Annotated in this window: 87 protein-coding genes, 2 tRNA genes and 8 pseudogenes (1 of these 97 only partly in view); 41 read left to right on the top strand and 56 right to left on the bottom strand. The window is 37.8% G+C overall.

Annotation, left to right across the window (positions count from 1 at the left end):
- Positions 1-494: 494 nt before the first annotated feature.
- Positions 495-839, top strand: coding sequence for a hypothetical protein (locus tag BARBAKC583_RS05240; RefSeq protein WP_225866723.1), 345 nt, complete (start codon positions 495-497; stop codon positions 837-839).
- Between the two features lie 371 nt (positions 840-1,210).
- On the opposite strand, the gene BARBAKC583_RS05235 is transcribed toward BARBAKC583_RS05240, so the two are convergent.
- The 10 genes and pseudogenes from BARBAKC583_RS05235 to BARBAKC583_RS05170 form a co-directional block, all read right to left on the bottom strand.
- Positions 1,211-3,145 carry a DUF1561 family protein gene (locus BARBAKC583_RS05235; RefSeq protein ID WP_005767656.1) on the bottom strand — a complete coding sequence of 645 codons (1,935 nt, stop codon included), beginning with the start codon at positions 3,143-3,145 and terminating at the stop codon, positions 1,211-1,213.
- 460 nt (positions 3,146-3,605) lie between these two features.
- Positions 3,606-5,528, bottom strand: coding sequence for a DUF1561 family protein (locus tag BARBAKC583_RS05230; RefSeq protein WP_005767654.1), 1,923 nt, complete (start codon positions 5,526-5,528; stop codon positions 3,606-3,608).
- A 284-nt stretch (positions 5,529-5,812) separates the two neighbouring features.
- Positions 5,813-6,861 (bottom strand): annotated as a pseudogene (locus BARBAKC583_RS05215) (tyrosine-type recombinase/integrase).
- A 10-nt stretch (positions 6,862-6,871) separates the two neighbouring features.
- Positions 6,872-7,081: a hypothetical protein gene (locus tag BARBAKC583_RS05210; RefSeq protein WP_005767646.1), complete on the bottom strand. Its 210-nt coding sequence runs from the start codon at positions 7,079-7,081 to the stop codon at positions 6,872-6,874.
- 118 nt (positions 7,082-7,199) lie between these two features.
- Positions 7,200-7,779, bottom strand: a pseudogene (locus tag BARBAKC583_RS05190) (lambda exonuclease family protein).
- A 56-nt stretch (positions 7,780-7,835) separates the two neighbouring features.
- Positions 7,836-8,252: an ERF family protein gene (locus BARBAKC583_RS07125; RefSeq protein ID WP_236822979.1), complete on the bottom strand. Its 417-nt coding sequence runs from the start codon at positions 8,250-8,252 to the stop codon at positions 7,836-7,838.
- Between the two features lie 77 nt (positions 8,253-8,329).
- Positions 8,330-8,581 (bottom strand): hypothetical protein, encoded by a 252-nt coding sequence (locus tag BARBAKC583_RS07120; RefSeq protein WP_225866722.1) that lies wholly within the window; start codon positions 8,579-8,581, stop codon positions 8,330-8,332.
- 111 nt (positions 8,582-8,692) lie between these two features.
- Positions 8,693-9,436 carry a phage antirepressor Ant gene (locus BARBAKC583_RS05180; RefSeq protein WP_005767639.1) on the bottom strand — a complete coding sequence of 248 codons (744 nt, stop codon included), beginning with the start codon at positions 9,434-9,436 and terminating at the stop codon, positions 8,693-8,695.
- Positions 9,437-9,501: 65 nt separating this feature from the next.
- Positions 9,502-9,825: a hypothetical protein gene (locus tag BARBAKC583_RS05175; protein WP_005767638.1), complete on the bottom strand. Its 324-nt coding sequence runs from the start codon at positions 9,823-9,825 to the stop codon at positions 9,502-9,504.
- A 242-nt stretch (positions 9,826-10,067) separates the two neighbouring features.
- Positions 10,068-10,379 carry a helix-turn-helix domain-containing protein gene (locus BARBAKC583_RS05170; protein WP_005767636.1) on the bottom strand — a complete coding sequence of 104 codons (312 nt, stop codon included), beginning with the start codon at positions 10,377-10,379 and terminating at the stop codon, positions 10,068-10,070.
- A gap of 617 nt (positions 10,380-10,996) precedes the next feature.
- On the opposite strand from BARBAKC583_RS05170, the gene BARBAKC583_RS05160 reads away from it, so the two are divergent.
- From BARBAKC583_RS05160 to BARBAKC583_RS05135, 4 genes are all read left to right on the top strand, one after another.
- Positions 10,997-11,272 carry a hypothetical protein gene (locus BARBAKC583_RS05160; protein WP_005767633.1) on the top strand — a complete coding sequence of 92 codons (276 nt, stop codon included), beginning with the start codon at positions 10,997-10,999 and terminating at the stop codon, positions 11,270-11,272.
- A 577-nt stretch (positions 11,273-11,849) separates the two neighbouring features.
- Positions 11,850-12,392 carry a hypothetical protein gene (locus BARBAKC583_RS05145; RefSeq protein WP_172952862.1) on the top strand — a complete coding sequence of 181 codons (543 nt, stop codon included), beginning with the start codon at positions 11,850-11,852 and terminating at the stop codon, positions 12,390-12,392.
- Positions 12,393-12,584: 192 nt separating this feature from the next.
- Complete coding sequence (locus tag BARBAKC583_RS05140; RefSeq protein ID WP_005767625.1) at positions 12,585-12,917, top strand: hypothetical protein; 333 nt, start codon at positions 12,585-12,587, stop codon at positions 12,915-12,917.
- A gap of 331 nt (positions 12,918-13,248) precedes the next feature.
- Positions 13,249-13,524, top strand: a complete 276-nt coding sequence (locus tag BARBAKC583_RS05135) for a hypothetical protein (RefSeq protein WP_005767624.1) — start codon at positions 13,249-13,251, stop codon at positions 13,522-13,524.
- Positions 13,525-13,592: 68 nt separating this feature from the next.
- On the opposite strand, the pseudogene BARBAKC583_RS05130 reads toward BARBAKC583_RS05135, so the two are convergent.
- Positions 13,593-14,022, bottom strand: a pseudogene (locus tag BARBAKC583_RS05130) (type II toxin-antitoxin system HicB family antitoxin).
- A gap of 576 nt (positions 14,023-14,598) precedes the next feature.
- Here BARBAKC583_RS05130 and BARBAKC583_RS07115 point away from each other — a divergent pair.
- From BARBAKC583_RS07115 to BARBAKC583_RS06975, 3 genes and pseudogenes are all read left to right on the top strand, one after another.
- Positions 14,599-14,715: pseudogene (locus BARBAKC583_RS07115) on the top strand (hypothetical protein); the annotation flags it as partial.
- Between the two features lie 96 nt (positions 14,716-14,811).
- Positions 14,812-15,474, top strand: coding sequence for a lysozyme (locus BARBAKC583_RS05125; RefSeq protein WP_005767620.1), 663 nt, complete (start codon positions 14,812-14,814; stop codon positions 15,472-15,474).
- A pseudogene (locus BARBAKC583_RS06975) lies at positions 15,471-15,693 on the top strand (hypothetical protein). Before BARBAKC583_RS05125 ends, BARBAKC583_RS06975 begins: the two are co-directional and overlap by 4 nt.
- Before the next feature lie 369 nt (positions 15,694-16,062).
- Here BARBAKC583_RS06975 and BARBAKC583_RS05120 read toward each other — a convergent pair.
- The 9 genes from BARBAKC583_RS05120 to rpmH all read right to left on the bottom strand — a co-directional run bounded on the left by BARBAKC583_RS05120 (position 16,063) and on the right by rpmH (position 24,575).
- Complete coding sequence (locus tag BARBAKC583_RS05120) at positions 16,063-17,916, bottom strand: DUF1561 family protein (RefSeq protein WP_011807401.1); 1,854 nt, start codon at positions 17,914-17,916, stop codon at positions 16,063-16,065.
- 610 nt (positions 17,917-18,526) lie between these two features.
- Positions 18,527-18,611, bottom strand: a tRNA-Leu gene (locus BARBAKC583_RS05115).
- A 107-nt stretch (positions 18,612-18,718) separates the two neighbouring features.
- Positions 18,719-19,339, bottom strand: coding sequence for a 2,3-bisphosphoglycerate-dependent phosphoglycerate mutase (locus BARBAKC583_RS05110; protein WP_005767615.1), 621 nt, complete (start codon positions 19,337-19,339; stop codon positions 18,719-18,721).
- Positions 19,340-19,364: 25 nt separating this feature from the next.
- A complete protein-coding gene (dapB, locus tag BARBAKC583_RS05105) occupies positions 19,365-20,171 on the bottom strand; it encodes a 4-hydroxy-tetrahydrodipicolinate reductase (RefSeq protein ID WP_005767613.1) in 807 nt (268 codons plus the stop codon).
- A gap of 446 nt (positions 20,172-20,617) precedes the next feature.
- Positions 20,618-21,310 (bottom strand): glutathione S-transferase family protein, encoded by a 693-nt coding sequence (locus BARBAKC583_RS05100; RefSeq protein WP_005767611.1) that lies wholly within the window; start codon positions 21,308-21,310, stop codon positions 20,618-20,620.
- A gap of 136 nt (positions 21,311-21,446) precedes the next feature.
- Positions 21,447-22,094 (bottom strand): ribosome biogenesis GTP-binding protein YihA/YsxC, encoded by a 648-nt coding sequence (gene yihA, locus BARBAKC583_RS05095; protein ID WP_005767609.1) that lies wholly within the window; start codon positions 22,092-22,094, stop codon positions 21,447-21,449.
- Positions 22,091-23,929 carry a membrane protein insertase YidC gene (gene yidC, locus BARBAKC583_RS05090; protein WP_005767608.1) on the bottom strand — a complete coding sequence of 613 codons (1,839 nt, stop codon included), beginning with the start codon at positions 23,927-23,929 and terminating at the stop codon, positions 22,091-22,093. Before yidC ends, yihA begins: the two co-directional genes overlap by 4 nt.
- A gap of 16 nt (positions 23,930-23,945) precedes the next feature.
- Positions 23,946-24,311: a ribonuclease P protein component gene (rnpA, locus tag BARBAKC583_RS05085; RefSeq protein ID WP_005767606.1), complete on the bottom strand. Its 366-nt coding sequence runs from the start codon at positions 24,309-24,311 to the stop codon at positions 23,946-23,948.
- Between the two features lie 129 nt (positions 24,312-24,440).
- Positions 24,441-24,575, bottom strand: coding sequence for a 50S ribosomal protein L34 (gene rpmH / locus BARBAKC583_RS05080; protein WP_005767604.1), 135 nt, complete (start codon positions 24,573-24,575; stop codon positions 24,441-24,443).
- A gap of 543 nt (positions 24,576-25,118) precedes the next feature.
- On the opposite strand from rpmH, the gene BARBAKC583_RS05075 reads away from it, so the two are divergent.
- The 6 genes from BARBAKC583_RS05075 (at position 25,119) to BARBAKC583_RS05045 (ending at position 30,544) form a co-directional block, all read left to right on the top strand.
- Entirely contained in the window at positions 25,119-26,213 is a 1,095-nt protein-coding gene (locus BARBAKC583_RS05075) for an Mrp/NBP35 family ATP-binding protein (protein ID WP_005767603.1), read from the top strand.
- A gap of 60 nt (positions 26,214-26,273) precedes the next feature.
- Positions 26,274-26,972, top strand: coding sequence for an orotidine-5'-phosphate decarboxylase (gene pyrF, locus BARBAKC583_RS05070; protein ID WP_005767601.1), 699 nt, complete (start codon positions 26,274-26,276; stop codon positions 26,970-26,972).
- Between the two features lie 57 nt (positions 26,973-27,029).
- Positions 27,030-27,917 (top strand): 16S rRNA (cytidine(1402)-2'-O)-methyltransferase, encoded by an 888-nt coding sequence (gene rsmI, locus BARBAKC583_RS05065; protein ID WP_005767599.1) that lies wholly within the window; start codon positions 27,030-27,032, stop codon positions 27,915-27,917.
- A gap of 6 nt (positions 27,918-27,923) precedes the next feature.
- On the top strand, positions 27,924-28,292 hold the full coding sequence (locus BARBAKC583_RS05060; RefSeq protein ID WP_005767598.1) for a YraN family protein: 369 nt from the start codon (positions 27,924-27,926) through the stop codon (positions 28,290-28,292).
- A 188-nt stretch (positions 28,293-28,480) separates the two neighbouring features.
- On the top strand, positions 28,481-29,260 hold the full coding sequence (locus BARBAKC583_RS05055) for a pyrroline-5-carboxylate reductase (RefSeq protein WP_005767595.1): 780 nt from the start codon (positions 28,481-28,483) through the stop codon (positions 29,258-29,260).
- 141 nt (positions 29,261-29,401) lie between these two features.
- Positions 29,402-30,544, top strand: coding sequence for a flagellin N-terminal helical domain-containing protein (locus tag BARBAKC583_RS05045; RefSeq protein WP_011807398.1), 1,143 nt, complete (start codon positions 29,402-29,404; stop codon positions 30,542-30,544).
- 386 nt (positions 30,545-30,930) lie between these two features.
- Here the strand turns inward: BARBAKC583_RS05045 and BARBAKC583_RS05040 are convergent, their stop codons facing one another.
- From BARBAKC583_RS05040 to BARBAKC583_RS05030, 3 genes are read right to left on the bottom strand one after another with little or no spacing between them, the layout of a single operon-like run.
- Positions 30,931-32,592 carry an electron transfer flavoprotein-ubiquinone oxidoreductase gene (locus BARBAKC583_RS05040; RefSeq protein WP_005767593.1) on the bottom strand — a complete coding sequence of 554 codons (1,662 nt, stop codon included), beginning with the start codon at positions 32,590-32,592 and terminating at the stop codon, positions 30,931-30,933.
- 3 nt (positions 32,593-32,595) lie between these two features.
- Entirely contained in the window at positions 32,596-33,525 is a 930-nt protein-coding gene (locus tag BARBAKC583_RS05035; protein WP_005767590.1) for an electron transfer flavoprotein subunit alpha/FixB family protein, read from the bottom strand.
- A 46-nt stretch (positions 33,526-33,571) separates the two neighbouring features.
- On the bottom strand, positions 33,572-34,324 hold the full coding sequence (locus BARBAKC583_RS05030) for an electron transfer flavoprotein subunit beta/FixA family protein (RefSeq protein WP_005767588.1): 753 nt from the start codon (positions 34,322-34,324) through the stop codon (positions 33,572-33,574).
- 276 nt (positions 34,325-34,600) lie between these two features.
- Here BARBAKC583_RS05030 and BARBAKC583_RS05025 point away from each other — a divergent pair, with 276 nt between their 5' ends.
- Positions 34,601-35,200: a hypothetical protein gene (locus BARBAKC583_RS05025; protein ID WP_005767586.1), complete on the top strand. Its 600-nt coding sequence runs from the start codon at positions 34,601-34,603 to the stop codon at positions 35,198-35,200.
- Between the two features lie 216 nt (positions 35,201-35,416).
- Here the strand turns inward: BARBAKC583_RS05025 and BARBAKC583_RS05020 are convergent, their stop codons facing one another.
- Positions 35,417-35,692, bottom strand: coding sequence for a DUF6460 domain-containing protein (locus tag BARBAKC583_RS05020; protein WP_005767584.1), 276 nt, complete (start codon positions 35,690-35,692; stop codon positions 35,417-35,419).
- A gap of 365 nt (positions 35,693-36,057) precedes the next feature.
- Between BARBAKC583_RS05020 and xseA the strand changes: the two genes are divergently transcribed.
- From xseA to BARBAKC583_RS04980, 8 genes and pseudogenes are all read left to right on the top strand, one after another.
- Positions 36,058-37,488 (top strand): exodeoxyribonuclease VII large subunit, encoded by a 1,431-nt coding sequence (xseA, locus tag BARBAKC583_RS05015; protein WP_005767582.1) that lies wholly within the window; start codon positions 36,058-36,060, stop codon positions 37,486-37,488.
- Entirely contained in the window at positions 37,466-38,092 is a 627-nt protein-coding gene (locus tag BARBAKC583_RS05010; protein ID WP_035453010.1) for a DNA-3-methyladenine glycosylase I, read from the top strand. Before xseA ends, BARBAKC583_RS05010 begins: the two co-directional genes overlap by 23 nt.
- Before the next feature lie 244 nt (positions 38,093-38,336).
- Positions 38,337-39,961 (top strand): annotated as a pseudogene (locus tag BARBAKC583_RS05005) (ABC transporter substrate-binding protein).
- A gap of 413 nt (positions 39,962-40,374) precedes the next feature.
- Positions 40,375-41,979 carry an ABC transporter substrate-binding protein gene (locus BARBAKC583_RS05000; RefSeq protein ID WP_005767578.1) on the top strand — a complete coding sequence of 535 codons (1,605 nt, stop codon included), beginning with the start codon at positions 40,375-40,377 and terminating at the stop codon, positions 41,977-41,979.
- 119 nt (positions 41,980-42,098) lie between these two features.
- Positions 42,099-43,172, top strand: coding sequence for an ABC transporter permease (locus BARBAKC583_RS04995; protein WP_005767576.1), 1,074 nt, complete (start codon positions 42,099-42,101; stop codon positions 43,170-43,172).
- Positions 43,173-43,174: 2 nt separating this feature from the next.
- Positions 43,175-44,104, top strand: a complete 930-nt coding sequence (locus BARBAKC583_RS04990) for an ABC transporter permease (protein WP_005767573.1) — start codon at positions 43,175-43,177, stop codon at positions 44,102-44,104.
- Positions 44,097-44,972 carry an ABC transporter ATP-binding protein gene (locus BARBAKC583_RS04985; RefSeq protein WP_005767571.1) on the top strand — a complete coding sequence of 292 codons (876 nt, stop codon included), beginning with the start codon at positions 44,097-44,099 and terminating at the stop codon, positions 44,970-44,972. The genes BARBAKC583_RS04990 and BARBAKC583_RS04985 overlap by 8 nt, the downstream gene beginning before the upstream one ends.
- Entirely contained in the window at positions 44,969-45,751 is a 783-nt protein-coding gene (locus tag BARBAKC583_RS04980) for an ABC transporter ATP-binding protein (protein ID WP_005767569.1), read from the top strand. The genes BARBAKC583_RS04985 and BARBAKC583_RS04980 overlap by 4 nt, the downstream gene beginning before the upstream one ends.
- Positions 45,752-46,351: 600 nt before the next feature.
- Here BARBAKC583_RS04980 and BARBAKC583_RS04970 read toward each other — a convergent pair.
- Positions 46,352-46,428, bottom strand: a tRNA-Met gene (locus BARBAKC583_RS04970).
- Between the two features lie 171 nt (positions 46,429-46,599).
- Here BARBAKC583_RS04970 and BARBAKC583_RS04965 point away from each other — a divergent pair.
- Together BARBAKC583_RS04965 and BARBAKC583_RS04960 are read left to right on the top strand one after the other, a co-directional pair.
- A complete protein-coding gene (locus tag BARBAKC583_RS04965) occupies positions 46,600-47,553 on the top strand; it encodes a Gfo/Idh/MocA family protein (RefSeq protein ID WP_005767566.1) in 954 nt (317 codons plus the stop codon).
- A gap of 50 nt (positions 47,554-47,603) precedes the next feature.
- Positions 47,604-48,722, top strand: a complete 1,119-nt coding sequence (locus BARBAKC583_RS04960) for a DegT/DnrJ/EryC1/StrS family aminotransferase (RefSeq protein ID WP_005767565.1) — start codon at positions 47,604-47,606, stop codon at positions 48,720-48,722.
- 193 nt (positions 48,723-48,915) lie between these two features.
- Here the strand turns inward: BARBAKC583_RS04960 and BARBAKC583_RS04955 are convergent.
- Positions 48,916-49,200, bottom strand: a pseudogene (locus BARBAKC583_RS04955) (hypothetical protein); the annotation flags it as partial.
- 80 nt (positions 49,201-49,280) lie between these two features.
- Complete coding sequence (locus tag BARBAKC583_RS04950) at positions 49,281-49,874, bottom strand: DUF1134 domain-containing protein (RefSeq protein ID WP_011807396.1); 594 nt, start codon at positions 49,872-49,874, stop codon at positions 49,281-49,283.
- Between the two features lie 194 nt (positions 49,875-50,068).
- Between BARBAKC583_RS04950 and chpT the strand changes: the two genes are divergently transcribed.
- Positions 50,069-50,707 carry a histidine phosphotransferase ChpT gene (gene chpT / locus BARBAKC583_RS04940; protein WP_005767559.1) on the top strand — a complete coding sequence of 213 codons (639 nt, stop codon included), beginning with the start codon at positions 50,069-50,071 and terminating at the stop codon, positions 50,705-50,707.
- A gap of 194 nt (positions 50,708-50,901) precedes the next feature.
- Here the strand turns inward: chpT and ctrA are convergent, their stop codons facing one another.
- Positions 50,902-51,603, bottom strand: coding sequence for a response regulator transcription factor CtrA (ctrA, locus tag BARBAKC583_RS04935; RefSeq protein WP_005767557.1), 702 nt, complete (start codon positions 51,601-51,603; stop codon positions 50,902-50,904).
- Positions 51,604-52,161: 558 nt separating this feature from the next.
- Here ctrA and BARBAKC583_RS04920 point away from each other — a divergent pair.
- Complete coding sequence (locus BARBAKC583_RS04920; RefSeq protein ID WP_005767556.1) at positions 52,162-52,548, top strand: hypothetical protein; 387 nt, start codon at positions 52,162-52,164, stop codon at positions 52,546-52,548.
- Between the two features lie 130 nt (positions 52,549-52,678).
- On the opposite strand, the gene sciP is transcribed toward BARBAKC583_RS04920, so the two are convergent.
- A complete protein-coding gene (gene sciP / locus BARBAKC583_RS04910) occupies positions 52,679-52,954 on the bottom strand; it encodes a CtrA inhibitor SciP (RefSeq protein ID WP_005767554.1) in 276 nt (91 codons plus the stop codon).
- Between the two features lie 252 nt (positions 52,955-53,206).
- On the opposite strand from sciP, the gene mnmA reads away from it, so the two are divergent.
- On the top strand, positions 53,207-54,382 hold the full coding sequence (mnmA, locus tag BARBAKC583_RS04900) for a tRNA 2-thiouridine(34) synthase MnmA (RefSeq protein ID WP_005767552.1): 1,176 nt from the start codon (positions 53,207-53,209) through the stop codon (positions 54,380-54,382).
- Between the two features lie 97 nt (positions 54,383-54,479).
- Here mnmA and BARBAKC583_RS04895 read toward each other — a convergent pair whose 3' ends face one another.
- The gene (locus BARBAKC583_RS04895; RefSeq protein ID WP_011807395.1) at positions 54,480-55,295 is read right to left on the bottom strand and encodes a TrmH family RNA methyltransferase; all 816 of its coding nucleotides are present in this window, start codon (positions 55,293-55,295) and stop codon (positions 54,480-54,482) included.
- Positions 55,296-56,149: 854 nt separating this feature from the next.
- On the opposite strand from BARBAKC583_RS04895, the gene BARBAKC583_RS04890 reads away from it, so the two are divergent.
- Positions 56,150-57,058 (top strand): cation diffusion facilitator family transporter, encoded by a 909-nt coding sequence (locus tag BARBAKC583_RS04890; protein WP_005767548.1) that lies wholly within the window; start codon positions 56,150-56,152, stop codon positions 57,056-57,058.
- Positions 57,059-57,245: 187 nt separating this feature from the next.
- On the opposite strand, the gene BARBAKC583_RS04885 is transcribed toward BARBAKC583_RS04890, so the two are convergent.
- Positions 57,246-58,142: a metallophosphoesterase family protein gene (locus BARBAKC583_RS04885; RefSeq protein WP_172952861.1), complete on the bottom strand. Its 897-nt coding sequence runs from the start codon at positions 58,140-58,142 to the stop codon at positions 57,246-57,248.
- 259 nt (positions 58,143-58,401) lie between these two features.
- Between BARBAKC583_RS04885 and BARBAKC583_RS04880 the strand changes: the two genes are divergently transcribed.
- Positions 58,402-58,959 carry a GNAT family N-acetyltransferase gene (locus tag BARBAKC583_RS04880; RefSeq protein WP_011807393.1) on the top strand — a complete coding sequence of 186 codons (558 nt, stop codon included), beginning with the start codon at positions 58,402-58,404 and terminating at the stop codon, positions 58,957-58,959.
- Between the two features lie 56 nt (positions 58,960-59,015).
- Here the strand turns inward: BARBAKC583_RS04880 and BARBAKC583_RS04875 are convergent.
- From BARBAKC583_RS04875 to BARBAKC583_RS04860, 4 genes and pseudogenes are all read right to left on the bottom strand, one after another.
- Positions 59,016-61,113: pseudogene (locus tag BARBAKC583_RS04875) on the bottom strand (glutamine amidotransferase).
- Complete coding sequence (locus BARBAKC583_RS04870) at positions 61,113-63,911, bottom strand: DUF4159 domain-containing protein (RefSeq protein WP_005767541.1); 2,799 nt, start codon at positions 63,909-63,911, stop codon at positions 61,113-61,115. Before BARBAKC583_RS04870 ends, BARBAKC583_RS04875 begins: the two are co-directional and overlap by 1 nt.
- Positions 63,908-64,819: a DUF58 domain-containing protein gene (locus tag BARBAKC583_RS04865; RefSeq protein WP_005767539.1), complete on the bottom strand. Its 912-nt coding sequence runs from the start codon at positions 64,817-64,819 to the stop codon at positions 63,908-63,910. Before BARBAKC583_RS04865 ends, BARBAKC583_RS04870 begins: the two co-directional genes overlap by 4 nt.
- On the bottom strand, positions 64,819-65,850 hold the full coding sequence (locus BARBAKC583_RS04860; protein WP_005767538.1) for an AAA family ATPase: 1,032 nt from the start codon (positions 65,848-65,850) through the stop codon (positions 64,819-64,821). Before BARBAKC583_RS04860 ends, BARBAKC583_RS04865 begins: the two co-directional genes overlap by 1 nt.
- Before the next feature lie 249 nt (positions 65,851-66,099).
- Here BARBAKC583_RS04860 and BARBAKC583_RS04855 point away from each other — a divergent pair, with 249 nt between their 5' ends.
- Positions 66,100-67,353, top strand: a complete 1,254-nt coding sequence (locus tag BARBAKC583_RS04855; RefSeq protein ID WP_005767536.1) for a CCA tRNA nucleotidyltransferase — start codon at positions 66,100-66,102, stop codon at positions 67,351-67,353.
- 17 nt (positions 67,354-67,370) lie between these two features.
- On the opposite strand, the gene BARBAKC583_RS04850 is transcribed toward BARBAKC583_RS04855, so the two are convergent.
- A complete protein-coding gene (locus BARBAKC583_RS04850; protein ID WP_005767534.1) occupies positions 67,371-67,838 on the bottom strand; it encodes a tRNA (cytidine(34)-2'-O)-methyltransferase in 468 nt (155 codons plus the stop codon).
- Between the two features lie 453 nt (positions 67,839-68,291).
- On the opposite strand from BARBAKC583_RS04850, the gene BARBAKC583_RS04845 reads away from it, so the two are divergent.
- Complete coding sequence (locus BARBAKC583_RS04845) at positions 68,292-68,735, top strand: PRC-barrel domain-containing protein (protein ID WP_005767530.1); 444 nt, start codon at positions 68,292-68,294, stop codon at positions 68,733-68,735.
- A gap of 154 nt (positions 68,736-68,889) precedes the next feature.
- On the opposite strand, the gene ychF is transcribed toward BARBAKC583_RS04845, so the two are convergent.
- Positions 68,890-69,993, bottom strand: coding sequence for a redox-regulated ATPase YchF (ychF, locus tag BARBAKC583_RS04840; RefSeq protein WP_005767527.1), 1,104 nt, complete (start codon positions 69,991-69,993; stop codon positions 68,890-68,892).
- Positions 69,994-70,245: 252 nt separating this feature from the next.
- Here ychF and BARBAKC583_RS04835 point away from each other — a divergent pair, with 252 nt between their 5' ends.
- On the top strand, positions 70,246-70,944 hold the full coding sequence (locus BARBAKC583_RS04835; RefSeq protein ID WP_005767525.1) for a L,D-transpeptidase: 699 nt from the start codon (positions 70,246-70,248) through the stop codon (positions 70,942-70,944).
- Between the two features lie 167 nt (positions 70,945-71,111).
- On the opposite strand, the gene pth is transcribed toward BARBAKC583_RS04835, so the two are convergent.
- The 6 genes from pth to lgt all read right to left on the bottom strand — a co-directional run bounded on the left by pth (position 71,112) and on the right by lgt (position 76,929).
- Complete coding sequence (gene pth, locus BARBAKC583_RS04830) at positions 71,112-71,693, bottom strand: aminoacyl-tRNA hydrolase (protein ID WP_005767523.1); 582 nt, start codon at positions 71,691-71,693, stop codon at positions 71,112-71,114.
- Positions 71,694-71,772: 79 nt separating this feature from the next.
- On the bottom strand, positions 71,773-72,390 hold the full coding sequence (locus tag BARBAKC583_RS04825; RefSeq protein ID WP_005767521.1) for a 50S ribosomal protein L25/general stress protein Ctc: 618 nt from the start codon (positions 72,388-72,390) through the stop codon (positions 71,773-71,775).
- 435 nt (positions 72,391-72,825) lie between these two features.
- Positions 72,826-73,758: a ribose-phosphate pyrophosphokinase gene (locus BARBAKC583_RS04820; protein ID WP_005767518.1), complete on the bottom strand. Its 933-nt coding sequence runs from the start codon at positions 73,756-73,758 to the stop codon at positions 72,826-72,828.
- 363 nt (positions 73,759-74,121) lie between these two features.
- Positions 74,122-74,913: a peptidoglycan editing factor PgeF gene (gene pgeF / locus BARBAKC583_RS04815; protein WP_005767516.1), complete on the bottom strand. Its 792-nt coding sequence runs from the start codon at positions 74,911-74,913 to the stop codon at positions 74,122-74,124.
- Between the two features lie 58 nt (positions 74,914-74,971).
- A complete protein-coding gene (locus BARBAKC583_RS04810; protein ID WP_005767513.1) occupies positions 74,972-76,072 on the bottom strand; it encodes a class I SAM-dependent methyltransferase in 1,101 nt (366 codons plus the stop codon).
- Positions 76,072-76,929, bottom strand: a complete 858-nt coding sequence (lgt, locus tag BARBAKC583_RS04805) for a prolipoprotein diacylglyceryl transferase (RefSeq protein ID WP_005767511.1) — start codon at positions 76,927-76,929, stop codon at positions 76,072-76,074. Before lgt ends, BARBAKC583_RS04810 begins: the two co-directional genes overlap by 1 nt.
- A 264-nt stretch (positions 76,930-77,193) precedes the next feature.
- On the opposite strand from lgt, the gene BARBAKC583_RS04800 reads away from it, so the two are divergent.
- Both BARBAKC583_RS04800 and BARBAKC583_RS04795 read left to right on the top strand, forming a co-directional pair.
- Positions 77,194-77,460, top strand: a complete 267-nt coding sequence (locus tag BARBAKC583_RS04800; RefSeq protein WP_005767509.1) for an accessory factor UbiK family protein — start codon at positions 77,194-77,196, stop codon at positions 77,458-77,460.
- Between the two features lie 380 nt (positions 77,461-77,840).
- Positions 77,841-78,341 (top strand): type III secretion system chaperone family protein, encoded by a 501-nt coding sequence (locus BARBAKC583_RS04795; protein WP_005767503.1) that lies wholly within the window; start codon positions 77,841-77,843, stop codon positions 78,339-78,341.
- A gap of 52 nt (positions 78,342-78,393) precedes the next feature.
- Here BARBAKC583_RS04795 and BARBAKC583_RS04790 read toward each other — a convergent pair whose 3' ends face one another.
- Both BARBAKC583_RS04790 and BARBAKC583_RS04785 read right to left on the bottom strand, forming a co-directional pair.
- The gene (locus tag BARBAKC583_RS04790) at positions 78,394-79,734 is read right to left on the bottom strand and encodes an ATP-binding protein (protein ID WP_005767501.1); all 1,341 of its coding nucleotides are present in this window, start codon (positions 79,732-79,734) and stop codon (positions 78,394-78,396) included.
- Between the two features lie 7 nt (positions 79,735-79,741).
- Positions 79,742-80,446, bottom strand: coding sequence for a response regulator (locus BARBAKC583_RS04785; protein WP_005767499.1), 705 nt, complete (start codon positions 80,444-80,446; stop codon positions 79,742-79,744).
- 149 nt (positions 80,447-80,595) lie between these two features.
- Between BARBAKC583_RS04785 and BARBAKC583_RS04780 the strand changes: the two genes are divergently transcribed.
- Positions 80,596-81,240, top strand: a complete 645-nt coding sequence (locus tag BARBAKC583_RS04780; protein WP_005767496.1) for an MBL fold metallo-hydrolase — start codon at positions 80,596-80,598, stop codon at positions 81,238-81,240.
- A gap of 48 nt (positions 81,241-81,288) precedes the next feature.
- Here the strand turns inward: BARBAKC583_RS04780 and BARBAKC583_RS04775 are convergent, their stop codons facing one another.
- The 3 genes from BARBAKC583_RS04775 to BARBAKC583_RS04760 all read right to left on the bottom strand — a co-directional run bounded on the left by BARBAKC583_RS04775 (position 81,289) and on the right by BARBAKC583_RS04760 (position 85,146).
- Positions 81,289-81,807, bottom strand: coding sequence for a BA14K family protein (locus tag BARBAKC583_RS04775; protein ID WP_005767493.1), 519 nt, complete (start codon positions 81,805-81,807; stop codon positions 81,289-81,291).
- A gap of 466 nt (positions 81,808-82,273) precedes the next feature.
- Entirely contained in the window at positions 82,274-84,616 is a 2,343-nt protein-coding gene (gene uvrB / locus BARBAKC583_RS04765) for an excinuclease ABC subunit UvrB (protein ID WP_005767491.1), read from the bottom strand.
- Between the two features lie 290 nt (positions 84,617-84,906).
- On the bottom strand, positions 84,907-85,146 hold the full coding sequence (locus tag BARBAKC583_RS04760; RefSeq protein ID WP_080512680.1) for an SH3 domain-containing protein: 240 nt from the start codon (positions 85,144-85,146) through the stop codon (positions 84,907-84,909).
- A gap of 344 nt (positions 85,147-85,490) precedes the next feature.
- Here BARBAKC583_RS04760 and greA point away from each other — a divergent pair, with 344 nt between their 5' ends.
- On the top strand, positions 85,491-85,964 hold the full coding sequence (greA, locus tag BARBAKC583_RS04755; protein ID WP_005767489.1) for a transcription elongation factor GreA: 474 nt from the start codon (positions 85,491-85,493) through the stop codon (positions 85,962-85,964).
- A 6-nt stretch (positions 85,965-85,970) separates the two neighbouring features.
- Positions 85,971-87,029, top strand: coding sequence for a glycosyltransferase family 4 protein (locus tag BARBAKC583_RS04745; protein WP_005767487.1), 1,059 nt, complete (start codon positions 85,971-85,973; stop codon positions 87,027-87,029).
- Between the two features lie 199 nt (positions 87,030-87,228).
- Here BARBAKC583_RS04745 and BARBAKC583_RS04740 read toward each other — a convergent pair whose 3' ends face one another.
- The gene (locus BARBAKC583_RS04740) at positions 87,229-88,617 is read right to left on the bottom strand and encodes a TrkH family potassium uptake protein (RefSeq protein WP_005767485.1); all 1,389 of its coding nucleotides are present in this window, start codon (positions 88,615-88,617) and stop codon (positions 87,229-87,231) included.
- 304 nt (positions 88,618-88,921) lie between these two features.
- Between BARBAKC583_RS04740 and trxB the strand changes: the two genes are divergently transcribed.
- Complete coding sequence (gene trxB / locus BARBAKC583_RS04735) at positions 88,922-89,875, top strand: thioredoxin-disulfide reductase (RefSeq protein WP_005767483.1); 954 nt, start codon at positions 88,922-88,924, stop codon at positions 89,873-89,875.
- A 51-nt stretch (positions 89,876-89,926) separates the two neighbouring features.
- A complete protein-coding gene (locus BARBAKC583_RS04730; protein WP_005767481.1) occupies positions 89,927-90,832 on the top strand; it encodes a LysR family transcriptional regulator in 906 nt (301 codons plus the stop codon).
- 737 nt (positions 90,833-91,569) lie between these two features.
- On the opposite strand, the gene BARBAKC583_RS04725 is transcribed toward BARBAKC583_RS04730, so the two are convergent.
- The 3 genes from BARBAKC583_RS04725 to carB form a co-directional block, all read right to left on the bottom strand.
- A complete protein-coding gene (locus BARBAKC583_RS04725; protein ID WP_005767479.1) occupies positions 91,570-92,772 on the bottom strand; it encodes a pyridoxal phosphate-dependent aminotransferase in 1,203 nt (400 codons plus the stop codon).
- Between the two features lie 432 nt (positions 92,773-93,204).
- A complete protein-coding gene (locus tag BARBAKC583_RS04720) occupies positions 93,205-93,414 on the bottom strand; it encodes a cold-shock protein (protein WP_005767476.1) in 210 nt (69 codons plus the stop codon).
- Positions 93,415-93,665: 251 nt separating this feature from the next.
- Positions 93,666-97,151: a carbamoyl-phosphate synthase large subunit gene (gene carB, locus BARBAKC583_RS04715; protein WP_005767473.1), complete on the bottom strand. Its 3,486-nt coding sequence runs from the start codon at positions 97,149-97,151 to the stop codon at positions 93,666-93,668.
- A gap of 1,000 nt (positions 97,152-98,151) precedes the next feature.
- Between carB and BARBAKC583_RS04705 the strand changes: the two genes are divergently transcribed.
- Positions 98,152-99,372 carry a tetracycline resistance MFS efflux pump gene (locus BARBAKC583_RS04705; protein WP_005767469.1) on the top strand — a complete coding sequence of 407 codons (1,221 nt, stop codon included), beginning with the start codon at positions 98,152-98,154 and terminating at the stop codon, positions 99,370-99,372.
- A 165-nt stretch (positions 99,373-99,537) separates the two neighbouring features.
- On the opposite strand, the gene carA is transcribed toward BARBAKC583_RS04705, so the two are convergent.
- The 4 genes from carA to BARBAKC583_RS04685 all read right to left on the bottom strand — a co-directional run.
- Positions 99,538-100,737: a glutamine-hydrolyzing carbamoyl-phosphate synthase small subunit gene (gene carA, locus BARBAKC583_RS04700; protein ID WP_005767468.1), complete on the bottom strand. Its 1,200-nt coding sequence runs from the start codon at positions 100,735-100,737 to the stop codon at positions 99,538-99,540.
- A 771-nt stretch (positions 100,738-101,508) separates the two neighbouring features.
- Positions 101,509-102,027 carry a chorismate lyase gene (gene ubiC, locus BARBAKC583_RS04695; protein WP_035453032.1) on the bottom strand — a complete coding sequence of 173 codons (519 nt, stop codon included), beginning with the start codon at positions 102,025-102,027 and terminating at the stop codon, positions 101,509-101,511.
- A gap of 349 nt (positions 102,028-102,376) precedes the next feature.
- Positions 102,377-102,628 (bottom strand): GlsB/YeaQ/YmgE family stress response membrane protein, encoded by a 252-nt coding sequence (locus BARBAKC583_RS04690; protein ID WP_005767466.1) that lies wholly within the window; start codon positions 102,626-102,628, stop codon positions 102,377-102,379.
- Between the two features lie 140 nt (positions 102,629-102,768).
- Positions 102,769-102,772, bottom strand: partial view of a Na/Pi cotransporter family protein gene (locus BARBAKC583_RS04685; RefSeq protein WP_005767465.1) — the 3' portion only. 1,685 nt of this gene lie beyond the right edge of the window; 4 of the gene's 1,689 nt are visible here — the last part of the coding sequence; the start codon falls outside the window, past its right edge — the gene reads right to left on this strand; its stop codon occupies positions 102,769-102,771.

Here is a 102,772-nt window from a genome sequence, read left to right as displayed (position 1 = left end):
TGGGAAGTCTTTATTTATGGAACACATCTCCTTATGCTGTTTCCATTAATCTAAATGCTTATGATACTATCTTATAATATTATTATAATACTAATTGTATCATTAGAATCTTTCAATTTTTGACTATTCTCTCCCTCTACTTCTGTAACAGGAACTTCAAGATTCGCTAGGAGAAAGATTTTTATGCAGAAGAATACTAGAGAGTTTAAGCATTGACATGAAGAATAAGGCAAAAGGCAAGAAGTTGCAGTTTTTTATTTTTCTAAAAAACACGCGGAAGAGGCGTAATAAGGGGGTAAGAGACTGAAAGATATAGAATACAAAACCGATAATAAAGACAAAAAAAGAACACAAAAGAGACATTATCTGATTGACAATTATGGCCGAAATGTGTACTGATTAATCCGTAATCAGGATCCTTCAATGGGATCCTTCAATGGGATCCTTCAATGGGATCCTTTGTAAATTTAATTATTTATGGAGAAATTTATCTCATGAAACGTATCGTTCTCGTTGCAGCTTTATGTTCTGCTTTGTCTTCAGTAATAGTACCAGTAACCGCTAATGCACTGCCGGTGGGGGGTGGTTGGGGTACTGTGAGGGATAAAGTAGTGGGTGCACTTGTAACAGAAGGTAATTTGGGAGAAGGAGGGAGAGCCATTCTTGAAAAAATTGTTGTTCCTAGTAGAAAAAACCTGTTTGAATACAAAGATAAAGCGTTTGAAATTCAAGAACGCTATCGTAGTATTATTTCCGCTCTTGGGTTGAGGGTTAGTTGTGGGTTGTTAAACCCGGACAGATATAGTGGCCAAAGATGGATGTCATGCGAGTTTAAGTAATTGTGAAGCGTCGTTATAATAAAAGAGGCTCTTGGAAAAGCAAGAGTCCTGCTGCGCGAGATTCGCAGTCTCATGAAGAAACACCATTGTGTTAGCAGCTGAGGTTTAGGGAAAACAGAGTGAGTTAGATTTATCTTCTGTTTTTCCTTATTAATTTTTTGTAAGCATCTTATAATGATGGTTACTTATAGGTACAGATAAGCATAGATTGTAAATCTAATGTTGATACTGATATAAAAGTTTAATCTTTATCATGGGGATCCTCTCCTGTATAAAACTCAGGATAATTATCAAGAGTAAAAGACTCGTGAAGCTTGTTGCTCTGCCTTATCGATTGCGCTCTAAAACTTAAAACACAGGCTTTAAGCACCTTATTGGATCGCACATCTGCCACTGAGACACTGATTAAAAAGCGCTGCTCTTGGAAAAAGGCCACTGCCTCTTCTCCCATCTCCTTCTCCCGTGCAATCTCTTTGCGACAAATAAAAATCTAAAGGAATCTCATATCTCAAAGCCATTTGAGTTGTTGCAAGTGAATTAAGTATTAGAGCGCCTCCACGTGTAAGATCATTTAACACTCCTTCTACTGTTGTTATTGGAGTAAGACGTTGTAGGTATTGCTCAAAAGTTGTTCCAACTGTATTTGTAGGGATTAATACGAGCCCATCCCTTGTTCGCAAAATAGGTTGAGCATGGCCAGATGTTCCTGTAGAGCTTGTTCTCACCATTGCAAGATACCAAAGTGTGCCACTAGGAGCAGTAAGCATATTTTGAATTATGCTTCTCATCTCTTCACGTGTTCTAGCAACAGCTGAAGGTCTCCAGTCATAATTGGGCAATAATATGAGTGCTGCTGAACGACCTATTCTCGTTGTTCGTGTATAGTCACTCTCTCCTGTGTGCAAAGGGACATTAATATAATTTTCTGTGCTACGTAGCCTTTCTGCAAGCAGAGGGAATCTTGCGTGAAAGGAAATAAATAGATTTCTATTAGGAGCTGTATTAAAGAAATAGCCTGCTCCATCTGGAAGAGGTCCTCTTGGATAACGTGTTTGTAATTCAGCAAGCATTTGTAAAGTCTGCAGCATGCAGGGGCCGCAATAGGCAATTCTTGGTGTTGTGCCATGAACATTACTTCTAGCAATCTGCCATAGTCTTTCTTTCCATTCCTCAGTGAGTTCAAAACTAGGAGGTAACGATCGTTTTTCTCGTATGTGAGCCGTCTGGGTAACATTCTTCTTTGTTCCAGGAGCCGGGCAATAAGTAAGCGTATCCCCTAAATTCCCATTGACAAAGCGGTTCCACCGTTCAATGTCGTACTCAAAAATAAAATCAGAGGTAGGGTGATTATATTGCGATTCTTGTTTAGTAATATAATCACTTGTAGCGGTGTAAGGGAAACCCCAATTGGAGCCGTATTGGGTAAGTCTTAACAGATTGCCTAGATAATCCAAAATAGGACCTTCGTTTCCGTTTAACTGAGAAATATCCCAAAAACCAATATCTTTGTCTTCTGTGTTGTGGGAAATAGTTTCCTTACATGATAACCACCTTACCCAATCCCAACTTTCTGATTGAGCTTGTTGGGAAACCATGCAAGACATTGCTCCAGAGGAAGGAAAATACCGAGCAAGGTGACCATTTTCTGGATTATAATAAAGATCAAATAGTTCTGCTCGAGATCCATCGTCTGTAACATAATATCTAGTCTGGGTAGGACTACTGATAAAGTTCCAACCTAAGAAAGTTTTTGTATTAAGGTTCACAGGAGGAGCTACAGTGTTTGCCCACTTATCCATCCCGATAAGGGTATGATCATAGTAATCGCCTGAGTTTTTTGAAATATAAGCGTACCATTTGTAATCTTTAACCCGGAATTTTTTATCAGCTGTATACAAAGCATTTTCTTTAATGATCCAGCGTTGATTAGCATCATTGATGACACAAGGTCTTAATAAGAGATAATCCCAATCTTCTGTAGACTTTCCATCAATGCCTGTTACAGAGCTAGGAGCCGTCATACATAGCCAAACATTATTCACATTCCAAGCTATTCGTTGAAAGACATCATATCGAGCAGATGGAGCCCTGGAAGAAGAACAACGGTTAAGGTAAACATAGCTTTCACCATTTACAAATGTTGGCGTATAACAATATTCATATCCTGTATGAACCCGGACACGAATAGCTTCATCATGAGCGGTATCAGTAGGGGGTTGAATGGGAGAAGAAGGAATGGGAGCCGCAACAGAAATATGAAGCGTCTGTAATAAAATAAAAAAAAATAACAACAGCTTCAATTCCATTTTTGTTATTTTTTACCATAGATCATTGTAATATTAACAAACTAAGCGAGAAATTCTGTTTGAATATCTTCTTTCTGAAAGTTTTTTCTCTGAATAGAAAGCCTTTCAGCATTTGAGATATAAGTAAGACTAATTTATGTCTTTGCGTTTATATTAAATTTTTGTGATAAACAGCTTGAATATTTACATAACTTAAAATCAGTATATGTTTCGGAGAAACATGAGGGATCATGATTAGCTATCAAGGTATAAAATGATATCTCGCTTAATGCGACGGATAGGAAGTACTGATTATATTTTTGTTTATTCTTGATCTTGAATGTCTAAATATACTTAACGCGATCTGCACTCATTCAAAGAATTAAAAGGCTGTACTATTTCGTAATATAGACAATATTGTTTCAATGAGTTATCATTGAAAGAGTTTAGGAACATTCATTTTTTTAACAATTGTTAATTTTCATTGAATAGAACATCTTCCACTTAAACACTGATTAATGAAAGAGCTTCTTGGAAGTTTTTTATTGCCTCTTCTACCATCACCTTCTCCAGTACAATTGCTTTGAGATACGTACAGACTCAAAGGAATTTCATCTAATTGAGTCATTTGAAAAAATGCAATTGACCGAGTTTGAATTCTAGTGCTACTGCCTCGCAAAAGTTCAAAAAGCACTATCTGTGGATCTGTTATAGGGGTAAAATACCCTCTGAATTGCTCCAAAGTTGTACCAGATGTGTTGGTAGGTAATATTATGATTCCGTTTCCTGTTCTTATAATAGGTTGGACATGACCAAGGAAGAGGCCTCGTTCATCTTGTCTGATAGCTACAGAAAACCAAGTTGTTCCAGCAGGAGCACGCAATATATCTCTAATCCTGCTTATCATCTCTTCGTGAGTTCTTGCAAGAGTCAAAGGCCTCCATTCATATTGAGGTAACATCGTTAATGCCATTGCACGAGCTAATCTACTCATTCGTGTTACAAAATCTTCTCCTACATGGTAAGGCCTATCATGATTAAGACGTATAGTTTCAAGTCTTCGTGTAAGATCAGGAAATCTAGTACGAAGTGAGATAAATGGATCCACACCTTCTTGTGTATTAAAGAAATAACCTTCTCCGTTTTGAAAGGGTTCTCTTTGATGACGTTCTTGTAATTCAGCAAGTATTTGCATAGTTTGCACCATACAGGGGCCACAAAGGCCAATTGTTTCTAAGCCCATAGGGGTACTGCTTACGGCAATTTCCCATAGTCTTCTTTTCCATTGATCGGTAAAATGAAAATCAGGAGGTAAAGATCGTTTTACTCGTGTTTTAGCAATATTCTCCTTTGTTCCAGGAGCAGGGCAATAAGCAAGTGTGTCCCCTAAATTCCCATTGACATAGCGATACCATCTCTCCATGTCATAAGAAAAAATAAAGTTAGATTTTGGAGAGTTTGTTGTGTCTTTTTCAAGGTAATCAGGCTTAGCTGTGTAGGGGGAACCCCAACTGGAGCCATATTGGGTCACTCTTAAAAAATTACCTTTATAATCCGTAAGTGTTCCTTCACGTCTAGCAAACAAAGAAATGTCCCAGGATGCAATGTCTTGTTTAGCAGTGACAGTATCTTTATCGTTGCACAACAGCCATTTGACCCAATTCCAATCATCGGAAGGAGCTTGTTGAGAAACCATACAAGACATCGCTCCCGTGGAAGGAAAATATCTGGCAATGCGGCCATTTTCAGGATTGTAGTAAAGATCAAAAACGTCTGATTTAGATCCATCATCTGTTATGTAGTACCTAGAGAAGCTAGGGCCACTTGCAAAATTCCAGCCTATGAATGTTTTGAGATTAATATTCACAGGAGTAGCCACAATTTTTTCCCACTGATTCATTGTAGGAATTAAGGTATGATCGTAGTAATCATTCGGGTTTTTGGAAATATAAGTATACCATTTATAATCTTTCACACGGAAATTTTTATTGGCTGTATAGAAGGCATCTTGTTTAATGATCCATTGTTGGTTGGGATCATTGATTACACAAGGTCTTAATAAAATATAATCCCACTTAGCTGTAGATTTTTCACCAATACCTGTAACTGAACTAGGGGCTGTCATACATAGCCAAACACCATTGATCTTCCAGGCTATTCTTCGAAAGAGATCATATCTGGCCACTTTACCATAATTGCAATCCCCGATGTAAACGTAACTTTCCCCATTCACAAATGTTGGGGTGTAGCAATATTCTTTCCCTGTATGGACTTTAACACGAATAGCTCTGTCACCAGGTTCCTGAGGAGGTTTTTGTATGATTTGAGGAGGAATAGGAGCAGCAAAAGAAGTATGAAGAGTTAATAATAAGCTCAAGAAGAATAATAGCAGCTTCAATTGCATTTTTTTCCTTTTGACTTTCTCCCCTCTGTGATTGTTTATAAATTAGTCGAATAACTCTGCTTTTAAAGGTCAATTTGATGAAGTTTGCAGAGGTGAGTCGGAAAATCTTATTCCCTTACGTTGATTATATGATCCTTTATTTAAAAAAACGATCAGTAAAATCAATGTTTTTAATATTTAAAAAAACAAAATGGTGCCCAGAAGAGGTGTACGTCTTATATAAGAAAATCAAATGGTTATATCCAAATGAGGGATTATACGGCTATTGATTTTATTGAATTTTTTTAGCCTCTATCCCTCATTTTTTGAAGCTTTTTTATGGTTTCTAGAGCCAGTCTTTTACGATCTGCGCTCTTGGTGTAAAGAGATGCCATGTTGTCTTCAGTCCATCCAAAAATTGCTTTCAGTTGTGCTACTGTTGCTCCTGCATTGGCTGCCCTTGTTGCTGCTAATTTTCTTAATCCATGAGCTGATTTTTTAACGTTGGCTACGTTACAAGCTTCTCTGAATACATTACCAAAACCCTCTTTGGTTAGTTTCTTACCGTTTTTGCCACAGATAAATGTTTCTTCACCAATTGGGCCAATTTCAAGGGTTTCAGCTAATTCAGGTAAAATAGGAAGAAAGACGTCCATTTGAAATTTGCTTTTTTCCGTTTTTATATGAATAATATTATCTGTTACATCTTTCCAGCCAATTCGTATTGCATCACCACGTCGTAAGCCTGTGTACAGAAGAATATCAATCCAAACACGTTCATGAGTTCCCAATGGCCAATGATAATAATATTTGTCTATGTCCGCTTCAGACCAAACGATAAATCCATCTTTATTTTTTAACGGTGGAGCTTTGACACCAAGAGTAGAATTTTTTTCTAACAGACCTTGTTCCATTGCCCATTTGAAAAGGCTATTCAAAGCCTTTAGGAAATTTTGGGCAGTAGCAGGTGTTTCTTTTCGTCGTTCAACACCTGCTATGATATGTTTTTTCTGTATCACTTTATAGGAGAGATGACCTATAGAATCTAAAACTTTCATCAAAATGAGTTCTTTTTGTCTCTTGGTTGATTTGGCAAGGCTATACCAATTGACACTGTTAAAATACTGTGTCAGTAGCCACGCAAAAGAGCCTTCAACAGGAGCCCCTGGTTTCGATAAAGGGAGTGTACGTCCTTCTAGTTCAGAGAGCGCAGTTTTATAGTTGTTGATGAATTCTTGCGTTCCATACGCTCCACGTACTCTCCGTCTTGGGCCATGGCCAATACGGACATACCATACAGTTTACCATATTGTGTGATTTGTTTTACAAGATGAGGTGGTCGTGTTTTTGGCATGTATATAGCCCTATAAGATGATTTCAGAGGTATCATCATTTAAGAGATCCCAGAAATTATCAGGATGCATAGCTGTATTGGATACTCCGATCCCAGGTTTTAAATAGATTAATAATTCGCCAGTTGGCTTAATTTCCATCAATTCACAGCCTTGTTTTTTAGCTTCTCGTAAGGCACGAGCAATAGCAGGCTGTGTTATGGTCGGTAGTCTATGAGCCATGTTGAATATCCTTTTAATTTTTGGGCGCAATTCGCTCGTGGCGTGAAGCACGCATAGTTAGAAATAGTTGTGAGAAGGGTGAGAACGCTTTAGGGGGAAGAAAAGTGCTCCCTATTTCTTAAGCAGCTTTGATGCCGATCTGCTCTATGTCTTGTTCGATTTCTGTCAAGAATCTCTCGACAGCTTTATTAATGTGTTCAATCTGCTCATCATCGCGGTTCATACGTTGAACTTTCATCCGTAATATGGCTGACTGGTCTGTAAACCGTGGATCGTAGCTTACAAAATCGCACCATTTTCTTCCTGTACAGGCCATTTGGAACTGCATTTGTAAGAGATAATTCAGGTTTGATATCGCCATTCAGGAAAAAGCGTAGATGCGTTGTTGATTGAGGACATTTAATCTCAATTAATCCATCTTTCCCGATCAGACCATCAGGGCTGGCTCCAGCCATTTTAAATGTTGGATGGGATATGAAACCGCATCGGGTTACATGGGGATCATAGATGAAACTGTATTCCTCAATGGCTTCATCTTCATGCTCAACGCCCCATTGCATCGCTTGTGTTTCATAAGATGGGTTGATTTGACCTATTAAGCGTTCTGTGATGAGTTTAATTTTATAGTTTTCATATTTGCTGGTTGGTAAACCTTTCACTGTTCTGTTGACGACATAGTCAATGTTTGAAGCTGTCACTTTTCCTAACCGTGCTTGAAACCATTCAGCTGTTCTTTATTCATGTTACGTTCCGTTTATTGTGGTGTTGGGAAGCTTTGAATGCGTTGTCTGTCTTTCAAACTATTCAAAGCCATTTGTGCTTGATAATCGGACATTTCTGCAATGCTATTTGCTTTGACGAAAGCTAACATTCTTATTTCATTGGCATGAGTTGTTTTGATTAACTGTTTGATTTCAGTAACTTGTTGAGGAGATGCAGGCATAACAGTCTCTAAGCTGTTGCCATCTAAATCATCGTCTCTGCTCGCGACATTGAGCAACATGCCTAACAAATAACGGCGAGCATAGGTGATTGTCGAGCCAATAGACTGGATGCTTATTTTGGAACCGGCTCCATTAATAGGAAATTCTCCATCTGTTGAAACTTTGTGACCAGAGGGATGTGCCAGTGTTATTTCTATCACAATATTTGTTGTGGTTTGGCTTTTAATTTTAGAAAAGAGAGCAAATCGGTGTTTTGCCAGAGCCTCTTTAACCCCGTCGATATAATAATCAAGAGTGGCAATATTTACCTATTGGTAAAGTTATTTGTAGCGTTTTTGATGATTTCTTTGCATTCAGATTGCATCGCTGAAAGATCAGACACGAATTTTTCATAGCATTGTCGATCGATCTCTTTTTCTCTCAAAGCAATGAGATGTTCTATACGGTTCATATCCACATCGTTCTCTAAGGCTTTATCGAGAATTTTATCTAAAGCTGTGGTTTTGATTTCTAAGTTTTCTGATTGTTGAGTTATTGTTGAGCTTTGTTCATTCATGTCTCACATCCTTAATTTGGAGCGCACTTCCTCTGTGGCGTGCAGAACGTATTGTGTTAAATAGCTATAAGATTGCTGTAAAATTGCTCTTTAGAGCGATGATGATGTCAATTAATGCATACTGTTTTTGCGTAATTCTTGTGAAAGAACGCTTAAACCTTTAGATGTGATTTTTGCTTGAGCTATAGTTAACTCAGAACCATCTGGCTTAGTTATTATTGTCATGTGATAATCTATCACTCCGATATTCATTTTGTCTTGATGAGGAATGAAAGAACTTTTAACAGTTCTTTTGTAGATCCATTTTTTTTCTTGCAATCGATTGAACAAATCCTTTGGACGCATTTCAAGAATTTTTGCTGCATCTGTAATACACAACAAGCCATCTGAGCGAGATAATTGCTCAAGGGCTTGTGCTTTTGGTTCTAATTTGGCAATGACATTGTCTTTGCGTTCATTTTCGCTTTTTAAATATGTCACAAAGCCAAGCATCACCTCAGGATTGGAGTAATCGATACGAGGTGCAGCTATCTGTTTTGCAAGCTTTTCGTACTCGATGAAATAGTGTCGTGCCTGTCTGCCTTTCTCGTTGCGTTCAACCATGGAAAGTTCTTTTGCCATGTCTAAGGTGAGAGCATAATCCTTAGAAGGGCGGCCGCCTTGGAGGTTTTCACCAATTTGGGGGAAAACTATAAAATCCTGATTTTCTTGAAAATTATACTCCTTAACACGATTTTTAATCCATGTTGGAAAGTCACGGCCCACTTCTAAAAAGACACGCAGCTCACGCGCATTAACAGTTTGGATTGTGTCTTGTTTAATTGTATTGTGCTGAATAGTGATAAGCTCTTCCATTGCGAACCTCATAGAGATAGGATTAGTTAGTCAAGAGTGATTGATTTCAAGCGCTTTAGAAGTCGTCACGCTAAATCATAAGCACGCAAGCGGTGTTGCTGCTCATATCTGCCGTAGATGATATCATTGGACTTTTGTGCTTTTTGCTCTTTTAGAAATTCAGCATATGCATTGCTATTTTCAATAAATGGATGCTCAACAGCTCCATCAAGACAGATGCTGTTATCACGGATATAGGTTTCTGCAATCTCTTCGGAAAAATCTTCATAATGTTTAGTTTCAAGGTCTACACGAAAGATCTGTTCAGCGCTCTCTGTACCTTTTAGTGCTTCCAAAATTTCAAATTCATCATAAAAGGGTCCAGATTGAGCAATGTGCTTGCTCTCCATCGCTGTACGTAATTAATAAGATTTCATCTGGATTCACAAAAATTGGTTTTTTCATCTTTTCCCCCTCGCGCTCTATTGGAAATTGAATATGTATTGTTTATAAGCTCATATTTCATTTTTTACAAAATATGTCAATAATAAAATTCAGAAAATATGAATTTTATACAGGTGGAGAATAAGGAATGGACAAAAAAATGCTAAAAAACTTTGGAATGGCAGGGATAAAAAGGTGATAGCTGCTATTATTTTTTGTCTGAGTGCTCAGAATTCTGAAGAATCGTTAAAACGGCTTGCTGAACTTCAGGCTTTGCTTGATAAAAAAGACTAACAAATTGCCCAGATTCTTGAATTAAAAAAGGTGGAATTTCACCGAAAAAATTAATAATCTTTATTAACTCATCTGCTTTTATTATACGATTTTTTTCTGAGTTTTCTAACATGCTGGTTATGGAAGATGGCAATACACCTAGGTATTCCGCCAGCATTTTTTTACTACCGTGTCCTTTTTTAGCTAACTGCTCTTTAAGCCATAATTTTAATTGTTCACGTTCCATAGAATAAAACTCCTTCAGATTAAACGAAAAATCAACGTATAAAATTATGAAACTTATCATTGGCAAAATTCATAATTTACGAAATTATATGAGTGTGAAAAAATTCAGAGTTTATGGATTAGTATTAATGATGAAACAAGAACCTGCATATACTATCATAAAATTTTTAAGGGGGGCTAATAAGGTCTCATGCATTTTACATAAAAGTAAGGGGTCTATTTATCGTACTACCTATTCTAAGGAAAAAGGAGGCTCCAATGGGTTATTTCCTGCACCTTATCAAGCAAATGACTCAATTATGCTCAACGACACAGCATTGATTTACGACTAGAAGATTTCTTTTATCCTGAACGCTTGCAGGCCATTAATACGAAAAAAGAAAATATTCAAAACACCTTTCTGTGTAGATAATTCCAGCTTGCACACAAAGCCGCACCAACACACACAATTATAATATACGTATAATATACGGAATGGTTCACTTTTCAACGTATCAGTTAAAGGGGTGAATGCGTTTTTGCGATTTAGCCTGTGTGTTTCAAAGGACATGTACCACAAGATGATAATGCAGCAGACACTTTAGCAATTTAAATTTAATTACAGAAGGGGGGTATGAAGTGAAACTTTCAATCATTATTGATATCATGAGCGCTGCAGAAGTTTCCGCTGAGAAAATTCTTTTATGCGTTAAATTATATGATCAGGAAGAAGCAGCAAAGAGATCAAAAAAAGCCTCTCTTGCTGTGCAGGCTCGTTGGGAAAAACAAAAGGCTGAAGAGGCGACATCTGTTACGTCTAGTTATGTATTTGATGACATCAATCATACTGAAGATACAGTAGTGTGTAATGATACGAGTGTATACAATAATACTAAAATACTAACGTATCTTTAGTATACTCTAGTATAGTTTCCAGTAATCATGACTGTGACACAAAAGATAAAAAATCTTATGAAAATCAATATGTTGATGATGGATTGAAGGAGAATTCAAAGTGTTTTGAACCCTCCGTTTGTGATGAAGATCCAACTAACACAAAAAAAGAAAGAAAGAAAAGGTCCCCCCATACCCCCTAAAAGAAATAAATAAAAAATACCCAAAGGGTGCGCGCGTGCGCGTACACGTGAGGAACAGGATTTTGATTTTTCTGCTAACTTGGAAAAGATCACAACAGGCTTGATCAAATCTCCCCCCTTGTGTTTTGCAAAAAACCATTTGGAACCTGCTCAAGAAATTACGCTATCTCGAAAACGCACAAAACGCGGCTGTCGCTTACCAGAGAACTATGAACCTGATCGAGAAGCTGCTGTTACGCTTGGCTTACCGCCAGAACGCGTTGCGTTAGAAATCGCAAAATTCAGAGATTATTGGCTTGCGAAAGCTGGAGCACATGCCACGAAAGTGGATTGGTATCGGACGTGGCGCAATTGGGTGAGAACTGCAATAGAGCAATTGGACAAGAGGAAACACTATGGAAACTCAAATAATTCTCAAAGCGGGGGACAGCGTGGCTGGAGTCATAGCGTTGCACGATACATGTCCACTATCAAAGATTCGTCAGATCTCTACAGCATTTTACGCGATGAGGATGACAAAACCGCCGTTTCTTTGGGCTCGAGGCAAGAAGCCTTCCCTTTCAGAGGCGAAGAAAATTATCTCTTTGGGACATAAAGCTTTGACAATCCTTGATGAAAAGGCTGCGAAAGAAGATTTGAGTGCAATGTTTCGGTTACTTTCTGGTGTTCTTAAGCATCAATCTACTGCAGACGCGAAAGCAACAGCAACGGCTTATCTTCTCTCGCTCAATGGTGTGAGTCATTGGGCACTCAAGACGGCAACCAGGGATATCATGAAAAGGAAGGCAGAGGGGTTATCAAAAACATTCATGCCTTCTGCTCCAGAGCTTTATGCTTATTGTGACAAACTTGAGAGAGATATCCGAGGCTGTGTTGAGTATGTTTTCAAAGTCCTGGAGAAATCTGAAACGGTTTCTTGGGATAATTTTGCAATTTAGCAAAATATTGGGAAGTGCTGATAGGTTTTGGGTTGGATGATGCTTTAAATCGCCATACAAGCTAACCGAAAGAGATTTGAAAGTTTTTTGATGAATGCACCAGAAATTTTAAAACGCACTGTGTGAGTCAATTTAAGCCAAATAAAGGCATATACTAAAAATAACCTAAAAGCTGCCATTAAGAGAGAGATTATGGAAATTGTGAAACGTTGGTTCTCCAAAGACAATAAACCACAAGAGCGGTTTGTTGCAACAGCCATTGGCCATGTCCCTTGGGGTCTTGGCTCTGCTGAGTATTTTTATAATCTGTATGAATATGAAGACGGGAGGCGAGAGTTTGAGGCATTTGAAGGTTTTCAGTTTTATGATGTACCAGAAAAGGCAGACTTTAGCACTAAAGCACAAGTGAAAGCATGGATATACGGTGGTAATTTGCCAAAAACCGCTCTCAATCTTGAACCCCTCATAGAGGAAATCAATAAAGGCATTAAAAAGCATTCAGCTAATTGCACAGAGGTACTGTAAAATCGTCTTTCAGGGGTGAGGAGGATGTCAATATTTTTTCACTCTAACTTTTGCACTGGGAACTTCAAGATCCACTGGCAGCAAGGTTTTTGCTTAGACAAATTTCAGAAAGGTTGAGAGTTCACCTTACGAAAGAGAGCAACGAATTGCAGTTTTTCTTCTTAAGAAGAATACGAGAAATAGCTCTATAAGAGGCTGAGAGAAAATAGAACACAAAACGGACATTGTTATGTTTACAATTGTAGCCAAAATGTGTACCGCCTTATTTCATAGATATGGAATCCTTCAAGTAGGATTCTTTATGGATTTATTATTATAAAGGATTGATCTCATGAAACGTATTGTTTTAGCTGCAGCTTTATGTTCTGCTTTGTCTTCTGTAGTAGCACCAGTCGCGGCTGGAGTTATGGATGAACAGACATATTGGGCGTGGGTAAAGGAGCAAGCTAAATGTAATGCTGACAAAGCATGGCAAATTTACAGTAACAACGGGAATACAGACGGTTGTAAAGAAGATCACCTTAAAGCAATTAATGATATCAAAAAAGCATATAATGATGGTGGCCGTTATCAGTTATCTTATGAGGAATTTAAAATGCTTTGGTAATGCACATAATCTTATGTAGAGCTTTTAATTTGCATCTTTCTCATTCCGCAAAGTGAGGAGGATGCAAGTTATGCCGCATCCTTAATTGAAATAATCACTTGTTTGCCAAGAACAGCTAATGCTTGTTCTAGCTTTTGAAGTTTAGTTGGATAATTTGGATCGAGAATACGTCGCACTTCTGTTTCTTTTTTTCCAAGACGTTTAGCCAATTCTGTTTTTGTAATATCAACTTCATTAAAAGCTTCTATTACTGCTAATTTAAGGGCGTTCCATGCATCTACCGTTATCGCTACGAGACCTTTATACTTTTGTGGTGTAGGCAAAGGTAAATTACGTATAAGATAGCTCTGCAGTGCTAAACCTAAGGTTTCAGAAGCATGCTCTAATGCTTCCGCTTGACTTGCACCAGCCGTGATTGCTTCTGGTATATCTGGGAAGGTTATCACAAAGCCGCCATCAGGATCCGCTTCTAGTTTTGCGTAAATAAATATATTCCATGGCTTGAATTCCAGTATTGTTTCAAGATGCATTTAAAGTGAAGGAACTCATATTCCTAACTGCTTTTTGATTATTTTCGTAGATTGGGGTTCATTCACTAGATTTAACGACAGTTGTTTATCTCCAAAATTTACTAAGTAATGCGAGCCTTTTCCTGCATCTGGAACCTCACTATAATGAATACCTCTTTTCTAGCTTCTTTGCGCAGTTCTCTAAGCAGTGCTTCTCTTTTCATTCACCCCCCTCAGTCTTTAGATAGTTAGTATCGCACAAAAAAGTTCGACATTTAACAACTCAATGAACAAAGAATTGGATAAAAATTTACAACAGAAACAAGCAAAAATATTTTATAATGATGTATAAATAATTATTATGTTCAGTAAGTTATTCATGCTTTTTGTTTTTATAGATGAGATAATTATGTTATAATTAGCGTTGTAAAAATAGTTGTTGAGTTTCTGTATTAAATTTCAATATTCAGCTTTAAAGATAACGCGTTTTTTCCTCTAAAAAAGAGTAACATAAAGGGTGGGGCTATCAGTATGTTTAATAAAGTCATTTTAATTGGTTACTTCGGTGCAGATCCAGAAAGTAGAAGAATGGCTTCTTGGAGCCGAGGTGGTCAATTTTCGTATCGCTACCTCACAGAGTTATACCGATAAAACGACTAATCAGCGAGTAGACAAAACTGAATGGCATTCCGTTGTGATTTTCAATCCGCACCTTGCAAAAATTGCCCTTCAATATCTTATCCATAAGGGATGGGCTTTTTTTATGGGGAGAAGACATATGCGAAAAATATCCAAAGAAGGACTTGCACTCATTAAGCGATGGGAGGGGGTACGTTTGTGCGCCTATCAAGATGCCATTGGAGTGTGGACAATAGGCTATGGCCATACAGCACAAGCAGGACAACCCATTGTACAGGAAGGCATGAAGATCACTGAAAGTGAAGCAGAGATCGTTTTACGACAAGACTTAAAACAATTTGAAAAAACTGTTGAACAGGCTGTCATTATTTCTTTAAGCGATGAGCAATTCGCTGCTCTTGTATCATTTTGTTATAATGTGGGAGGAGAAGCTTTTTGCAACTCGACGCTTTTGAAAAAGCTGAACAAAGGTGATTATGAAGCCGTACCCTCTGAATTGCAAAAATGGATCCGGGCAGGGGGAAAGCGTTTGCAGGGGCTTGCCAATCGTCGGGCAGCAGAAGCTGGCCTATGGGTCAAAGGGGCTTATGTGTGTTCCAATTATCAAAAAGTAGAAACCAAAGGGCCCAGTCATTCTTTTAAAGCAGAAGTTCTTGCTCCCATCATTGGTTCTTTATCAGGTTTAACAGGGATTTTTACAGGGCAGGGTCCTGTTCAATGGGCTTTAGCTTCCATTATGGTTTTTTCTGCCTGTATAGGACTTGTCTTGGTTGCCAAACGTTTTCAGGAAAAACGCTTATGACCTGGTTGAAAGAATATTTCCTGATTACTCTAGCAGCTTTGGCTGTTTTTTATGGCTTTAGCAAAAGTCTTTGATCTTGGGAAGAAAGCTGAGCAGCACCAGCAAACAGAGCGTGCATTAAAGATAGCAAAAATACGGCTTGAGGTAGAAAATGAAATTAACCGAAAAAGTGATTTTGATGTGCGTTCTGCTCTGTTTCAGTGGATGCGCTACAAATGAGCGTGCTTCTTGTGTGGGGTGGTTACCCATTTATTTGGAACGCTAGGATTTAGAGGTGATCAGTTCTAATCCAAATTTAGCGAGAGATCTCTTAAAGCATAACAAGCAGGAGGAAGATATGTGTGGTTGGCAAGATGGCAAAAAGAGAAAGTAATAAGAGCAAGAGTTTAGAGCTCACGGAATCAGAGAAAGAGCTTTTGCAAGAAATGATGAGTATTTACCAGGGTATGAAACTGATGTTTCGTTTAACGCGATGGATAGTGTTGATCGTATTTTTGTTGATTCTTGATCTTGAACGGCTTATGAATGCACTGAACACGATCTTCACACATTTGAAGCAATGGCTTTGCAAAGACTTAAAAGGCTATGCTATTGAATTGCACATCTGCCAACGGAACTTCCACTTCCACACTGATTAATGAGAGAAACAAGAGGATTGCGTCCAGTGCCTCTTCTATGCTCTCCTTCTCCCGTACAATTGTTTTCAGATATGTAAATGCTCAAAGGAAGTTCATATAGCTGAGCCATTTGATAAACCCTAAGTGCATGAAGTGTTCGAGTTCCACCGAATGAGAGACGATTGAGAATTGTTCCTACATCATTTGTGGCGTTAACAGCAGTTGTGAATTGTGTCTGAGTCATATTAGATACGTTTGTGGGGACTACTATTAGTCCTTCCTCTACTCTGAGAATAGGTTGGGCATGAGCAGTGATGCCTGTCTGGCTTGACATAATAATGCTAGCAAACCAAGCTGTTCCAACAGGAGTATTCAACATTGTTTGAATGACTCTTTCCATATCGCTTCTGTCTCTCGCTAATGATGAAAAAGGTCTCCAATCATATTGAGGTAACAACATTAATGCTCCTGAACGTGCTATTCTCGTGGTCCGCGTAATAAAATCTTCTCCTGGATGATAAGGCAAATTATAATAAGCCGTTGTACTTTCAAGCCTTGCTGTCAGCACAGGAAATCTTTCACGAAATGAGAAAAATGGATTCATTAAATACTGCGTATTAAAGAAATAGCCTTGTCCATCTGGAAGAGGTTCATTGGGATAACGTGTTTGTAATTCAGCAAGCATTTGCAGAGTTTGTAATAGGCAGGTTCCACAAAAAGCAATATGATCCCTACCGTGGTAACTCGTACTTACGGCGATCTGCCATAGTCTTGTTATCCATGCCTCGGTGAGTTTAAAATCAGTCGGTAAAGATCGTTTCGTTCGTATATGAGAGGTATGTGCAGTATCCTTTTTTCCAGGAGCAGGGCAATAATCAAGTGTCTCCCCTAAATTGCCATTAACATAGCGATTCCATCGCGCAGTGAAGTAATCAAGAGTAAAATTAGATGTTGGGGATTCTTTTGTTTCTGTCATAATGTAACGAGGTGTAGCTGTATAAGGCACACCCCAATGGGTACCGTATCGAGTGACTCTAAGCGGATTTTTATTCTGATCCAGAATGAGACCTTCATCTCCGTTTAACTGATAAATATCCCAGTAGGAAGAGGTCTTACCGAAAGTAACTTTATCCGTGCAAGGTGTCCATTCTACCCAATTCCACTCTTGAGAGGAAGATTGTGTGGAATTCATACAATAGAAGGATCCATATTTAGGGTAATATTGCGCGAAATGACCATTTTCTGGATTATAATAAAGAGGCAGCGGAACTTTAGATGCTGAAGATGAGTCATTTTGAAGATAATAGCTCCAAAAAGTAAGAGGGCTTGGAGTTACATATATCCACTTTATAAAGGTCCTGAAACTCATATTACCGGGCATAGCAACCCTGTCTATCCAAGAAGTCATTGCAGAGATTAAAGTATGATCATAAGAAGCTGTTTTGTCTTTTGTAATATAAGCATACCAGCCATAGTCTTTAACACGAAATTTTTTATCGGCTGTATAAATGACATTTTTGTCAATAATCCATTGTTGATTGAGATCATTGATCACACAAGGTCTTAATAAAATATAATCCCACTCAGCTGTAGATTGTTCACCAATACCTGTAACTGAACTAGGGGCTGTCATGCACAACCAGATATCATTTATTTTCCAAGAGATTCTCTTAAACACGTCATAGCGAGCCGCTTTAACGGTAGAAGAATTACAGTTATTGAGATAGATATAGCCATCTCCTTTTGTAAAGACTGGGGCATAACAATACTCGCCTGTTGTACGGGTTGTAGTAACACGAATAAATCTGTCTACTCCCAGTCTCAACTTTGTGCTGTTCTGGAGGAATAGGCGCAGAAAAAGAAGTATGAAGAGTCAAGAGCCAGCTCAAGAAGAATAACAACAGCTTCAATTGCATTTTTTTCCTTTTGACTTTCTCCCCTCTGTGATTGTTTATGGATGAGTCAGAAAATCGCGCTTTGTTTCATACTGTGTTGTCTCGAAAAACAAAACTTATGATGCTATAATAAAACAAATTATTAATGCTTAATTCGCGTCATTTTCCATTTATGATGGATGTGCCTGAACCTTAAAATTTTTAAAAACTCCGTAGAACTTAAAGAAACAATGCCTTTCTGTAAAAGTAGGCCATTGTCTTTCTTTTACAAGGGCCATTATGTTCGGGATATATCTGCAAGAGTGGCTTTTGATTTAAAAATTAGTGGCAATGAAATAGGGATTGAGTGTGCAGAGTGTCACCCAGATTTATTTGGTGAAAGAGTTAATTATCTCTTTTCGTTCTACTCTTGAAGGTCAATTTTTATGAGGTTTACAGAGGCAAGTTGGAAAATCCTATTCCCTCACTTTTATTATATTATCCCTCATTTTAAAAAAAAGATAAATTAAATCAATGTGTTAAACGCTGAAAAAAGCAAAATGGTGCCCAGAAGAGGACTCGAACCTCCACGCTTCGCAGCACAGATACCTGAAACCTGCGCGTCTACCAATTCCGCCATCTGGGCAATAAGGTCTATCTAAGCTGGTGATACAAACCTGTCAATCGAATTATAAAAGTTCATGACGCGATAAATTGGATGAAGTTTTGTATACTGATTGTGATTTTAGTCATTTAAGATTGGATAATTTTTTTTGATAAAATTGTTGAGTCAGCATTAAATTCGTAAATAATAGGAACACCAGTTGCTAATTCTTGCAATACAATTTCCTCGCTACTCAAGCCTTCAAGCACCATAATGAGAGCACGAAGAGAATTACCGTGTGCAACAATCAAAACAGTTTGAGAACGCAAAATATGAGGTTGAATATGGTGGAAATAATAAGGCCAAACGCGTGCACCAGTATCACGCAAGCTTTCCCCATTAGGGGGAGCGATCGTATAAGAACGACGCCATATATGCACTTGTTCTTGTCCCCATCGCTGACGCGCGTCATCTTTATTGAGACCAGATAGGTCACCATAATCACGCTCATTTAAGGCTGAGTTTTTTATCAATTGCAGGTCGGGCTGTGCCATCTGTTCTAGAATATGTTGAGCAGTTTTTTGTGCACGCTGTAATGCAGATGTATAAGCAATATCAAATTTTAAACCAGCTTTTTTTAGATTCTTTCCTGCTGTTATTGCTTCTGTGCGCCCTTTTTCTGTTAAATCTGGGTCTTTCCAGCCAGTGAAAAGATTTTTGATATTCCATTCGCTTTGTCCATGACGGACTAATACAAGTGTGCGTCTCATTATGAATTTCCTGCAATATTTAAAATTAATTGTTCAATTCTAAGACATCAAGCATTGAATAAAGACCATTTTTATAATTTTTTGCCCATAAAGCTGCCTTTAATGCACCATGAGCAAAAATAGAACGTTCTTGTGCTGAGTGTGAAAAAGTAATGCGTTCGTTTAAGCCTGCAAAAATAACGCTGTGGTCACCAATGACTGTTCCACCTCTTAGGCAGGCGAAGCCAATCGTGCCTTTTTTGCGTTCACCTGTATAGCCGTTGCGACCGCTAGCACTGACTTCTTTAAGTGCAACATGACGACCTTCGGCTGCTGCATTTCCAAGAAGAAGAGCTGTTCCAGAAGGAGCATCAACTTTTTTAGAGTGATGCATTTCACAAATTTCAATATCAAAATCATGAGCTCCTAATGCTTTGGCTGCTTTTTTTACAAAATTGGCTAAAAGATTTACTCCAAGGCTCATATTTTCTGACTTAACAATGGTTGTCCGCGTTGCAGAAATTGCAATTTGTGCATCTTCTTCCTTGCTAAATCCAGTTGTTCCAATAATATGAACGAGGCCTTTTTGAGCGGCATAATCAGCGTGGATAACACTAGCTTGTGGTTGAGAAAAATCTACAATACCATCTGCATTAGAAAAAGCGTTTTCTGGGTCATCAGTGATACGAATTCCAAGTGGGGCTGAACCAATCAATATGCTGACGTCTTGTCCTACAAATGGTGATTTTTCGCGTACAAGAACACCACTCAATTCTATATCTTCTCTATTTTGGCAAGCTGTAATAAGCTCGCGCCCCATTCTTCCATTAGCACCAACAACAACAAGGCGCATACTCTTCTCCTCATGATATTTGTTCTTTGTATGTAAGCGAGTTTTCTTCTTCTTTCCAATTATTTTTTACATAAAGGTTAAATCTTTTGCGCGTTTATTTAAGTTGATAGCAGGTTTATACGCATTGTTTTCAAAATGATAAGGTGTTCGTAGAAGGAAAAAAGAATTTTTCAAATATAATGTTTTAAGATGATGTAGTGCCTAGTATAATTTGCCCTATGAAGAATATAATTATTACTGTGATAGGAGTATCATATCTGTGGGGGTCCATATATTTTAGATTGGCTATACGCAGATTTCTCAAAAGATATTCAGAAACAGAGAGTCATGTAATGCAGTTGAAATCTTATAATATGATCGATTCTGTTTTTGGTAATTAGCAAAAAAATTGGTTAAGACTGTGAATTGTTAATAAGGCATGTGGTACGATTGGCAGAATTTTTCGCTTAAAAATCAAGATCAGTATAATGAGAACTTGGTGTAATTCCTCGGATTCTGTCAGTTAAAAGAGGGCGAAAAGATGGACGCGATTTAATCCGCGTATACCATTCTTGGGCAGCAGGGAATTGTTCCCAGTCAATTTCTCCTAGAAAATCAAGTACAGAGATAGAAGCTGCTGCCGCTAAATCTGCGTAGGATAATTCAGAGCCAGCTAACCAATCACGAGATGCACAGAGCCAATTTAGATAGTTTATATGCGGTGGAATATTGGCGCGTGCAGTCCGTAAAATTTGCGAATTAGGAGCTCCGCCACCAATGGCTATAGGCATTTCACATTTATAGATTCGTTCTCGTACAATATGGCGCGTTGCTTCATTTTCTAATTTACTTAAAAACCAGTGATTGAGACGACGTACCTCAGCACGGTTTAGAGGATTTTCAGGAAAAAATTTTTTTTCTTTTCGTAAACTGCCACGTGTTTCATCTAAATATTCATAAATAACAATGGCACCTGATAATACCGTCTCTTGTTCATCAAGAAGAACCGGTAAATGTCCTGCTGGATTAAGTGCAAGAAATTCTGGTCTTCTTGCCCATTCATGTTCCTCAATAAGGTGGGTGGCTATACCATATTCTCCAAGAACAAGGCGTATAAAGCGAGAGGCAGAGGATAGGGGATAGTGAAAAAGTGTTAACATAATCTGGCACGATCAAATAAAGTTAATGAATTCTTTCAGACAATAAAAAATTTTATAAAGATGCTTTGTTGAAAGAACAAGATGATGAAAAACTGTTAATAATTGTACTTAATAATATATTAAATAGGAGGCTATTTTATTGCACAACTGCTTGCAAAATAGCCGTACGCAATTCTTCCAAACCTAAGGCTTTTTCCGCAGAGGTGGTAAGCAATTCAGGATAAGCAGCAGGACGTTTAAGAAGGCTCATTTGTGTAGTTGTCATTAAGTTTTCCAGCATATTCGATTTTATTTTATCACTCTTTGTTAGAATAATTTGGTAAGAAACAGCTGCTTTATCAAGTAGATCGAGAACCTCTTCATCATTTTTTTTAATTCCGTGACGTGAATCAATTAAAATATAAACACGTTTCAGTGTTGTACGACCTCGTAAATAGTTAAAAACCAGATGTGTCCATGCATCAACGAGATTTTTTGGGGCTTGTGCAAAACCATAACCCGGCATATCTACTAATGCCATAGGAGGAAAGTCTTCTTTTGAGCCACTGAAACCGTCAGGAACAAAATAGTTGAGTTCTTGTGTTCGTCCTGGTGTATTTGAAGTGCGTGCTAGCCCTTTTTGCTGTACAAGCGCATTGATTAAAGAAGATTTTCCAACATTGGAACGTCCTGCAAATGCGATTTCTGGTGGCCCTTCAGGTGGAAGAAATTGTATTGTGGGAACACCACGAATGAAAATCCAATTACGAAAAAAAATTCCAGAAAATGCAGAACATTGTGTCATTTATGCACTTCTTTTTTAGGTGCTTTTTGCCAAATAGTTTTAATATTATTAAAAAGTTCAATTTTCACACCTTGACGTTTCATGATAATACTTTGTTGAATAATCGACAATGTATTGTTCCATGCCCAATAGATGACAAGACCTGCAGGAAAAGATGCTAGCATAAACGTAAAGATAATTGGCAGCCATGCAAAAAGTGTAGCTTGTATAGGATCTACAGGAGGTGGGTTCATCTGCATTTGTAGAAACATTGTTATTCCCATAACTAAAGGCCACGCACCAATTACAAAAAATGCTGGTACTGCATAAGGTAGGAAGCCAAATAGGTTAAAAATAGATGTTGGATCAGGAGCGGCTAAATCCTGAATCCAGCCAAAGAAAGGTGCATGCCGCATTTCAAGGGTAATATAAAGAACCTTATAAAGGGCAAAAAATATTGGGAACTGAATAAGCATTGGCAAGCAACCTGCCAGGGGATTGATTTTTTGCGTTTTATATAATTGTATTATTGCGTGTTGTTGTTTGACTCGATCTTCTGCATATTTCTCCTTAATTTCTTGCATCATTGGCTGTATGATTTTCATGCGTGCCATAGATATGTAGGATTTATTAGCAAGCGGGAATAGAAGTGTTTTCAAAAGAACCGTGGTGAGAAGAATAGCGATACCAAAATTGCCTGTTTGTTCGTAGAGAATATGAATGAGGGAAAACATTGGTTTGGTAATAAAATCAAACCAACCCCAATCGATTAAGAGGCCAAATTTCTTAATTTGTAGCTGATTTTGATATTGATTAATGATTTCAACGCGTTTTGCACCGGCAAAAAGATAATTGATTATGGTTTTTGTTTCACGAGGAGCAATGCTTAAAAGTGCACTCTGCAAATCAGATTGATAATGGGTGTTCAATCGATCAAAATAAACAAAGCGACTTGTATATTCCTGATTTTGTGAGGGAATGACCGCTACAGCCCAATATTTATCAGTTATACCAATCCAGCCTCCTGTAACTTTCTGGAAAGTTAAGCTTTTCTGACCATCTTCAGGATTAAGGGTAAGTTCCGATAAGGCTTCATATGTTTCAGTTTTAAGTGAATTACCAGCAATGCCAATCATACCTTCATGGAGCAAATAGGTTGCTTGTGCGTGTTCTGGTGGAGCAGCACGTGCAACTCGAGCGTAAGATGAAAGATGTACTGGATTGTCACTCTCGTTATTGATAGAATCCTCAATGGTGAACATGTAATGATCGTCAATAGAAATGGTTCGACGGAAAATTTGTCCTTGCCCATTATTGTAGACCAAAGTAACAGGCGTTGAAGGAGTAAGGATCGTATTTTCACTTTCTATCTGCCATTGTGTATTTGATTGTGGCAAGGCTTTTTCTGGTAAGGATGAGCTCGTAAAACCAAATTCAGCAAGGTAGGATGTTTTGAAACCGTTGGGATTCAATAAAGAAATTTGAGGCGATGTTTTGTCAACCGTTAGGTGATATTTTTTGAGAAAAAGATCATCAAATTGAGCTCCAACAAGATTAATGGAACCTTCAAGTTCATCAGTTTTAATTGTAATACGATCTGTTTTTGCCAATTCTGCACGACGTATTTCAGGTGTCATTGAACGATCGGCTGTCAGCCTCGATTGATTTGTTTGTGCATTATTAGAAAAATCCGCATCATAAGTTGGCGATGCTGGATTTTGTTTTAACGCTTGTTGTTCAATAGTCTGCGCGTTTTTCAGATTTTCATGTTGAGGAACAATATACAAAAAATGCCACGCAACAAAAATGATAAGAGATAATCCAATGGCGATAAAGAAATTACGATTATATTCCATTTATATTATCCTGCTATTATTTTTGATTTTTTTCTTTTGACTTCATTCGTCGGCTTAGTTCACTGATCAAAGATGTAAAAGGTGCATAAAGTACGTCGGGATATGCGACAATGACATAGTCAACGCCTGCTTTCGTGTCGTTTGTTAATCCAACACGCACTGCTTCACGCAAACGTCTTTTAATGCGATTGCGTTTAACAGCATTGCCATTTTTACGTGTTACAGTAAACCCTATACGTGCAGCAAGAGGGGAAGAGGTTCCTGCTGTTTTTTGACGAGACCTCATTTCAAGCAAAAACAAAGGACCACGCCGCTTTTCTCCTTTACGAACAGCTAAAAAATCAGCTCTTTTACGAATACGGCAGGGTGGTTTTTGCTTCATGAAAGACGTGTCACAGTTTTACTAAATGGCCATTAATAAAATAAAGCAAGCATTGAACGTTCATAACAAAAATTTCTCCAATGAGAAAAATAATGAATGGCGTTCAGTCTGTTGTATCAGCTTTAAGGATTAAGCAGATAATCTTTTTCGTCCGCGAAGACGCCGAGCTGCAATCACTTTACGACCACCGGCTGTTGCCATACGAGCACGAAATCCGTGGCGACGTTTACGAACAAGTTTCGAAGGTTGGTAAGTACGTTTCATTTGCTTAATTACCGTAGTACACGGCCCTTCTTGGTTCTATGGTAAATTATACACTAGACAAAAAATCTTATTCGGTCAGATCATTTCTGAAAAAAGTATCGTATAAAGAAAAGCGCAAAAAAGTCAATCTTAGATTACTTTTCTATTTTTTGGAAAAATACGGAAGAGTTTTTGATTGATGTTTATTTTTATTAAAAATCTCTAAGGTAACCAATGACTTTTGACTGCAAGAATGCAATTTATATTTTTCTGTGTTGTGCATGGACGATCTTAAGAATTCATTCTATAAAGATAAAGTGAATTATTATACAATAGTTGAAAATGTTATTTTATATCAACTATCACATGTGCACTATGCAGAGCTCTGAGAGATCTATCAAGGAATTTTATGATCTCGAGATTTTTGTTTAGAGTTTATTTTGCGTTTTAAAAGATAAAGAATCGTCAATTGATATTTAAGTGAAAAAGGGAAATATTAAGGTTGTTAATCTGATTTTTTCTCTCATTGCTGTGTTTTCTTGGTTTTTGTAGAGAGGAAAGAGAGTGAGCTCTATTACAGCTGAAGCTATCCGCGAAGAATTACGTAAAATTAAAGGACCAAATTTTGATAGCGACATTGTATCCCTAGGGTTGCTTTCAGATATATTCATCGCTGATGGCAAAGTTTTCTTCTCTATTACGGTTCCTGGTGAACGTGCGCAGGAATTGGAATCATTACGTCGTTCTGCTGAAGAAGCAGTCTATGCTTTAGGTGGAGTGAAGACAGTTGTTGTAACGTTGACAGCAGAAAAGAAATTGGAGACACCTTTTCAAGCGCACAAGAATGAATCTTTGTCTAAGCAGAAACGTAAAATGGGTGCATTGCCTGTGAAAATGCCTATAGAAGGTGTGCGCCATGTTATTGCGGTTGCTTCTGGAAAGGGAGGCGTTGGTAAATCGACAACAGCCATTAATATTGCTTTAGCTTTACAGGCTTCTGGTTTTAAGACAGGTTTGATGGATGCAGATATTTATGGTCCTTCTCTGCCAAGGTTGACAGGGCTTGTTGATCAAAAAATACAGCTAAGTAATGATAAAAAGTTTCAACCTTTGCAGAAATTTGGTCTTAAATTAATGTCGATGGGCTTTTTGGTTGATGAGACAAAACCGGTAGTATGGCGTGGCCCCATGGTGATGGCAGCGATTACTCAATTTTTGAGAGATGTTTCATGGGGGCCTCTTGATATTTTAGTTGTTGATATGCCACCAGGAACAGGAGATGTACAACTAACGCTAGCGCAACAGGTACAATTGGCGGGTGCTTTAATTGTGTCTACTCCGCAGGATCTTTCTTTAGTTGATGCCCGTAAAGCGATAGAAATGTTTGTAAAAATTGGCGTTCCTGTTTTAGGGCTTATTGAAAATATGAGTTATTTTACTGCACCTGATACAGGAAAGCGTTATGATATTTTTGGCCATGGTGGTGCGCGTGCAGAAGCAGAAAGTCGAAGAATTCCTTTTTTAGCAGAAATCCCACTTGATGCTGTTTTACGATCTTCTTCAGATGAGGGAGTACCAATCTTTGTTGCAGATCCTGAAGGAGAGCATGCTGAAATTTATCGTGTGATTATTAATCAGATGAAAGACAGATTTTTTTAAAGTTTTCCTTTTTTCGTGGGAGACACGAAGATAAAACGATCTTAAATTAGGGAGTTGTTGATGATAACAGCAATGCGTGAACGCCTTATTGTTGGATTAGATGTTCCGAATATTAAACAAGCAGAAAAATTGGTTACGCAATTGGGTGATGAGGTTAGTTTTTATAAAATTGGCTATCAGTTAGCTTTTTCTGGGGGAATGGACTTCGTTCAAGATCTTATTCAAGCACGAAAAAAAGTGTTTTTTGATATGAAATTGCTCGATATTGATCATACCGTTGCAAGAGCTGTAGAAAATATTGCCAAATTAGGTGTTTCGATGCTGACTTTGCATGCTTATCCAACAGTTATGAAAGCTGCTGTTGCTGCTGCAAAAGGGAGTGATTTATGTTTGCTTGGGGTGACGGTGTTAACATCAATGGATGAAGCTGATTTGCACAATGCGGGTTATAAAGATAGCCCAAAAAAATTGGCTTTTAAAAGAGCTGAGCAAGCACGGGAAGCCGGCATGGGTGGAATTGTTTCTTCAGCGCTTGAAGCCGCAGCTTTACGAAAAGTGATCGGAAGTGATATGGCTTTGGTCACACCGGGGATTCGCCCAATGGGGAGTGATAAGGGGGATCAAAAACGGGTGATGGCACCAAGACAAGCGCTAGATTCTGGTGCTAGCCATCTTGTTGTCGCGCGGCCAATTATTCAAGCCGATGATCCTTTAGTGGCAACAAAGAAAATTTTGGCAGAAATGGCTGATGGGTGTTAATACTGGTAGAGTGCTGATGAGATTTTAATAGAAAGAGTATTGGATGGGAAAAAGAGCGTGAGTGAAAAAGCATATTGTGTGGGTGCTCATGTTTATTCCGCACCCAGGATAGAACCAGCACTGTATTTGGTTGCAACACCTATCGGAAATCTTTCAGATATCACTCTTCGTGCTTTGCAAGTATTAGCCGGAGCTGATATTGTGGCTTGTGAAGATACACGGGTAACACGTGTTTTGCTAGAACATTATGGTATCCAGAAAAAAACATTTCTTTATCATGAGTATAATGCGCAAAAAGCAGGGCCGAAGCTATTAAAAGCTCTAGCTGATAATCAATCTGTAGCTCTGGTCTCAGATGCAGGAACACCGCTTATTTCTGATCCTGGCTTTAAATTGGTAGGAGAAGCACGCAAAGCGGGTTACAAAATCATTCCTATTCCTGGTGCTTCAGCTCTTTTAGCGTCTCTTGTTGTAACAGGATTGCCAACCGATAGTTTTTTCTTTGCAGGTTTTTTGAGTGCGAAGAAAACACAGCGTCAGAAACGGTTAGAGAAATTAAAATTTATTCCTGCAACTTTAGTTTTTTATGAATCCCCCCATCGTCTTGTAGAGAGTTTGCAGGATATGGTTACTATTTTTACAGCTGATAGGCCAGCTGCAATATGTCGTGAATTAACAAAAAAATTTGAAAAGGTGAATGTTGATAATTTAGGACATTTACTTGAGATTTATAGTAAAAAAGACTGTATTCGTGGGGAAATTGTTGTTCTGGTAGGAGAAGAAGAGATTTCTACAGAGATCATGAGCTCGCAAGAGATTGATGAAATATTGCGAGAATTGATCAGTGAATATCCTGCTGCAAAGGCAGCTGCTTTTGCAGCCAAAAAGACAGGTTTGAGAAAGCAAGAACTTTTTCGGCGCTTGACCCTTTTAAAGGGAATATGAAGATTTATGCAAAAAAAAGACAGGCGAAAATCCTTTTATCGTGGCATTCGTTCAGAAAAGTGGGCAGCTTGGTGGTTACGTTTGAAAGGGTTTCGCATTGTTGCAAGGCGTTTCAAGACAAAATCTGGTGAAATTGATTTAATTGCACGGCGTGGCAATCTTGTTTTAATTGTTGAGGTCAAAGCACGTGCAACGTTAGCTGATGCAATGGTTGCAGTTTGCCGAATGAATGAAAGACGTATTGAGGCAGCAGCTGATATTTGGTTGGCACAGCAAAAAGACTATTCTGCTTTATGTGTGCGTTTTGATTTCATTGCGATTTTGCCTTGGCGTTTGCCGCATCATATTCAACGTTTTTTTGAGTCTCACCAATAAAGTTTCTTATGCTATCTGAATTAAAGGAGAGCAGTTTAGAAATACTTCATTTGTATATGAAAGAAAATAGTTATTTTATCGCTATAAGCGATGAAATATAGCAGCTATAAAATTTGCAACAAGTTTGTTACTTACTTGGGGAGCGCTGGTTGAGCTTTAATGTGAAAGGATAAAAGTGAGGAGTGAAAATGAGAATTGGTTTTTTGGGAACAGGAACAATCAGCGCTGCGATGATCGATGGTTTGATGGCCAGTGCTTTTGATGTGCGTTCAATTATCGTTTCACCACGCAGTGCACAGATAGCAGAGCGTCTTTCACACGATTATGATAAAGTGACTATTGCGGAGAGCAATCAAGCATTATTAGATGAGAGTGATTGTGTTTTTCTGTGTTTGCGCAATCAAAGTGCAGAAGAGATTGTGCGTTCTCTTCATTTTCGTCCAGAACAGCTTGTGATTTCTGTGTTAGCGATGGCAACAGCAGCAGAAGTTGAGGGGTGGATAAATCATAAAGTATATCGTGCTATGCCGCTTCCTTTTGTGGCAGAATGCAAAAATTTAACACCAATTTATCCTGATCACCCATTTTTGCACACTATGTTTGATGCGTTGGGAGGCACAGTGTTACTAGATAAGGAAGATCAGTTTAATCTTTTCATGGCAGCTGGTTCGTTGATGGGAGTGTATTTTAATTTTATAGCAACAGCGCATCAGTGGTTAACAATGCAGGGGTTGGAGAAACAGCAGTCAGCGAATTTTCTTGCTATGATGTTTGGTAATCTTTCTGATGCAATGCGCAAGACAATAGCAAATAAGAATTCAACAGGTGTTGATTTTGCACAGCTTGAGAGAGAATTTTCAACCAAAGGGGGCACAAACGAACTTTTGTCAGATTGTTTTTCTCGTCATGATGGGACGAGCGCTTTAACAAAAGCTTTAGAGATTGTTTTGCAAAAAATAAAAACTTAAAAAAATGCTTGCTTGATTTGTGTCTTTTTGATACAAATGAAGCGATAATAGGTTAAGTTATTTAATAGACATGATGTCGCTCTATTATTGGCTGTAAATGCAGCATGTCCCTTTTTATTCTTTCGTTATAGGGACGAGATTATGGGTTCTAGTATATTAACTAATAGATCTGCAATGACTGCATTGCAGACACTCCGTAACATTGATAACAACTTAGATAAATCAAAAGACCGTATTTCAACAGGTTTGCGTATTGGAAGTGCTTCTGACAATACTGCTTATTGGTCTATTTCATCAATGATGAAGCATGACAGTAACACAATGAGCGCTGTTGTTGATGCTATTAATTTGGGTAGAGAACAGGTAAACGTTGCTGCAACAGCTGTTAATTTAACCAAAGAATCTCTTGATGATATCCAAAAATCAATGGTTTCCGCGCGTGAAAAATCTGATGATGATATCATGAAGATTCAGGACTCCATCAAGGGAAATATGCAAAATATTTCTAACGCAATCCAATCTGCTGCTTTTGGTGGAAAAAATATCCTTTCCAATGGTGGTGAAAAAGTTGGTATTGCTGCTGGTTACCGTCGTGAAGGCTCCGCTGTTTATGTGGATATGATTGAAGTTGGTGGTGCAGAATTAAACTTTGGTGTTATGGGGCCTGATGGTACCATTGATATGACTCAAGGTATTTTAAAGGGTGTCTTTGGCAAGAGTGATAAGGATATTGATGCAGGTATCAAAACCTTCACTGAAGCTGCTGATAAACAAAAAGGTTTAGAAGATGCTCTTGCTAAGGCAGAGGCTGCTGTTGCCGCTAATCCTAATGATGAAGCAGCAAAAACAGCATTAGAGGAAGCTAAAAAAGCTGTAGAAGACAATAAAGAAGATTGGACCAAGGCACAAAGTGATTTTAAAGTTGTTGCTGATAGCATGACTTTGAATGACTTTGTTCAGATGCAAGGTGTTGGTGGTCTGCCTTCAGTTGCGCAAAGTATAATTCTGAACAGTGTTCAAAAGACAGTGCGTCATGCTGTTGATGTAACACTTACTGCAGGGTCTAAAATTGGATCTGCTGTCAATCAGGTGGACAGCCAATTGAACTTTGTTAAAAGATTGTTAGACAATATTGAAGCAGGTATTGGTGCACTTGTTGATGCTGATATGAATGCAGAATCTGCAAAATTGTCAGCTTTGCAAGTTCAACAGCAGCTCGGTATTCAGGCTCTTTCTATTGCAAATCAGGGCAGCCAGAATATTTTAGGTTTGTTCCGTAATTAATAATTACGACGTTACAAATACAAGAAAAGACCGCGCATTGCGTGGTCTTTTTTTATATTTTTCAAACAGATGAATGAATTCTGTAAAGCTGACCATATTTTGGAAATTCTACATTTATGTCAGCACCAACTAACACCAATATTGGCCTTCCTTCATTACTATTGTGTATTTTTTACTCATAAATAATTTTCATGCAGTGATGAGAGCATTTTACGAAAATTTAGATACAAAATATATTTTATAGTTTGCACAAGAGTGTGTGGCTTCGTCCAAGAAGCGAGATTAAGCAGAGTTTACCTGAAGGGATCTTTATCCGTGATAGAGTTTTATAAATGATACATTTTTAGAAAGAACGGATCTTGTAGCAAGAGGTGATGAGGTGCTGATTACATATTTGGATAAACAGGTCCTTCATTACCTTGAGGACAAGTCCAGTTAATATTTTGGTTTGGGTCTTTAATGTCACATGTTTTACAATGTATGCAGTTTGAAGCATTGATGATATACGTTTTATGATCATTAGGGGTCAGCCATTCATAGACACCAGCAGGGCAATAACGTGTAGAAGGTCCTCCGTAGATTGCATATTCAGAATTTTTTTGTTTTTCCAGTGAAGTTATTTTCAAATGACAAGGTTGGTTGTCTTCATGGTGGGTATTGGAAAGCGCAACACTTGAAAGGCGATCGAAAGTCACAATACCATCTGGTTTTGGATAAGGAATAGGTTGAAATTTTTCTGCGGGTTCAAGATATTCATGATCTGGTTTTCCATGAGAAAGAGTTCTAAATAAGGAAAAGCCGAAGAGCTGTTGCCACCATAGATCAAATCCAGCAAGCTTTATTCCATATTTTGTGCCGTATTTTGCCCAAAGGGGTTTGGTATTACGCACTTTGTAAAGGTCTTTTCCAATAGGGCCCTTGCGCCATTGATCTTCAATTTCTTTAACTTCATCATGAGAGCGATTTTTTGCAAGAGCGTCAGCAATTTTATCGGCTGCCAATATGCCAGATAATATGGCATTATGTGAGCCTTTAATCCGAGGAACATTGATAAAGCCAGCAGCACAGCCAATCAGTGCACCACCAGGAAAAGTGAGTTTTGGCACAGATTGCCATCCCCCTTCACTGATGACACGTGCGCCATAAGCAAGGCGTTTGGCATCTTTAAAGATTTCATACAAGTTAGGGTGTGTTTTAAAGCGCTGAAATTCTTCAAAAGGAGAAAGATAAGGATTTTTATAATCCAAGTGAACAACAAAGCCGACAGAAACTAAGTTGTTTTCTTGGTGATAGAGAAATCCACCACCACTTGTATGATCATCCAATGGCCAGCCAGCAAAATGTTGTACTAAACCTCGTTTGTGTTTTTGAGGATCAATTTCCCAGAGTTCTTTAAGACCAAGACCAAATTTTTGTGGTTCACGGCCTTTGCTGAGATCGAATTTTTGTATCAATTGTTTAGCAATCGAACCGCGTGCTCCTTCTGCAATCAGGGTATATTTGGCGTGTAGAGCCATACCAGGCATATAATTTTTTCCAGGCATTCCATCTTTTTGCACGCCCATATCACCTGTCAAAACACCAATAATAGCTCCGTTATCATTATAAAGAACGTCAGATACAGAAAAACCGGGATAGATTTCAACACCCAGCATTTCAGCTTTTTTGCTTAACCAGCGGCAGACATTTCCAAGAGAAATGATATAGCAACCATCATTTGATAAAATTTTAGGACGAAAAATATTAGGCAGTACTTGTGAACGCTTTGGTTTTAGCAGAAAAAATTGATCATCGGTAACAGGTGTGGTGAAGGGATGATTTTGTTCATTTCGCCATTCTGGTAGGAGTGTATCAATACCAATGGGATCAATCACTGCACCTGATAAAATATGGGAACCAACTTCAGAGCCTTTTTCAAGAATGATGATGGAAAGTTCAGGATTAATTTGTTTCAGACGAATTGCAGCAGAAAGCCCAGCAGGGCCTGCTCCTACAATAACTATATCACATTCTATGCTTTCACGTTGGTGATATATATCAGGACTCATAATTTATAAAGCTTTCTCCAGTTCAGGAACGATGTGATGCAGATCGCCTACAAGGACATAATCTGCAATGCTCATAATAGGGGCTTCTTCGTCTTGATTAATGGCAACAATAATTTGCGCATCCATGATACCAGCTAAATGTTGAATAGCTCCAGAGATACCGACAGCAATATAGAGCTCCGGGGCAACAATTTTCCCTGTTTGTCCGATTTGCCAATCATTTGGGGCATAATCCGCGTCGACTGCTGCTCGACTAGCGCCTAAAGCAGCGCCGAGCTTATTGGCAAGTGGCAACAAAAGTTTCATGAATTTTTCTTGTGAACCAAGCCCACGTCCACCTGATACAATGATCCGTGCTGAGGTCAAATCAGGACGATCACTTTTATCGGTTTCCTCTTTCACAAAAGATGAAAGATTTGGGTTAGGCGCTGGTGTTATTACTTTGATAGGAGCACAATTTCCTTGAGGTGCTGGAGGAAAAGAGGCTGTGCGCACCGTTATAACTTTTTTGTGATCATTTGTGCGTACCGTTTCAATTGCATTGCCTGCATAAATTGGCCGTTTAAAGGTATCAGGGGCGACAACATCAATGATATCTGAAATTTGCATCACATCGAGAAGAGCCGCTACACGTGGCATGACACTTTTTCCGGTGCTGGTAGAAGCAGCCATAATCACTTCATAATCATCAGCGAGCTCAACAATTGTTGCGGCTATAGGTTCAGCTAATTGATGCGCAAGATAATCAGCCTCAGCAACAAGAATTTGCCGTATACCTGCTAATTGAGAACTTTTTTCAGCAATTGTTTGAACTTTTGTGCCGCAGACTAAGATATCGATATCATCGCCAATGGACTGAGCCGCAGTCAGCGCTTTTGCAGTTGCTTCTGATAAGGAATGGTTATTATGTTCGGCTAATAAAAGAATGGCCATAGGTTTGTGCCCTTTTATGCATTATTGTTTTTGGTAATGTCTTCTATCAAATGTTTAAGGATATTTTATCCTTTAAGATACTGACAAGTTCTGCAACATTGTTGATTTTCATCCCAGCTGGACGAGGCTTAGGTTCTTCAACACGAAGCGTCGTTAAACGTGCCTGTGTATCTATGCCGAGATGAGAGATTTCTTTTTGTTCAATGATTTTCTTTTTCGCTTTCATGATATTAGGCAGGGAGGTATAGCGTGGCTCATTCAACCGCAGGTCAACAGTCATAACCATGGGAAGAGGCACGCAAATAGTTTGTGTTCCTCCATCAATTTCACGGGTAACGGTCGCTTTTCCATTTTCTATATGCAGATGTGAAGCAAAAGTTGCTTGTCCCCAACCAAGCAGAGCTGCTAACATTTGACCCGTTTGATTGCTATCATCATCAATAGCTTGTTTTCCTAAAAAGACCATGTCTGGTTTTTCTTCAAGGATGATGCTTTTGAGTGTTTTAGCAATTGCTAAAGGCTCTAGTGTCTTTTCAGTTTTGATGAGGATAGCGCGATCAGCTCCCATTGCAAGTCCTGTCCGCAAAGTTTCTTGTGCTACGTCTTGTCCGATTGAAACAAGAATAACCTCTGAAATTTTTCCTGCTTCTTTTTGGCGTACTGCCTCTTCCACAGCAATTTCATCAAAAGGGTTCATAGACATTTTCACATGGGAAAGATCAACACCCATGCTATCAGCTTTAACACGTATTTTGATGTTATGATCAACAACACGTTTAACAGCAACAATTACTTTCATAATGATCCTCTTCGTTTATATGATCATAGATTTATAGTAGCAACCACAAGAAACAAAACCATTTAAAATTGAACTTTTATCATAATTTGTTTTTTAGTTATATAATTGCTTATTTATACTCTTTTATTTTCTTCGGTTTGTTGTTGATTAATTGCTTTTTCATTATGCTATCAATTGCTCATTCTTCTTGTAGTTTTTAAAACTCTATTTACCAAAATAGGTCATATTCTTTACAATTAATAAGATTCCTAAAGAAATATAATAGGAGTAGTGTTTGTGAATATAAGGCATTGCGTTACAAATTCGGTTACAGATAACAAGCGTTCTGCTCTTGATGTGGAACACAGGCAGGATACAGAGAAATCTGTTGAGGTAACAATGTCAGATATTGCTAGCAAATTACGTTATGTGTATGCACAAATGCAGACAAAAAAACCATCCTGTCGCTTAATGATGCGTCATTCTGCAAATGACAGCATAACATCTTATTTGGATGACATTAGCCGTGCCATTGTGGCTGAGCATTATGCGCGTAGTCAGGCACAAAAGAAGATTTTTGAATGCTTAGACATTACTAAAACGCTTATCCAGTATCTACTTCATGAAAGAAAAAGCTTCAAAAAACCTATTGTGACACAGAGTGCTTTTTCTGCACAATCACCTGATTCTGCTATGCGTCATCTTGCGAATATGGTGTGTGAAGAGAACCAAAGAGATTCTTCGGTATCAAGAGAAAGTAAATTTTTCGAAAAAAGAAAAATTAAATCCTATACAAATAGAGCCTGTAAATTCGCTGCAACAGGGGAATTTAAGTTCTGTTACAACAGGTTCTATGGAGTGTTTAGAAGACTCTTTAACAGAAAAAAGTCTTATTGATGAACAATCATCAAATGGTTTAATTGAAGTTGCACGGCGTACGCTTTCTTTCAAAAAACGTCACTAAAACTTCAAAATTTATCACGTAAAATTGTTTATCCGTTTTTGCTTTATTATATCTATAACAATGATGACATCATGTTTTTTCGTTTTTTCAAGAGTTTGTTTTTTTGATTTTTAGCTATAAGGGTAAAATGAAGAAGGTTTTAAGGTCTTTTATTTCTTACTTAAAATCCGAGAAATAAGAAAAACAGGTACGACAATAACTGCTCCTGTTGCAGCCAAATGGACGAGGTTTATAAAAGTTATAAATCCTGCATTCCATAGAGCTTGTAAGTATTTTATGATTCCTTCAATGAACCTTATAGGCGTCCACCCAAAGAGGCTCATGACAATGCCAACAAGCACAGAAAAAATAAGGAGTTTGAAGGTAACACGCCCTGGTGTATCACCAAGAAATGAGTGAAGAGAGTTAAACAAATTTTTATGCATTTCATCGCCCCTAAAATAAAGTGTACTATGGGCTATAGGGCATAACAAGCAAGAAAAAAGGGTTTTTCTTTTATTATTTTCTGTTTAATTTTTTTCTCTCTTGAATTTTTCATGCAATATTTCTTTTATTATGTATCGAGCTTTTGATTTTCTTAGGATTTATCGAAAAATATTGATAATTTTATCAATATTTCTGATCCTTGAATGATTGTAAAAATTTTTGAAAAGGTTGAGTGTATTCACATATTATGCCTTAAATTATAATTTCAATGAATACTGTTTTGATGGATATTGCTCATTCTAATGAAGATGTATTGTTTGAAAATTTGTATTAAAGCGTCCAATAATTAAGCGAACTGAGAAATATGGCGGATTTTTTTACTGAAAAACCAGTGGCAACGAATGTAGCAGAATTTAGTGTTTCTGAAATAGCAAATGCCTTAAAACGTGTTGTTGAAGACAAGTTTGGTTATGTACGCATACGCGGAGAAATATCAGGATACCGCGGTGCTCACGCTTCAGGTCATGCCTATTTTGCTCTAAAAGATGACAAAGCTCGGTTGGAGGCTGTGATTTGGCTAAGCGTTATGAAAAAGCTCTCATTTCCTCCTGAAGAGGGAATGGAAGTGATTGCTGTGGGCAAGCTTACGACTTATCCGGGTTCGTCAAAATATCAAATTGTTATTGAAGCTCTTGAGCCAACAGGTGTTGGTGCTTTGATGACTCTGTTAGAAAATCGCAAGAAAAAGCTTGCAGAAGAAGGCTTATTTGATGCAGCCAATAAGAAGCCTTTGCCCTATATGCCTAAAATTATAGGGGTTGTGACATCGCCGACAGGAGCCGTTATTCGTGATATTATTCATCGTATATTCGATCGTTTTCCTTTGCATATTTTGGTTTGGCCTGTACGTGTTCAGGGAGAAACATGTGGTCGGGAAGTAGCTTCGGCTGTTGAGGGGTTTAATGCTCTTTTCTTAGGGGGAGGGATTCCTAAGCCTGATCTCATTATTGTCGCCCGTGGAGGAGGGAGTTTAGAAGATTTATGGGGGTTTAATGATGAGGCTGTTGTTCGTGCTGTCTATGCTTCTGCTATTCCGGTAATCTCTGCTGTTGGGCATGAAACAGACTGGACTTTGATTGATTATGCTGCTGACTGGCGGGCACCGACACCCACAGGGGCAGCAGAAAGAGCTGTTCCTGTTAAGCTTGATATTGAAGTGCACTTAGCATCAATTAATTCGCGCTTTCGTGTAGGGCTTGCACGTTATTTTGATTTTCATCAACAAAAATTGCGTGCTCTTGTGCGGGGGCTTCCTACTGTTGATCAATTATTTGCGTTGCCACGGCGTGGTTTTGATGAGATTTCAAGTAGATTACAGCGTGCTCTTTGTGTTAGTTATGACAAAAAATGTTTTTATTTTCATGCACTTAGCTTGCGTTTTTCTCCTCGTTTATTAAATACTAAAAAAGCACAATATGCTATACAGGAATATACAGGGCGTCTTCATCGTGCTTTTTTACGCAATGTTGAAAAGCAAAGGGCTCAGGTAGAGATGGCATGTAGGCTTTTAAAAAGCACTTCTTATCAAAATATTTTAGAACGCGGTTTTGTTTTAGCATTAGGAAAAGATCATAAGCCGATTAAACGGTTGATGCAGTTACCTGAAACAGGTCAAATAAGTTTACGCTTTTTTGATGGTGAAATTGACGTTTCAACACATGATCGCGCTGTTAATCGATCTTTGAAAAATAAACGGATCAAGTCACAGAAAGATGATCAAGGATTGCTTTTTTAATATGGAAAAGCCAATGCTGAATAAAGGGCTTCTCAGGGGAGCCGATGGAAAAATTCGTTGTTTATGGGCAGGAACCAATCCACTTTATTGTGCTTATCATGATGATCAATGGGGCAAGCCTGTTTTTGATGATCGCCATTTATTTGAGCAAATCTGTCTTGAGGGTTTTCAAGCAGGGCTTTCTTGGCTAACAATTTTGAAAAAAATCTCTTATTTTCGTAAGGCGTTTGATGATTTTGATTTTGAAAAAATTGTTCATTATGATGAAGTGAAGATAAAGACCTTGATTCAGGATAAAGGCATTGTGCGTCATCAGGGAAAAATTCTATCAGTGGTTAATAATGCTTTCAGAGCACAGGAGATAAGAGCAGAATGGGGGAGTTTATCCGACTATTTTTGGTCTTTTCAGCCGCCACAATCTGAGCGTTATGACAAGATGGATTTTCAAATATTCCAAGCCAATCCTTTAACACCTGCTTCCACGCGTCTTTCTAAAAATTTAAAAAAACGCGGTTGGACATTTGTTGGTCCTACTATTTGCTACGCTTTTATGCAGGCAGTAGGAATTGTCAATGATCATCTGGAAGGGTGCTTTTTTCGATAAAATTCAGAGATCTTCTTTGTTTCAATGTATGAATTGTAACTGTTTTCTCTGATATCAAGGATGAACCTAACATAGGCTTGCCGCCTATATCCTATAAGGTAGTAGATAAGTGAGTTCCAGTAACTGAAAAAAGCAAGGCTGCAAAATAGTGTTTGCATTATGCTTAGTCAACATTTACAAATGAAAATTTGTGATATCATTCCGGGATAACTGGTCGATAGGGGAAAAGTGGGGAGAAAATTCCATGAATATGAGAAAAAAGATGTATAAAAGAAGCTGTTCTTTCGTTTCGGCTTTTGTAGCTTTAGGTATGTTTTCGCAACAAGTTCTAGCGAAAACACCTGCTGATACGCTCGTGATGGCTTGGAATCTTGATGGAATTAGTACCTTTGATCCGGCACAAATTAATGATTCTTACAGCAATGAAATTATTCTCAATGTTTGTAGTCGTTTGATTGATCATGCTCAAAATGATGCGACGAAAATGATGCCAAATTTGGCAAAGAGTTGGGATGTTTCGGGCGATCATAATACTACAGTGATTACTTTTCATTTACGTGATGATTTGACGTTTAATGACGGGCGACCTGCTAATGCTCACGATCTTGTTTGGAGTATGAAACGGGTTATTCAATTGAAAATGGCCAGTGCAGCGACATTTAATGAATATGGTATTACAGAACAAACAGTTGATGATGCACTTCAAGCACCAGATGAAAAAACTGTAGTTATGAAATTTGATAAGCCTTATCCAGCAGAGCTTATCCTGAGTAATATTGCAGCTAATCGTGCCGCTACATTGCTTGATCGTGAAACGATCATGAAACACGAAAAAGATGGTGATATGGGAAACCGGTATTTAGCTACCCATGCTGCTTGTGCTGGCCCTTATGAATTATTTCGTTGGAATCCTGGAGAGGCAGTTATTTTACGTGCTAGCTCTCATTATTGGGGAGAAGCGCCTAAGCTTAAACAGATTTTAATTCGCCATGTTGCTGAGTCAGAGACACAGCGTCTATTATTAGAAAAAGGCGATATTGATGTTGCACGGGACCTAACACCTGAGGCTTTGGAACAACTTAAAAAAACAGCAAATATTCAGGTTGAAAAGATGTTGCTGCCGGCGATGTTTTATTGGGGTTTTAATATGACAAATCCTATTTTCGCCAATGAAAAAGTACGCTTGGCTATGCGCTATCTTATTGATTATGATAGTTTTGGAGAGACAGTTCTCAAAGATATTGGTATTCCTCGTGCTAGTTTTATGCCTATCGGTACTTTGGGTGCTTTGGATGAAAAAGAAGGAAATCCTTTTAAGCTTGATATTCAAAAAGCTAAACAACTTCTAATTGAAGCGGGTTATCCCGATGGATTTGAAACAAATCTAGCGTCAGGAAATACCCCTTATGGTTTATTAATTGCTCAATCCATTCAGGATAATGCAGCAAAAATAGGGGTACGTATTAAAATTGAGCGTTTAGCAGGATCACAATTATTTTCAAGAGTTTCTGCACGTTCTTTTGATACAGCTATTTTAGGGTGGAATAGCGAATCTGTAGATCCTCTTCAATGGCATCACGGGTTGTTTATAATCCTGATAACCGATTTGAGGCTAGAAACACAGCGTATCCTAGTTGGCATCATGGGTATTTTGATGAGGAAATAAACCATAAGGTTGAAGATGCTTTATTTGAAAGTGACGTAGAAAAGCGGATGAAGAAATATGCTGATTTGCAGCATGAAATTATGCAAACAGGGCCTTATGCTTTTCTGTTTCAGAAATATAATGTTGTTGCTATTTCCCCAGTTATCAAAAAATGGTCTTGGAATAATATGTCGGATATTTTTTATAATCTCATTGAAAAATAAGCGCATATTGAATCATCATGTAAACTACAAAAGTGAGCTGATCTCATGAAGTCCATGAGATCAGAGTGGACCGTTTCCTTTTGCATGAAGAGTTTAAAGTATGGGATTGCCATGCAGGGGGAATATTTAAAATTTCCAGGGATTTTTCATTTAAAGTGGGCTTTGTGCGTGTTGAGTGAACGTTGCCAATGTGACTCGCATGTATCTGTGTGTATTATGCCAATGATTTACGGTTTCAGTTGGGATTTATGATTTTAATCAGGAATGAAGATCGAAAATACGCTTTGACTTTAATCTATGAAATAAACTCAATCTGTTGCACTATAGCTGAAAAGCAAATAAAAAGATTACAGCACTTAAGTAGGGAGGCTAAGAAAAAATTCAAGAAGGAAACGCAATAAAGGTACAAAAGAATGTTTAAAAATTTTTATACTTTATTAAAATCGATTGTTTTTTTAGTTGGATTGGCGCCAACAGCACAAAGTGCAACTCCCAAAAATACATTGGTGATGGCGTGGAATATTGATGCGATTAGCCATTTTGATCCAGCACAAGCTGTTGAAATTGTAACCAGTGAACTATTAGGCAATATGTGTAGTTCGTTAGTACAATTTGATCCGCAGGATCTTAAAAAAATTCGTCCTGCGATGGCTGAATCTTGGGATGTGTCGGATGATGGAAAAGTAGTTATTTTTCATCTTCGTGATAATTTAAAGTTTAATGATGGAAGGGTTGCAACTGCATACGATCTTGCTTGGTCAATCCAGCGGATCGTTAAGTTGGGCTTAAGTTATGCTCAATCATTTATGGACTATGGATTTACAAAAGAAAACATTGAAACTGAGATTAAGGCTCTTGATGACAAGACTTTACAAATGAAGTTTGATAAGCCGTACCCTCTTTATCTTATATTATCTTCAGTAATACAATCCTATTCTTCTGCTTTGCTTGATCGCAAAACTCTCGAAGAAAATGCTGTTGATGGCGATATGGGGAATAAATATTTAGCTACCCGTTCAGCTTGTGTTGGTCCTTATAGATTGATAAATTGGAATCCAGGAGAAAGGGTAGTTTTAGAAGCTACACAACATTATTGGGGAGAAAAGCCAAAAATTGAACAGATCTTGATCCGCCATGTGGCGGAAGCAGAAAGTCAGAGGCTTCTCTTAGAAAAGGGTGATGTAGATGTAGCGCGTGATCTATCTTCAGAGGATATTTTAGACATTGAAAAGAAAGGCGGACCTGTTAGAGTTGAACGTACTTTGCGGCCGCAATCCATTTATTTATCACTGAATAATAAGAATTCAATTTTAGCTAATGAAAAAGTGAGATTAGCGCTCCGTTATCTAGTAGATTATGACACTCTTGGCAAAACTGTTTTAAAAGGAATTGGCGTTCCTCGCGCAAGTTATATGCCATTGGGTGTAGTAGGCGCTTTAGATGAAAAAGAAGGAACACCGTTTAAGTTAGATTTAGAAAAGGCAAAACAGTTGATCAGTGAAGCTGGTTATCCTAACGGTTTCAAAGCAGATCTGTTCATTGGCAGTTTAACCTATATGTCTTCTGTTGCGCAGTTTATCCAAGAGAATGCACGCAAAATTGGTATTGAGCTCAAAATTGAAAGAATGGCGCAAGCTCAGTTGTTAAGCCGCGTCCGTAGTGGAAATTATGACATGGCTATTATGGGGTGGAATACATCTGATCCTGATGGACATGTTCCTTCATTACGTCATGTATTTAATCCTGATCCAACATTTACCAAAAAGCACACGATGTATTTAGCTTGGCGTGCTGGCTATTATGATGAAAAAGTCAATAAAATGGTGATGGATGCTTTGTTTGAAAAAGATCAACATAAGCGCTTTGAGCAGTATCGTGATCTACAGAATTATATTCTTTATCATGGGCCTATGGCTTATTTATTTCAAACATATTACACTATTGGGGTAGGGCCTGAGGTGAAAAAATGGGGTTGGGGTGGTATGTCACGCGTTTTCTATAATTTAATTGAGAAATAAGCGTATATTGAGCAATATAAAATACAAAAAAGTTATTTTAAAGCTTGATTGAAATATTCACTCTAGGGAGAAAATGTTACCAGACTTACTGTATCGTAATTATTTAGGAAATCACTATAATGACTTTATCATCTTCAGAAGTTGATACAATTATATCACAAAAGCAGCAAGCACTGCATGTAAGAGCTTTTTTTGTAAAGTCATTAAAGCTGATTATCTCGATATTTGTTACGTTGCTTGGTCTGGTAACAATCACTTTTTTCATTGGTCGTCTGCTCCCTTTAGATCCTGTTATTGCTGTTCTTGGTGATAATATTAGCCAAGAAGCTTATGATATCATGTTTCATAAATTGGGTCTTGATCAGCCATTGATCGTCCAATATTGGAATTATCTCCAAAATATTTTTGTGTTTGATTTTGGAGATTCTTTAATTTCAGGGCGCTCTGTTTTATCAGATATTATACGTGTATTTCCTGCAACATTAGAACTTGCAACAATTGCTATTATTATCAGTACGAGTGTAGGGATTCCACTTGGTGTTTTTGCAGCAATGTACCGCAATTCATGTATTGATTATTTTGTCCGTATTTTTACGTTAATAAGTTATTCCACACCAACTTTCTGGCTCGGATTAATGGCCTTGTTGGTCTTTTATGCGAAACTTGGCTGGATTGGTGGGCCAGGGCGTATTGATTTTGTTTATGAATATTCTTTTGAAGCCACAACAGGATTTTTTCTTTGGGATACCGCCAGGCAAGGTCAATGGGAGGCTTTTGGCAATGCCTTTAGCCATATCATTATGCCTGCTTTAATTTTAGCTTTTGGGGGGATGGCTTATATTAGTCGTATGGTTCGTGGGTTTATGATCGAGCAGATTAATCAGGAATATATTATCACAGCACGTGTTAAAGGATTGTCGTGGGCACGAACAGTTTGGAGCCATGCCTTTCGGAATGCTTCTGTTCAGACTATTACTGTCGTTGGGCTTTCTTATGCTTTTTTATTGGAAGGTGCTGTTTTAACAGAAACGGTTTTTGCTTGGCCTGGTTTTGGGCGTTATTTGACCAATGCACTTTTAGCAGGAGATATGAATGCAGTTTTAGGCTGCACGTTGCTTGTAGGATGCCTCTTTATCTCCATTAATTTACTTTCCGATTTGCTTTATCACATCTTTGATCCAAGGACACGTTGACTATGACACTTGCTAATAATAATGGATCACAAGCATCATTTTTTTTGAAGCGTTGGTTAAAGGAGGATGTTCCACAGTCAGCAATTCAAGCGAATATACAAAAATTTTATCATTCATTTGTCAAATTTTGTTGCAATTTTTCAGCTGCATTTGGCTTAGTTATCATCTGTGCTATTATTTTATGTGCGATCTTCGCACCTTGGATTGCTACTCATGATATTGTAAGCAGTGACCTTTCCTTTCGATTGCAGCCACCATCTATGTTGCATTATCTGGGAACGGATGAATTAGGACGTGATGTTTTTAGTCGCCTAGTTTTTGGTGCGCGTATCACTCTTTATACTGTTTTTCTAACGACGATTATTGTCGGGCCAGTGGGATTGATTGTGGGCACTGCATCTGGTTACATAGGGGGATGGGTTGATATTGTTTTAATGCGTATTGTTGATATTTTTTTTGCTTTTCCAAGTTTGATTTTAGCACTCGCGTTTGCAGCGGCTTTGGGACCTGGCATTGAAAATGCTGCAATTGCGATTTCCATTGTAACATGGCCACCAATAGCACGTTTAGCACGTGCAGAAACTTTGATGATACGTTCATCTGATTATGTTTCCGCCGTGGCTTTGCAAGGTGCATCTTCTTGGCGAATTATTTTGTTTCATGTTGCACCAATGTGTATTCCCTCCGTTATTGTACGATTGGCATTGAATATGTCTGCAGTCATTTTAACAGCTGCTGGTCTTGGCTTTTTGGGGCTGGGAGCTCAACCACCAAGTCCTGAATGGGGTGCAATGCTTTCAACTGGCCGTGAATTTATGATGACCAGTTGGTGGTTGGCAGCTGTTCCAGGCTGTGCAATATTATTGACAAGCCTTGCTTTTAATCTTTTAGGAGATGGACTTCGCGATATATTGGATCCACGCAATGGATAAAAATTTATTAGAAATAGAAGATTTGCGCATTTCATTTCCTACAACACGTGGCGTTGTAGATGTTGTGCGGGGTGTTAGCTTTTCTTTAGGAAAAGAAAAAATTGGTATTGTTGGAGAGTCTGGGTCCGGAAAATCAATGACCGGGCGCGCAATTTTGAAACTCAATCCAAGTTCAGCAATTGTTAAAGCTAAAAAGATGAGTTTTGACAATGTTGATTTGTTAGCTGCGAGTGAGCCTCAAATGCGTAAGATTCGAGGAAGACGTATTTCAATGATTTTACAAGATCCCAAATATTCGCTTAACCCGTTAATCCGAATTGGGGACCAGATTGTGGAAGCTTACCGTATTCATTATCGTGTTTCGAAAGTGGAAGCGTGGGAAAGAACAGTTTCTATGTTGGAATCTGTTCATATTCGCAATCCTGAACATGTTATGCAGTTATTTCCTCATGAGATATCAGGTGGAATGGGGCAGCGGGTTATGATTGCCATGATGCTTATCCCTAAGCCTGATTTAATTATTGCAGATGAGCCAACATCTGCACTTGATGTTACAGTGCGATATCAGGTTTTAACAATATTGGATGAGCTTGTTACACAATCTGGAACTGGGCTTATTTTCATCAGTCATGATTTGAATTTAATTGCTGACTTTTGTGATCGTGTTTTAGTGATGTATGCTGGTCGTATCTTGGAAGAATTGCCTGCGAGTGATTTGTCTCATGCATGTCATCCTTATACAAAGGCTTTGTTAGCGAGTATGCCGCGGCTTAATCATCCGGTTGATGTTTTAACTATTCCTGAGAGAAATCCTGATTGGTTGCATAGTCCAACGATTGTCAATGGTGTTGAAGGAGTTGGACCGTGAGCAATCGTGAAAATATTATTGATGTTTTGAATTTGTCTGTAACGTTTAAGTGTGGATATAAGACCACAAAAATTGTTAAAGATGTTAATTTTCATATTAAACGCGGTGAAGCTTACGGTTTAATTGGTGAATCAGGATGTGGAAAATCAACTATTTTGAACGCATTGGTTGGGCGTATTTCCAATTATAATGGGTCTTTTCTTTTCAATGGAACGGCTGTTCCTCAAAAAAGAAATAAAGATTTTTTACGCTGTGTTCAGATGGTATTTCAAGATCCTTATGCCTCACTTCATCCAAGAAAAATGGTGCATGCTGTGCTTTCGGAATCTTTAGCGATTCACGATATGGATAATCAAAAAGAGCGGGTGTGCGATATTTTAAATTCTGTTGGTCTGGGTTCTTCATTTCTTTATCGTTATCCGCATGAGCTGTCTGGGGGGCAACGCCAGCGTGTTGCTCTTGCACGTGCGCTGATTATTGAACCAGAGGTTTTATTGCTTGATGAACCAACATCTGCATTAGATGTATCGGTGCAGGCTGAAATTTTAAATTTGTTGAAATCATTACGGAAAGAAAAACAATTGACCTACCTGATGGTATCCCATGATCTTTCTGTTGTTGCTCATATATGTGAACGTGTTGGAATTATGCATGAAGGGGTTATTCTTGAGGAGTTGAGCAATAATGATTTGCGCCATTTGCACGCGCAGAATGATTATACAAAAATGTTTCTTAAAGCCAGTATTGAGCCTATTGCTCATGAAGATAAGGAATTCTAAACATAAACATAAACGTAAGGGAAAGGGAGAGATTTCCCTTATCTGATCACTGTAGTTTGACATTAGATTTTGTACTAAGTGGGAAGAAGTAGGATGAGATAAGAATAAGTGATAATCCATTGTTTCTACGTATAATTTTCACCATTAAATGCGTACTTTGTCAGATTGGATTTTGACACCAAAAATCACTAAAAATCGGAAAAAGTGCGCTTCAATGGTAAAAAGGAGAAAAGGCTTTGAAAGTCCAGAAAACCACCTTTGAAAGCTCTTTGAAGACCCTTTGAAAAAATAAAAATCCTTTTAAAAAAGACAAATTGCGACAAAATATGATGCAAATTATACAAAATTTGGTGGTGTCTGCATTCATATTTTACATATTTTTGGCATCAAATAATGTGATTTCTGGGAAAAACTGACCATCATAAATTGTGCTTTTTAGAAAAGGAAAATAAGACTCATAAAAGGATCTTTTAATAACCTCTGAAGGGCTTTTGAAAATCTTTTAAAAATCCCTTGAAAAAATAAATTGGTACAAAACCTGGTGGCAAGCTACACTGGTACAAAAACTTGGTAGCAAGCTACAACCGATGAAAAAGAAATTGGTAGCGGAGGAGGGATTCGAACCCCCGACACAAGGATTATGATTCCTCTGCTCTAACCTACTGAGCTACTCCGCCAACATAAGAAAGGCGTTATACAAACTATCTTATTCTTTGCCGGATATAAGAGGTAGAATAGTAAGATGTCAAGCGCCGTTTTTAAGCTTTTCTCTTGTCATTCTATTCTATCCTCGATATGGAATAAATAGAAGTGTAATTTTATACAGTTTACAGGATAAGGCATAAAAAATGGCGCCACGTGTAGCGGTTTTGGGATGCGGTTATTGGGGTAGTAATCATGTACGAACACTCAAAAATCTTGGGGCTTTAATTGCGGTATCTGATGTTGATTTTAGTCGTGCTGCGGATTTAGCAAATGTACATGGCGTTGAGGCTATTACACCCGACGATCTTTTTGCTCGTACCGATATTGATGCGCTGGTATTGGCATTGCCTCCACAATTTCATACAGAAAATGTTTTGCGTGCCATTAGAAGTGGCAAAGATGTTTTGGTTGAAAAGCCCATTGCCTTGAATGTAACTGATGCTAAGAATCAGGTGCAGGCTGCTAGCAAATATGGACGGGTTTTTATGGTCGGTCATGTTTTGCGTTTCCACCCTGCTTTTGAAAAAATGTGCGAATTTGTGAAGAATGGAGAACTCGGTGAGGTACGCTACATTTATTCTCATCGATTAGGCTTTGGAAAGTTTCATACGCAGAGTGATGCTTTATGGGATCTAGCACCTCATGATCTTTCAATGATTTTAGCTTTGACAGGATGTGAACCTTCTGAAATCCGAGGAGAGGGAGCTTCAGTAATTGAACAGCTTTCTGATTTTGCGCATATTCACATGATGTTTCCAAATGGTATACGTAGCCATCTTTTTACTTCACGCCTTTGTCCTTATCGTGAAAGGCGTTTAACGGTTGTTGGTACAAAGGCTATGCTTATCTTTGATGATATGGAACCTTGGAGTTGTAAATTAGCATTTCGTCATTTTTCTGTTTGGCAGGAGGATAAAGAGAGGGCTTTTAATGCTAACGAATTGAATTATATCGAACTTTGTGAAGATTTACCACTTACCCGTGAGTTACAGCATTTTCTCCATTGTATTGAGACACGTCAATCACCTCGTACAGATGGTGATGACGCTATTGCTGTTTTACGGATTTTGACTGCTGCTAGTCGCACATTACTATAGGTAAAGTAGGATAGAATTTTCAGATTATTTTGATTGTCAATGGAGTTAATATGCAGTTCATCGATCTTGGAGCACAGCGCGCACGCATTGAAGATAAAATTAATGCTGCAATTGCGCATGTCGTAGCCAGTGGTAAGTATATTTTAGGGCCCCAAGTAACAGAGTTTGAGGAACGATTAGCAGAGTATCTTGGTGTTAAGCATGTCGTTGCGTGTGCTAATGGAACTGATGCATTGGTGATGCCTCTTATGGCTAAAAATATTGGTCCGGGGGATGCTGTTTTTTGTCCTAGTTTTACGTTTTGTGCTACTGCGGAAGTTGTTGCTTTAGTCGGAGCAAAACCTGTTTTTGTTGATGTTATGCCTGATACATTTAATATTGATGTGGGTAAACTTTGTGAAGCAATAGAGGCGATTAAAAAAGAGGGGCATCTCAATCCAAAAGCAATTATTGCTGTCGATTTATTTGGGATTCCCGCTGATTATGCTCAAATTTCCATGGTCGCTGCAAAGGAAAATCTTTTTGTTATTGAAGATGCAGCTCAGGCTATAGGAAGTAAATTTGGTGATGTTATGTGCGGGGGATTTGGTGATGTCTCAGCGACCAGTTTTTATCCAGCAAAACCATTAGGATGTTATGGTGATGGGGGAGCTATGATGACCAATGATGATGGTCTAGCAGAAACTTTACGTTCAATTTTGTTTCATGGCAAAGGTAAAACGCAATATGATAATGTGCGTATTGGTTTGAATTCGCGGTTAGATACAATCCAAGCTGCAATTTTGTTAGAAAAGCTTGCTATTATTGAAGATGAGATGGAAAGCCGTATGGCAATTGCTCAACGTTATTCTGATGGTTTAAAAGATGTTGTTGTCGTTCCAGAAATAGACAAGAATATTCGTTGTGTTTATGCGCAATATACCATTAAGGCGAAAGATCGCGATCGATTAAAATCACATTTACAGGACAATGCTATTCCTACAATGATTTATTATAATACTCCTTTGCATTTACAACCAGCTTATAAACATTTTCCTTATATAAAGGGATCACTTTCTGTTTCTGAAACTTTGGGAGATTGTGTTTTAAGTTTACCTATGCATCCTTATTTATCACAAAGCGATCAAGATATAATAATTCAGCTCATAAGAGATTTTTATCACTCTTGAAAAATATCCATACCCTTAAAGCTTGGGTATTAAATTGGTTTTTATCGTCCCAATATATTGGGCTTTATAAGAACTGATATTTTCTCTCTTTTTTAGAATTTGAACGAGACATGAAGCTGCTATGTAGAAAAAAGCGGAAGATATTTTGTCTATTTAAAAACCGTCTCTGAACTGATCTTAAAGAGGTGCTTTATTAAAGCGGTGTTTTTTGAGCATAGCTTATTTTCTCGCGAATACGGGATGCAAGGTCATTTTTGCTTTTAGAGTTTTGGGTTAATGCATTGATAGGCGAGTTTTTCCCTTCCTTTAGAGCTATTTGAGTAGCGAGTGTTGCCGCTAATTCCTTTGTTTCTTCACGCAATTCATTAAAGAGTTTATTGCTAGAAGGAGCATTAAATTTACCAATTTGAATCTTTTGTAAACGCTGTTGATAGGAAATTATTTTTTCACGCATTATTTTGATTTTCATTATAAAAGTTCTTAATTACAAAGGTATACTATTTACTTTATTTTCTTATTATTAAATAGGAAAAATTTCTCTGTTAAATAGAGAGCTATTTAAAATGGATTCCATGTTGGCATGGGCGTTAATTTTAAATATCCCATATTGATACCGAGGCGTGCTCCGATCCCTGTGCGTATTGGAATGAGTAGAATGTTATTACGTTTCAAAACGTGAAATCCAGCTCCTGCAATTAAATAAGCCGAACCTGAAATACCGGCATAGCGTCCCCACAAATCATTTATATTATTGAGATCATAAATTAAGATCATGAGGCGGGAGCCTTGGCCGCCAAAGTCCCATCCTAAAGAGGGGCCTTGCCAAAAAATTTTGCGCTTATTATCATTTTTGGTAAAAATTTCTCCTTCACCATAGGTTAATCCAGCAAAAAAGGCACCAGAGGCTTCTTCTCCTAAAATATAAGCATTAGGTTGACCATATTGTGAAAATACTTTTTCAATAGCAGTTGCGATATTGCCAGTCGTTTGGCCAAAAAAATCGTGACCAGAAGCAACGATTTCTTTCATCGAGTAACGTTGCTCATTGTTTATTGATTGGAACTGGGCATTGGCAATGCTGATAGTAACAAATAGGAAGGATATTAAGAGTATAATTTTTTTGTAAAAGCGTAATAACAAAGAGAGAGTCATAGGATTTTCTTCATATAAGGTGATCTTTTTATCTAATTTAAATAGGTAATAGGGTATAAAGTTATTTAAATCCTTAAATTTATCGTTAAACAAAATTTTTTAATATAATTGTTAGATTTTCGTATATGCATGTGATGTTAAGATGCTATTTTAAAATGAGTTTTAGCTTTAAAGTTTAGGAGTTATAAATAATTATGACATTAACCGCTTCTTTGAAGTCTACGGATTTGGCTGCTTTACTTTGTAGTCGTCTTTGCCATGATTTGATTTCACCTATTGGTGCTATTCAAAATGCAATGGAGCTTTATGATGAAGGATGTGCTGATGAAGATGCTTTGCAATTAGTGCGTATTTCTGTTGCAAAAGCGTCTGCACGCTTACAATTTGCACGCTTAGCTTTTGGTAATGCAGGATCAGTAGGGTGTCAAATCGATACGAGTTTTGTCGAACAGGTTGCTCAACAGTATATGGCAGAAGAAAAAGCAACATTAAAATGGCAAGCTCCTTCTTTACTTTTGCCAAAAGATGAAGTGAAATTTTTGCTTAATTTATTATTCATTGCAAATGCAACTGTTCCGCGCGGTGGTGAAATTGCTATGATGATTTTACAAGATGCAGATACACGCTCGTTTCGATTTGAGATTTATGGTAAAATATTGAAAATTTCTCCCTATTTTATTGAGTTAAATAATGGGAAACTTCCAGAAGAACCAGTCGATGCTCACACGATACAACTTTATTATACGGCGCTACTTGCTGAAATATCAGCTATGAAAGTAAGCATACATGAAACTAATGATCATCTCATTTTAGAAAGTACAAAAAACCTTTAAAAAGAGTAAGATCTCTTAAGTTATATGAGGTTAGTCACAAAGTTTTTTAGATAAAGAGTGGGGCTTTAAGAATTCTGATTTGTGCAAGTGTCCTCGTGTATAAATCGATCTTGTGTATAAGAATTTTTATTTTAATAGGAAAAAAAGTCTCGGCACTTTATAACCCCGAGATTTTAAGTATGCTTTTTGCGTTTTTAAGCAGTTTTTCGTGTATTTTCTGCAATCGGATCACGTAATACGTAGCCGCGCCCCCACACTGTATCAATATAGCTTATGCCAGAAGATACAGAATCTAGTTTTTTTCGTAGTTTGCAAATAAAAACGTCAATAATTTTGAGTTCAGGCTCGTCCATTCCACCATAAAGATGATTCAGAAACATTTCTTTGGTAAGTGTGGTGCCTTTGCGCAAGGAGAGAAGCTCTAGCATCTGATATTCTTTACCAGTTAAATGAACAGGACGGCCTGCAACTTCAACTGTTTTAGTATCAAGATTAACGATGAGATCACCCGTAACGATAACTGATTGTGCATGGCCTTTAGAACGACGCACAACAGCATGGATGCGTGCAATCAATTCATCTTTATGGAAAGGTTTTGTCATATAATCGTCAGCACCAAAACCAAAACCTCGCACTTTGTCTTCAATGCTCGCCATGCCTGAAAGAATCAGCACAGGAGTTTTGATTTTTGCTAACCGTAGGGTTCGCAAAACATCGTAGCCTGACATATCAGGTAAATTTAGGTCAAGTAAAATGATATCATAATCATAAAGCTTACCTAAATCCGTTCCCTCTTCTCCCAAATCGGTAGTATAAACATTAAAATTTCCTGATTTCAGCATCAATTCGATGCTTTGGCTCATTGTTTTATCATCTTCAATTAATAATACGCGCATTTTAGTCCCTTTTACTCCTCCCGACTCAGGTGTAGCCACTTGTTTTATTAACAAATGGTAAAGCTTTCTTTATAAAAATAACCTAAAAATCAGACAGTTATGATTAAAGTGCTTATGAACAATTCACCAGTATACGCAATAATTGTGGCTGTTTACCTCACTATCCAGAATAATGGTTAACAAAATGTTTTTATTTTTGGAAGAGGTTTACTAAATTATTTTAGAAAAAGTTGGGATTTCTTTGATTTCATAGGAAAATGATTTGTGTACTCTTTATTTTTTAAAAATTTGATAACAAACTACTGAAACAGTCTTCTGAAATTTTTGTATTTATTTACCGGGCATTAATTCACTTTCCCTATAGTAGTTATGGGATGTGTATAAATAGTTCGTGTGTTGTGAGGTATCTTGCGTTTGTTGATGTCTTAAAGAAGTGTCATCTACCTTTGAAAAAACTCTTTTTATTGAGAAAGTTGGGAGGATGGTTCTGAAATTGTTTTTCGTAGCACGTATGTAAGTTTTTGTTAGTGCATTTTGCACAATCAAGGAGTGATGGGTATGAAACCACGTGAGAGTGTGGTGCAGTTAAAAATGTTTCAAGCTCGTGGAAAGCGTCGTGAAATTGCGCAGCTTGAGATGATGATCAAAGAATTTGAGCGTATAATGACAGATTTAGAAGCGCAAATTATTGATGAAGAACGTAAATCTGGAAATAGTGATACTAATCATTTTGCTTATTCAACTTTTGCTCGTGCAGCACGGCAAAGGTGTGACAATATTACAAATTCCATTCGTGATCTACAGCGTCAAAAAGAAAATGCTGAAGCGACTTTATGTGAAATTGAAACAGAACTGCAACGTATAAAAATTCTTAATGGGCAAGAAAACAAAGCAGAAAAAGATCATGACTCTGTTTCTATTCAGCCTCATTTAAGGGTTGGATAATAAACTTTTTAGATAGGATATAAATCTTTTAGATTGTATATGCTAAGGAGTAAGAAATAGCTAAACTTGTGTGAGTTTAGCTATTTTACCGTCAGTTTTCAAATTCAATAATTAATCACTGAATTGGCAATTAATATCTATATTGTTGGAGTCTTGTTGTTCGTAATCCAGCTAAGCCGTGTTCATGGATCGAGTTTTGCCATGAAAGAAATTCTTCTACGGTCAAACTGTAGCGCTGGCACGCCTCATCAAGACTTAACAATCCACCTTTGACAGCTGCGACAACCTCAGCTTTACGACGAATAACCCAACGTCTTGTTGTTATTGGAGGTAGATCAGTAAGTGTGAGCGGGCTTCCATCTGGGCCAGTAACGTATTTCATTTGTGATTTTATCAAATCGGTCATTATATTCTCTACTTTTATAGGATCAGATTCTTCTATAAAGTGTGAACTTTAAAAAAGAACTAAACCAAAACAGAAAAAATATTTTTTATCTCGCCTCTTTTCATTTTGTGCTACTCTTTAATAAAAATTAATGCCACTAGTTGTCGGAAGAATAAAAAAATAATATGAGGATGTGATGGATGGCTCATATTGAAAATAGTGACAAGGTATATATGAGTAACAATGGCGCACATATTAATAGAGAATGAACATATGTTTTTGAATAGCCTTGATTTGCCAGGACCACCTGAAAATTCTCGTGTTGTTGTTGCAATGTCTGGAGGGGTTGATTCGTCGGTTGTTGCAGGACTTTTAAAAAGAGAAGGGTATGATGTTGTTGGGATTACGTTGCAGCTTTATGATCATGGCGCTGCAACACATCGTGCGGGGGCATGTTGCGCAGGACAGGATATTGAAGATGCTCGTCGTGTAGCAGAAACACTTAGGATACCTTATTACGTTCTTGATTATGAATCCCGGTTTCGTGAAGCTGTGATTGATCCTTTTGCAGAAAGTTATGCACGTGGAGAAACACCTATTCCTTGTGTAGCTTGTAATCAAACTGTTAAATTTGCTGATTTGTTGGTAACCGCCCGTGAATTAGGTGCGGATGCTTTAGCAACAGGCCATTATATTCGTAGCGTTTCTTATGGTACGCATCGGGCATTGTTTCGTCCTCTTGATTCTGAACGTGATCAAAGCTACTTCTTGTTCGCAACGACGCAAGAACAAATTGATTATCTGCGTTTTCCACTTGGTAATCTTCCGAAAGCGCGTGTTCGCGAAATAGCAAAAGAAATGGGTCTTACAGTTGCCGATAAGCATGATAGTCAGGATATTTGTTTTGTACCACAGGGGAAATATTCTGATGTAATTGCGAAGTTGCGTCCAGAGGCTTCCAATCCTGGAGATATCGTTCATATTAATGGACAAATTTTGGGTCAGCATTCAGGAATTATCAATTACACTGTTGGTCAACGCCGTGGTATTGGTGTTGCAACCGGTGAAGCACTTTACGTCATTTTCCTTGATGTAGAAAATGCACGGGTTATTGTTGGTCCACGCGAAATGTTGGAGACGCATAAGCTTTTTTTGCGTGATGTTAATTGGCTCGGTGATGAGCGGTTAGAAAATTTTCCTTCTGATTGTATTGATGTGGCCGCAAAAATTCGTTCAACACGTCCTCCACGTCCAGCTCGGTTATATTATAAAGAGGGAATTTTTTCTGTTGACCTCTTGGAAGGTGAAAGCAGTGTAGCACCTGGTCAAGCATGTGTTTTTTATAATGAAAGTGGTGATGGAGCACGTGTTCTTGGAGGTGGATTTATTACGCATTCAGAGCGTTCTACTGATGCTGAAGAAAGATTACAGAGAGTTTTGCATAATTGAAATACAAAAACTATAGCCATTTCTTCAACAAAATAACTATTATGTGTGAGCAAATACTATAAGGGTGAGTGTTCTTACAATTTGAATATTATCGGCTTTAATTGAGTTTATTAAAATCAGCAAAATGTGCCAGTGCAAGGCCTGATGCTGTAGCAATATTGAGGCTATCAAAGCCATAAGCCATAGGGATACGCAAGATTTCTGACTTTTGTAGAACATGAGTTGGTAAGCTATCACCCTCTGTTCCCAAAATAAGAGCGGTATGTTTCATTGTTTTTGCTTCTTTAAGATAGCGCGGAGCAGAGGGTGATAGCGCGTAAAGATGAAAGTTTGCATCACTTAAAGTTTTTATAATGCTCTCAATATCATTTCCTTGTGTATAGGGTATTCTTAGAGTTGCACCAACAGAAGATCTGATCACTGTTCGGTCAAGAGGATCACAGGAAGTTTTATCAACAATAATGCCATAACTAGCAAAGGCAGCTGCGTTGCGAAAAATCGCACCCATATTCTCATTATTAGAGATACCACATAAAACTGGCACTAAAGCTCTTTCTGGGAGATCCTGTAAGAATTCTTGTAATGATGGTAATGCTTTGCGCTCACCAATACCGAGCATGCCACGGTGAACGTGGAAACCAGCAATATCATCCATGATCTTTTGCGGAACACAATAAATAGAACATGTTGGTTTTGTTTCTTTTAAAATGGGCATAATTTCAAGAAGGCGTGCTGCAACAACAAGTAACGATAGAGTAGAAAAATTTTTTGAATGCAGCAGTGCTGACAATACTACTTTTCCCTCAGCAACGAACTGGTGTTGCCTTCTAGTAAGATCTTTTTCACGGATATTATGATAAGATTCCAAGCGCGGATCACCGGCTTCGTGGATTGTGATGATATTTAGAGTCATAACGAATTTTAACATTATTTTTTCTAAATCACCAGAGATTGAATAGTAGATTTATGACTGAATAGAAAAGAGAAATAAAAAATTACATCATTTTTAAATTTAAGGTAGAATTTATATTGACAATATACAATCATAGGTATAAAACTCAGAGCTGCTGGATGCGGCACAATATATTGTTCTCGTATATCAGGTACAGGGTCTTAGGTCCCCGCTATTTCCTAGGTCCATGTAGCCCCTATTCATTAGGGAAGAAGAATCTGGGTTCCCAATTCCCGGATTCTTTCTTGTGGGGTGCTTTATCGAAAAAATTTTCTTTTACTTGATATGATTTTTGGAATTGCAAGCTCTTATGCTAAATAAAGCTTAATAAGTGTTTTGCCATTTCTACTATTGCTCTTGGGGTTGGGCTGGTATCACGATCGTTATATTTTCGCTTATGATAGGATAAAGTTGCAAGGAGGATATATAACAGGCAGCTTTATTTGTGTTTTTTGCGGTAGTTTATTGGCTTAATGAAGAAGGAACAACAGTCAAGTTGTGCGAGAGCATGATGAATTTTAGTAAAAAAGGTCATTAAGCAGAGGAAATATTGTATAATTCAAGAAAAAATTTGTGATTAATTTAAAGAACTTGATAGTTTTAAAAGCGTTTTCTTGTTTTTTGCGAGCCATATTTGAGTTGCGCTATAGTTGTTATGCAACGAGTAATAGAACTGTTGTTACAAAGGATAACAGTAGATTATGATGATTATTTCCTTTTATGTTGAGACCATGATGCTATTAGAGGAATAGCAAAATATCGACGCTATCATAAAGAGGTGTTTATGGTGCGTTTAGCGAAGTGTGGGTGTGATTATGAGCGCAAAAATCAAGATACAACAATTGACTATAGGGTCTATTGTAGTGGCTTGTTTTGTTTGTGCTCTGAAATATTGGGCCTATCATATTACTGGCTCAGTTGCACTTTATTCTGATGCTTTAGAATCAGTTGTGAATATCGTTGCGGCGTTGGCAGCGTGGTGGGCAGTAAAAATAAGTTTGAAACCAGCTGACCAAGATCATCCTTTTGGACATCATAAGGCAGAATATTTTTCTGCTATTTTTGAAGGTACACTGATCATTGTTGCTGCAATCATGATTTTGAGAGAAGCATGGTCATCTTTTTGGGATGTTGAAGTGTCTCAAGAACCTGGAATATGGATTGGTATTAGCGCTGCAGCGAGTGTTATAAATTATTTTTGGGGGTTGGTTCTTATTCGGCAGGGGAAAATTCATTGCTCACCAGCTCTTAAAGCTGATGGGGAGCATTTAATAACAGATGTTTTTGGGTCATTTGGCATTCTAATTGGATTAGTTGCTGCTTTTGTAAGTGGGTGGGCTTTTTTAGACCCCATTTTAGCGATAATTATTGCTTTTCATATTCTTTGGCAGGGGTGGAAAGTGGTGAACAATTCTGTTCAGGGATTAATGGATGTTGGAGTTGAATTCACTGAAACTATGCGCATTTATGATATTATTTTAGAAAATGCGTGTGGTGCAATTGAAGTGCATGATTTGCGTACTCGTGTTGCTGGCAGGGCTATTTTTATAGAGTTTCATTTAGTTGTACCAGCAACAATGCAGGTGGGGGAAGCCCATCAAGTGTGTAATCAAATTGAGGAAGCGCTTGAGATGGAATTTGAAAATGCACGCATTATTATTCACATGGAACCTGAAAGCGAAGCCAAGTTTTCTCCTAGTGTAATGGCTGTTCCTTTAGCGTAGTTTTTGATTATGAATCAATAAATTAAGGGGATTTAAGATCAATATTATAAACATTATTCTTTAATAAAGACCCGAACGATAGCTCAAATATTATATGGAAGAAAAATACATCTTATAGGAAAAATATTGCATGCATTGATTAACAATACTCCTGTGAGTATTTCCTGATCGTTCTTGTTTCAAAGACTCAAAGATCTATTGTTTCAGTACACACGATGTCATTATTTTTGTTGATAATACTATAGCGTTGTAACTGGCAGTGCCATTGATGATGAGCGTGCTCAATAGTGAAAAAGTTAAAATTTGCAGGTGGGTTTTTGCCACCACAACCTTGTGATGCAGAAGCAACACCAACAATAGGAATTTTCCTTTTTTTCTCTTCAATGATATTTAAGGTAGGCAAGTGAGTGTGGCCGTGAAGAATAAGTTCGCATCCATAGCGTTTGATGACATCTAGAAAACGTCCTATTCCCCATAACTTTTTATGCCAAAGGGTTGCATGGTGAAAGGGGGGATGGTGAATGGTCACAACTCGAAAGAGATTGCGTGCTGCAGCTTCATCTAAAAGCTGAGACAAAATTTGTGCTTGCTTTTTTCCAAAATAGCCAGATGCTTGAAAAGGCGGTGTCGCAATAGCTGAAGAGGCTCCTATAATGGCGATGTTATCACGAATGCGCATATAAGGAAAAGCATTTTTTTGAGGAAGATCACCCTGAATCCAAGGTTGAAAAATAGTGCAGGCCTTTTGGAGGGCTCTGCGAACATAGGCATCATGGTTCCCAAAGGTTAAAGAAATATCATGAGGTTGTCCTTGGGTTAGTAACCAGTTTCGCGCTTGTTTAAATTCTTTATCCAAAGAGAGATTGACAAGATCGCCAGAAATAACAAGATGATCAGGATTTTTTTCTTTTATAGTGCACATTAAAGTTTCTAAAACACCGGTTGTCATTTGGTTTTTACGTTTTTTTTGCCAATTAAGATAACCAGTAAGACGTTTTCCAAAAAGTTCAGAAAAGGAAGGCTGTGGCACAGGTGAAAGGTGTATATCTGATATATGAGCAAGATAAAACATGAACTCTATCATAATGTTGAAAATGATTTAGGCAATGATAAAAATCCCATACACAATTAAAAGAGATAGGAAATTGTGATACGAAAATAGTTTGTTGGAAAATAATAGAATTTTTTTTAACATTTACGTTACCCAAAAAGAATGTTAAGAGCAGGGAAGTTTAGGAGAGGGGTAGGACATGCGTGAAAAAATAAACGATAACGAAAGAATTCCTCAAATAAGGAAGTAAGTCTCTTAGTTCGCATGTTAATTTTTTCTAGGCATAAAGTCCATGACAGATGTATCTTTGGATTCTCGATTTTTCGTTTCCTTTTCCCCGGCCGATAGTGATGCCATAACTTATCACCCTGAAACACGTGATCATGATGCTCAAATTGAGCAAATCAATAAGGTGGTTTTCGGTCCTGGTCGTTTTACACGTGCAAGCTATTTATTGAGAGAAGAGGGACGACATGATTGTCAATTTTCTTTTGTCGCTTGTCTTGGAGGCGATGTAATTGGTTCAGTGAGGATGACCCCTATAACAGTTGGTGAGCAAGCTGCTTATTTATTAGGCCCTCTTGTTGTTCGTCCTGAATATAAAAATGCTGGTGTAGGCAGAAAGTTAATGTATATGGCTTTACACGCAGCAGAAAATCACAATGTTGTTTTGGTGATTTTAATTGGGGATAAAGAATATTATGGTCGTTTTTGGTTTAAAAATGTCGAACATAGACAACAGATACACATGCCTGCACCGGTAGATCCAAACAGATTGCTTATTTTGGAATTACAAAAAGGTGCACTAAAAGTAGCAAAAGGAAAAGTCCGTTATCGTTCGTGTAATTGATATACTTGCTGTAAAGAGGCTGTCAGTTGCTTGAAAATGGTTAAATTGGTCAGATTTTAGCGACTTTCACGATAACCATATACTACTGAGAAATAACAGACACGTCAGCAGAGCAAAAAATCCGGAAAAGATTGAAAAATGAACAGCGCTAACCAAACGGGTTTCTGTTGTCTCTTTTAGAATAATTGATTGAGGAAGGGAAGAGGTGAGTTTCGTTTGTGGTCCAACTATCTTGATAGGAGGAATATGAATACCGTTTCTTTTTTCGTGATGTAAACGTGTTATATAGCCACCCGTTTTTTGAATGATGGGCGCCAATTTTTCTTCTGTTGAAATTAAGTCATATAATTCAGGATTATCGAGTGCGCCTATAGGGGCAAGAACTGTTTGGTTGCCATTGTGGATTGTAAAGATCCCTATTTCATCTGCATTTATAGCTCCTGTAAATATACCTTCTTGTTCTTTACTGAGAGTGATATTTTCTTTTTTGCCAGAGGGGAAAATGACTTCAACGGGTTCTGGGTGATCTTCGAGTGTTTGTCGACGAATTGTTAAACGATGGCGATCATTCACAGCACTTAATTTCTCTTCTTCAAGTTCTGGTTCTTTCATGAGCCAATGGGCAATACGACGGTAGAGAGAAGCGTAGGGACCTCCACCTTCGAAATTTCGTGCCCAAAGCCAACTTTCATCGGACAGCAACATACTTACACGCCCTTTACCAATATGGGAGAGGAGTAAGAGTGGTTGTTCATCAGCTCCTTTCATGATGGTAATGCTTTGGCCTGTTTGTTTAATTGCAATTTGTCTCAACCATTGCCCCCATTGAGTAGCTGGGTGGGTGGGTGTTGCAAGATTTCGTGTAACAGGGTGACGTTCGCCCTCTTTGGTTAATGCAGGACGAAAAGGCTTTTCAATGACAGTTCCACTTGGTAATGCAGGTAGGACACTGATCAAAGGTGTTTTGGCAAGCGATCGTTCACCAGCAAATTCAGGTCCTGTGACCATTAGTAATGCACCACCTTTTTGTACATATTGGGTGATGTAATCATAATAAATGAGTGGTAGTGCACTGGAATGTTGGTAGCCATCAAGAATGATGAGATCAAAATTATTAATTTCTTCAACAAATAGCTTAGTTGTAGGAAAAACAACCAGTGATAATTGGCTAGAAGGGGTGTTATCCGCTTTTTCAGGAGGACGCAGAATAGTAAAATGAACGAGATCAATATTGGAATCACTCTTTAAAAGATCACGCCATGTGCGTTCACCATTATAAGGTGCGCCTGAAATGAGAAGAACTCGCAAATTTTCTCTGATCCCTTCAATGATAGCAATGGCTCGATTGTTATCAGAGCTTAATTCACCCTCATGTGTATCTGTAGTCACTTGAACGATGTTTTTTTCAGCATGAGGAAGAGTGATGTCAGTTTGAAAGATGATACCAGGTGTTACAGAATAGCGGCCAACTTCTTGGTTATTGACACTCACAGAAACGTTTACTTGCCCTGATATTTCCTTTTTTGGTTGGCCTTTATCTTCAACCAAAATAGAAAGTGTTTGTGGTTTATTGATCAGAGCAAAACGGGGAGGAGAGATAAGTTTAATTTGACGGTCAAATTCATCTGTTCTTCCTGTTATAAGGGCGTTGATTGGCGCCTTATGATGAAGTTCTGATATTTCAGGAATATCGTGCACTTGTCCATCAGTGATCAAGATTGTTCCTGCATAGCGGGATGGCGGGACATCAGATGTGGCTTGTGTTAAAGCATGAAATAAATCCTTTGATGATGCATAATGATTATCAGAACGTTTTCTAGCTTCAATAAAGCGTGGCTCAAATTGTGGATAGCGAGCCAGTGCGTTGGTTAATTGTATGCGTGCTTTTTCACTGTCTTCTGTACGTGTCCCTAAAGTTTGGCTTTCACTACGATCAATGACAATTCCTATAATACTCTTAACGGGTTCACGCTGCTCTTTTTTTATAACAGGATTAAGCACAACAAGAATGAGAGAAGCCAAGGTTGTAAGACGTAATAAAGCTCCGCGCTGCTTTGTGATGAAGCCAATAATGATAAAAAGAGCAGGAATCCCGCCTAAAAAGAGAAGCCAAAAAACGGGAAGGAAAGGCTGAAAAGTCAGAGATTCTATCATTACCTTCTCTCTTTGTTAAAGCGCTCTAATAGTGCAGGAACATGGATTTGATCAGCTTTATAGTTTCCTGTAAGGACATAGATGACGATGTTCAATCCTGCACGAAATGCCCATAGACGTTGCATAGAATCATTGGAGACAAGAGGATATTTCCATGTATCTTTGGGGTCTAAGGCCCAAGCACCAGCAAAGTCATTAGCGGTGATAAAGAGAGAACTCACATTGTCGCCAGTCATCATAGAATTTTTATTTTTTTTATTTATTGATGATGATGCAACCCATAAAGGTGAACCACGGTAACGTCCAGGAAAATCAGGCATAATATAAAAAGAACGGGAAACAACATGATCAGCAGATGCTGGTTCAAGGGTTGGAATATTAAGTTCACTTAATATATCCCGTAATCTCTGTGTCGCTGGGGTTGCAGTTTCTTCAAGGGTCAAATTGGTGTTTATCTGATCGCGTGTATCAAATAAAACAGCTCCTCCATTTTTCATAAAAGCATTTATTTTTTCAAGAGCTTTTTGCGTTGGCATAGGACTGTTAGCGTCAAGAGGCCAGTAAATTAAAGGATAAAAAGCAAGCTCATCTTTATCAAGATCAAGAGCTATAACAGAACCAGGTGAGAGCATTGTACGATCTGCAATGAACTGACTCAGCGTTTCTAGTCCACTCTTACTTGTGGTATCAATTTCATGATTATTGGTTATAACATAAGCAAGGTGGGTAGCTCCTGCCGCTTTCACCATGATCTCATCATGAGTTTTTGCGGTTTGTGCGTAGATATTTGATATATTTGAGAACAAGATGGCCAGGCCTATTATGAAAGGTAATAGAAAGAATATACTGCGTTGTCGATTGAAGAAAAAAGCTTTTCCCATCCATAAAACGACAAAGCTATCAAAAGCGAATAATAAAAGCGCTAATCCTAAAAGTGGTCCAGTAAAATGTTGTTCTTTTGTTTCATATGATAAAGGATTTTTTCCTAAGGAATTTGGTAATGAAGTTTTTATTAAACGAGAAGAAGGCGTTAAGAGATTCAATGCATAAAAATTATTGTTGATGCCATAAAGCCCAGGTGGGGTATAATAGGATGGTATGGGGAGCTTTTGTTCATCAATAGTGAGTTGAACAACATGAAAGGGAGGAGATTGCAATTGTCCATCGGCATTTAATGTCCGCCAGGGATTTTGTGGTGCCATTGCTCTCATTTGAGTTAAGGAGGTGTTGTTGTATACACTGAGTGTGATAAGTTTTTGCAACATTTGTGCAAAAAATCCAGAAAGCGCAAGATTAGACCATGTAGGGTCAGGTGCAGTATGGATAAAAATGAGGACACCTTTTCCTTGGTCAGTTGCTGTGATAAGAGGGGATCCATCAGCAAGACTGAGCCATGTTTTTTCAAAAAGATCTGGGGTGGGTTCTGCTAAGATTTGGCGTGAAACAGTTACATTTTCTGGAAAAGGAAGATTAGAGAAGAAGCTATTTTGCACAAAAGGTGCTAGTTTTTGTGGTTTAGCCCATGACATAACACTGCCGAGTAAACGTTTACCAGGGCGCAATGGCACAGGTAATAAGCTATCATATTGTTCTGTTGAACTGAGATTATCTCCAGCAAAGCGAATAAGTATTCCCCCTTTATTGACGAAATTAGAGAGCTTTTTTTCTGCTTCTTGTGACATGTTGACAATATCACCCATAATGAAGACAGAAGGGTTTTGTTTGAGTAAGTAATCAATATCAGCTGAAAGCTCTCCTCCTCCTGTTGTTATCAGTTCTGCATGGCCCTGCAATGCTTTAATGACATAATAAAGCGGAGACAGTAATGGTTGCACCATTTCATTGATACTTGGTGATAAGAGAGCAACACGGTTTATTCGGTTACGGCTATCAACTAAAAATGTTGCAGCAGCGTGGGCATGATTATCAATTTTAATCCATGAGATATCATTGCGTAATTCAAGCGGTAAGTTGAGAGGAACCAGAACTTCTGCTTCTCCTTCATGAAAATTTGTTGTAAAGCGTCCAAGGAGCTTACTTTTTAAATCATAAAGGCTTAGCGTTATCGGGGTTTCGCCTTGAGTAGTTGCACGAATAATGCGTGCTGCCATGTTTCCATTATGATTATCGATAGCTCTTATACCGGTAAGTTTAGAAATATCAGATGAATACCACAGGAATGTTTCGGGTTTTAACTGTTCAATGAGAGTAAAAGCCTGATTATCTTCGTTTGTTTGTAAACTATCACTCAAATAGGCAATATCAAGTGTTTGACCACGAGTTTTTTCAATGAGCCGATTCAGTGCCTTTAGACGGTTGATAGGCCAGGGTTGAGGTTGTAAATGCATTAAATGTTGTTTTGCAACTTCTGCAGGTAAAGGGCCAATTTCTTTGGGGTCATTTTCAGCTGTTGCAAGAAAATAAACATCTTTTTGCTGTTTTATTGCTTGATCAAGCAAAGTTTCCGCAACAACAATACGTTTTTTCCACTCTTCAACAGAGGCCCATCCGTTATCAATAATGAGTGCGAGCGGTTGAGATTCAGAGAGTATAATTGGGTTTTGATGCCAAGATGGACGTGCCAAAGCGATAATGATAAGTGCTGCTATAGCTAATCGTAACAACAATAACCACCAAGGTGTATGGTTGGTTGTTGTCTGTTGATTGGTTTGTTTAATCAAAAGACGCAAAGGAGGAAAGATCTCTTTATGAGGTTTGGGAGGCGTTATCCGCAATAACCACCAAATCATGGGTAGAGCAAAAAGCCCAAGTAAAATTAAGGGAGCCCCAAAATTCAAAGTGATCTCCTTCCATGAGGTATAGCGTCACCCATTTTGTTTGCAAATTGCAAAATAATTTCTGTTAAAGGCCGATCAGTTTTACTAACATGGTAAGTCCATCCTTGGCGTGAACAAAAATTGATCAATTCTTGTCGTCTTGCTTGGTAGAGGTTGCAATAATCTTCACGGAAGTGTTCTGCTTTTCCTAAAAGAATTTTTTCTTTTGTTTCAGGATCAAAAAATTCTGTACGGCCTGTGTAAGGGAAAGACTCCTCCGCTGGGTCAGCAACTTCAATTAGATGTGCGTTGACCTGTTTTGCAGCTAAAGCTCCTAAATTTTGAATAATCATTTCAGGATGATCAAGAAAGTCACTGATGATGATGACTTGTGAGAATCGTGTTATAGTTGAAAAATTTGGAAATGGATTTTCATCTTGATAATGAATTAAAGCCAGAGCCATGCGTTCCGCGACATTGGATGTCATGGTGGGAGCCATTAAATTAGGGATAGCAATATGCTCACCGCTTCGCGCAAGAAGTGTTGCCAAGGCAAGAGAAATAATGATGGCGTGATTGCCTTTAGAGGTTTTAGAAAAGCGCGAGCAATATTGCATAGAGGCACTTTGATCAGGCCAAATCCAAACGGTTTGCGCCATTTCCCATTCATATTCGCGTAGGTAAGTATTTTTATCACGTGCTGAGCGGCGCCAGTCAATGCGTGTAATGGGCTCTCCTTCAGTATAAAGACGAAATTGCCAGAAATTTTCTCCATTGCCATGTTTACGCCGGCCGTGCCATCCGGTTATCATTGTATTCGCTATAAGGCGTGCTTGTGAGAGGCAATAGGGTATATTGGCTACATCTTTATGTAGTTTCGTTGTAAGCGATTTTGCGCTTTCTTTAAAAACTTTTCTGCCAATGGCCATTAAAGAGCGTCTTTCACAAGAGTAGCAATAATATCTTTTACAGTTATATCTTCAGCACGTGCAGAAAAATTGAGTGCCATCCGATGTTGCAACACGGGTTGTGCCAAGGCTTGGATATCATCAAGTGAGGGAGATAAACGTCCGTGATAGAGAGCACGAGCACGAGCACAAAGTGAAAGTGCCTGTGATGCTCGAGGACCAGGGCCCCAAGCAATATATTTATTCGCAAGCGGATTATCTTTATAAGGACGGGCTGAACGCACCAACTTCAAAATAGCTTCAACAACATTTTCAGAAACGGGTATTGTGCGAACGATTTTTTGAATTTTTTGCAATTTTTGGGTCGATAAAACTGATTTTACAACTTGGCTTTTTTGATTTACCGTTTCTAAAATAATACGCCGTTCTGTCTCTAAATCAGGGTAATCAATGTCAATTTGCATTAAAAAGCGATCAAGCTGTGCTTCAGGAAGCGGGTAGGTTCCCTCCTGTTCAAGAGGGTTCTGGGTTGCAAGGACATGAAAAGGTTGTGGTAAATTATAATGGGTTCCAGCAACAGTAACATGGTATTCTTGCATAGCTTGCAAAAGGGCTGATTGTGTACGAGGAGAAGCACGATTAATTTCATCGGCCATAAGAATTTGTGCAAAAATAGGACCTTGAATGTAACGGAAAGAGCGTTTACCACTTTTATCTGAGTCCATAATTTCAGAACCAATAATATCTGATGGCATCAAATCGGGTGTAAATTGGATACGTTTTGTATCAAGTCCTAATACAGTTCCTAATGTGTTAACAAGGCGTGTTTTAGCAAGCCCTGGAACGCCAACGAGAAGGGTATGTCCCCCAGCTAAAATAGCTGTTAAAGTGTGTTCAATTACATGATTTTGGCCAAAAATAACTTTATCAATTTCCTTTTGCAAAAGATCTAATTCTTTATGTGCCTTATCAATATCACTAACAGTGAATTTTGCATTATCACTCATATTGGCCTTTTTAACAGAGTTGGATAATGTATCATCTTGACTCATTGATTTCTTCCTTAAGGCATTTATCGAAAAATAATAATTATTTTTATATGATCATAAGTATTTTATGATTTGTATCAAAAAATAAAGAGAAAATAAGTGTGATAGGCGTTTTTTTTGGTATTTTATATATAGATAAAAAGATATGCTGCATTGAAGAGAGATGTTAGACTGTGGAGGGTATCACAAATATTGCCATTATGGCGCTGATCATGAGAAACAATCATGAAAATTCGTTAAAGGGCTAAAGGGGTGAACACAATACCAAATTTCAAACAGGCTGATTGGTTGCAGCATAAAAATATTCAAACACTTCTTCGTATTTTGTCGTTGGGTGATGAGGAAGCGCGTGTTGTTGGTGGTGCAGTCCGTAATCAACTTCTAGGACAGCCCATTAGTGATATTGATATTGCGACAACTTGTTTGCCACAGCAAGTTATCAAGCGCGTAGAAGAAGCAGGATTTAAAGCTGTTCCTACTGGTATTGATTTTGGTACAGTAACGGTGGTTTCTGAGTCATGTTCTTATGAGGTGACGACTCTTCGTTCTGATGTTGAAACAGATGGCCGTTACGCGAAAGTTGCTTTTGGTCGTGACTGGAAAAAAGATGCTGAACGACGAGATTTTACTATTAATGCACTGTATTGTGATGCCACTGGCCAACTTTATGATTTGGTAGGAGGTTTGAGCGATATTGCAAGCCGTACAATACGTTTTATTGGTGTTGCAGAACAGCGTATTTGTGAAGATTATTTGCGTATTTTGCGCTTTTTTCGCTTTTTTGCTTGGTATGGAGCAGGGCGACCTGATGCACAAGGATTGAAAGCGTGTGTTGCTTTAAAACACGGTTTGCATAAGCTTTCATCTGAACGTGTTTGGGAGGAAATAAAAAAACTTCTTGCTGCTTCAGATCCAACACGTGCTCTTTTATGGATGCGTCAAAGTGGCATTTTGACACTTATTTTTCCTGAAACAGAAAAATGGGGTATTGATGCAATTCACTCACTTGTGAAAACAGAGCATGTTCTTGGTTGGAAAGAAGATCCATTATTGAGGTTACAAAGTCTTCTTCCACCTGACTCTGAACGTCTTCAAGATATTGCTCGTCGTTTACGTTTTTCTAATAAGGAAAAAACACGATTAAGAGAGTGGGCAGAGTTGGAATCGATAAGCCAAAATTGTTCAGAGACCTGTTTGCAAAAACTAATTTATTTTCATGGTCGACAGCCGATTTTAGATCATTTATCTTTGTCTTTGGCAGCTGTATGTGCTGGCCCTGTAGAGGGAAACGAGAATTCTCAAAAAATAGAGCATTATATGAGGCTTTATCAGCTTGCTCAAAGGTGGGAGATTCCTGTTTTTCCTGTCAGTGGTAAGGATTTAATAGAAAGAGGTTTTGCTAAAGGGAAGATTGTGGGACAAAAACTCAAAGAATTAGAGACAATATGGGTTGAAAGCGGGTTTTTAATAGATCGTAATGAGCTATTAGAAAAATTTGAACCGTAATATTTATTCTTTAGTTTTTACTCTAATCCACTATAACCAATTTGGCGCAGAGCTTCTCCCGTTGTTATAGCTACGCTCATTGCGAGATTTAAAGAACGTGCTTGCTGTTGCATAGGAATTTTTAATGTACAATCAACTGCTTGATGAACATAATCAGGAACACCTGCTGATTCACGACCAAAAAGTAAAACGTCATTTTTCTGATAGCGTATATTTGTATAACATGTTGTTGCTTTTGTACTTAGGAGAAAAAGACGACGATTAAATTTTTGCATGGCATCAAGAAAATGTTGCCAATCAATGTGTCTCTCTAAAGAGGCACGTTCAAGGTAGTCCATACCTGCCCGTTTGAGATTGCGATCTGATAGATCAAAGCCTGCAGGTTCAATGATATGCACATGCACGCCAAGACACGCACCAAGACGTAAAATTGTTCCAGTATTACCAGCAATGTCTGGTTGAAAAAGAGCGATGTGAAGTGTCATACTTTGTACAATATGATTTTATATAGTCATTTGTAAAGCAGTGCTGCGGGTTAACTCAGGTATAAGGAGAGTTACTTTCTTTGTTTGTCTGCGTTGTCATGTAAGGCATTTTTTCTTTAGAGCGTTAAGTAATGTTTTAGCTTTTTCATTGTGTTCAGGATTTTTTTTGAGCGGTGCCTTATTTTGACTTATGAGGAGGAGTTTCAAAAAAGTTTGAAAATTGCGCGTGCGATATTTGAGCATTTAACTGTAAGCAGTTTATCTTCTTGTGAGTGGTAAAACTTGTTTTTAATTATTGAGATGAAGTTTATTGATATTGCAAAAAACAAATTTGGCCTATTTTAGATGAAAGATCTAAGAAAAATTGAAAAAAGAAGCGATAAAGTCGCTGGTTTGAAAGCATGGAGGGAAAAAATTCGATGATGATGCATTAAATAAAAACGGAGATTAATAATGAAGAAAATGACTTCCATTGCTCTTGTGTCAATTTTTATGCTTTCTCACGCTTATAGTCAATTTTTTACACTCCTTTCAGAATCTGAAATAGTTTTGGCAAGTAATGTTGCACAGGTTGGTTCAGATAGAGCTCCTCATTATGAGGTAACACCTTTAACGGCTGATTTTGTTGTTTCAAGCCTCATTGGTGCAGATATATACACTATGGAAGGTGAAAATATTGGCAAAGTAAAAGATATTCTTTTGCGTCAAAATGACATTGAGGGAATTATTATCGTTTTTGGTGGTTTTTTAGGTATAGGGGAGCGTTATGTTGTTGTTCCTTCAGTAGCGATTAAGATGACACATGATGATGGCAAATGGAAGCTTATCACGCATATGACAAAGGACGCTTTGCAGGACGCTCCAGAATTTAAGTATGAAGGCCTTTGGGTACGTTAATTTTGCGTTTCCATTTTTATGGAAGATTAAAAATAGCGCATTCATTATAGAGCTATTTTTGTTGAAGAGTATTCTTAAGGGCATAAAGATAATCTGACGCAAAGAAATCTTCTTTTAGCCACTAAAGAGGTCATGAAATTGCAAAATAAAGAAATTAAGTATTGTGCTTAAACAGCATGACATCGCCGTCTTGCACAATATATTCTTTTCCTTCATCGCGGGCTTTTCCTGCTTCTTTTGCTCCGTTTTCTCCCCCTAAAGTAATATAATCTTCATAGCTGATAGTTTGAGCACGAATAAAACCACGTTCAAAGTCTGAGTGGATAACACCTGCTGCCTGAGGTGCTTTTGTGCCACGGACAATTGTCCATGCTCGTGTTTCTTTAGGTCCACAGGTAAAATAAGTAATAAGATCAAGCAAACAATAACCAGCACGAATGAGCCGATCTAGACTAGGCTCAGATAATCCTAGAGCATTAAGATATTCTGTTGCTTCTTCATCAGTGAGTTGGGCAATTTCAGATTCGATAGAAGCAGAAATGATAATAGTTTGTGCGTTCTGTTCTTCTGCTATTTTTTCAACCGCTTGGGTAAAGTCATTACCATGAGCAGCTTCATTTTCATTTACGTTACAAACATAAAGCACAGGTTTTGAGGTTAAAAGATTGAGGCTATTAAGAATACGTTTCTCATCAGAAGGAAGATCTTTGAGCAATAATCGCACGGGACTTCCCTTTTGCAACAAGGTTAATGCTGCTTCCATGATAGGCAGGATTGTCAGAGATTCCTTGTCTTTTCCAGTTGCAGTCTTTCGGATTGGTATGATCCGTCGCTCTAAGCTTTCAAGATCTGAGAGCATAAGTTCAGTTTCAACAATTGTAGCATCAAAAATGGGATCAATTCGTCCTTCTACATGTGTGATGTCTTCATTTTTAAAACACCGTAGCACATGGATAATAGCATCAACCTCACGAATATTCGCTAAAAATTTATTTCCTAAGCCTTCACCTTTTGAAGCACCGCGGACGAGCCCTGCAATATCAACAAAACTGATACGTGTAGGAATAATTTCTTTTGAGCCAGCGATAGAGGCAATTTTTTTCATCCGTGGATCTGGGACAGCAACTTCGCCAGTATTCGGTTCAATCGTACAAAAAGGATAATTGGCGGCTTGTGCTGCGGCTGTTTTTGTTAATGCATTAAAAAGAGTTGATTTACCGACGTTGGGTAGTCCAACAATCCCGCATTTGAAACCCATAAGCTCTCTCTCTATTGATTTTGAGTTGTTTTATAATTTAGACAAAGCTTCATTTGTATTTTTATAGCATGTTTTAGAAAGAGTTCTAGTCTCTAATTTATTATGATTACACAAAAAACAATATATTTTGTAATTCTTTAATAATCAAATACTAAACATTGTTATTGTTAATAAAATTGTAAATAAATTTTATTAGTATGCTAAGTTGCTTGTAATATGATAAGCGACAACATAAAATAATTTGGAGAAAATATGGGGTTATTATCTCGTCGTATTTTTTTGATTGCAGCACCATTAGCGTTAGCTGGTTGTCTTACACCTCAGTCGAATGTATCGCATTTTCCCTCTCAACAAGCTTGGTATGTCCCAGAAGAAGTGCAGGCTTTATACGGGGCTGTAACGAATGAGCCTCACTTTTTGCCTGCCATTGATCTTACAACAATTCATCCAAAATTTTGGCGCCAGCAAGTTGATTATGAAACAACTTATCCACCTGGTACGCTGGTTATAGATACAGAAAAATGTTTTCTTTATCTTATTCGTGAAAATGGCAAAGCTCTGCGTTACGGTATCGGCGTTGGTAAAGAAGGGCTGGCTTTTCAAGGTACAGGAGTTATACAATATAAACGCCAGTGGCCTTCTTGGAGGCCCACTGCAGCAATGATGGCTCGTGAGCCAGAACGTTACGGTCATTTAGGGGAAGGTATGCCAGCGGGCCCTGAGAATCCATTGGGTGCACGAGCACTTTATCTCTTCCAAGATGGAAAAGATACGCTCTTCCGTATTCATGGCTCACACGAAACATGGTCGATTGGTCAGGCTATATCAAGTGGATGTATCCGTTTACTCAATCAAGATATTATTGATCTTTATGATCGTGTTCCTAATGGTTCACATGTGGTGGTTTTACCGAGAGATTCATTTAGGGGGCAATCGACAGGATTCTTTTAATTCAAAATAATTATGGGTTTGAACAGTTTTACTTTATAAATTCTATATTTTTTCTTTTCCGATATATATTGAGCTTGCCTTTCCTTTTAAAAAGAAAGGGGATGTCAAACGTAAAAATATGGGGAAAGAATTTAGGTGTATTTCATGTTTTCGTAAGAAATCATGCTTTACTGTAGACCTTGGCTTTTCATCGTTAACGAGATCTTATTCATAAAGCAGTTGCTGTCTCCTTTTATGAGCATAGCAACATTGTTTGCAATTACACCTAATAAAGTTGATAACCATTTTTGATCAGATTGTGTAAAATTTCCTAAAACATATTGATCAACCAGTTCTTTAGAGATAGGACGCCCGATCCCTAAGCGTACATGGTGGTAATTATTACCACAGTGACTATCGATTGATTTTATACCATTATGTCCGTTACTTCTTCCGCCAATTTTTACGCGCACCGTTCCCGGTGGTAAATCTAATTCATCGTAAAAAACAATCAGGTGATCTAAATCTAATTTATAAAATCGTAAAGCTTCACCAATGGCTTGACCAGATAAATTCATAAAAGTTTGCGGTTTTATAAGAAGAATTTTTTCACCATTTATAAGACCATTTGAGACTTCAGCTTGAAATTTTTTTGACCATGGAGAAAAGGAAAAAGCTTCATGAATGGCATCAACAGCCATAAAACCAATATTATGACGGTTATTTTGATAATGTGAACCGGGATTACCAAGACCCGCAATAAGTAACATATGCGCCTTTAGTAAAATATAAAAGATTAGCAAAATACTTCAAAAAAGGCGGGAAGTTTCTCCCGCCTACGAAAATTGATTATTTCTTTGCATCACTTTCGTTGTTTTCTTCTTCTGAAGTATCACCCATGCCAGCTGGTGCTGCGATCGTTGCAATAGTAAAGTTTCGATCTTGAATAACCGGAGTCACACCCTCTGGTAATTGCACTGCTGAAATGTGGATGGAATCACCAATAGAATAACTGGATAGATCAATCTGAATCGCATCAGGAATAGCATTTGCTGGTGCAGTACACTCAATTTCATGGCGAACAATGTTCAAAACACCACCGCGTTTAATACCTGGGGCTGTGTCTTCATTAAGGAAATGCACAGGAATATTGACATGTACGATTGATTTCGCTGAAACGCGTAAGAAATCCACATGCATAGGGAAGTCACGAACCGGATCAAGTTGATAATCTTTTGGAAGAACTTGAATTTTTTCTTTGCCGATTTCGAGAGTAGCAATAGTTGTACGAAAACCACCACCATGAATTTTATAGAAAACTTCCTTGTAGGGAACTGAAATTGCCAAAGGAGGCTGTTTGTCACCATAAATGACAGCTGGAATAAAACCGTTACGACGGAGTTCACGGGAGGACCCCTTACCAACCCGTTCGCGTACTTCGGCCTTAAGAGTGTAGCTTTTGCTCATGATTAAGTCCTTGTTTACATGATTGGAGATTCATCAAAAATCAATAACAATTTTTGCATGAATATGAAGATATGCACTGCAAAGTAGTGATTGCTCCATTCTGCGTTGCCTCCAAGGGTGTCTACGCAGAGACAATATCTATAATTCAAACCATTTGGAGATGCAAGAGTTGTCAGTGAAATCCATCATTCTTACCATTGAAGGTGTATAACAAATATAACACAAAATGCATAAGTAAACACTATTGATTGATATTGACACAGTCAGTGCATTTTTTCTAGCCTAGAAAGAGTCCATTTTTATCGTTTATGCTAACTGATGTTAAACCTATTTTAATGAGTGTAAATTTGTTATTATCCATGCAATTTTAGTGGTCAGTATCCTCTATTTTCTGATATTAGCTAAGAAAGGTTTTAGAGGAAATAAAGGCGCCGTCTAGTCAAATAAGCTTGAGACAGATTGCTCTGTTGCTGTTCTTGCAATGGCTTCTCCGATTAAGTCAGCAATCGTTAGAACACGGATGTTATGTGCTTCTTTAACTTCTTTTGTTGGCATAATCGAGTCGGTAATGACTAATTCTTTCATTTTTGAATGTGTAATGCGTTCGATAGCCTTTCCGGAAAGGACACCATGTGTGATATAAGCCGTGACACTGTTTGCACCTTGTTCGAGAAGAGCACTTGCTGCGTTGCATAAAGTTCCGCCTGAATCGACAATATCATCTAACAAAATGCAATCTTTGCTAGCTACATTGCCAATGATATTTATAACTTCTGATTCTCCTGGGCGTTCACGACGCTTGTCGACAATAGCAAGCAGACTATTTAAGCGTTTGGCTAAGGAACGCGCACGTACGACACCACCAACATCAGGTGAAACGACAACGACATTTTCAAGAGAATAATGCGCTTTAATATCACGAGAAATGACAGGAACAGCATAGAGATTGTCAGTTGGAATATCAAAAAAGCCTTGGATTTGTCCTGCGTGCAGATCCAATGTTAAAACACGATGAGCACCTGCTTGGGTAATCAAGTTAGAAACGAGTTTTGCTGAAATAGGAGTGCGTGGTCCAGGTTTACGATCCTGGCGAGCATAACCAAAATAGGGTATAACAGCTGTGATGCGGCGTGCGGAAGAGCGCCGAAGAGCGTCAATCATGATGAGAAGTTCCATCAAGTGATCATTGGCTGGATAGGATGACGACTGCAGGACGAATACATCCTCACCACGTACATTCTCATGTAATTCTACGAAAATTTCCTGATCAGTAAAGCGTTTTACGGTTGCTTCACCTAAGGGAATTTTTAAATAATTTGCAACATCTTCGGCAAGGCGTGGATTAGAATTGCCACAGAAAAGTTTCATGATAAAAGCCTCTAAGTAATCATGGTGGAATTTAGCAAGGTTTTAGCTTTTTGTTACCAGATTGCAAAGGAAACAATGACAAAGCATCACAATTTTATCTATCCTTGGTTAAAAGAGCTGGTACCTCATTGTTTTTTTTAATATTGTTATTTTTAAAATGGAATTTTTCAATATGATTTCAATTATTTTGGAAAGGGCATCATAGAAGTTATTCACACCATTATAAATTGCGAAAACTATCTATCGCCGCCTCAGTAAACGGTATCTTTTTATGCTACAGTTGATATCACTTGAAGATTTATGGCTATTAGTAGGCTGTGTGTGTACTCAGATCACAACGATTTAAGGTTGTAGCAAAGAAGCCTATCTTTCATGTGTTAGCATAAGGGCAGAAATCTGCCGTCCATAGTCAGGTTCATTGCGATGTGTTGCACGGCGGTAGGAAAAAAAATTCTGTTCATTTTGGTAAGTGCATAGGTGCAGACAAGAAGCATTGATACCTTCTTGTTGTAACTTATCCATAATGAATGCCCATAAATTAAAGCTAAAATGGTTTTCTTTATCTGTTTTTAAAAAATACTTTTGGAATTGGTTTTGGTAATTCATAAATTGATCGTAGAACTCGCCTGTTATTTCATAATGGTGGGGACCAATACAAGGTCCAAGGACTGCTGTTATTGATTGCCGTTTGGCTCCTTGTTTTTCCATAACTGAAATTGTTTTTTCTAAAATTCCGTTCAAGCTTCCTCGCCAACCAGCATGCGCGGCACCAATGACACCTGCTTGCGGATCAGCAAAAAGAACGGGACCACAATCAGCTGTGAGGACGCCGATTGCTAGACCTTTTGTTGTTGTGACGAGAGCATCAGCTTTAGGACGCTCACCGATAAAAGGTTGATCAACAACGACGACTTCACAAGAGTGTATTTGATTGACAGTGATTAAATTTTGTATCTCAATGTCAAAATAATTGGCAATGAAAGTGCGGTTTTGTGCAATGTGTTCAAAATAATCTTTTGAGCTCTGGCCAACATTGAGACTCTGATAAATATTTTTTGAAATACCTCCCTGACGTGTAAAAAAACCGTGCTTTATTCCCTGTGTATGCAAAGAAAAAAGATTATTTGCGAGAATAGGTTCAGGGATAACTTTCATAAAAGCTCCACATGAAGAAATTTTGAATGAAAATGGTTAAGCAAGAGAATAATTTATGTTAATGGTTGTTATTATTAGCAGTCAAGAATGAAAATAGCGGTATGTTTTTATCACTAGCGTAGAGAACTTTAAAAAGTTTTCCCATTTGATTTGGGCTGGTTAGCCGTTCGATATCTTGGTGAATTTTATTCTGAATTGCGACATTTTTATGAGAACTAAGCTTTTTTGCACGTTCCAGAATTCCCATTTTAAAGAGAAAATCTCCTTGTTCTAGAATGGTAGCAAAACAGCCTTTTTGAAGGGCTATCTCTTTCAAAGAGAAAAAATCAACATGTGACGTTAAATCATGTTCTCCTGGAGCAGAAAAAATATCACGAAATTGGTGTTTTGAAATAGCCTGCAGTGTGTCTCCAAATGCAATGTCAGAAGCACCATAATCAATAAGTAAAGCAGAACCTTGCGTTTGCATTAAGCGACTGCTGATTTTTTGCATCAATTGGTTGCGTAAAGGTGCATATTCCCAAATAGTTCCATCAGGCATTTCAGCACAATAGTTTGGTAAGCTCTCAGAAGAAAGTTTATGTGAGTCAGCAATAAAAATAAGATGGCCACTGGGATTAAGGGTAATGAGGCGTTCTCTCCATTCTCCATCGATTTTGATATATTGGTGAATGGGAAGGGCATCGAAGAGTTCATTTGCAATAAGGATTAAAAGGCCTGGTGGTATCTGATCAAAACTCTCAATGTTATGAATTTTTTTTTGATAAGATGAGAGGCGCTTTTTTTGTTCTGTTGCAAGGTTTTGGCTTATTTCAACAAGAAAGATTTCGGCTGCATTAAATGCTGTTATACATAGTTTCTGAATAGTCCGTAAAACATCATCCATAAGTATTCCACGTCCTGGACCTATTTCTGCGAGAATAAAGGGATGTGGACAGCCTTGAGCCTCCCAATTTGCAATGATCCAAATACCAATCATTTCTCCAAATAATTGGCTTATTTCAGGTGCGGTAATAAAGTCGCCGGTGCGTCCAAAGGGTGTTTGTGTTTGGTAATAGCCAAATTGTGAATCTGTGAGGACCAAAGACATAAATTGGCTAACAGTTATTGGTCCCTCGAGAGCAATAATTTTTTGAATTTTATGTTTTAAGGTTGCCATTATTTTATAAAATGATTTCTGAAGGCCCGGAAAATAGCATAAAAACCAAATAAAATCATAGGAAGAGATAAGGCCATACCATAGGTAAATCCAGAGCCATGGAAGAGAGCAGAAAACCATTCTGGATCCTCTTGGGGAACACGGAAAATTTCTGAAATGGTGCGCGCTATTCCATAGCTTATGATAAATGTGCCTGCTACAGTTCCAGGGCGTTTAAATGCTTTAAAAGCAAAAATAATAAAAGCAAGTACAATAAACAGAAGAAATCCTTCCATCAAGGCTTCATAAAGTTGGCTTGGATGACGTGGCAAATATTGAGGATCAAGGGAAAAGCAGACGGCCCAAGGAACATTCGTAACACTGCCCCATAACTCTTGGTTAATGAAGTTACATATCCGCACGACGCCAATTCCAAAAGGAGCGCCTGCAGCAATTGTATCGAACATTGCCCAAATATTGATGTTGTGTTTCCGTGCAAACCAGATTATTGCGATAGTAGTACCAATTAGGCCACCGTGAAAGGACATCCCTCCATCCCATACAGCAATGATAGAACTTGGATGGTTAAAATAATAAGTGGGATCCCATATCAGTACCTGTCCTAAACGACCACCAACAACGATACCAAGAGCAGCCCAAACAACAAAATCACTTGCTTTTTCTGCATTCAGGGGAGGATAGTTTGCATACCACAAGGATTTTTTGTGCGATAATTTTTGTACATACCACCAAGAAAAAAGAATGCCTACGACATAACCAAGACCATACCAATGGAGTGCTATAGGCCCTAATTGAATAATAATAGGATCAAGAAAATTAGGAAAAGGAATGGCAGGACAAGAAAGGAAATTGTTCATGAAGTCAGGCATTAAATTTTAAGAGGATGTAACATCATAAAATCATGACAGACGAATACGCAATGGTCAAGTCAGAGGCAGTCGATTCAGCGGATGATTAAGTCAAAGGTAGTTAAGCCAGGGATAAAGATCATCTGCTGTTGGTATAGGGGTAAAAGGCTAAAATAAATCTATATTACTAAAAGAAAATACAGTATCTACATATGATGAAAATGCGCTATAATGAATGTATTGCGTAAGTAGCTAACATTAAAGGAAAATATCATGAGTAATGGATCAAACCGTATTCTTGATGAATTGGCGAAATTAATGACAGATGTTGCAGGTGCTACAGAAGGTATACGGTATGAAGCTGAAACATTTTTTCGTTCACAAATTGAGAAGATAGTGCATAAGCTTGATCTTGTTTCACGCGAGGAATTTGAAGTAATGAAAGAAATGTTACTTAAATTACGTGCTGAAAACACTGATTTGATAAAACGTCTTGATGATTTAGAAAAACAAAATCAGAAAAAATCTAAAACGACCTAAGTATAGAAGAATTATATTCTTTAAAAATAATCCCCAGTTTTTCGATGTTAAGCATAAAACTGAAAAATGCTTAATCTTGAGTCTGTTAGAGCAGATAGTGGATATATTTTTAATAAAAAAGCATTTTTTTTAAATGAGGGGGCTGGTGCTATGAGATTGTATGAATACACTGAAAAAGCTTGATGATTCGTTTTGTTTTTATCAAGTTTGTTTGTTGTGGGAAGCATGCTCTGTTTTGTTTCCCAGTTTTGTGTACTGTTTGTCTAATGTTTTAGTGCGTATTTGTTAAGTGTAAAGGCTATAATTGTAGCAAATGTTATTACAATTATAATTATTTTGCGCTTTTGTTGATAATATTTTGCTGTCATCGAGGGTTAATGATGGGGTTTGCTTTTAGCACCGCAGAAAGAAAAGAGCATCCGGTAGATTTTATTGAACAGATCGCTTACCAATATGATTGGTCTTTTGAGCGTAGTGCAGAAGATGAAATTAATGTTTGTATCGAAGGAAAACAGGCTAATTATCGCCTTTCTTTTTCATGGATTGAAGAGCAAGAGGCTCTTCATTTAGCTTGCGCATTTAATCTTTCTATTGAAAATGCTCGAACAACGGAAATAAGCCAGTTATTATTGGCAATTAATGAAAAATTATTGTTAGGGCATTTTGATTACTGGCAAGGGGATAATTCTGTTATTTATCGGCAGGGTCTTCTGCTTGCTGGGGGGGTGCATCCATCTCATATACAAGTTGAGACATTGTTGATGAATGCGCTTAAAATTTGTGAAAGTTATTATGCTGCTTTTCAAATGGTTGCTTGGGCTGGTACAAGCGCTTATAAAGCGCTACAATATTCCTTATTTGAAACTGTGGGAAATGCTTAAGCCTTTCAACGACTTAAAATGTGGTTGTTTGTAAAAGCTTTTGGAATGTGTTTTATAAGGGAATATCAATAATAGCACGCAAGCCTCCGAGTGGGCTATCATCTAATTGGATGTTTCCTCCGTGGCTACGGGCAATGTCTTGGGCAATAGCAAGTCCAAGCCCCGTTCCGCTCGCATCTTGATTGCGTGCTTTATCAAGTCTAAAAAATGGCTTAAACACTTCTGTGCGCATATCTTTCTGAATGCCTGGTCCATTATCATCGATGATTATGATAAAAGATTCTTGCTGGGTTGTAGCTGTTAACTCAACAGTGTCTGCGTAATAAAATGCATTAGACACAAGGTTACTAACCAAGCGTGTAAAGGCATGTGGACGCACTTGTATCTGTGTTGGGCCTTCAATTTTATAAGAGAAGTGACGTTGATGAAGATTAGCATTGGCGAAGAATTTTTTCATAAGAGCTTGTAAATCAAAGTTTTTAACATTTTCACTGCCTTCACCACGTGCAAAAGCCAGATAGTCTTCTAACATGTTTTGCATATCGTTGACATCTTGTTCAAGAAGACTACTATCAAAGTCAGTACTTGCAATAGCAAGTTGAAGTTTAAAGCGTGTAAGAATAGTCCTTAAATCATGGCTAACGCCTGACAGCATCATAGTGCGCTGTTCGATTTGGCGTTCAATACGTTCACGCATGCGCAAAAAAGCAATGCCGGCACGACGTACTTCATCAGCACCTTGTGGATGAAAACCTTCAGGTAAGGGACGTCCGCGTCCAAAACTTTCAGCGGCTTCAGCCAGTTGTTGGATTGGTTTGATTTGTCTGCGCAAAAAGTAAATAGCAATTAGCAGTAAAACAAGAGCGGTCCCTACCATCCAGCTAAGAAAGATATCAGTATTGGAGGCATAGGCTTGGCTACGCATAGCAAAGACACGCAAAGTGCTCTTATCAAGACGAATACGAATTTCAACAAGATCAGAATCGCCTACTGTATCAATCCAGAAGGGGCGGTTAATTTGACGAGTGATTTCTTCACTGAGAAAATAGTCCAGAATGGCAAAAAATGGTTTAGGCCCTGGAGCAGGAAGGGGATCAGGGGGAAGGATAGAAATGTTTAATCCCATGCGTTGTTGTGCAATGCGTGTTATATCTTCATAATTATGCTGTTGTGGATATGTTTCAATGATATCAATAATGGCAGAAATATCACGGACAACAGCTGTTGAAAGACGTTCAGTGACCATTTGCCAATGACGTTCCATAAAAACGTAGCCAATCACTGTTTGTAGGAGGACCATAGGGGCAATAATAATAATCAAAGAGCGTGCATAAAGCCGTTTAGGCATTTGCCTCGTTAACCATCGGGCAAATTTTTTTGCAGATTTAATCATTATGCGCCTATTCAATAGAAAGTTTATAACCGATCCCTCGTACGGTTTGAAGCCACACAGGGTTTGCAGGATCTTTTTCTATTTTGCGACGTAGACGATTCATTTGTACATCAATAGAGCGTTGGCTGATATCTTTGTCAGTTGTTGCAAATTTATGGCGCGGGATTGTATCTCCTGCGCATTTTGCAAAAATCACCATCATTTCCTGTTCTTTATCTGTCAATTTAATGATTTCTTCTCCTTTTTTAAGTTCACGCCGTGAAATTGAAAACACATAAGGTCCAAAAACAATTTGTTCGATTTTGAGTTGGTTAGATGAGAAACCACGCCGTAAAATGGCGTTAACACGAAGTAAAAGTTCACGAGGATCAAAAGGTTTAGCGAGATAATCATCTGCTCCTGCTTCTAATCCGTGGATACGATGATCTATTTCCGATAAAGCCGTTAGCATGAGAATAGGAACATTTTTCGTTTGGCGAAGCGAATGAGTGAGATCAATGCCATTTTCACCGGGCATCATCACATCAACAATGAGAAGATCAAAGTCTAAGCTTGTGAGTAGCCGTCTGGCTTCATCAGCATTAGCAGAAACAGAAACACGAAATCCATTTTTAATCAGAAATTGGGACAAGAGACTGCGGATACGGGTGTCATCATCAATGACGAGAAGGTGAGGTGCATCATCACATAAGACCTGGATGGGATCGGTCATTATTCAAACCCTTGACAAAAATTCAGTTGATATGAAATCTAGTTTACATAAGTTATGTAAAGCTGTCGAGCAGGCAATTTTTTACTTTGTAACGGAGTAAAAACTGCTATTTATAGGGTTAAACACACATAATTCTTGAAAGGAGTATGATGGGCGATCTCAGTTTACATATTGTTCCGGTTACATCTTTCCAACAAAATTGTACTTTGCTTTTTGATAATGAAAGTAAGAGAGGTGTTTTAGTGGATCCTGGTGGTGATTGGTTTCGGATCGAGGAAGCGATTCAAGAAACAGGCGTTATCGTTGAAGCTATCTGGATAACTCATGGTCATGTTGATCACGTAGGAGCTGCAATGCAAGCTAAAGAGACGCTCAATGTTAAAATTATGGGATCACATCTTGATGATAAGCCAGTGATGGATGATGTGGTTGAAAGAGCAAAAAGCTATCGCATGGCTGATGTGCGTCTTTGTGTTCCTGATCAATGGCTGAAAGATGGGGATAGCATTGATTGTGCTGGGCATGTATTTCATGTTTTTCATACACCGGGACATGCTCCTGGTCATGTAATTTATTTTAACGAAAAAGAACGTTTTGCTTTATTGGGTGATGTTCTATTTCGTGGGTCTGTTGGTCGCACTGACCTTATGTTAGGTTCCCACGAACAATTGATGCACTCTATTAGGGAAAAAGTTTTGCCATTAGGTAATGACGTCAACTTTATTTGTGGTCATGGACCAGGAAGTACCATAGGCTATGAACGTCAACACAATCCCTTTCTTAAAGGGATGTAAAGGGAAATATATGGAAAACCTGCTTTAAAGCAGGTTTTTCCAATATTCTTAATTATTTACTGGAGCATAACAAAAGTAATCTAAACCGTCATGGCCACGAAAGGTTCCTGTTCGGGGATTAAATGAACGGTATTTTTTCGAACAATATGCAAGCCATTGGGATATCTGTTCTTGTGGAACGATAGGCCGATGTATTGTTGTCGGCTGCACTTGATAAATCACCTGACTTTGTGGTACAGGTTGATAGATAATTTGCGGTTGTGCAGGTTTTTGAAGAATATTGCCGAGAATCGCTCCTGCAGCAAGGCCGAGAGCACCTGCCGCTAAAGTATCTCCTGTATTATTATTGTTATGGTGTATGTGATATTCGCGGGTACGGGTCTCTATTTTACTGTTTTGATGATAATGATGGTGATGATGTGTTGAGTGTTCTTGATGGGACTGATGGACAGCGATATTTCTTTGAATGCGCTCATAACCTTCGTAGGCAAATGCTGTGGTTGATAGCGCGGAAATGGTTATAGTTGATACTGCCGATAATACCGCAAATTTAACCAATTTTTTCATAGCAACATTCCTTAGTATGAGTTTATATCATGCATGCACTTTACACACATTAAGCTGAATGTAACCTGAACAATTTTGAAGATATCAATATTATGAGCGAAGATCTGCTTAGGAATAGATAGAGCACAAATCTGATTTTAAAACATATTATGCATTCATGAACCCATAATATTTTGCAGTTTTTTATTTGCTTCATCTTTTTATATTAAATGATGTTGTGCGTATTATTTTCAATTCGGTAAGAGCATAATTTTGAATTGTATAAAGATGTCAGTATACTTAAAATTTAACTTTATCCATAAAAAATGGTTTCTTATTGAATTACTTTCATAAAAACAGATAATAAAAACCGCTTCATGCATTATATGCACGACAGCATATGTAAGTGAGCTTTAATGTCAAAATATGCTCTCTTTAATTAATCTCTACTTAAAATTGAGAATTGAATAATTTTAAAGGACTTTCTTTATTTTCTCTCTTCATTGGTAGAGCTCTGGTTATTTTGTGTCAATGGATCATCGGTAATGGCTAGCTCTATTTTCTGTAGCTGTTTAATGTTATCACGAAGTCGAGCAGCTTCTTCAAAATTAAGATCAGCAGCTGCTTCACGCATCAATTTTTCAAGACGTTTAATATGATTGGTTAGAGTATCACCAGTTCTATTTTGTTGTGTAACAAAATTAGGAATATCTTTACCGATAGGGTTGTTGTCACCGACTAAATTGAGAATGTCACTGATGTTTTTCTTAACGCTAGTTGGTATGATATGATGCTTTTGATTATAGTCTATTTGTTTTTGTCGACGGCGTTTTGTTTCTTGCAAGGCTCGTGCTATAGAGCCAGTTATCGTATCTGCATAAAGGATAACTCGACCATCTACATTACGAGCAGCTCGTCCTATGGTTTGAATAAGTGAGGTCTCTGAACGCAAAAAGCCTTCTTTGTCGGCGTCTAAAATAGCAACAAAACCGCATTCTGGAATATCCAAACCTTCTCGGAGCAAATTGATGCCGATTAAAACATCAAAGGTGCCTAGTCGTAGGTCACGAAGAATTTCAATACGCTCTAATGTATCAATATCAGAATGCATATAACGTACACGAATACCTTGCTCATGGAGATATTCCGTTAAATCTTCAGCCATCCGTTTTGTCAGAACGGTTACTAATGTACGATAGCCTTTTTTGATTGTTGTGCGAATTTCGTGCACGACATCATCGACTTGAGTACGTGCTGGACGTATTTCTGTTAAAGGATCAACGAGTCCTGTTGGGCGAATGACCTGTTCTGCAAAAGTACCGCATGTTTGTTCTATTTCCCAGCGGCCAGGTGTTGCAGAAACAGCAATAGTTTGTGGACGCATTGCATCCCATTCTTCAAAGCGTAAGGGACGGTTGTCCATACAAGAAGGTAAGCGAAATCCGTATTCAGCTAGAGTGGCTTTTCGTCGAAAATCACCTCGATACATACCGCTAATTTGCGGAATAGTCACATGGCTTTCATCAATAAAAACAAGAGCATTATCAGGAATATATTCGAAAAGAGTTGGAGGGGGTTCACCAGGTTTCCGTCCTGTTAAATAGCGTGAATAATTTTCAATTCCGGAGCAAGATCCAGTCGTTTCCAGCATTTCTAAATCAAATCTTGTCCGTTGTTCTAAACGTTGTGCTTCTAAAAGACGATCTGCAGAGTTTAATTCGTCGAGGCGTGCAGCTAATTCCATTTTAATTGATTTAATCGCCTGATTTAATGTTGGTCGCGGTGTTACATAATGAGAATTGGCATAAATTTTAATAGATTGGAGATCATCTGTTTTTTTTCCCGTTAAAGGATCAAATTCAGTAATCGTTTCAACTTCATCACCAAATAATGAAATACGCCAAGAACGGTCTTCAAGGTGAGCAGGGAAAATTTCGATCGTATCACCTCTAACACGAAAAGAGCCACGAACGAAATTTATATCTTGTCGTTGATATTGTTGGGCGACCAAATCAGCCAATAATTGTCGTTGATTAAGCCTATCACCTTTTTTTATTTGGAAGGTCATAGCTGTATAAGTTTCTACTGAACCAATACCATAGATGCAGGATACAGATGCAACGATAATGACATCATCACGTTCAAGTACAGCACGTGTTGCGGCGTGGCGCATACGATCAATTTGTTCATTAATAGAGGATTCTTTTTCAATATAAGTATCAGAGCGTGCAACATAGGCTTCTGGTTGATAATAGTCATAATAAGAAACAAAATATTCAACAGCATTGTGAGGAAAAAAATTTTTGAACTCTCCGTAAAGCTGTGCTGCCAGAGTTTTATTGGGTGCTAGAATTAAAGCGGGGCGTTGTGTTATTTCAATGATTTTGGCCATTGTATAGGTTTTACCTGAGCCAGTGACACCCAAAAGTACCTGAGTGCGCTCATTTTTCTTTATTCCTTCAACGAGAGTTTCAATGGCTGTAGGCTGATCACCTGCAGGCTCAAAGGGGGTCTTAATTTGAAATGGGGTGCCGCTTTCAGATTTTTCAGGACGAATAGGACGATGTGGTGTCCATAATTCCCCATTTTTAAAAAGAGGGTTCCCTGACGCAATGAGTGCAGAAAGAGCTTCAACCGTTGCTGTAACTCCTTTCTCTGTCGTGATTCCTTCAGATATAGGGACATTTTTAATTTTGCGAGAGATCTTAGGTTCTGCAATTTTATTATGAAAATAAGAGGTAGAGGATTTCTCAATCGCTGAGACACAGCTTCCTGTTTTTGATGCTTTATTGATTTTTTTAGGAGTGATTATGGTTTTTTTGCGAGACATTATAGGAAAATTTATATCATAAGAAAAAGATAAAAGGGATTCTCATACTGTAATTTGCTGAGTATACTAATTATTACAAGAGGTTTTCAGTTTTATTAGCGTGTGTGTACGGTCTATTATTGAGATGTAATATAGCGATTTTTGTTTCTTTTTATGAAAGTTTTCGTAATTGGTAGCTATTTTTTTATAGACCGTGGAATATCATTAAGATTTAAAATGGCGTCGTTTCAATGTTAAGGCGAGCGATGGTCATGTTGAACAAAGTGATCGTTATCGGCGTTTATCATGGGCTATCTCCTTATTGTTGCAGTGCGTGCTTCTGTTGATGGTGTTGTATATGCATGATAGAGATCATTTCCATCTTTAAATGAAAGATAATATGCTGATGTCCAGCCTGTTCGTGAGTCACAATAAATTTGGCACCAATTACCTTTGCAATTGTAGACAAATACGGCTTGACCTGCAGGAATCAAACCACGAAGCGTATATTGAGTACTTGGTCCTGCTTTAATTAAGATTTGTTGTTGCAATAGCCATGTACAGCGTGGCTTATTGTTGTTATTAAAAGAGGGAGCCGAATATAAAAAGACCCATTAATTTTTTCATTTTCTACTCATAAAATTTTTTGTATAAATTTATTTTTTGGATCACGTTTTTTGTTACGTTATGATTAAATTAGACTTTAAAACTTAATGTATAAATTATCTTTAAGATTTAGAGGGTGGCGTATGCTCTTTATTCATTTTTCCTATGGAAAATGAGATAACTACCCCCTATATAGTGAAGATGATTGTAATTTTCGGGTTCCAGAGGTAATCCTGGAAAGCGTTTTTTATATTTTAAAAACTTTCCGTGTAAAAGAAAGGGATGGATCATGGAAAAAGTGCCAATGACTACAGCTGGTTTTGAAACTCTCAAAGAGGAGTTGCGTTGGCGCCAACAGCAGGAACGTCCACGGATTATTGAAGCAATCTCTGAAGCACGTGCGCATGGTGATTTATCAGAAAATGCTGAATATCATGCTGCCAAGGAAGCACAAAGTTATAATGAGGGGCGTATCAATGAGCTTGAAGATTATATCGCACGGGCAGAGGTTATTGACGTTTCACGCCTTTCAGGGAACCAGATTAAATTTGGTGCTACTGTCAAGCTTTTGAATGAGGATACTGAAGAGAAAAAAGTGTATCAGATTGTTGGTGATCAAGAAGCTGATGTAAAAATTGGTAAAATCTCTATTTCTTCGCCTATTGCACGCGCACTTATCGGCAAGGAAGAGGGCGATGTTATTGAGGTAAATGCACCAGGGGGAGCGCATAATTATGAGATTATTAAAATTCAGTATATCTGAGTTATCATGCATGTTTCTCTAAAAGAAACTGATATTATTGTTCCTCACTTTAAAAAGCGTTTATCAGGGATAAAGTCGACAGTTATTCAGCTTATTCCTTTGCAACGAAAACAGGGTATACGGATATCCTCTTTTGGGGTAGGTTTACCAAAAAATTTACCCACTCTTCGTGTGAGAGATATTTTCGGGCTTTGGAAAAGTCCAGCAGGAAAATCATTTCGTGTATGGCATGCACGGCGTAATATAGAGATGCTTGTTGGAGTTTTCCTACGGGATGTTTTGCGCATGAAGCTTAGGCTTGTCTTTACATCCGCCTCTGAGCGTCATCATAAATTTTCTACAAGATGGTTGATACGTCGCATGGATGAAGTTATCGCCGTCAGTTCACGTGTTGGAACTTATCTAAATGTTCCCTATACAGTTATCAAACATGGGGTAAATCTTGAGAATTTTTCACCCCCAAAAACTGCTTATGATTATTTTTCAGCGACTGGTTTACCAGGTAAGTATGCGGTAGGATGTTTTGGACGTATCCGCTATTTGAAGGGTACTGATTTGTTTGTGGATGCAATGTTAGCATTACTACCACGCTATCCTGATTGGACAGCGATTATTGCTGGTCGTACAACGATGCAACACTGTGATTTTGAAAAAGAATTACGTCGAAAGATTGCCGCTGCTGGTTTAAATGATCGCATTATTATGCTGGGTGAAATATTGGATACGCCTCTGTGGTATCGTCGTATGTCACTTTATGTGGCGCCTTCACGCACAGAGGGTTTTGGTTTGACACCCTTGGAGGCAATGGCATCACAAACAGCTGTAGTAACCAGTGATGCAGGTATTTATGAAAAATTGATTGTAGAGGGAACAGGGACTGTTGTTAAAGAATTGAACGCGTTGGCTTTCACGGAAGCCATTGAACCTTATTTTGCTGATTTAGATAAAACATTTGCAACAGAGCAAAGAGCTTTAGCTCACGTTCGTACTCATTTTCCTTTAGAAAAAGAAGCAGCTGAAATTGGTGCTGTTTATGAAAAAATATTTGCTGCAAAAATGTTTTAAAAACGACCTGTGTAGAATTAAACAGGGTATCTGAGATGATAGGCAGTGAAAATTTTGTAAATTTTCAGAGTTATTCATAAGCTTTTAATTAGTATCTACCTTTATGAGAGAGGAATCTAATCTTTGGTGGTGAATGCAACTAAGACGAGGTATAGTTATATAGTTTTTTCCTATGAGAGTTAAACTTCATATATTAAAATTATTCGTGCCAAAAGGCAGGGGTGAGAAGAATAAATATGGTTATGATTTCAAGACGGCCTGCCAGCATTAAAAAACTCAAAATCCATAAGGCATTATCGTTAATTGTCGAGAAATTACCAATAGGACCAATAATATCTCCAAAACCTGGACCAATATTTGAAAGTGCTGTTAAAACGCCTGTAAAAGCAGAAATAAAATCAAGTCCAGTAAAGAGAAGAAGTGCAGTGCCGATAAGAAGGCAGAACATGTAAAGGCAGACAAAAAGTAAGACTGATTGAGCAAGATCGTTTGATATATTTGAATTGTCGTAGCGAACTTTTACAACTGCATTAGGAGAAAGAAGTTTTGCCATACTTGTTTGTGCAATACGCCAAAGGATAATAAGGCGGTTAATTTTTATACCGCCAGAGGTAGAACCAGCACATCCTCCTGTAAAAGAAAGAATAAAGAAAATACCAAGTGCGAAGGGGCCCCAAAGCTGATAGTTTTGAGCGCTATAGCCGGTTGTGGTGATGATCGATGTAAGGTGAAAAATGACATCAAGAAAAATTTGATGAAAGGAGAGATGGTCATTAAATCGTAACCATACTGCTAGAGAAAAGCTAAAAAGGAAAACGATATTGAGAAAAACGATAATTTGTGGATCTATAGGGCGTTTTGAATAGCTAGGAAACAGTAATTTAATATATAACACAAAAGGCAAGGCAGAAAGCAACATAAAGATTGTAGAGATCACCAAGATAGCTGGTTTATTAGAAAAATAGCCAAAGGAAGCATCATGGGTTGAAAATCCAGCTGTTGCTATTGTGGTCATTGCGTGATTTATGGCATCAAATAAAGTCATACCAGCAGCAAAATAGGAAAATGTGCAAGCGAGGGTTAGTCCAACGTATGCGATGATAATTCCATTGGCAATTTGGTTGATGCGCGGCAATATTTTTTCAGATTTATCTGATGATTCCATATGGAAAAGCTGTACTCCTCCAACACGCAGTGAAGGCAAAAGGAGCAAGGCTAAACCGATAAAGCCAATACCTCCAATCCAGCACATAAGAGAACGCCATAACAGGATGCTTCGTGATAAATTATCAAGGCCAGTAATAACTGTAGAGCCAGTTGTTGTAATTCCAGAGACAGATTCAAAAACTGCTTCTGCTAGTGAAAGTGAAAGAGGAGAGAGATAAAGAGGTAGAGCACCTACTATACTTCCTGTTAGCCAAAGGCAAGCAGTCAGCGTGAAGCCGAGCCGTGCTGAAAAACGGCAGTTAGCTCCCCTGGTTGCTAAAAGGATTAGTGTTGCTAACATGGTGGTTATAGTACAGGGGTAAAGAAAAGCTGTCCAATTTTGGCTGCCATCACGCAAATCTATAAGAGCTGGCAGAATCATGGTTACTCCCATGATTAATGCAAAACGTGCACAGACATTAATAACAAATTGAAGAATGATCGTTTCCTATCTCTTTTCATTTTTGTTTGTAATTTTACGCTCACTTAGAATTTACATATTGAATGTTTCTAGAGTAAAAAATTGATCCTTATACTAAGCAAGCTGTGGTAAATTGGCAATCAGCCTTTTAGCGAAGCTTGAAAAAATACCAATACACTATAATCTATGCTTATAAAAAATTTTTTAAAAGGTTGCATGTCACTACAATTTTTAGGTATAAATACCTAAAAAAGAAAGGAATTTCATGGAACGACCGCATATTCGTGTTCTTGTTATTGGCTCAGGACCAGCTGGTTACACAGCAGCAATTTATGCGGCGAGAGCAATGCTTAAACCGGTTTTGATTACGGGATTGCAGCAGGGAGGACAGCTGACAATTACAACGGATATTGAAAATTATCCAGGTTTTGCTGAGCCCGTTCAAGGAGCGTGGTTGATGGAACAAATGAAAAAACAAGCTCAACATGTTGGTACAGAGATTATTTATGACAATATTGTAAAGGCTGACTTATCTAAACGTCCTTTTACTTTGTATGGAGATTCAGGAACGCAATATTGTTGTGATGCTTTAGTTATTGCAACAGGAGCGCAAGCTCGCTGGCTTGGCTTAGAGAGTGAACAGACTTTTATGGGGGGTGGTGTTTCTGCCTGTGCTACCTGTGACGGTTTTTTTTATCGTGATAAGGAAGTTATTGTTGTCGGTGGTGGAAATAGGGCCGTTGAAGAAGCGCTTTATTTATCGCGCTTAGCTAAAAAAGTGGTTGTGGTTCATCGGCGTGATCATTTTACAGCAGAAAAAATTTTACAAGATAGGTTACGTTCGTGTAATAACGTGCACATCATTTGGGATCATGTTGTAGAAGAAATTATTGGTTTGCAAACTCATGCACAAACCGGTTCTGTTGTGACAGGTGCGCGTCTTAAAAATGTTAAAACAAATCAAAAATTGAAGGTAGATGCAGAAGGAATATTCATTGCTATTGGGCACGATCCTGTTGTTTCTTTGTTTGAAGGGCAATTGAAACAAAAACCAGAAGGATATTTATGGACAGAGCCAGATTCAACAGCAACGAGCATTCCTGGTGTTTTTGCTGCAGGGGATGTAGCAGATAATGTATTTCGTCAGGCTATAACTGCAGCTGGGAGAGGATGTATGGCAGCGTTGGAGGTAGAGAGATTTTTGGATTTGCAGACATAGAGGTTTTACAAAGATAATTGTTAATGAATACCAAAAATTGGAGGAAAGATTTTGGCGTCACCATTAGATTGGGATAAATTGAGGGTTTTTCATGCAGCAGCAGAGGCAGGATCTTTTACGCATGCAGCTCAAAGACTGCACTTATCTCAATCAGCAATCTCAAGACAGGTTGCGGCTTTAGAACAGGATGTTGGTGCTCCTTTGTTTCAGCGTCATGCACGTGGTTTAATTTTAACAGAGCAGGGTGAAATTCTTTACCGCACGGCTCATGATGTTTTAATAAAACTTGAAAATGCGCGCTCACAGTTAACTGAAAGCCGCGAAAAGCCAGCAGGGCGTTTACGTGTTACATCAACCTTTGGAATGGGAGCAAAATGGATTGCAGAGTGTATGCCTGAATTTCTTAATCTTTACCCTGATATGCGGATTCAGATCTTACTTGATGATAAAGCGCTTGATTTGACTATGCGTGATGCCGATTGTGCTATTCGATTACATCAACCTCAACAGCCTGATCTTATCCAAAGAAAATTGTTTACAGTCCATATGCATGTTTATGCTTCAGAAGATTATATTGCACGTTATGGCAAGCCAGAAGAATTGTCTGATTTAGATGGACATCGCATTATTTCATTCGGTGAAACGGTTCCACCTTATTTATCTGGTCTGAATTGGTTGGAAAGGGCAGGAAGAAGTAATTGTTCTCTGCGTACTCCAGTATTACAAATTAATAATATTCTTTCTATTAAAAATGCACTAATGGGCAATCTTGGTATCGCTGTACTTCCTGATTATATTGTAAATAATGATGAAAAATTTGTGCGACTCTTTCCTGATATGACTGATATTCCTTCCTTTGATACTTTCTTTTGTTATCCTGACGCTTTAAGAAATTCAGCAAAGCTGAACGTTTTTCGAGATTATATTTTTTTAAAAGCACGCAAATGGTCTTTTTAATGAAGTGGGTGAGCCAATTATTTACAAAAATCAGGATATTCATGTAGCTGTTTAGGAGACGTGCCTAAGTTTTCTATTATGGTCTTTTTTAGTTTTTGCGAAGATCTTTAAAAAATGAAATATGGTAAATAATAATAAAGAAAAAAATAAGAGTTTTAGGGATATTCAGTAATTTTTTTTAAGTGTTGAGACTTGATGAGAATCTATGAAAAATAACAGGATTATCAGTATCCATGTTGGTTAAGGTCAAGTCTTTATAAGAGAATGAGACACTTCCAAATATTACGGATGAAATGAATAGAATAGCTAACTTTACAATTATTCAGTAATACCAATAGGTTTTTATCAGAGGATTGTCTATTGGGCAATTATAGATTTGCCTTGATTGGTAGGTTTTTGCTTATTTTTTATCTAGTTAATATGATAACAATAAATCCAAAATCTTTACTTTTGCAGGAATATATTTAAGCCCAAAATAGCAAACAACTCAATATGAAAGCAAATAGAAGTATGTATATGTGAGTATCATTTGTGTGAATTACCAGTGCATCACCAATTTAATGAGATTCTCGAAAAAATTGCTATGGTGTTGGCTATTATCACATGATCTCGTATAATCTTCTTTTATGTTAGGCTTTTAGAACAAATTTGTGTTCTCTTCATTCCCTTCATTCAATTGATATAAATGTCGGCACCTTAGGAGAAACTAAGATACCCAAAATGATGATTGAGGATTTTCATAGCAAATTGTTACAAAAACGCTGAATACGTAAGCAAGCCTCTTCGAGTATTTTTTCTGATGTTGCATAAGAAATACGAAATGCTGGTCCAAGTCCAAAGACAGATCCATGAACGACAGCAACAGATTCAACTTCTAATAACTCTGTTACGAAATCTTCATCGTTGGTAATAATTTTATTTGTTGGCGTTTTTTTACCAATGAGATTTGCACAAGAGGGGTAAACATAAAAAGCACCTTCAGGTGTTGGGCAGCTAAGACCCGGAGCCTGATTAAGCATAGAAACAACAAGATCGCGGCGTGTTTTGAAGATCTTTTTATTTTGAATAATAAAATCCTGTGGGCCATTGAGCGCTTCAACAGCTGCCCATTGTGAAATAGAACTTGTGCCAGATGTTTGTTGACCTTGAATTATATCCATGGCTTTAATTAGTTTCTGTGGACCTCCTGCATAGCCAATTCTCCAACCGGTCATAGCGTAAGCTTTAGAAACACCGTTCATTGTTAGGGTACGGTCATAAAGTCTTGGTTCCACTTGAGCCGGAGTAACAGGGGGAAAGTCTCCATATGTTAAATGCTCATATATGTCGTCCGAGAGAATATGGATATGGGGATATTTTATTAAGACATCTGTCAGCTTTTTTAATTCATCATGTGTATATGTAGCACCAGATGGGTTGGAGGGTGAATTAAAAATGAACCATTTTGTTTTTTGGGTGATGGCAGCTTCTAGATCTTGCGGTTGGAGTTTATAAGAAAACTCAGCCTTACTCTCTACAAAAACAGGCGTCCCTTCATTGATAACCACCATTTCAGGATAACTAACCCAATAAGGAGATGGAATGATGACTTCATCTCCTTTATTCAAAGTTGCCATTAATGCATTAAAAAGAATTTGCTTACCACCAGTGCCGACAATAATTTGGTCTGGTGTGTAATGGAGATCGTTTTCTCGTTTAAATTTTGCAGAAATTGCTTGGCGCAATTCTGAAATACCAGATATAGGGGTATATTTTGTTTCACCACGCCGAATGGCTTCAATAGCAGCATTCTTAATATTGTCTGGTGTATCAAAATCCGGTTCTCCGGCACTTAAAGAAATAATATTACGGCCCAAAGCTGTTAAATTACGCGCTTTTTGGGCAACAGCAATCGTTGCAGAAGGTTTAATGAGAGAAAGCTTATCAGCAATAAAAGCCATAATTTTTTCCTTATGTGATATAAGAATGAGTTAACGTAATTATGGAAGAGTATGTCGTAAGTCATAAAAAACTGCAAGAAAACTCTTAGAAAATTTTGTTTTAGGGTAGCTTTTACAACTTTTGTTTGAATATTTTTGAGTGTTTCTAAAAATACATGTTTAATATAGAATACTATAAGGAGATGGAATGATGATTTTATCTTCTTTATGTAAAGTTGCGATTAATCTCTTAACAAGGATTTTATTACCTTTAGTGCTAATAATAATTTGTTTTATCTTGTAATGAAGATCGTATTTTCATTTAAATTTTGAAAAATTGCTTGTTGCATTGTTGGTAAAGCAGACAAATGCTTTGTTACAAAGGTAAACTGTAATTGAAAAAGTAAAAACCTCGCTTTTACAGGCGAGGTTTTAAAATGAAATAGGTAGAATTTAAAGAGCTGATAGGTTTCCTGCAGAAAATTTTCCTGAACGCTGGTCTTTAAGAACTTCATAAGAAATTTTCTGCCCCTCGTTAAGGCTGTTCAAGCCAGAACGCTCAACAGCAGAAATATGTACGAAAACATCCGCACTACCATCATTAGGTTGGATGAATCCAAAACCTTTTGTTGCATTAAACCACTTAACTATTCCTGTAGACATAGGAAACTCCTTTATATATTAGCTATCGCGTATTGAAGCTAAAAGCTCTCAATACAATTTTAAATCGAAATTGGGCGGGAGAAGTTTTGTCAAAAGTGCATGTCGCACAGGAAAAAAAGTCGCATAACCGAAAATCCGATTGGGACAATTATAGAGAAGCTTTAGATAAAAAGCAAGATTAATCGATTTTATATCAGGAAAAGATTATCAAAAAAACAAAGAGAATAGCATTTCATCACATAGCAAAAATATCAATTAAAATAGTGTTGCAAAGGACGCACTTCAAGATTATTCACTTTGAGTGCTTCAATCGCTTGTGCTACAGCTTCAGCTCCAGCCATTGTTGTATAATAAGGTACTTTTTGCATTAATGCTGCATGGCGTAATGATTTAGAATCTGAAATAGCGCTAGCGGTACTCGTTGTATTGAAAATTAATTGAATTTTTCGATTACGAATGGCATCTTCAATATGAGGATGTCCCTCTAGAACTTTATTGATTTTTTGGGCTTTAATGCCGTGTTCTATAAGAAATTTTTGTGTTCCACTTGTCGCTAAGATTGAAAAACCAAGCTTTTCTAAGCGTTGAATGGGCTTTAAAAGACACTTTTTATCTTCATCTCTAACAGAAACAAACACAGTTCCTTCCTGTGGGAGTTCAACACCAGCTCCAAGTTGTGCTTTAGCAAAAGCGAGTGCAAAATCATAGTCAAGTCCCATGACTTCACCAGTTGAACGCATTTCAGGACCAAGTAATGTATCTACACCTGAAAAACGAGCAAAAGGAAAGACTGCTTCTTTGACAGCAATATGTGATTTTTTCGATACAGATGGTAATCCACCATAAGCTTCTAGTGCGTGGTGAAGACTTTCTCCCGCCATAATACGTGCAGCAATTTTAGCTATTGGTTGACCAATAGCTTTTGCTACGAATGGGACAGTACGTGAAGCACGGGGATTAATCTCTAAGACATAAATTGTTTCATCCTTGATAGCATATTGTACATTCATAAGACCACAAACATGCAGTGCTTGAGCTAAAGCTTTTGTTTGACGCTCTAACTCCATGACCAACTTGCGTGAAAGTGTATGTACTGGTAAAGAGCAAGCGGAATCACCAGAATGGATACCTGCTTCTTCAATATGTTCCATAATACCAACAATGAGTGTTTCTTTGCCATCACTTAGACAATCAACATCAACTTCAATAGCTTCTGTTAGATAGGTATCAAACAAAAGTGGATTTTTGCTGAGCAATATGTTGGTTTGTTTTGTTTTGTCGTTAGGGTAATAGGCTTTAATATTTTCTGGTACTAATTCATGAACTATTTTAAGCAAATAATTCTGTAAGCCACGTTCATCGCGGATAATTTGCATCGCACGTCCACCTAAAACATAAGAAGGGCGTACAACAAGTGGAAAGCCCAGTTCATGAGCAATGAGATGCGCTTGTTCAATTGAGTAAGCAATGCCGTTTTTGGGTTGGTTTAAATTAAGTTTGAATAATAATTTTTGAAAACGATCTCTATCTTCTGCTAAATCAATAGCATCAGGCGAAGTTCCTAAAATGGGAATATTATTTTTTTCTAATGCGCTTGCTAATTTTAGTGGTGTTTGTCCGCCAAATTGGACAATAACTCCAACTAGCTCACCTTTTTCCTGCTCTGTTTCTAAAATAGCTAAAACATCTTCTTCTGTTAAAGGTTCAAAATAAAGACGATCGGACGTATCATAGTCGGTCGATACGGTTTCAGGATTGCAGTTAATCATGATGGCTTCAAAGCCTGCATCGCGCAAGGCAAAAGCAGCGTGACAGCAACAATAATCAAATTCAATACCCTGACCAATGCGATTAGGACCTCCACCTAAAATAGCAATTTTTTTACGCTGAGAAATCTGTGCTTCTGAGCGTTCTACCCCTGCGAGGGGAGACTCATATGTTGAATACATATAAGCTGTAGATGAGGAAAATTCAGCTGCACATGTATCAATACGTTTAAAAATGTGTTTAACATTAAGGGATTTACGCAAAGCAGCAACATCATCTGGCTTTTGTCCAGTAAGGTTAGCTAAACGTGCATCAGAAAAGCCCATAGATTTTAACATGCGCAGGTTATTTGCATCTTGGGGAAGCCCATGAGTTTGAATGCGCTGTTCCATTTTAACGATAGAGGCTATTTGTTCCAAAAACCATGAATCAACTTTGCTGATTTGGTAAATTTCATTGAGGGGTAATCCCATACGCATTGCTTGTGCAATATAGCGTAAGCGATCAGGGCTTGGAATTGCAATCGCTGATCGGATAGAGTTTTTTTCATCGCCTTCAGCATGTTCAGGAAGCGAAATTTCATCAAGACCGGTAAGACCTGTTTCAAGTCCACGAAGTGCTTTTTGTAGTGATTCTTGAAAAGTACGGCCAATTGCCATGACTTCTCCCACAGATTTCATTGCAGTGGTTAAAGCAGAGGATGAACCAGGAAATTTTTCAAAAGCAAAACGAGGGATTTTGGTAACAATATAGTCAATGGAAGGCTCGAACGATGCTGGTGTCGTTCCACCCGTAATATCGTTTTTAAGTTCATCAAGTGTGTAGCCAACGGCTAGTTTAGCGGCTACTTTAGCGATTGGAAAACCCGTTGCTTTTGAAGCAAGTGCTGAAGAACGAGAAACACGCGGGTTCATCTCAATAACAATAAGACGCCCATTTTCAGGATTAACAGCAAATTGCACATTAGATCCACCAGTTTCAACACCAATTTCCCGTAATACAGCGATTGAGGCGTTGCGCATAATCTGATATTCTTTATCAGTCAAAGTAAGGGCAGGAGCAACGGTGATAGAATCACCAGTATGGACACCCATAGGATCAATATTTTCAATGGAACAGATGATGATGCAATTGTCTTCTTTATCACGGACAACTTCCATTTCATATTCTTTCCATCCCATAACACTCTCTTCGATGAGAACTTCTGTTGTTGGTGAGGCTTCGAGGCCTCGTTCAATAATTTCATAAAATTCAGAGCGATTGTAAGCAATACCGCCCCCTGTACCGCCAAGCGTGAATGAAGGGCGTATAATGGCTGGTAATCCAATAATATCAAGGGCTTGCACTGCCTTTGCAGTTGCATGTGCTATATAATGTTGTTTGCGTTCAGATTCCGTCTGGTGCCAATTATATTCAAATTCTTCTAGCGCTTGATCAAGTGCATCACCAGAAAGTTCAGTTTTCAGTTTATCACGTGTTTGTTCATGGATCCGGCGATCTTCTTCTTTAAGTTCGGTTGCGTTGGCTAACATAGAGCGCGGCGTTTCCAAACCGATTTTCTCCATTGCTTTTCTAAATAAAGCGCGATCTTCAGCTTTATCAATAGAGTCAGCATTAGCACCAATCATTTCAACGTTATAGCGGCTTAAAATCCCCATACGCTTTAGGGATAAAGCAGTATTAAGTGCTGTTTGTCCTCCCATGGTTGGTAAAAGTGCATCAGGACGTTCATGAGCAATAATTTTGGCAACAACTTCTGGGGTAATAGGTTCAATATAAGTAGCATCTGCTAAATCGGGATCGGTCATAATGGTTGCAGGATTAGAGTTAACCAAAATAATTCGATACCCTTCTTCTTTCAAAGCTTTACAGGCTTGAGTTCCTGAATAGTCAAATTCACATGCTTGACCAATAACAATAGGTCCTGCTCCGATAATAAGGATAGATTTTATATCTGTACGTTTTGGCATGGTTTGTTCCTATCACAAACATCTGCGCACAATTGCAGCAGGCAGAATTTGAAATTTAAGGCTGAACTTATCTTATAGGTTAATAAACGAAGAAAGTAAGCCATAAAATACTTCTTTTATTCTTTTTTTCGTGGAATTGAAAATTAAGGTCTTTTTTTGTCGTGGATTACTTCTGTGTTAAGTGAAAAAATGCATTTTTGATAAAATAGACAATTATACTCTGGTGGAAATTGTACACAAATTCAAAAATGTTGAAAATTGCTGCGGGTGGTAAATATTGGTCATTGTTGTTGATGAAACTTCATGGAATAAATTAGGGTTATTGATGCAGTATGGTGGAATCAGTCTGCTTATTTTGACGCTCATGATTTTAAGTTCTCGAGATTATAATTTTTTATGTGTTCTCATTCTCTATGAAAATTATATTAAGGGTAATGCCTTACATCAAAGGGTGACTAAATATTCACCAAAGAGAGATTTAGATCAGAAATTTTCTGCTAAACTATAATATTAGTTCATGTTAGCAATTTTTATTTAACTGATTACATATTTTCGCTTATTACTTATCCAGTATTATTAGGCACACAGCTTTAAGTTTTTGCTATCGACATGTGTTATTGTTTGGTTAGCTGAGGGATTGATTGTAATGATCGATTTAATTCGATAGCATATTTGGCGTACGCTGAAGGAGTTGTTTAGCTGATTTAACCAGTCAAAAATTTTTCAAAATGATTATAGTTAAGTGAGACTGAATGTGGATCATCAAATGATGGTAAGGCCTTAAAGAGTATGTACGAAATATATTGATTTTCAATAGATTGCTAATTATTTATCTGTGTAATGTGAAGAAAGGCTTAGATTTTCATTATCTAGTAAGATGAAAACTTGTAGGATTATTTTTAGTTTTTTTAAATTTTTTTATAGTTTTATATAAGAGTGCATTATACTATATGAACTGCTTTGAATGAGGTAAAGCTTAAAGAGTAGTGAGTGTGGGGGAATGAAAGATAAAGAACTTAATCCAAAATTTGTTCGTTCTGGGCTTATTTTAGTTTTTATCACTTTGTTACTGGATATTATCGGGATTGCAATTATCAGTCCTATTTTACCAGAATATCTCTCTCAGTTGACAGGAGAGGATATTAGCAAGGCTTCTGTGAATGCAGGAGTGTTATTGGCAACTTATGCCGTGATGCAATTTTTATTTGCCCCATTTATTGGCAATCTTTCTGATCGTTATGGTCGCCGCCCTATTTTACTTATCTCTATCATTAGTTTTGCTATTGATAATCTTATATGTGCTATAGCGTGGAGTTATTCTGTTTTATTCATTGGGCGTTTATTATCTGGGATAAGTGGTGCTAGTTTTGCAGTCTGTTCGGCTTATTTGGCAGATATATCAGATGATAGGACACGCACACGTAATTTTGGCTTAATAGGTATGGCATTTGGATTGGGATTCATTTTAGGTTCCCTTATCGGTGGTTTTTTAGGTCAATTTGGGCCACGTGTTCCGTTTTATTTTGCAGCTGGTTTTTCATTCATTAATTTTATTTTTGCATGGGTGATGCTGCCAGAAACTCTTTCTATGCGTAATAGACGTCGTTTTGATATTAGACGTGCTAATCCCCTAGGTGCGCTTTTGCAACTTAAAAAATACCCAAAGGTTTTTTGGGTTTTATTCGCTTTTTTTCTTTATTGGCTTGCAGAATCTGTATGGCCAAGTGTTTGGGCATTTGTTGCTAAAGAACGCTATGATTGGAGCTCATTTTCTATTGGGTTGTCTTATAGTGTTTTCGGAGTAGGACAGATTATCGTGATAGGTCTTATATTACCTTATCTTTCCAAGCGTTGGAGTGATTGGCATATTTCCATGGTAGGGCTCTTTTTTGCATTGACTGGTATGCTTGGTTATACCTTTGCAATACAAGGATGGATGGTTTACGCTGTTTTTTCTTTTACAATGCTTGAATATCTCGTTCATGCACCTATGCGCTCTATTGCTGCAGCACAAGTACCAGCGAATGCACAAGGGGAATTACAGGGCGCAATGACTTCTATTACTTCGTTAAGTTCAATCATTGGGCCCATTTTTTATACGCTTCTCTTCGAAAAATTTACATATGAAGACGCTGTATTTCATTTTTCTGGTGCGCCTTTTGCTGGTAGTTTTTTTATGATTTTTGTGGCAATTTTTGTTTTTGCTTTACGGGTGAGGTAAGCTCTTAACATGAAGCTTGAAAATACTTTACAAAGATAATTAAAAAGAAAAAAGAAGCTCATGAGCTCTGTGCATAGAGTAATAAACCATTCACCCACGGCTTATTGAAGAGGTATTTCAAGGGCAGGAGAAGGTGCAATGCCTAGTGAGAAGACCCACAAAAGACTATTTATTGGACTGTTCTCTGTAATTGACAATCAGATCATGAAACCGTTGAAATAGGTAGTGACTGTCTTGTGGACCAGGGGAAGCTTCAGGATGATATTGAACAGAAAAAGCGGGTTTTCCAATAATTTGAATACCGCAATTTGTACTATCAAAGAGAGAGATATGCGTTTCTTCAACATACTGCGGTAGAGATGTAGAATCTACAGTAAAACCATGGTTCATAGATGTAATTTCAACTTTTTCAGTGATAAGATTTTTAACAGGATGGTTAGCACCATGATGTCCCTGATGCATTTTTATGGTTTTAGCTCCGACAGCAAGAGCAAGGAGCTGGTGGCCAAGACATATGCCAAAAAGCGGTATATTGCACTCAATGAATGTCTTAATCATTGGAACAGCATATTCAGCTGTAGCGTTTGGATCTCCTGGGCCATTAGAAAGAAAAATGCCATCAGGTTTCATTGCTAGAATTTCTTGTACACTCGTGTGTGCTGGTACAACAGTTATACGTGCACCTTGTGCAGCCATAAGACGAAGAATATTGCGCTTAATGCCATAATCAATCGCAACGATATGAAAGTTATATTCATTATTAATAGTATAACCCTTATTCCATATCCATGGCTTTTCATTCCACTCTATTGATTGCTTCGATGTCACTTCTTTTGCAAGATCAAGATTGAGAAGACCTGACCATTTTTGTGCACGTTCTTTCAGAGCATTGATATCAAAATTCCCATTGGGATCATGAGCAATGACAGCATTTTGTGCACCTTTTTCTCGGATAAGGGCAGTTAATGCTCGTGTATCAATTCCACAGAGTGCAATAATTTGATGTTTTTTGAGCCACTGGTTTAGATTTTCGTTTGCACGGTAGTTAGAAGGTGAGCTATGTGCTTTAAAAATGGCACCGACTGCACCATAGTGATGGAGAGGCGTAAGATCTTCAATATCTTCACTATTTGTGCCTACATTACCAATATGGGGAAAAGTAAAATTAATGATTTGTCCGGTATATGATGGATCAGTAAGAATTTCTTCATAGCCTGTAATAGCAGTGTTGAAACATACTTCAGCTTCAACAATACCTATAGCGCCTATCCCTTCACCTTCAATGACCGTTCCATCTGCTAATACTAAGAGAGCTGTAGGTTTTTTGATACTCCAAGGATCAGAAGATAGGGTGGTTTTCGTCATAGTATATGCTCACAATTCGATATCGTAAAGAAACTACAGCTATAATAGATTGCCGCATATCGTTCTTGGAATGTTCTGCTTAGATTTAGAAGTATAAGTATATTACATGAATAGGTAAAGACTTAATTTTGGTATTTCATAAGCTATGTTATTTATTATTTTCATTATATTATGTATTTTAATATGTTTGAGGATTAACTTTTTTATTTGCGCTACATTGAATAAGTTTATTATATTACGTGTTTGATTACCATAGCATGTTCAATTACTTTTAAAAAGCAAAAGCAAAATAGGGCGCATCTCGTTATGCTTTGTTTGATGAGTGCTCAGATAAAGAATTATGATATTTTTTATTGTAATCAGAAAATTAGCAAAAAAGTAATGATGATTGCAGTCTACAATAGCTAAATTTTATGAAAAATTTGTGCTCATTCATGAAGCAGTTTAGTTTCTTGAAAGTGCTAAAAGACAGGTAAAATTAGTTATTATTCATAAATAATTTCTCTATTGGTTTGGTAAGATAACTGTTGAACAAGATGTTATAAAATTTTCGTGTAAATATAAAAGTGAAAAATTATACGACGGTAAGAATAGGGAGGGGAGTCGTGCCGTTAAAAGAATATTATGTGAAACAATTTTTTAAAGTTAGCTGATAGCCTATGTGAAAAAGGCAAAATGAATTTTGCAAAACTTGAAAAAGGAACTTGTAGCATCTTCTATTGTGATCAGATTATTAAATTATTAGGCAGTTTAAATGCAATACCAATATAATTAAGAGGGATCTTCTGTGTATAGTGGCGAATCTGCTAAAAATAGCTCAGTCAGTAGAAGTGGTTTTCCTGATAATCGCAGACGAGAACGACGTGCCCACAATGAATCCTTCCGGCCAATGTGAATATAATCGCGAGTTAATTCACCATTGCTAAACAAATAGCGCCCTAGCGGTAAAGTTCCTAAATTCATCAATGCATTACTGTGATGGGCTAAAGTTTCCTGCGGGATAACTGTACGTCCCAAAAGCCAAGGCTGATTGTCCCCCATAAGAACAACTTCGCGTAGCCAATAAAGTGAGCTTTCAGGGAGGTGTTCAGCTTCTTCTTTTAATTCATTCCGAGCAATAAAGTATTCATGTCGTGGTTCAACGTGAACACGAGTGCAATAACGTTCAAAACGAAGAGTCATGGAACCTAATTCCATCAGCCAGTCATAAATAGCAGGGGGGACAGAGCTATTATTGTCGGATAACCACTCTAATGGTGGCAAAATAGAGTCTTCAGTCCTAAACATCATCTTACTTACCTAAATTATATTAGCACGCTGCTTTTCAGATGAAAAAATCATCCAAAGATTTCTTTGTAATGCAGAAATGGATATGTGGAAAGTTGTTAGATGCGAGAGTGTTTTAAAAAGGAATATCGCTTAAGAGTAGATTTATTGTTTATCTCAAGATGAAAAATTTTTCATCGGAGATGATTGAATACGGGCACGGAATTTGCCAACAGAAGATTGTCTGGCTTGTAAACATTTAATTAACGCCGCAGATCAAAAATTTTGACTATAATTTCTAAAGTTAAGATAAAATTTTCGCGGCAGTTGCAAAAAAGCACTGGAAAGTGTTTTTACAGAATTCATGAGTAAACTATGATCGGATTTTTCGACCGATCCATATAAGAATGCAGGCTCCAATAAAGCCAAAAATAAGATAGCTAAACCAACCAACAACATTAATGCCTAAAAAGCTAAAAAAGAAGCTCATCAATGCAGCACCAATAATTCCTAAGACAATATTTAATAATACTCCTGTTTGACTCTTCATAAAATATTGCGCCGCCCAACCTGCTAGACCACCGATAATAATAGCTGTAACCCAGCCGATTTGCACGTTTTCCATTATATTCTCCCTCAATTTAAACTTGCAACCTTAATTAGAGTGGGCTTTTTTAAGGTCAAGATTTGTCTATTTTCAGAAATGTATCACTATTGGGAATTTCATTCCATATTTCTTGATGAATGTTAATTTCATCTTTCTGTTCAA

This window comes from Bartonella bacilliformis KC583, from assembly GCF_000015445.1.
In the GTDB taxonomy this organism is placed as follows: domain Bacteria; phylum Pseudomonadota; class Alphaproteobacteria; order Rhizobiales; family Rhizobiaceae; genus Bartonella; species Bartonella bacilliformis.
Note: the sequence above shows the minus strand (reverse complement) of the source record. Positions and strands in the feature narration are given on the sequence as shown.

Bases quoted from the DNA above. Each gene is read 5' to 3' on its own strand.
- BARBAKC583_RS05240 (WP_225866723.1), top strand. From the start codon at position 495: ATGAAACGTATCGTTCTCGTTGCAGCTTTATGTTCTGCTTTGTCTTCA.
- BARBAKC583_RS05235 (WP_005767656.1), bottom strand. From the start codon at position 3,145: ATGGAATTGAAGCTGTTGTTATTTTTTTTTATTTTATTACAGACGCTT.
- BARBAKC583_RS05230 (WP_005767654.1), bottom strand. From the start codon at position 5,528: ATGCAATTGAAGCTGCTATTATTCTTCTTGAGCTTATTATTAACTCTT.
- BARBAKC583_RS05210 (WP_005767646.1), bottom strand. From the start codon at position 7,081: ATGGCTCATAGACTACCGACCATAACACAGCCTGCTATTGCTCGTGCC.
- BARBAKC583_RS07120 (WP_225866722.1), bottom strand. From the start codon at position 8,581: ATGAATGAACAAAGCTCAACAATAACTCAACAATCAGAAAACTTAGAA.
- BARBAKC583_RS05180 (WP_005767639.1), bottom strand. From the start codon at position 9,436: ATGGAAGAGCTTATCACTATTCAGCACAATACAATTAAACAAGACACA.
- BARBAKC583_RS05175 (WP_005767638.1), bottom strand. From the start codon at position 9,825: ATGGAGAGCAAGCACATTGCTCAATCTGGACCCTTTTATGATGAATTT.
- BARBAKC583_RS05170 (WP_005767636.1), bottom strand. From the start codon at position 10,379: ATGGAACGTGAACAATTAAAATTATGGCTTAAAGAGCAGTTAGCTAAA.
- BARBAKC583_RS05145 (WP_172952862.1), top strand. From the start codon at position 11,850: ATGGAAACTCAAATAATTCTCAAAGCGGGGGACAGCGTGGCTGGAGTC.
- BARBAKC583_RS05140 (WP_005767625.1), top strand. From the start codon at position 12,585: ATGGAAATTGTGAAACGTTGGTTCTCCAAAGACAATAAACCACAAGAG.
- BARBAKC583_RS05135 (WP_005767624.1), top strand. From the start codon at position 13,249: ATGAAACGTATTGTTTTAGCTGCAGCTTTATGTTCTGCTTTGTCTTCT.
- BARBAKC583_RS05125 (WP_005767620.1), top strand. From the start codon at position 14,812: ATGCGAAAAATATCCAAAGAAGGACTTGCACTCATTAAGCGATGGGAG.
- BARBAKC583_RS05110 (WP_005767615.1), bottom strand. From the start codon at position 19,339: ATGAGACGCACACTTGTATTAGTCCGTCATGGACAAAGCGAATGGAAT.
- dapB (WP_005767613.1), bottom strand. From the start codon at position 20,171: ATGCGCCTTGTTGTTGTTGGTGCTAATGGAAGAATGGGGCGCGAGCTT.
- BARBAKC583_RS05100 (WP_005767611.1), bottom strand. From the start codon at position 21,310: ATGTTAACACTTTTTCACTATCCCCTATCCTCTGCCTCTCGCTTTATA.
- yihA (WP_005767609.1), bottom strand. From the start codon at position 22,094: ATGACACAATGTTCTGCATTTTCTGGAATTTTTTTTCGTAATTGGATT.
- yidC (WP_005767608.1), bottom strand. From the start codon at position 23,929: ATGGAATATAATCGTAATTTCTTTATCGCCATTGGATTATCTCTTATC.
- rnpA (WP_005767606.1), bottom strand. From the start codon at position 24,311: ATGAAGCAAAAACCACCCTGCCGTATTCGTAAAAGAGCTGATTTTTTA.
- rpmH (WP_005767604.1), bottom strand. From the start codon at position 24,575: ATGAAACGTACTTACCAACCTTCGAAACTTGTTCGTAAACGTCGCCAC.
- pyrF (WP_005767601.1), top strand. From the start codon at position 26,274: ATGATAACAGCAATGCGTGAACGCCTTATTGTTGGATTAGATGTTCCG.
- BARBAKC583_RS05060 (WP_005767598.1), top strand. From the start codon at position 27,924: ATGCAAAAAAAAGACAGGCGAAAATCCTTTTATCGTGGCATTCGTTCA.
- BARBAKC583_RS05055 (WP_005767595.1), top strand. From the start codon at position 28,481: ATGAGAATTGGTTTTTTGGGAACAGGAACAATCAGCGCTGCGATGATC.
- BARBAKC583_RS05045 (WP_011807398.1), top strand. From the start codon at position 29,402: ATGGGTTCTAGTATATTAACTAATAGATCTGCAATGACTGCATTGCAG.
- BARBAKC583_RS05040 (WP_005767593.1), bottom strand. From the start codon at position 32,592: ATGAGTCCTGATATATATCACCAACGTGAAAGCATAGAATGTGATATA.
- BARBAKC583_RS05035 (WP_005767590.1), bottom strand. From the start codon at position 33,525: ATGGCCATTCTTTTATTAGCCGAACATAATAACCATTCCTTATCAGAA.
- BARBAKC583_RS05030 (WP_005767588.1), bottom strand. From the start codon at position 34,324: ATGAAAGTAATTGTTGCTGTTAAACGTGTTGTTGATCATAACATCAAA.
- BARBAKC583_RS05020 (WP_005767584.1), bottom strand. From the start codon at position 35,692: ATGCATAAAAATTTGTTTAACTCTCTTCACTCATTTCTTGGTGATACA.
- xseA (WP_005767582.1), top strand. From the start codon at position 36,058: ATGGCGGATTTTTTTACTGAAAAACCAGTGGCAACGAATGTAGCAGAA.
- BARBAKC583_RS05010 (WP_035453010.1), top strand. From the start codon at position 37,466: ATGATCAAGGATTGCTTTTTTAATATGGAAAAGCCAATGCTGAATAAA.
- BARBAKC583_RS05000 (WP_005767578.1), top strand. From the start codon at position 40,375: ATGTTTAAAAATTTTTATACTTTATTAAAATCGATTGTTTTTTTAGTT.
- BARBAKC583_RS04995 (WP_005767576.1), top strand. From the start codon at position 42,099: ATGACTTTATCATCTTCAGAAGTTGATACAATTATATCACAAAAGCAG.
- BARBAKC583_RS04990 (WP_005767573.1), top strand. From the start codon at position 43,175: ATGACACTTGCTAATAATAATGGATCACAAGCATCATTTTTTTTGAAG.
- BARBAKC583_RS04985 (WP_005767571.1), top strand. From the start codon at position 44,097: ATGGATAAAAATTTATTAGAAATAGAAGATTTGCGCATTTCATTTCCT.
- BARBAKC583_RS04965 (WP_005767566.1), top strand. From the start codon at position 46,600: ATGGCGCCACGTGTAGCGGTTTTGGGATGCGGTTATTGGGGTAGTAAT.
- BARBAKC583_RS04960 (WP_005767565.1), top strand. From the start codon at position 47,604: ATGCAGTTCATCGATCTTGGAGCACAGCGCGCACGCATTGAAGATAAA.
- BARBAKC583_RS04950 (WP_011807396.1), bottom strand. From the start codon at position 49,874: ATGACTCTCTCTTTGTTATTACGCTTTTACAAAAAAATTATACTCTTA.
- chpT (WP_005767559.1), top strand. From the start codon at position 50,069: ATGACATTAACCGCTTCTTTGAAGTCTACGGATTTGGCTGCTTTACTT.
- ctrA (WP_005767557.1), bottom strand. From the start codon at position 51,603: ATGCGCGTATTATTAATTGAAGATGATAAAACAATGAGCCAAAGCATC.
- BARBAKC583_RS04920 (WP_005767556.1), top strand. From the start codon at position 52,162: ATGAAACCACGTGAGAGTGTGGTGCAGTTAAAAATGTTTCAAGCTCGT.
- sciP (WP_005767554.1), bottom strand. From the start codon at position 52,954: ATGACCGATTTGATAAAATCACAAATGAAATACGTTACTGGCCCAGAT.
- mnmA (WP_005767552.1), top strand. From the start codon at position 53,207: ATGTTTTTGAATAGCCTTGATTTGCCAGGACCACCTGAAAATTCTCGT.
- BARBAKC583_RS04895 (WP_011807395.1), bottom strand. From the start codon at position 55,295: ATGACTCTAAATATCATCACAATCCACGAAGCCGGTGATCCGCGCTTG.
- BARBAKC583_RS04890 (WP_005767548.1), top strand. From the start codon at position 56,150: ATGAGCGCAAAAATCAAGATACAACAATTGACTATAGGGTCTATTGTA.
- BARBAKC583_RS04885 (WP_172952861.1), bottom strand. From the start codon at position 58,142: ATGATAGAGTTCATGTTTTATCTTGCTCATATATCAGATATACACCTT.
- BARBAKC583_RS04880 (WP_011807393.1), top strand. From the start codon at position 58,402: ATGACAGATGTATCTTTGGATTCTCGATTTTTCGTTTCCTTTTCCCCG.
- BARBAKC583_RS04865 (WP_005767539.1), bottom strand. From the start codon at position 64,819: ATGGCCATTGGCAGAAAAGTTTTTAAAGAAAGCGCAAAATCGCTTACA.
- BARBAKC583_RS04860 (WP_005767538.1), bottom strand. From the start codon at position 65,850: ATGAGTCAAGATGATACATTATCCAACTCTGTTAAAAAGGCCAATATG.
- BARBAKC583_RS04850 (WP_005767534.1), bottom strand. From the start codon at position 67,838: ATGACACTTCACATCGCTCTTTTTCAACCAGACATTGCTGGTAATACT.
- BARBAKC583_RS04845 (WP_005767530.1), top strand. From the start codon at position 68,292: ATGAAGAAAATGACTTCCATTGCTCTTGTGTCAATTTTTATGCTTTCT.
- ychF (WP_005767527.1), bottom strand. From the start codon at position 69,993: ATGGGTTTCAAATGCGGGATTGTTGGACTACCCAACGTCGGTAAATCA.
- BARBAKC583_RS04835 (WP_005767525.1), top strand. From the start codon at position 70,246: ATGGGGTTATTATCTCGTCGTATTTTTTTGATTGCAGCACCATTAGCG.
- pth (WP_005767523.1), bottom strand. From the start codon at position 71,693: ATGTTACTTATTGCGGGTCTTGGTAATCCCGGTTCACATTATCAAAAT.
- BARBAKC583_RS04825 (WP_005767521.1), bottom strand. From the start codon at position 72,390: ATGAGCAAAAGCTACACTCTTAAGGCCGAAGTACGCGAACGGGTTGGT.
- BARBAKC583_RS04820 (WP_005767518.1), bottom strand. From the start codon at position 73,758: ATGAAACTTTTCTGTGGCAATTCTAATCCACGCCTTGCCGAAGATGTT.
- pgeF (WP_005767516.1), bottom strand. From the start codon at position 74,913: ATGAAAGTTATCCCTGAACCTATTCTCGCAAATAATCTTTTTTCTTTG.
- BARBAKC583_RS04810 (WP_005767513.1), bottom strand. From the start codon at position 76,072: ATGGCAACCTTAAAACATAAAATTCAAAAAATTATTGCTCTCGAGGGA.
- lgt (WP_005767511.1), bottom strand. From the start codon at position 76,929: ATGAACAATTTCCTTTCTTGTCCTGCCATTCCTTTTCCTAATTTTCTT.
- BARBAKC583_RS04800 (WP_005767509.1), top strand. From the start codon at position 77,194: ATGAGTAATGGATCAAACCGTATTCTTGATGAATTGGCGAAATTAATG.
- BARBAKC583_RS04795 (WP_005767503.1), top strand. From the start codon at position 77,841: ATGGGGTTTGCTTTTAGCACCGCAGAAAGAAAAGAGCATCCGGTAGAT.
- BARBAKC583_RS04790 (WP_005767501.1), bottom strand. From the start codon at position 79,734: ATGATTAAATCTGCAAAAAAATTTGCCCGATGGTTAACGAGGCAAATG.
- BARBAKC583_RS04785 (WP_005767499.1), bottom strand. From the start codon at position 80,446: ATGACCGATCCCATCCAGGTCTTATGTGATGATGCACCTCACCTTCTC.
- BARBAKC583_RS04780 (WP_005767496.1), top strand. From the start codon at position 80,596: ATGGGCGATCTCAGTTTACATATTGTTCCGGTTACATCTTTCCAACAA.
- BARBAKC583_RS04775 (WP_005767493.1), bottom strand. From the start codon at position 81,807: ATGAAAAAATTGGTTAAATTTGCGGTATTATCGGCAGTATCAACTATA.
- uvrB (WP_005767491.1), bottom strand. From the start codon at position 84,616: ATGTCTCGCAAAAAAACCATAATCACTCCTAAAAAAATCAATAAAGCA.
- greA (WP_005767489.1), top strand. From the start codon at position 85,491: ATGGAAAAAGTGCCAATGACTACAGCTGGTTTTGAAACTCTCAAAGAG.
- BARBAKC583_RS04745 (WP_005767487.1), top strand. From the start codon at position 85,971: ATGCATGTTTCTCTAAAAGAAACTGATATTATTGTTCCTCACTTTAAA.
- BARBAKC583_RS04740 (WP_005767485.1), bottom strand. From the start codon at position 88,617: ATGATTCTGCCAGCTCTTATAGATTTGCGTGATGGCAGCCAAAATTGG.
- trxB (WP_005767483.1), top strand. From the start codon at position 88,922: ATGGAACGACCGCATATTCGTGTTCTTGTTATTGGCTCAGGACCAGCT.
- BARBAKC583_RS04725 (WP_005767479.1), bottom strand. From the start codon at position 92,772: ATGGCTTTTATTGCTGATAAGCTTTCTCTCATTAAACCTTCTGCAACG.
- BARBAKC583_RS04720 (WP_005767476.1), bottom strand. From the start codon at position 93,414: ATGTCTACAGGAATAGTTAAGTGGTTTAATGCAACAAAAGGTTTTGGA.
- carB (WP_005767473.1), bottom strand. From the start codon at position 97,151: ATGCCAAAACGTACAGATATAAAATCTATCCTTATTATCGGAGCAGGA.
- BARBAKC583_RS04705 (WP_005767469.1), top strand. From the start codon at position 98,152: ATGAAAGATAAAGAACTTAATCCAAAATTTGTTCGTTCTGGGCTTATT.
- carA (WP_005767468.1), bottom strand. From the start codon at position 100,737: ATGACGAAAACCACCCTATCTTCTGATCCTTGGAGTATCAAAAAACCT.
- ubiC (WP_035453032.1), bottom strand. From the start codon at position 102,027: ATGATGTTTAGGACTGAAGACTCTATTTTGCCACCATTAGAGTGGTTA.
- BARBAKC583_RS04690 (WP_005767466.1), bottom strand. From the start codon at position 102,628: ATGGAAAACGTGCAAATCGGCTGGGTTACAGCTATTATTATCGGTGGT.